The organism is Amycolatopsis sp. NPDC003865 (assembly GCF_053605345.1).
The window spans coordinates 171,055-283,787 of the sequence record NZ_JBSGJA010000013.1 but is presented as its reverse complement, the minus strand read 5'-3'; the positions used below and the strand labels follow the sequence as shown (position 1 = coordinate 283,787).

At 72.3% G+C, this 112,733-nt stretch carries 103 protein-coding genes and 1 riboswitch (2 of these 104 only partly in view); of the genes, 65 read left to right on the top strand and 38 right to left on the bottom strand.

From position 1 onward, the window contains the following. From ACWEVP_RS29570 to ACWEVP_RS29515, 12 genes are all read left to right on the top strand, one after another. Positions 1-591: the end of a xanthine dehydrogenase family protein molybdopterin-binding subunit gene (locus ACWEVP_RS29570; RefSeq protein ID WP_452065843.1), read on the top strand. The gene continues 1,674 nt to the left of window position 1, outside the view; only the last 591 of its 2,265 coding nucleotides appear in the window; its start codon lies off the left edge, out of view; its stop codon occupies positions 589-591. After that, on the top strand, positions 588-1,058 hold the full coding sequence (locus ACWEVP_RS29565; RefSeq protein ID WP_452065842.1) for a (2Fe-2S)-binding protein: 471 nt from the start codon (positions 588-590) through the stop codon (positions 1,056-1,058). The genes ACWEVP_RS29570 and ACWEVP_RS29565 overlap by 4 nt, the downstream gene beginning before the upstream one ends. Further along, positions 1,055-1,864, top strand: coding sequence for an FAD binding domain-containing protein (locus ACWEVP_RS29560; RefSeq protein ID WP_452065841.1), 810 nt, complete (start codon positions 1,055-1,057; stop codon positions 1,862-1,864). Before ACWEVP_RS29565 ends, ACWEVP_RS29560 begins: the two co-directional genes overlap by 4 nt. 93 nt (positions 1,865-1,957) lie before the next feature. Further along, positions 1,958-2,647 (top strand): flavin reductase family protein, encoded by a 690-nt coding sequence (locus ACWEVP_RS29555; RefSeq protein ID WP_452065840.1) that lies wholly within the window; start codon positions 1,958-1,960, stop codon positions 2,645-2,647. A gap of 83 nt (positions 2,648-2,730) precedes the next feature. Further along, positions 2,731-3,654, top strand: a complete 924-nt coding sequence (locus ACWEVP_RS29550) for a ketopantoate reductase family protein (RefSeq protein ID WP_452065839.1) — start codon at positions 2,731-2,733, stop codon at positions 3,652-3,654. Between the two features lie 152 nt (positions 3,655-3,806). Further along, on the top strand, positions 3,807-4,649 hold the full coding sequence (locus ACWEVP_RS29545) for an ESX secretion-associated protein EspG (protein ID WP_452065838.1): 843 nt from the start codon (positions 3,807-3,809) through the stop codon (positions 4,647-4,649). Positions 4,650-4,669: 20 nt separating this feature from the next. Continuing rightward, entirely contained in the window at positions 4,670-5,137 is a 468-nt protein-coding gene (locus ACWEVP_RS29540; protein WP_452065837.1) for a hypothetical protein, read from the top strand. 8 nt (positions 5,138-5,145) lie between these two features. Then, positions 5,146-7,128 carry a hypothetical protein gene (locus ACWEVP_RS29535; RefSeq protein ID WP_452065836.1) on the top strand — a complete coding sequence of 661 codons (1,983 nt, stop codon included), beginning with the start codon at positions 5,146-5,148 and terminating at the stop codon, positions 7,126-7,128. Between the two features lie 4 nt (positions 7,129-7,132). Next, positions 7,133-7,480, top strand: a complete 348-nt coding sequence (locus tag ACWEVP_RS29530; protein ID WP_452065835.1) for a type VII secretion target — start codon at positions 7,133-7,135, stop codon at positions 7,478-7,480. Continuing rightward, positions 7,477-8,031 (top strand): YbaB/EbfC family nucleoid-associated protein, encoded by a 555-nt coding sequence (locus ACWEVP_RS29525; protein WP_452065834.1) that lies wholly within the window; start codon positions 7,477-7,479, stop codon positions 8,029-8,031. Before ACWEVP_RS29530 ends, ACWEVP_RS29525 begins: the two co-directional genes overlap by 4 nt. Positions 8,032-8,085: 54 nt before the next feature. Further along, positions 8,086-8,622 (top strand): GNAT family N-acetyltransferase, encoded by a 537-nt coding sequence (locus ACWEVP_RS29520; protein ID WP_452065833.1) that lies wholly within the window; start codon positions 8,086-8,088, stop codon positions 8,620-8,622. Beyond that, positions 8,619-9,893: an MFS transporter gene (locus ACWEVP_RS29515; RefSeq protein WP_452065832.1), complete on the top strand. Its 1,275-nt coding sequence runs from the start codon at positions 8,619-8,621 to the stop codon at positions 9,891-9,893. The genes ACWEVP_RS29520 and ACWEVP_RS29515 overlap by 4 nt, the downstream gene beginning before the upstream one ends. Here ACWEVP_RS29515 and ACWEVP_RS29510 read toward each other — a convergent pair. Beyond that, positions 9,879-11,099: an SGNH/GDSL hydrolase family protein gene (locus ACWEVP_RS29510; protein ID WP_452065831.1), complete on the bottom strand. Its 1,221-nt coding sequence runs from the start codon at positions 11,097-11,099 to the stop codon at positions 9,879-9,881. The two genes, ACWEVP_RS29515 and ACWEVP_RS29510, sit on opposite strands and share 15 nt — an antisense overlap. 446 nt (positions 11,100-11,545) lie before the next feature. Further along, complete coding sequence (locus ACWEVP_RS29505) at positions 11,546-11,815, bottom strand: hypothetical protein (RefSeq protein WP_452065830.1); 270 nt, start codon at positions 11,813-11,815, stop codon at positions 11,546-11,548. 228 nt (positions 11,816-12,043) lie between these two features. On the opposite strand from ACWEVP_RS29505, the gene ACWEVP_RS29500 reads away from it, so the two are divergent. Beyond that, positions 12,044-14,395, top strand: coding sequence for an alpha-L-fucosidase (locus ACWEVP_RS29500; RefSeq protein ID WP_452065829.1), 2,352 nt, complete (start codon positions 12,044-12,046; stop codon positions 14,393-14,395). Here the strand turns inward: ACWEVP_RS29500 and ACWEVP_RS29495 are convergent, their stop codons facing one another. From ACWEVP_RS29495 to ACWEVP_RS29485, 3 genes are read right to left on the bottom strand one after another with little or no spacing between them, the layout of a single operon-like run. Then, positions 14,396-15,580: a 4-hydroxybenzoate 3-monooxygenase gene (locus ACWEVP_RS29495; protein WP_452065828.1), complete on the bottom strand. Its 1,185-nt coding sequence runs from the start codon at positions 15,578-15,580 to the stop codon at positions 14,396-14,398. It lies immediately after the preceding gene. A gap of 26 nt (positions 15,581-15,606) precedes the next feature. Next, positions 15,607-17,100 carry an ArnT family glycosyltransferase gene (locus ACWEVP_RS29490; protein ID WP_452065827.1) on the bottom strand — a complete coding sequence of 498 codons (1,494 nt, stop codon included), beginning with the start codon at positions 17,098-17,100 and terminating at the stop codon, positions 15,607-15,609. A gap of 40 nt (positions 17,101-17,140) precedes the next feature. Beyond that, complete coding sequence (locus ACWEVP_RS29485) at positions 17,141-18,436, bottom strand: diaminopimelate decarboxylase (protein WP_452065826.1); 1,296 nt, start codon at positions 18,434-18,436, stop codon at positions 17,141-17,143. An 82-nt stretch (positions 18,437-18,518) separates the two neighbouring features. Here ACWEVP_RS29485 and ACWEVP_RS29480 point away from each other — a divergent pair, with 82 nt between their 5' ends. Continuing rightward, positions 18,519-19,397, top strand: a complete 879-nt coding sequence (locus ACWEVP_RS29480) for a LysR family transcriptional regulator (protein ID WP_452065825.1) — start codon at positions 18,519-18,521, stop codon at positions 19,395-19,397. Positions 19,398-19,428: 31 nt separating this feature from the next. Here the strand turns inward: ACWEVP_RS29480 and ACWEVP_RS29475 are convergent, their stop codons facing one another. Beyond that, positions 19,429-20,430, bottom strand: coding sequence for a serine hydrolase domain-containing protein (locus tag ACWEVP_RS29475; RefSeq protein ID WP_452065824.1), 1,002 nt, complete (start codon positions 20,428-20,430; stop codon positions 19,429-19,431). 57 nt (positions 20,431-20,487) lie between these two features. Between ACWEVP_RS29475 and ACWEVP_RS29470 the strand changes: the two genes are divergently transcribed. Continuing rightward, on the top strand, positions 20,488-20,682 hold the full coding sequence (locus ACWEVP_RS29470) for a DUF2630 family protein (RefSeq protein WP_364465673.1): 195 nt from the start codon (positions 20,488-20,490) through the stop codon (positions 20,680-20,682). Between the two features lie 4 nt (positions 20,683-20,686). On the opposite strand, the gene ACWEVP_RS29465 is transcribed toward ACWEVP_RS29470, so the two are convergent. Genes ACWEVP_RS29465 through ACWEVP_RS29455 form a run of 3 tightly spaced genes read right to left on the bottom strand, consistent with a single transcriptional unit; the run spans position 20,687 to position 23,659 of the window. After that, positions 20,687-21,778 carry an Rv2629 family ribosome hibernation factor gene (locus ACWEVP_RS29465; protein WP_452065823.1) on the bottom strand — a complete coding sequence of 364 codons (1,092 nt, stop codon included), beginning with the start codon at positions 21,776-21,778 and terminating at the stop codon, positions 20,687-20,689. Positions 21,779-21,810: 32 nt separating this feature from the next. Beyond that, positions 21,811-22,359, bottom strand: coding sequence for a hypothetical protein (locus tag ACWEVP_RS29460; protein WP_452065822.1), 549 nt, complete (start codon positions 22,357-22,359; stop codon positions 21,811-21,813). Between the two features lie 10 nt (positions 22,360-22,369). After that, positions 22,370-23,659: an NAD(P)/FAD-dependent oxidoreductase gene (locus ACWEVP_RS29455; protein WP_452065821.1), complete on the bottom strand. Its 1,290-nt coding sequence runs from the start codon at positions 23,657-23,659 to the stop codon at positions 22,370-22,372. A 168-nt stretch (positions 23,660-23,827) separates the two neighbouring features. Between ACWEVP_RS29455 and ACWEVP_RS29450 the strand changes: the two genes are divergently transcribed. After that, positions 23,828-24,193, top strand: a complete 366-nt coding sequence (locus ACWEVP_RS29450) for an STAS domain-containing protein (protein ID WP_452065820.1) — start codon at positions 23,828-23,830, stop codon at positions 24,191-24,193. A gap of 51 nt (positions 24,194-24,244) precedes the next feature. On the opposite strand, the gene ACWEVP_RS29445 is transcribed toward ACWEVP_RS29450, so the two are convergent. The 3 genes from ACWEVP_RS29445 to ACWEVP_RS29435 are packed head-to-tail and all read right to left on the bottom strand — an operon-like array spanning position 24,245 to position 25,223. Then, positions 24,245-24,508, bottom strand: a complete 264-nt coding sequence (locus ACWEVP_RS29445; RefSeq protein ID WP_452065819.1) for a DUF4235 domain-containing protein — start codon at positions 24,506-24,508, stop codon at positions 24,245-24,247. Further along, on the bottom strand, positions 24,505-24,813 hold the full coding sequence (locus ACWEVP_RS29440; protein WP_452065818.1) for a DUF3618 domain-containing protein: 309 nt from the start codon (positions 24,811-24,813) through the stop codon (positions 24,505-24,507). Before ACWEVP_RS29440 ends, ACWEVP_RS29445 begins: the two co-directional genes overlap by 4 nt. Then, complete coding sequence (locus ACWEVP_RS29435) at positions 24,810-25,223, bottom strand: phage holin family protein (RefSeq protein ID WP_452065817.1); 414 nt, start codon at positions 25,221-25,223, stop codon at positions 24,810-24,812. The genes ACWEVP_RS29440 and ACWEVP_RS29435 overlap by 4 nt, the downstream gene beginning before the upstream one ends. A gap of 118 nt (positions 25,224-25,341) precedes the next feature. Here ACWEVP_RS29435 and ACWEVP_RS29430 point away from each other — a divergent pair, with 118 nt between their 5' ends. From ACWEVP_RS29430 to ACWEVP_RS29420, 3 genes are all read left to right on the top strand, one after another. Beyond that, positions 25,342-25,803 (top strand): SRPBCC family protein, encoded by a 462-nt coding sequence (locus tag ACWEVP_RS29430; protein WP_452065816.1) that lies wholly within the window; start codon positions 25,342-25,344, stop codon positions 25,801-25,803. Positions 25,804-25,883: 80 nt separating this feature from the next. Then, complete coding sequence (locus ACWEVP_RS29425; RefSeq protein ID WP_452065815.1) at positions 25,884-26,717, top strand: aldo/keto reductase; 834 nt, start codon at positions 25,884-25,886, stop codon at positions 26,715-26,717. A 74-nt stretch (positions 26,718-26,791) separates the two neighbouring features. Beyond that, on the top strand, positions 26,792-27,268 hold the full coding sequence (locus tag ACWEVP_RS29420; protein WP_452065814.1) for a hypothetical protein: 477 nt from the start codon (positions 26,792-26,794) through the stop codon (positions 27,266-27,268). Positions 27,269-27,277: 9 nt separating this feature from the next. Here the strand turns inward: ACWEVP_RS29420 and ACWEVP_RS29415 are convergent, their stop codons facing one another. Together ACWEVP_RS29415 and ACWEVP_RS29410 are read right to left on the bottom strand one after the other, a co-directional pair. After that, positions 27,278-28,075: an ANTAR domain-containing protein gene (locus tag ACWEVP_RS29415; protein WP_452065813.1), complete on the bottom strand. Its 798-nt coding sequence runs from the start codon at positions 28,073-28,075 to the stop codon at positions 27,278-27,280. Beyond that, positions 28,062-28,619: a hemerythrin domain-containing protein gene (locus tag ACWEVP_RS29410; protein ID WP_452065812.1), complete on the bottom strand. Its 558-nt coding sequence runs from the start codon at positions 28,617-28,619 to the stop codon at positions 28,062-28,064. The genes ACWEVP_RS29415 and ACWEVP_RS29410 overlap by 14 nt, the downstream gene beginning before the upstream one ends. A gap of 125 nt (positions 28,620-28,744) precedes the next feature. Here ACWEVP_RS29410 and ACWEVP_RS29405 point away from each other — a divergent pair, with 125 nt between their 5' ends. Further along, the gene (locus ACWEVP_RS29405) at positions 28,745-30,259 is read left to right on the top strand and encodes a CYTH and CHAD domain-containing protein (protein ID WP_452065811.1); all 1,515 of its coding nucleotides are present in this window, start codon (positions 28,745-28,747) and stop codon (positions 30,257-30,259) included. A 97-nt stretch (positions 30,260-30,356) separates the two neighbouring features. Here ACWEVP_RS29405 and ACWEVP_RS29400 read toward each other — a convergent pair whose 3' ends face one another. The 3 genes from ACWEVP_RS29400 to ACWEVP_RS29390 all read right to left on the bottom strand — a co-directional run bounded on the left by ACWEVP_RS29400 (position 30,357) and on the right by ACWEVP_RS29390 (position 31,986). After that, positions 30,357-31,148, bottom strand: coding sequence for a SigB/SigF/SigG family RNA polymerase sigma factor (locus ACWEVP_RS29400; protein WP_452065810.1), 792 nt, complete (start codon positions 31,146-31,148; stop codon positions 30,357-30,359). Beyond that, entirely contained in the window at positions 31,145-31,594 is a 450-nt protein-coding gene (locus tag ACWEVP_RS29395; protein ID WP_452065809.1) for an ATP-binding protein, read from the bottom strand. The genes ACWEVP_RS29400 and ACWEVP_RS29395 overlap by 4 nt, the downstream gene beginning before the upstream one ends. A gap of 62 nt (positions 31,595-31,656) precedes the next feature. Then, entirely contained in the window at positions 31,657-31,986 is a 330-nt protein-coding gene (locus tag ACWEVP_RS29390; RefSeq protein ID WP_452065808.1) for a plasmid stabilization protein, read from the bottom strand. 121 nt (positions 31,987-32,107) lie between these two features. Here ACWEVP_RS29390 and ACWEVP_RS29385 point away from each other — a divergent pair, with 121 nt between their 5' ends. Both ACWEVP_RS29385 and ctaD read left to right on the top strand, forming a co-directional pair. Continuing rightward, a complete protein-coding gene (locus ACWEVP_RS29385) occupies positions 32,108-33,070 on the top strand; it encodes an LLM class F420-dependent oxidoreductase (RefSeq protein ID WP_452065807.1) in 963 nt (320 codons plus the stop codon). An 83-nt stretch (positions 33,071-33,153) separates the two neighbouring features. Next, a complete protein-coding gene (gene ctaD, locus ACWEVP_RS29380; RefSeq protein WP_452065806.1) occupies positions 33,154-34,920 on the top strand; it encodes an aa3-type cytochrome oxidase subunit I in 1,767 nt (588 codons plus the stop codon). Between the two features lie 15 nt (positions 34,921-34,935). Here the strand turns inward: ctaD and ACWEVP_RS29375 are convergent, their stop codons facing one another. Then, the gene (locus tag ACWEVP_RS29375; protein ID WP_452065805.1) at positions 34,936-35,301 is read right to left on the bottom strand and encodes an STAS domain-containing protein; all 366 of its coding nucleotides are present in this window, start codon (positions 35,299-35,301) and stop codon (positions 34,936-34,938) included. Positions 35,302-35,599: 298 nt separating this feature from the next. Between ACWEVP_RS29375 and ACWEVP_RS29370 the strand changes: the two genes are divergently transcribed. After that, a complete protein-coding gene (locus ACWEVP_RS29370) occupies positions 35,600-36,331 on the top strand; it encodes an ANTAR domain-containing protein (protein WP_452065804.1) in 732 nt (243 codons plus the stop codon). On the opposite strand, the gene ACWEVP_RS29365 is transcribed toward ACWEVP_RS29370, so the two are convergent. Further along, a complete protein-coding gene (locus tag ACWEVP_RS29365; protein ID WP_452065803.1) occupies positions 36,328-36,534 on the bottom strand; it encodes a hypothetical protein in 207 nt (68 codons plus the stop codon). The two genes, ACWEVP_RS29370 and ACWEVP_RS29365, sit on opposite strands and share 4 nt — an antisense overlap. A 190-nt stretch (positions 36,535-36,724) precedes the next feature. Between ACWEVP_RS29365 and ACWEVP_RS29360 the strand changes: the two genes are divergently transcribed. The 4 genes from ACWEVP_RS29360 (at position 36,725) to ligD (ACWEVP_RS29345) (ending at position 39,791) form a co-directional block, all read left to right on the top strand. After that, positions 36,725-36,919: a hypothetical protein gene (locus ACWEVP_RS29360; protein WP_452065802.1), complete on the top strand. Its 195-nt coding sequence runs from the start codon at positions 36,725-36,727 to the stop codon at positions 36,917-36,919. Between the two features lie 123 nt (positions 36,920-37,042). After that, positions 37,043-37,981, top strand: coding sequence for a non-homologous end joining protein Ku (ku, locus tag ACWEVP_RS29355; RefSeq protein ID WP_452065801.1), 939 nt, complete (start codon positions 37,043-37,045; stop codon positions 37,979-37,981). Beyond that, positions 37,978-38,931 carry a non-homologous end-joining DNA ligase gene (ligD, locus tag ACWEVP_RS29350; RefSeq protein WP_452065800.1) on the top strand — a complete coding sequence of 318 codons (954 nt, stop codon included), beginning with the start codon at positions 37,978-37,980 and terminating at the stop codon, positions 38,929-38,931. Before ku ends, ligD (ACWEVP_RS29350) begins: the two co-directional genes overlap by 4 nt. Beyond that, positions 38,928-39,791 carry a non-homologous end-joining DNA ligase gene (gene ligD / locus ACWEVP_RS29345; RefSeq protein ID WP_452065799.1) on the top strand — a complete coding sequence of 288 codons (864 nt, stop codon included), beginning with the start codon at positions 38,928-38,930 and terminating at the stop codon, positions 39,789-39,791. Before ligD (ACWEVP_RS29350) ends, ligD (ACWEVP_RS29345) begins: the two co-directional genes overlap by 4 nt. Here ligD (ACWEVP_RS29345) and ACWEVP_RS29340 read toward each other — a convergent pair. Beyond that, on the bottom strand, positions 39,784-40,416 hold the full coding sequence (locus tag ACWEVP_RS29340; protein ID WP_452065798.1) for a UdgX family uracil-DNA binding protein: 633 nt from the start codon (positions 40,414-40,416) through the stop codon (positions 39,784-39,786). The genes ligD (ACWEVP_RS29345) and ACWEVP_RS29340 overlap by 8 nt on opposite strands. A gap of 89 nt (positions 40,417-40,505) precedes the next feature. Between ACWEVP_RS29340 and ACWEVP_RS29335 the strand changes: the two genes are divergently transcribed. Together ACWEVP_RS29335 and ACWEVP_RS29330 are read left to right on the top strand one after the other, a co-directional pair. Next, entirely contained in the window at positions 40,506-40,922 is a 417-nt protein-coding gene (locus ACWEVP_RS29335) for a CBS domain-containing protein (RefSeq protein ID WP_452065797.1), read from the top strand. A gap of 29 nt (positions 40,923-40,951) precedes the next feature. Continuing rightward, the gene (locus tag ACWEVP_RS29330; RefSeq protein ID WP_452065796.1) at positions 40,952-42,115 is read left to right on the top strand and encodes an NAD(P)-dependent malic enzyme; all 1,164 of its coding nucleotides are present in this window, start codon (positions 40,952-40,954) and stop codon (positions 42,113-42,115) included. Here ACWEVP_RS29330 and ACWEVP_RS29325 read toward each other — a convergent pair. From ACWEVP_RS29325 to ACWEVP_RS29300, 6 genes are all read right to left on the bottom strand, one after another. Then, positions 42,076-42,387, bottom strand: coding sequence for a DUF3040 domain-containing protein (locus ACWEVP_RS29325; RefSeq protein ID WP_452065795.1), 312 nt, complete (start codon positions 42,385-42,387; stop codon positions 42,076-42,078). The genes ACWEVP_RS29330 and ACWEVP_RS29325 overlap by 40 nt on opposite strands. 79 nt (positions 42,388-42,466) lie before the next feature. Then, positions 42,467-44,233 carry an IlvD/Edd family dehydratase gene (locus ACWEVP_RS29320; RefSeq protein ID WP_452065794.1) on the bottom strand — a complete coding sequence of 589 codons (1,767 nt, stop codon included), beginning with the start codon at positions 44,231-44,233 and terminating at the stop codon, positions 42,467-42,469. A gap of 608 nt (positions 44,234-44,841) precedes the next feature. Further along, complete coding sequence (locus tag ACWEVP_RS29315; protein WP_452065793.1) at positions 44,842-46,254, bottom strand: GH1 family beta-glucosidase; 1,413 nt, start codon at positions 46,252-46,254, stop codon at positions 44,842-44,844. Continuing rightward, a complete protein-coding gene (locus ACWEVP_RS29310; protein WP_452065792.1) occupies positions 46,251-47,123 on the bottom strand; it encodes a carbohydrate ABC transporter permease in 873 nt (290 codons plus the stop codon). Before ACWEVP_RS29310 ends, ACWEVP_RS29315 begins: the two co-directional genes overlap by 4 nt. Beyond that, the gene (locus tag ACWEVP_RS29305; protein ID WP_452065791.1) at positions 47,120-48,109 is read right to left on the bottom strand and encodes a carbohydrate ABC transporter permease; all 990 of its coding nucleotides are present in this window, start codon (positions 48,107-48,109) and stop codon (positions 47,120-47,122) included. Before ACWEVP_RS29305 ends, ACWEVP_RS29310 begins: the two co-directional genes overlap by 4 nt. Before the next feature lie 4 nt (positions 48,110-48,113). Then, on the bottom strand, positions 48,114-49,418 hold the full coding sequence (locus tag ACWEVP_RS29300) for an ABC transporter substrate-binding protein (RefSeq protein WP_452065790.1): 1,305 nt from the start codon (positions 49,416-49,418) through the stop codon (positions 48,114-48,116). Between the two features lie 250 nt (positions 49,419-49,668). On the opposite strand from ACWEVP_RS29300, the gene ACWEVP_RS29295 reads away from it, so the two are divergent. The 4 genes from ACWEVP_RS29295 to ACWEVP_RS29280 all read left to right on the top strand — a co-directional run bounded on the left by ACWEVP_RS29295 (position 49,669) and on the right by ACWEVP_RS29280 (position 57,355). Further along, complete coding sequence (locus tag ACWEVP_RS29295; protein ID WP_452065872.1) at positions 49,669-50,664, top strand: LacI family DNA-binding transcriptional regulator; 996 nt, start codon at positions 49,669-49,671, stop codon at positions 50,662-50,664. 392 nt (positions 50,665-51,056) lie between these two features. Continuing rightward, positions 51,057-53,984 (top strand): glycoside hydrolase family 48 protein, encoded by a 2,928-nt coding sequence (locus ACWEVP_RS29290; protein WP_452065789.1) that lies wholly within the window; start codon positions 51,057-51,059, stop codon positions 53,982-53,984. 10 nt (positions 53,985-53,994) lie between these two features. Further along, positions 53,995-55,515: a cellulase family glycosylhydrolase gene (locus tag ACWEVP_RS29285; protein ID WP_452065788.1), complete on the top strand. Its 1,521-nt coding sequence runs from the start codon at positions 53,995-53,997 to the stop codon at positions 55,513-55,515. A 31-nt stretch (positions 55,516-55,546) separates the two neighbouring features. Continuing rightward, entirely contained in the window at positions 55,547-57,355 is a 1,809-nt protein-coding gene (locus ACWEVP_RS29280; RefSeq protein WP_452065787.1) for a glycoside hydrolase family 6 protein, read from the top strand. A gap of 57 nt (positions 57,356-57,412) precedes the next feature. On the opposite strand, the gene ACWEVP_RS29275 is transcribed toward ACWEVP_RS29280, so the two are convergent. Both ACWEVP_RS29275 and ACWEVP_RS29270 read right to left on the bottom strand, forming a co-directional pair. After that, positions 57,413-57,934: an N-acetyltransferase family protein gene (locus ACWEVP_RS29275; protein WP_452065786.1), complete on the bottom strand. Its 522-nt coding sequence runs from the start codon at positions 57,932-57,934 to the stop codon at positions 57,413-57,415. Positions 57,935-58,021: 87 nt separating this feature from the next. Continuing rightward, positions 58,022-59,293 carry an ABC transporter substrate-binding protein gene (locus ACWEVP_RS29270; protein WP_452065785.1) on the bottom strand — a complete coding sequence of 424 codons (1,272 nt, stop codon included), beginning with the start codon at positions 59,291-59,293 and terminating at the stop codon, positions 58,022-58,024. A 116-nt stretch (positions 59,294-59,409) separates the two neighbouring features. On the opposite strand from ACWEVP_RS29270, the gene ACWEVP_RS29265 reads away from it, so the two are divergent. Further along, a complete protein-coding gene (locus ACWEVP_RS29265) occupies positions 59,410-61,008 on the top strand; it encodes a substrate-binding domain-containing protein (protein ID WP_452065784.1) in 1,599 nt (532 codons plus the stop codon). Positions 61,009-61,030: 22 nt separating this feature from the next. On the opposite strand, the gene ACWEVP_RS29260 is transcribed toward ACWEVP_RS29265, so the two are convergent. Next, entirely contained in the window at positions 61,031-62,059 is a 1,029-nt protein-coding gene (locus ACWEVP_RS29260; protein WP_452065783.1) for a lytic polysaccharide monooxygenase auxiliary activity family 9 protein, read from the bottom strand. 207 nt (positions 62,060-62,266) lie between these two features. Here ACWEVP_RS29260 and ACWEVP_RS29255 point away from each other — a divergent pair, with 207 nt between their 5' ends. Next, positions 62,267-63,460: an AGE family epimerase/isomerase gene (locus ACWEVP_RS29255; protein ID WP_452065782.1), complete on the top strand. Its 1,194-nt coding sequence runs from the start codon at positions 62,267-62,269 to the stop codon at positions 63,458-63,460. 33 nt (positions 63,461-63,493) lie between these two features. Further along, positions 63,494-64,489, top strand: coding sequence for an L-glyceraldehyde 3-phosphate reductase (gene mgrA, locus ACWEVP_RS29250; protein ID WP_452065781.1), 996 nt, complete (start codon positions 63,494-63,496; stop codon positions 64,487-64,489). On the opposite strand, the gene ACWEVP_RS29245 is transcribed toward mgrA, so the two are convergent. Further along, positions 64,486-65,619 (bottom strand): cellulose-binding domain-containing protein, encoded by a 1,134-nt coding sequence (locus ACWEVP_RS29245; protein WP_452065780.1) that lies wholly within the window; start codon positions 65,617-65,619, stop codon positions 64,486-64,488. The genes mgrA and ACWEVP_RS29245 overlap by 4 nt on opposite strands. Positions 65,620-66,097: 478 nt before the next feature. Then, positions 66,098-68,794 (bottom strand): cellulose binding domain-containing protein, encoded by a 2,697-nt coding sequence (locus ACWEVP_RS29240; RefSeq protein WP_452065779.1) that lies wholly within the window; start codon positions 68,792-68,794, stop codon positions 66,098-66,100. 346 nt (positions 68,795-69,140) lie between these two features. Here ACWEVP_RS29240 and ACWEVP_RS29235 point away from each other — a divergent pair, with 346 nt between their 5' ends. Together ACWEVP_RS29235 and ACWEVP_RS29230 are read left to right on the top strand one after the other, a co-directional pair. Further along, positions 69,141-70,526: a sugar porter family MFS transporter gene (locus ACWEVP_RS29235; protein WP_452065778.1), complete on the top strand. Its 1,386-nt coding sequence runs from the start codon at positions 69,141-69,143 to the stop codon at positions 70,524-70,526. Positions 70,527-70,816: 290 nt separating this feature from the next. Next, a complete protein-coding gene (locus ACWEVP_RS29230) occupies positions 70,817-72,004 on the top strand; it encodes a GNAT family N-acetyltransferase (protein ID WP_452065777.1) in 1,188 nt (395 codons plus the stop codon). A gap of 8 nt (positions 72,005-72,012) precedes the next feature. Here the strand turns inward: ACWEVP_RS29230 and ACWEVP_RS29225 are convergent, their stop codons facing one another. Then, positions 72,013-72,867, bottom strand: a complete 855-nt coding sequence (locus ACWEVP_RS29225) for a TIGR03619 family F420-dependent LLM class oxidoreductase (RefSeq protein WP_452065776.1) — start codon at positions 72,865-72,867, stop codon at positions 72,013-72,015. Positions 72,868-73,074: 207 nt separating this feature from the next. After that, positions 73,075-73,153: riboswitch (S-adenosyl-L-homocysteine riboswitch) on the top strand. Positions 73,154-73,167: 14 nt separating this feature from the next. Between ACWEVP_RS29225 and metH the strand changes: the two genes are divergently transcribed. Further along, complete coding sequence (metH, locus tag ACWEVP_RS29220; protein ID WP_452065775.1) at positions 73,168-76,791, top strand: methionine synthase; 3,624 nt, start codon at positions 73,168-73,170, stop codon at positions 76,789-76,791. On the opposite strand, the gene ACWEVP_RS29215 is transcribed toward metH, so the two are convergent. Further along, entirely contained in the window at positions 76,773-77,930 is a 1,158-nt protein-coding gene (locus ACWEVP_RS29215; protein WP_452065774.1) for an FAD-dependent monooxygenase, read from the bottom strand. The two genes, metH and ACWEVP_RS29215, sit on opposite strands and share 19 nt — an antisense overlap. 199 nt (positions 77,931-78,129) lie before the next feature. On the opposite strand from ACWEVP_RS29215, the gene ACWEVP_RS29210 reads away from it, so the two are divergent. Next, positions 78,130-80,013, top strand: coding sequence for a hypothetical protein (locus ACWEVP_RS29210; protein WP_452065773.1), 1,884 nt, complete (start codon positions 78,130-78,132; stop codon positions 80,011-80,013). A gap of 5 nt (positions 80,014-80,018) precedes the next feature. On the opposite strand, the gene ACWEVP_RS29205 is transcribed toward ACWEVP_RS29210, so the two are convergent. Beyond that, positions 80,019-81,419: a hypothetical protein gene (locus tag ACWEVP_RS29205; protein WP_452065772.1), complete on the bottom strand. Its 1,401-nt coding sequence runs from the start codon at positions 81,417-81,419 to the stop codon at positions 80,019-80,021. Between the two features lie 129 nt (positions 81,420-81,548). Here ACWEVP_RS29205 and ACWEVP_RS29200 point away from each other — a divergent pair, with 129 nt between their 5' ends. The 15 genes from ACWEVP_RS29200 to ACWEVP_RS29130 all read left to right on the top strand — a co-directional run bounded on the left by ACWEVP_RS29200 (position 81,549) and on the right by ACWEVP_RS29130 (position 97,824). Beyond that, a complete protein-coding gene (locus ACWEVP_RS29200) occupies positions 81,549-81,977 on the top strand; it encodes an LppU/SCO3897 family protein (protein ID WP_452065771.1) in 429 nt (142 codons plus the stop codon). A gap of 4 nt (positions 81,978-81,981) precedes the next feature. Then, entirely contained in the window at positions 81,982-82,587 is a 606-nt protein-coding gene (locus ACWEVP_RS29195; RefSeq protein WP_452065770.1) for a hypothetical protein, read from the top strand. Positions 82,588-82,787: 200 nt separating this feature from the next. Next, positions 82,788-85,352 carry an AAA family ATPase gene (locus ACWEVP_RS29190; RefSeq protein ID WP_452065769.1) on the top strand — a complete coding sequence of 855 codons (2,565 nt, stop codon included), beginning with the start codon at positions 82,788-82,790 and terminating at the stop codon, positions 85,350-85,352. A 130-nt stretch (positions 85,353-85,482) separates the two neighbouring features. Further along, entirely contained in the window at positions 85,483-86,724 is a 1,242-nt protein-coding gene (locus ACWEVP_RS29185; RefSeq protein ID WP_452065768.1) for a glycoprotein, read from the top strand. A 26-nt stretch (positions 86,725-86,750) separates the two neighbouring features. Continuing rightward, the gene (locus tag ACWEVP_RS29180; protein WP_452065767.1) at positions 86,751-88,598 is read left to right on the top strand and encodes a dynamin family protein; all 1,848 of its coding nucleotides are present in this window, start codon (positions 86,751-86,753) and stop codon (positions 88,596-88,598) included. After that, entirely contained in the window at positions 88,595-90,070 is a 1,476-nt protein-coding gene (locus ACWEVP_RS29175) for a dynamin family protein (protein ID WP_452065766.1), read from the top strand. The genes ACWEVP_RS29180 and ACWEVP_RS29175 overlap by 4 nt, the downstream gene beginning before the upstream one ends. Further along, a complete protein-coding gene (locus ACWEVP_RS29170; protein ID WP_452065765.1) occupies positions 90,067-91,299 on the top strand; it encodes a hypothetical protein in 1,233 nt (410 codons plus the stop codon). Before ACWEVP_RS29175 ends, ACWEVP_RS29170 begins: the two co-directional genes overlap by 4 nt. 3 nt (positions 91,300-91,302) lie before the next feature. Further along, positions 91,303-92,862: an Hsp70 family protein gene (locus tag ACWEVP_RS29165; RefSeq protein WP_452065764.1), complete on the top strand. Its 1,560-nt coding sequence runs from the start codon at positions 91,303-91,305 to the stop codon at positions 92,860-92,862. A gap of 386 nt (positions 92,863-93,248) precedes the next feature. Continuing rightward, entirely contained in the window at positions 93,249-93,572 is a 324-nt protein-coding gene (cutA, locus tag ACWEVP_RS29160) for a divalent-cation tolerance protein CutA (protein ID WP_452065763.1), read from the top strand. 9 nt (positions 93,573-93,581) lie between these two features. Beyond that, on the top strand, positions 93,582-94,283 hold the full coding sequence (locus tag ACWEVP_RS29155) for an RraA family protein (RefSeq protein ID WP_452065762.1): 702 nt from the start codon (positions 93,582-93,584) through the stop codon (positions 94,281-94,283). Positions 94,284-94,349: 66 nt separating this feature from the next. Next, positions 94,350-94,814 carry a DUF6292 family protein gene (locus ACWEVP_RS29150; protein ID WP_452065761.1) on the top strand — a complete coding sequence of 155 codons (465 nt, stop codon included), beginning with the start codon at positions 94,350-94,352 and terminating at the stop codon, positions 94,812-94,814. Positions 94,815-94,859: 45 nt separating this feature from the next. Beyond that, positions 94,860-95,504 (top strand): response regulator, encoded by a 645-nt coding sequence (locus ACWEVP_RS29145; RefSeq protein ID WP_452065760.1) that lies wholly within the window; start codon positions 94,860-94,862, stop codon positions 95,502-95,504. A gap of 72 nt (positions 95,505-95,576) precedes the next feature. Continuing rightward, positions 95,577-95,975: an ATP-binding protein gene (locus ACWEVP_RS29140; RefSeq protein WP_452065759.1), complete on the top strand. Its 399-nt coding sequence runs from the start codon at positions 95,577-95,579 to the stop codon at positions 95,973-95,975. Positions 95,976-96,016: 41 nt separating this feature from the next. Continuing rightward, positions 96,017-97,453 carry a PAS domain-containing sensor histidine kinase gene (locus ACWEVP_RS29135; protein ID WP_452065758.1) on the top strand — a complete coding sequence of 479 codons (1,437 nt, stop codon included), beginning with the start codon at positions 96,017-96,019 and terminating at the stop codon, positions 97,451-97,453. After that, on the top strand, positions 97,450-97,824 hold the full coding sequence (locus tag ACWEVP_RS29130; protein WP_452065757.1) for a response regulator: 375 nt from the start codon (positions 97,450-97,452) through the stop codon (positions 97,822-97,824). The genes ACWEVP_RS29135 and ACWEVP_RS29130 overlap by 4 nt, the downstream gene beginning before the upstream one ends. A gap of 5 nt (positions 97,825-97,829) precedes the next feature. On the opposite strand, the gene ACWEVP_RS29125 is transcribed toward ACWEVP_RS29130, so the two are convergent. Both ACWEVP_RS29125 and ACWEVP_RS29120 read right to left on the bottom strand, forming a co-directional pair. Continuing rightward, the gene (locus ACWEVP_RS29125) at positions 97,830-98,219 is read right to left on the bottom strand and encodes an STAS domain-containing protein (protein WP_452065756.1); all 390 of its coding nucleotides are present in this window, start codon (positions 98,217-98,219) and stop codon (positions 97,830-97,832) included. A 169-nt stretch (positions 98,220-98,388) separates the two neighbouring features. Next, positions 98,389-99,345, bottom strand: coding sequence for a GlxA family transcriptional regulator (locus ACWEVP_RS29120; protein WP_452065755.1), 957 nt, complete (start codon positions 99,343-99,345; stop codon positions 98,389-98,391). A gap of 95 nt (positions 99,346-99,440) precedes the next feature. Here ACWEVP_RS29120 and ACWEVP_RS29115 point away from each other — a divergent pair, with 95 nt between their 5' ends. Genes ACWEVP_RS29115 through ACWEVP_RS29105 form a run of 3 tightly spaced genes read left to right on the top strand, consistent with a single transcriptional unit; the run spans position 99,441 to position 102,719 of the window. Next, positions 99,441-99,737, top strand: coding sequence for a putative quinol monooxygenase (locus tag ACWEVP_RS29115; RefSeq protein WP_452065754.1), 297 nt, complete (start codon positions 99,441-99,443; stop codon positions 99,735-99,737). A gap of 59 nt (positions 99,738-99,796) precedes the next feature. After that, a complete protein-coding gene (locus tag ACWEVP_RS29110; RefSeq protein ID WP_452065753.1) occupies positions 99,797-100,105 on the top strand; it encodes a DUF4326 domain-containing protein in 309 nt (102 codons plus the stop codon). A 52-nt stretch (positions 100,106-100,157) separates the two neighbouring features. Further along, the gene (locus ACWEVP_RS29105) at positions 100,158-102,719 is read left to right on the top strand and encodes a hypothetical protein (protein WP_452065752.1); all 2,562 of its coding nucleotides are present in this window, start codon (positions 100,158-100,160) and stop codon (positions 102,717-102,719) included. Here ACWEVP_RS29105 and ACWEVP_RS29100 read toward each other — a convergent pair. Then, positions 102,716-104,161: a phenylacetate--CoA ligase family protein gene (locus ACWEVP_RS29100; protein ID WP_452065751.1), complete on the bottom strand. Its 1,446-nt coding sequence runs from the start codon at positions 104,159-104,161 to the stop codon at positions 102,716-102,718. The genes ACWEVP_RS29105 and ACWEVP_RS29100 overlap by 4 nt on opposite strands. A 27-nt stretch (positions 104,162-104,188) precedes the next feature. Here ACWEVP_RS29100 and ACWEVP_RS29095 point away from each other — a divergent pair, with 27 nt between their 5' ends. From ACWEVP_RS29095 to ACWEVP_RS29085, 3 genes are all read left to right on the top strand, one after another. Beyond that, positions 104,189-104,677, top strand: a complete 489-nt coding sequence (locus ACWEVP_RS29095) for a MarR family winged helix-turn-helix transcriptional regulator (protein ID WP_452065750.1) — start codon at positions 104,189-104,191, stop codon at positions 104,675-104,677. A 183-nt stretch (positions 104,678-104,860) separates the two neighbouring features. Next, entirely contained in the window at positions 104,861-106,126 is a 1,266-nt protein-coding gene (locus ACWEVP_RS29090) for a hypothetical protein (RefSeq protein ID WP_452065749.1), read from the top strand. Positions 106,127-106,221: 95 nt separating this feature from the next. Beyond that, positions 106,222-106,527 carry a DUF1883 domain-containing protein gene (locus ACWEVP_RS29085; protein WP_452065748.1) on the top strand — a complete coding sequence of 102 codons (306 nt, stop codon included), beginning with the start codon at positions 106,222-106,224 and terminating at the stop codon, positions 106,525-106,527. On the opposite strand, the gene ACWEVP_RS29080 is transcribed toward ACWEVP_RS29085, so the two are convergent. Further along, positions 106,496-108,091: an amidohydrolase gene (locus ACWEVP_RS29080; RefSeq protein ID WP_452065747.1), complete on the bottom strand. Its 1,596-nt coding sequence runs from the start codon at positions 108,089-108,091 to the stop codon at positions 106,496-106,498. The genes ACWEVP_RS29085 and ACWEVP_RS29080 overlap by 32 nt on opposite strands. Positions 108,092-108,141: 50 nt before the next feature. On the opposite strand from ACWEVP_RS29080, the gene ACWEVP_RS29075 reads away from it, so the two are divergent. The 4 genes from ACWEVP_RS29075 to speD all read left to right on the top strand — a co-directional run. Continuing rightward, complete coding sequence (locus ACWEVP_RS29075; RefSeq protein WP_452065746.1) at positions 108,142-108,618, top strand: MSMEG_6728 family protein; 477 nt, start codon at positions 108,142-108,144, stop codon at positions 108,616-108,618. Between the two features lie 148 nt (positions 108,619-108,766). Further along, entirely contained in the window at positions 108,767-111,307 is a 2,541-nt protein-coding gene (locus ACWEVP_RS29070; RefSeq protein ID WP_452065745.1) for a glutaminase domain-containing protein, read from the top strand. Between the two features lie 22 nt (positions 111,308-111,329). Continuing rightward, positions 111,330-112,472, top strand: coding sequence for a type III PLP-dependent enzyme (locus tag ACWEVP_RS29065; protein WP_452065744.1), 1,143 nt, complete (start codon positions 111,330-111,332; stop codon positions 112,470-112,472). Next, on the top strand, positions 112,465-112,733 hold the 5' portion of the coding sequence (speD, locus tag ACWEVP_RS29060; RefSeq protein WP_400909351.1) for an adenosylmethionine decarboxylase. It continues 91 nt past the right edge of the window; the window shows 269 of its 360 coding nt (coding positions 1-269); it begins with the start codon at positions 112,465-112,467; its stop codon lies off the right edge, out of view. Before ACWEVP_RS29065 ends, speD begins: the two co-directional genes overlap by 8 nt.

The following is a 112,733-nucleotide window of genomic DNA, read 5'->3' as shown; positions in this document are numbered from 1 at the left end:
CGCGGGGTCTGGCAGGTCCGCGGCGCGCCGTCGAGCACCGTGCTCAGCTGGGCGCAGGTCGCCGAGACGGCCGGCGAGGGCAAGCTCTCGGCCGACGTCTGGTTCGGCGGCGGCAAGCCGACGTTCCCGTTCGGCGCCCACCTCGCCGTCGTCGAGGTCGACACCGAGACCGGCAAGGTCGAGCTGCGGCGGATCATCGCGGTCGACGACGCCGGCCCGATCGTGAACCCGCTGACCTTCCGCGGGCAACGCCACGGCGGGCTCGGCCAGGGCGCCGCGCAGGCGCTCATGGAGGTCGTCACCTACGACGACGACGGCAACCCGACGACCGCGACGCTGGCGGACTACTCGTTCGTCACCGCGGTGGAGCTGCCGGACTTCGAGCTGGTCGACATGGCCACCCCGACCGACCGGAACCTGCTGGGCGTCAAGGGAATCGGCGAAGCCGCGACCATCGGGTCGACGCCCGCGGTGCACAATGCCGTGGTGGACGCGCTTTCGGCCCGCGGTGTCAAGCACCTGGACATGCCCACGACCCCGATCCGGGTCTGGGCCGCATTGGAAGAAGCAGGCAAGGAGAACCAGCGGTGAAGGTTTCGATCGAGGTCAACGGGCGGCCGGTGGCCGAGGAGGTGCCGGACCGGACGTTGCTGGTGCACTTCCTGCGCGACACCGCCGGGCTGACCGGCACGAACATCGGCTGCGACACGACGTCGTGCGGTGCCTGCACGGTGCTGCTCGACGGCGAGTCGGTCAAGTCCTGCACGGTGCTGGCCGCGCAGGCCGACGGCCACGCCGTCACGACCGTCGAGGGACTGTCCGGTTCGGACGGTGAGCTGCACCCGGTGCAGCGCGCGTTCCGCGAGCAGCACGGCCTGCAGTGCGGGTTCTGCACGCCGGGCATGATCATGGCGTCGGTGTCGTTGCTGGCCGACAACCCGAAGCCGACGCGCGACGAGGTGCGCGCCGGGCTCGAGGGCAACCTGTGCCGCTGCACGGGCTACCACAACATCGTCAGCGCCGTGATCGACGCCTCGGGGCAGGAGGTGGACCGGTGATCCCGGCTGCGTTCGAGTACCAGCGAGCGTCCACAGTGGACGAGGCGTTGTCGCTGCTCACCGCGCACGGTGACGACGCGAAGGTCCTCGCGGGCGGGCATTCCCTGCTGCCGCTGATGAAACTGCGCCTGGCGGCGCCGGAGTACCTGATCGACATCGGGCCGGTGGACGAGCTCCGGTACGTCCGCCTCGACGGCGAAGACGTCGTGATCGGCGCATTGTCCCGCTACAGCGACCTTTCCCGGGACCCGGTGCTGCTGGAGCACGCGCCGCTGCTGGCGCACGTGTCCGCTTCGGTGGGCGACCGCCAGGTCCGCCACCGCGGCACGATCGGCGGCTCGCTGGCGCACGCGGACTCGGCGGCGGACCTGCCGGCGGCGATCCTGGCATCGGACGCGGTCCTGGTCGCGCGCGGCCCGGCGGGGGAGCGGCGCATCCCGGCGCCGGAGTTCTTCCTCGGCCCCTTCACGACGCCGCTGGAGCCGGACGAGCTGCTGATCGAGGTCCGCTTGCCCCGGCAGACGGGCTTGGGCTGGGGCTTCGAGAAGTTCACCCGCCGCGCGATCGACTGGGCGATGGTCGGGGTGGCGGTCGTCGGCGGCCGGGTCGGCTTGGTCAACATGGGCGGCGTCCCGCTGCGGGCGACGGCCACGGAGTCGGCGCTGGCGGCGGGGGAGTCCATCGCCGAAGCGGCATCGCTGGCGGCGTCGGACACGAACCCGCCCGACGAGCCCCACGCGACGGCGGAGTACCGCCGCCACCTGGCGCGGGTGCTCACGAGGCGGGCGTTGACGGCCGCGAGCTGACGTCAGCCGATCACCGGCGCCGTTCGCGGCGCCGGTGATCGCGACGGCCGATTCCCGCCAGCCCGGCTTTCGCGCCGTGGGCAGGATCGAGGCGTGAAGACTTCTGCGCACACGCCCATCGAGCCCGGAATCCTGTACTTCGGAACGCCGGTCGTGCTGATATCCAGTGAAAACGAAGACGGTTCGGCCAACCTGGCGCCGATGTCCTCGGCGTTCTGGCTGGGCTGGCGGGCGGTGCTCGGGCTCGGGGCCCGGTCCAAGACGACCCAGAACCTGCTGCGCACCCGCGAATGCGTGCTGAACCTGCCATCGGACGAGCTGGCCGCGGCGGTCGACCGGCTGGCGTTGACGACGGGATCGGATCCGGTGCCGCCCGGGAAGGTGAAGCGGGGGTACTTCCACGTCGCGGACAAGTTTTCGCGGGCGGGGTTGACTTCTGTCGCGTCCGAGACGGTCGCGCCGCCTCGGGTCGCCGAGTGTCCGGTGGCGATGGAGGCCGTGGTCGAGGCCGTGCACCCGGTCGCCGAGGAGGATCCTTCGCAGCGTGGCGGGATCGTGGCGATCGAGGTGCGGGTGCAGCGGGTGTTCGTGCACGACTCGATCCGGGTGCCGGGGAGCGCCGACCACATCGATCCGGACGCTTGGCGGCCGTTGATCATGAGTTTCCAGAAGCTCTACGGGTTGGGGCCGCAGGTTCATCCGTCCACTTTGGCTCGGATTCCCGAACGGTTGTACCGGGGGCCGGATATCGATCGGGCGCGTTCCGTGGGGGCTCGCGGTTGAGTTCCGGCTCCCGGTCGTACCGGACGAATCCGGCACTCATTCCGCGGACTGGGACACCCTTGCGGCAGGCGTAGCGTCGACTCGTGAGCGACTCGAAGATTCTCGTGGTGGGCGCCGGCGCGACCGGCGGGTACTTCGGCGGACGGCTGGCGCAGGCCGGCCGCGACGTCACCTTCCTCGTGCGGCCCGCCCGGGCGAAACTGCTGCGGGAACGCGGCCTGCGGATCGTCGGCCTCGGTGAGGACACCGTCCTCGCCCCGGTGCTCGCCGAGACCGGCTCCCTCGACTGCACCTACGACCTGGTCCTGCTCGCCGTGAAGGCGACCGGCCTGGCCTCGGCCATCGACGATTTCGCCCCCGCCGTCGGCCCCGGCACGCTGATCCTGCCGTTCCTCAACGGCCTCGCGCACATCGACGCCCTGGACAAGCGCTTCGGTCCGGACGCCGTGCTCGGCGGCGTCGCGAAGGTGCAGACCACCATCGACGACGAAGGCGCCATCCGGCGGCTCGGCCCGCTGCAGAGCCTGGCCTACGGCGCCCGCACCCAGCCGGCGCCCGGGAAACTCGCCGACGTCGACGCCGCACTGAAGGACGCCGGGTTCGCCGCCGCCCTGGACGAGCGGATCACCGAGTCCATGTGGGCGAAATGGGTGTTCATCGCCGCCATCGGGGCCGTGAACAGCCTGATGCGCAGCACCATCGGCGAGGTCGTCGCCGTCCCCGGCGGCGCGGAGTTCGCCGAAGCCGTCGTGGCCGAAGCGGCCGCCGTCGCCGCGGCCGCCGGGTACCCCGTTCCCGCCGCCGACCTCGCGGCCACCCGGAAGACCGTCACCGACCCCGCGATGGGGGGATCTTCGCTGTACCGCGACCTGCTCGGCGGTCACCCGGTCGAGGGTGAGCAGATCTTCGGCGACCTCACCGCGCGTGCCCGTGAGCTGGGTGTTGCGACGCCGCTCCTGGATCTCGTCACCCTCCAGCTGCGCGTGCACCAGCACCGCATCGGGTGAAAAGATCACCGAGCGCGCTTTGCCCGCACAGGCCGGGGATCGTGGTCTTTCGGGCACCCGCGTGGCGGCGCCGACGCGGGCTTCCCGGGCACTGCTAACCTTCGGCAGGAAAGTTGCTTGAGGGTTTGACGAACGAAATGCAGCGAGGGGAAATGGCGGACAGGTTCGAGTTCGTCCTCGAGGTCGTCGAAGCCCTCGTCGTCGGCCAGGCGACCGGCGGCGACATCCGGCGGTACCCGTTGCGCGCGGGCAACCTCCCGGCGGACCCGGTGCGGTTCGTGCGGGTCGCGCGCCAGGTGTACGACGCGCTCGAGGAGCGACGGCTTTCGGTGTCGGGCGAACTGCACCCGGGCGTGCGGACGGCGTTCGACCTGCTGGCCGAGCCGCGGGTTTCGGTTGCCGTCAGCGGGATCGACGGCCTCGGCGCCGACGTCGCCGTGCTCGTGGTCACCGACGGCGCCCAGGCGCTCGGCATCACCCAGGCCCCGGACACCGACGACCTGCTGTTCTCGCTGTTCGCCGACGAGGAGCTGGTCGAGGTCGTCACCGGCGTGCTGCCGCCCGCCCCGGCCGCGACCACCGGCAGGCACGTGGTGCACCGCGCGGCCGGGCGCGAGGTCTCGGCCATGACGGCCAAGCGGATCGCCGACGCCGAGTTCGACGAAGAAGAGACCGACGCCTTCGGCATGATCGAGGTCAAGGCCGTGGTGCGGCCGGGCCGCCGTCCGCCGGCGCCCAAGCCGTCGGACGTCGCCGTGCTGGAACGCGTGCTCGCCGAACCGCGGCTCGGCGGCGGCCACATCGCCGTCACCGCGCAGGGCAGGCGCGGCGAGCGGCTCGCGAGCGACCCGCTGAGCTGGCTGGACACCGCCGACGGCCGCTACCTGGTGCGCACCACGACCGGCGAGGCAGGGGAGCTGACCGCCGAGTACGTCCCGGCCGGGCGGGCCGACCTCGCCCGCGCGATCCGCGACGCCATCGCCGCGGTGTACTGACCGGAAAGGGAACAGTCCTGATGACGGAAGAGACCCAGGCGGTTGCCCAGGCTCTCCAGGCGACGGCGCAGATGCAGACCGCCGCCGACCCCGCGCAGAAGGCGATGGCCGCGGTCCGCGTCGGGCTCGCCGGCGCCCAGCTGAAGCGGCTCGCGCAGACCGGCGGCTTCGCCATCGACGACACCACCGGCAACCAGCTGATCGAGGCCCTCGAAGGCGTCCTCGAGTCGCTCGAGCAGCGGTGGGCGAACCTGCAGCGGCTGCACGACGCGCCGGCGATGAGCCGCACCGCGACCGGCCAGTGGGTCTCCGCGCACATGGTGAACACCGCCGCCGACGAGAACGGCCTGGTCACCCAGCTGCAGGCGGCGCGCCAGGAGTTCCCGACCTACATCGAAGCCATCAAGCTGGCCAAGAAGAACTACAAGTCCCGGGAAGAGACCACGCGCGCGACGCTGACCTCGCTCCCGACCGCCGACCAGAGCTGAGGGAGACCGTGGCACCCACCGCCGAGTCCGTCTCGGACCCGTCGTCCCCGGACTACAACCCGCGCAGTCCGCTCTACGACGTGACGGCCGATTCGTCGTCGAAGTACTACGTCGGGCCGCTGAAGGCGGACAACGTGCCCTCGGGCGACGAGATCCGGGAGATGGCGACCCAGCAGATCGACGACGAGATCCGGGCCGGCTGGCTCGGCCCGGCCGTCGACCCGGTGCTGCGCGACAAGAAGATCCAGGAGCTGTACCAGCAGCACCTCGACGCCGCCAAGCACGGCCTCGACGAGGGTCTCACCATGCGCGAGAACGGCGGCGCGCCGAAGACGCTGTGGGCCAACGCGAGCCACGAGCAGATGAACGACGCCATCACCCAGGACGCCAACCCGGCGACCGTCGCGGAGACGTCGGAGGAGTGGGTCTCGGTCGGCAACGAGCTGGGCACGCACCAGAAGACGCTGGGCGACGCGATCAACGCGAGCACCAGCAACTGGCAGGGCGACGCCGGTGACGCCGTCCGCGAGCACCTCGCCGGCGTCGGCAAGTGGCTGGGCGCGACCGCGCAGGGCGCGACGCTCGCCGGCCGCCAGCAGGAGATCCACTCCCAGGCGCTGAACGAGACCCAGCGGCAGATGGTCGCGAACCCGCCGGTGCAGTTCGACCTGCAGAGCACCAACCAGAAGCTGATGTCGATGACCGACCCTGTGCAGTACGCGGCGGCGGCGGGCGAGGCGATGCAGACCTACCGGGCGCAGCAGGCCGCCCGTGACCACGCCGCGCAGATCCTCACCCAGTACGACGAGACCATCGGCGCCGCGGTCGCGACGCCGAGGTTCCCGGCCCCGCCGAAGCTCCCGTCGGCCACGGCGCAGCGCCAGGGCACGGCGATGAGCGCGGGCGGCGCGGGTACGAGCGGTGCCCAGCCGCTGATGGCCCGCACGGCGATGGACCCGGCGCTGGACCCGACGGCCGCGGGCCGCCCCCGGGCCGGGCTGGACGCCGCCGGGCTCGACGGCGCGGGTGGTCCCGGTGGCAGCGGCGCCGGCATCCCCGGTGGCGGGTCGGGCGCGGGCGGCTCCGGCTTCTCCGGCAGCGGCATCCCCGGCGACGGTTCGGGTGCGGGCGGGTCCGGTTTCTCGGGCGCGGGCATCCCCGGCAGCGGCGGCGGAGCCGGCGGCTCGGGCTTCTCCGGGGCCGGCATCCCGGCCGCCAGTGGCGGCGGAGCCGGTGGTCCGGGCTTCTCGGGAGCCGGCATCCCCGAGATCCCCGGCGGCAGCTTCACCGGGTCGGGCATCCCCGGCTCGTCGGTGCCGGGCTTCGACGACTCGACGACGTCGTCCGGCTTCACCCCCTCCGGCATCGGCGGGGGCACCGGCGGCACCGGTGGCACGGGCTACACGCCGCCGTCGATCCCGAACATCCCGGACGTCTCGGGCGGGGGCGGCGGGGTCCGCGGCGGCAGCCCGATCCCCGGGTTCACCCCGCCCGGCATCGACCCGATCACCGGCCTGCCCACCGGCACCGGCCCCGGCGGCATTCCCGGTGGCGGCACCCCCAAGATGCCGACCATCGGCCGCGGCGGCGGGATCAACGGCGAGAGCATCGCGAGCCGGCTCGGCGGCCTCGGCGGCGGGTCCGGGGGCGGCTCCCTCGGCGGAATCGGCGGGGGCGCGGGCGCCGGTGGTGTCGGCGGCGGCGTGCGTGGTACGGGCGCGGGCAGCCTGGGCGGCGGTGCCGCGTCCGGCGCGGCCGCGGAGGCCGAAGCCGCGGCGGCGCGCAACGCGGGCATGGCCGGCAAAGCCGGTGCCGCGGGCAGCCCGGGCATGGGCGGCATGGGTGCCGGAGCCCGTGGCGGCAAGAAGGAAGACGACAAGGAACACAAGTCGGCCGACTACCTCGAGAGCGACGACCCGAACTTCTTCGCGGGCGAGCAGGCGGTGGCGCCGCCGGTGATCGGCGACTGGAAGAACCAGGATTGGAAGTGAACGCATGACGGCCGCGGGCTTCGAGGTCGAACCGGACGAGCTGGTCGCGCACGCGAGCCACGTCGAGAGCCTGGTGGACCGGCTCGACACGGCGGCCGCCGCGGCCGACTCGGCGATGTCGGACCACGCCTACGGGCTGCTGTGCGCGTTCCTGCCGCCGATCATCCGGCCGACCGGGGAGAAGGCGAAGGAGGCGCTCACCGCGTCGGCGGAGGGCGTCCGCGGGCTCGCCGACAACGTCAAGACGGCGGCGCAGTCCTACCGCGACGGCGAAGAGGCCAACGCCCAGCCGTTCGAGCGGCAGCTCAGCGCGTCGCCGCGCACGGCGGTGGAAGCGAAGGCGCGGTCATGACGTCCCCGAACAACGGCCTGGGCGACCTGATCCGCGATCCGGACGAGGCGATCCGCCGGATGGACGACTGGGCGGCCGGGTTCGCGGCGAAGGCGGAGCGCTACCAGGCGGCGCAGGAGGAGACCGAGCGGCTGCGGCTGACGGCGACGACCAGCGACGGCGCGGTCAGCGTCACCGTCGGCGCGGACGGCACGGTCACCGACCTGACGTTCAGCAACAAGGTCAAGTCGTTCCCGCTGGACGAGCTGTCCCGGGCCATCCTGACCACCATGCGGCGGGCGCAGTCCGGCATCGCCGAGAAGGTGGCCGGGGTGATGGCCGAGCAGCTCGGCGACGAGGACCGGGAGACCCGGACGCTGCTGCTGGACAACCTCCGCGGCCGGTTCCCCGACCCGGACGAGCCCGACGAGCCGGCCCCCGCCGACCCGCCGCCCGCACCGCCGTCGCCCTCCGGCGGCGCCGCGACGCCGCCCGCGTCTTCGGGGCCGGCGGCACCGCCGCGCCGCGGGAACGCGGCCGATCCGGACGAGCAGGACAACAACCCTTGGTGACGAGCGGCTGAACGACCGCTCGACAGGACGGCTTCCGGGGTCGACACTGGGCCGATGACCGGCCTGATCCCCGGAAGCCGCGTCCGCCTGCGCCCTGCCGCAGCCGCCGACGCCGCCCGGTTCGAGGAGATCCTGTCGCACCCGGACATCGCCCGCTGGTGGGCGGACGCCGAAGAACCGGTGGCCACCCAAGTGTCCTACCTCCTGGACCCCGACGACGGCACCACGACGTACGCCATCGAGCACGACGGCGTCGTCGTGGGCATCGAACTGGCCTTCGAGGAAGCCGATCCGCAGTACCGGCACGCCGGGATCGACATCGCGGTCCACCCGGACTGGCAGGGCCGCGGCCTCGGCACGGACGCGATCCGGACGCTGGCCGAGCACCTGTTCACCGTGCGCGGGCACCACCGGCTGGTGATCGACCCCGCGGCGGACAACAAGTCCGCGATCCAGCTGTACCAGTCGCTGGGCTTCCAGCCGGTCGGCCGGATGCGCGCGTACGAACGCGGCCCGGACGGCAGCTGGCACGACGGGCTGCTGATGGACCTCCTGGCCGAAGACCTCGTCCCCGCGCTGGCCGGCTCGTGAGCACCCCGGTCGCGGCACGACAGCTGCGGCGGGTCGCCGTGGCCAGCGCGATCGGGACCACGATCGAGTGGTACGACTACTTCATCTACAGCACGGCGACGGCGCTCGTGTTCGGCAAGCTCTTCTTCACGACCCTCTCGCCCGCGTCCGGCACGCTCGCCGCGTTCGCGACGCTGGGCGTCGGGTTCCTGGCCCGCCCGGTCGGCGGGATCCTGTGGGGCCACTTCGGCGACCGCGTGGGCCGCAAGGCGATGCTCGTGCTGTCGCTGCTCCTGATGGGCTTCGCGACGGTCGGCGTCGGCCTGCTGCCGACCTACTCCGCGATCGGTGTGTGGGCGCCGATCCTGCTGCTCGTCCTGCGGCTGCTGCAGGGGCTGAGCGCGGGTGGCGAGTGGGGCGGCGCGGCGCTGATGGCGGTGGAGCACGCACCGGAGGGTCGCCGCGGGCGGTACGGCGCGTTCTCGCAGATCGGCGTCCCGGCCGGGCTGATCCTGGCGCAGCTGCTGTTCTTCATCCTCGGCCGGTCGCTGACCGACGCGCAGTTCGCGTCGTGGGGCTGGCGGGTGCCGTTCCTGGCGAGCATCGTGCTCGTCGGCGTCGGCCTGGTGATCCGGCTGCGGATCGAGGAGACGCCGGTGTTCGCGCGGCTGCGGGAGGAAGAGGCGCGCAGCAGCCGGCCGATGGTCGACGTCCTGCGCGAGCGGCCCCGGGCACTGCTGGTGGCGTCGGGCAGCTTCATCGCCAACACCGCGGTGGGGTACATCTTCCTGGCGTACCTGCTTTCCTACGGCACGTCGGTGCTCAAGATCGACCGCACGACGCTGCTGGTCGTGGTCATCGTCGGCAGCCTGACGTGGCTGGTGAGCATCCTCGTCACGGCGGCGTGGTCGGACCGCGTCGGCCGCAAACCGGTGTACCTGGCGGGATCGATCCTGCTGGTCGTCTGGCCGATCCCGTTCTTCCTGCTGGTGGACACCAAGGCCACGGTCTGGCTGATCGTCGCGGTCGTGGTGCTGAACATCGGGCTGGGGGCGACCTACGGGCCGCAGTCGGCGTTGTTCGCGGAGCTGTTCGAGCCGCGGTACCGCTACAGCGGAGCGTCGTTCTCCTACGCCGTGGGCGCGGTGCTGGGCGGCGGGTTCGCGCCGCTGATCGCGACGGCGCTGCAGACGTCCACCGGCACTTCGCTTTCGGTGTCGCTCTACCTCGTGGCGGTGGCGCTGGTGAGCCTGGTGGCGGTGCTGTTCATCCCGCGTTCACAGCCGGTCTAGCCGGACCGCGGCGGCCATCCGCTCGTAGCCCGCGTCGCCGGGGTGGAGGTGGTCGCCGGAGTCGTAGGCCGGCAGCATCCGCAGCGGGTCGGCCGGGTCGCGGACGGCGGCGTCGAAGTCGATGACGCCGTCGAAGACCCCACTGGTGCGGATGAACGCGTTCACCGCCGTGCGGGTCGCTTCGAGGGTCTCGTCGTAGACGCGCCAGCCCTTGAACGGCGTGAGCGTGCCGCCGAGGACGCGGATGCCGCGCGCGTGCGCCTGCGTCACGAGCTGCCGGTAGGCCGACGTGATCGCGGCCGGGTCGGTCTGGTGCGGGTCCTGCTGGATGTCGTTGATGCCTTCGAGCACGATCAGCGTCCGGACTCCGCCGACGCTCAGCACGTCGCGGTCGAAGCGGGACAACGCGTTCTGGCCGGCGCCGGACCCCGGGACGTCGAGCAGCAGCCGGTTGGCGCTGATCCCGGCGTTGAGCACGCCGAAGCGGCCGTGCAGCCGGTCGGCGAGGTAGTCGGGCCAGCGGTGGTTGGCGCCGGCGGCCGAGCCGACGCCGTCGGTGATCGAATCGCCGAGTGTCACGATCGAGGCTTCGGCGCCGCCTTGGACGTCGACGCCGGAAACGTAGTGCCAGACCGAGGTCTGCTCGGTGAAGGGCGCGCCCGCCTCGCTGCCGGCGAAGTCGCCGGCGCGGGTGAAGTACGACGTCTGCGACGCCGCCGGGTGGTAGGTGACCGGGCCGGACTTCGTGGGCACGTACGTCGTGACGAGCAGGTTGGCGTCCGCCGGGATGCGCACGTTCACCGGGTCGCTCAAGGCCTCGGCGCCGGCGGGGACGACGACGCCGGGCGCGCCGCCGAAGGTGAGTGAGCGCAGGGTGCCGGGAACGGCGTCGGGACCGTTGGCCTGGACCGCGATGGTGACGTGCCCGAAGGTCAGGGGAGAAGCGCCGAAGGCGTTGGAGAGGTGGACGCGTGCCCGGCCGCCGCCCGCGCTGGTGTGCACGACGTTGCGGATCGAGAAGCCGGGATAGCCGTCGGGGGTGTTGGCGACGGCGGCCGCGGGCGCCGCGGCCCAGGTGCCGACCCAGCCGTTGACGGCGTGCTCGGCCGTCGCCGGGAGAGCGCTTTCCGGCCCGGCGCTGCCGGACGTCGTGAGGATCCCGAACCCCGTCAGGACGGCCGCGCCCACGGCCAGGAAGCGTCGCATCCACTCACAGTGGCGCCGCTGGTCCGCACCAGGGACCGCTGATCAGGTGAGCGAACCGGACAAGATCCCGGACAGTGGCGGCGAAAAGCAGGGGCGGGCCCGTCCGGGATTCTGGGGATGCCGGACGGGCCCGCGCGAGGTGGCCGTTGCCGCGACGGCCGCTCGCCGGAGTGCCCGGTCCCGATCGGGCGGAGGCTGGCCCGGATCGTTGCGTCGTGGCGACCCCGGAGGGCGTGTGCGAGACGCCCTCACCCAGAGCACGGCCGCCGGCCCGGGCCGGTTCAGCGGGTGGGGTGATTTGGCCGGGAATCGCGGTGCCCGCTGGCCAGCGGCGGGTGCGGGGCGGCCGGAACCGCCCGCGCCGAGGCCGTCCGGCGGGGTGGCGGCGGCCTGCCCCGGGCATGCGGATGGCCCGGCTCGGAAGCCGGGCCACGCGGGGTGGAACGTCAAGCGGCGGCGGCCGGAAGCCCGCTGCCGAGCGCGCGGTGGCCGGCGTCGGTCAGTTCGGCCGGGGCCCACTGGCCGACGACGGTGACGCCGACCGCGCGGACCAACCCGGCGCGGGCGAGGTCGTGGGCGGTGTTCTGGTCACAGCAGGACAACCCGTCCACGCGGAGGTCGGGTTCGCAGCTGCAGCGGAGCTCGGCGCGCCCCTCGGCGACCGCCCGCAACATGGCGATCGCGCGGCGGCTCAGCGCGTTCTGAGTGGTGGACATCGGTCTGGCCTTTCGGTGCGCGGCTGGTTCTGACGACGAGTGCTGCAGCTCGTACCGAGAACCACGAGCCGGATCCGAGCGAGGTTCACTTCGATCGCCTCTTGACACCGGAAGGTCCAACGAGCAGGGTCGGTCATCGGATGAATCAGCCCCGCCAACGACAGAACGGCCATCAAAGGCCGAACTCTGCCGTCCTTCCGCCGTAGTCATCCGATCCCTGGAGGTTCAGTGACGACCTTCCCCCGCCGGCAAGCCCTCGGCATCGCGCTCGGTGGCGCCGTGGCACTCAGCGCGGCCGGCCGCACCGCCGCCGGCGCCGCCGTGCCCGTGGACGCCGCTCCGGACGGTCCCGGCACCCCGATCGTCCCGCCCCCGCCGCCCGTCCCCGTCGCGCTGGACACCTGGTTCACCAACGACGGCATCGACAGCGCGGCCGCCGGCGGCGGCGACTTCGACGGCTCCGGCTACACCTTCCCCGCCGAGCAGCTGCCCGCCGGGCGGACGGCCACCGTCGGCGGGATCCCGTTCACGCTCGGGTCCGCGGCCGCGGGCGCGAAGAACAACATCGCCGCCACCGGCCAGCGGATCGACCTGCCGAAAGGCCGCTACTTCGTCGCCTACTTCCTGGTCGCCGCCAGCTACGGCACGACCGGCGGCACGGCCACCGTGCACTACGCCGACGGCAGCACGAGCACCGGTTCCCTCTCCGGCCCGGACTGGTACACCGGCACCGGCGCGCTGGTCTCGCCGTTCCGGTACGCACCCGGCGGGGTCGTCGACGACAACCCGGTTTCGCTCGCCACCGGCCAGGTCTGGGTCGACCCGGCCCGCGAAGCCGTCGCCCTGACCCTGCCCACCACGGCGAACCCCGCGCCGAACGTCTCCAGCCTGCACGTCTTCGCGCTCACCCTGCAGCCGGTGGCCGTGGGCCGGTCGGCGCTCGTCCTCGACAGCCGCTCGACGGTGAACCTCCTGTCCGACGGTGGCCCGCAGGCCGCCGAGGCGACCATCGTCAACGCCGGCACCGTGTGGCTGGGCGCCGGGGACCGGGTGAGCGTCACCGTCGACGTCCCCGGCGGCCGGACGACCGTGCCGGCGGCGATCCGCGCGCTGGCACCGGGGGAGCAGGCGACGGTCCGGCTGGGGATCGCCCCGAACGCCTCCGTGCCGCCGGGAACCACCACGAACGGCCAGGTCCGCGTCACGGCAGGCTGCGGCACCCTGGCGACCCAGCAGGTCCCCATCACCCTCGGGATCCCGGATTTCCGGCCGACCGACGCTTCGCTGTCGGCGCACCGCGCGCCCTACTGGTTCACCGACGGCAAGTTCGGCATCTTCATCCACTGGGGGGTGTACGCCGTGCCCGCGTGGGCGCCGGTCGGGCAGCAGTACGCCGAGTGGTACTGGCAGAACCAGCAGGACCCGAACGGCGCGACCTACGCCTACCACCGGGAGAAGTACGGCGAGAACTTCGTCTACGACGACTTCATCCCGATGTTTACCGCCGCGAAGTTCGACCCGCGCGGCTGGCTGGAGCTCATCGCGGACGCCGGTGCCGAGTACTACGTCCTGACGTCCAAGCACCACGACGGCTTCGCGTTGTGGGACACCAAGGTCAGCGACCGCAACTCCGTCAAGCTCGGCCCGAAGCGGAACGTCGTCGCCGAGCTGTTCGCGGCCTCCCGGAAGTACACGCCCCAGCTGCGCAACGGCCTGTACTTCTCGCTGCCCGAGTGGTTCAACCTGGACAACCCGTGGATGGGCCACGCGCCGCGCAACCCGTACACCGGCGCGCCGCTGCCCTACACCGGGTACACCGCGGGCAAGGACTTCGTCCGCGACTACCAGGCGCCCCAGGTGCTGGAGCTGATCTCGGAGTTCGACCCGGACGTCCTGTGGTTCGACATCGGCGGCGTCAACGACACGCGGACCACGATCACCGAGTACTTCAACCGCGCCAAGAACCGCAAGCGCCCCAAGGATGTCACCTACAACGACCGCGGTGGCATCCCCGACCACGACTTCACCACCCCGGAGTACACGACGTACCCGAACACCGTGGTGGCGAAGTGGGAGGCCAGCCGGGGCCTCGACCCGTTCTCCTACGGCTACAACCGCGCGACCCCCGACGACCGGTACATGACGGCGGAGGAGGTCGTCCGGACGCTCGTGGACATCGTCTCGAAGAACGGCAACTTCCTGCTCGACATCGGCCCGGACTTCGACGGCACGATCCCGGACGTCATGCAGAAGCACCTGCGCGACGCGGGCGCGTGGCTGAAGGTCAACGGGGAAGCCATTTACGGCACGACGTACTGGTCGCGCCTGGCCCAGCTCGGCGACCTGCGGTTCACGGTCAAGCAGAACGAGGCCTTCTACGTGCACTCGCTGGCCGCGCCGGGCAGCAGGCTGGTGGTCGACGCGCCGGTCCCGATCCGCGCCGGCGACCGCGTGACCATGCTGGGCTACCGCGGGAACCTGCACTGGACCGTCGAAAACGGCTCGCTGGTGATCGACGTCCCGGCCGCGGCCCGGCAGTCCGGCCGGTACGCGTGGGTGTTCAAGATCGCCTGGAGCTGATCAGAAGTCGGCGTTCTTGCCGATGTACAGCTCCGCGAACGCCGCCGCGGCCGCGGGCGAACCCAGCAGGCGGCGCATCCGGGCCTCCGCGATGCGCGCCGCGAACGGGTTCTCGTCCGTGGCCGCGGTGTGGTGGAAGATGTCCGACAGCCACTGGGAAAACTCCTGGTACTGCCACACCAGCGGCAGGCACGCGTCGGAGTACCCGGCCAGGCGAGTGGGATCGCCCGCGTAGTGCGCCTCGTACGCCTCGGCGAGCAGGAACGCGTCGTGCAGCGCCAGGTTCATGCCCTTCGCCGCGATCGGCGCGACCAGGTGCGCCGACTCGCCCGCCAGGTGCAGCCGGCCGTGCGCCATCGGCTCCACGACGTAGTTGTGCATGTCGAGGATCCGCTTCTCGATCAGCTTCCCCTCGGTGATCGGGCCGTCCGGCACCGCGAGCCGGGCCTTCAGCTCCGTCCAGACGCGCTCGTCCGGCCAGTCCGCCTCGGTCTCGCCCGCCGCCGTCTGGAGGTAGAACCGCGTCACCGTCGGGGTGCGGGCCATGTGCGCGCCGAACCCGCGCGGGTGGATGCCGAACAGGACGCCGTCGGCGGACGGCGGCGCCTCCGCGAGCAGGGCCAGCCAGCCGATTCCGTAGTCGTGGTGGGCTTTCACGGTGGTTTCCGGCGGCAGGTACCCCTGCGTGACCCCGCGGGCGCCGTCGCAGCCGGCGACGAAGTCGCAGTCGAGCCGGTGTTCGCCGTCCGCGGTCCGGAACGTGACGGCGGGGGAGTCCGACGTCAGGTCGTGCAGCCGGACGCCGGCGACCTCGAAGACGGCCTCGCCGCCCGCGTCGGCGTACTGCTCGACCAGGTCGGTCACCAGAAGCTGTTGCGGGTAAACGAAATGCCGCTGCCCGGTGACGTCGCCGTAGCGGAAGGCGTGCCGCCGCCCGGCGAACCGGAACTCGAACGCCTCGTGCCGGGGCGCCTTCGCGACGAGCCGGTCACCGAGCCCCCGCTGTTCGAGCCCGCGCACGGCCCACTCCTCGAGGAACCCGGCCCGCGGCCGCTGCTCGATGAACGCCCGGCTCTCGGTTTCCAGCAGCACGCAGGGGATCCGCGCGCGCCGCAGGAGGTTCGCCACCGTGAGCCCGGCCGGACCCGCCCCCACCACGGCCACCGCCGTGCGCGTCGCCACCATGCGCCCGAGGGTAGCGCGAAGCGGCGTCAGTAGAACTGCCGCAGTTCCGGCCAGGCGGTCGACCACGGCTCGGTCAGCGTGCACAACGAGAACGCGGTGCCGTTCTCGTCGTTGTCGACGCCTTCGGCGGTGTGGTACTTGGTCACCGGGCGGCACCCGGTGAGCAGCCGGGACGCGGGCGAACCGCGTTCGAATCCGCCGACGAGCAGGACCGGGCCGACCAGCCGGTCCGGCGGCGGACCCCAGTCGGCGTAGGACATGTGCGGCGAGTACGGCCGGGGCAGGCCGAGCGCGGGCCCGTAGTGCTCGAGCGCGCCCGCCTCCCCGTAGTTGCCCGTGACGATCACCGCGGTGTCCCGCTCGGTGGCCGGGATCCGGTCCCAGGCGCCGGCGACCGATTCGGCGAACCCGGGCCAGCCGACCTGCTCGCCGGGTTCCTTGTTGACCGCCAGCAGGGGACCGTTCAGCGCCGCCGCCGGCACCACCGGGAGTCCGGTGAGGACGGACACGGCCGCGCACACCACGGCCGCGGCGCCGGTGAGCACCCGCCGCGGCACTCCACCACGGCGCAGCCACCGCAACGCCGGGTCCGCGCCGAGCGCCACCAAGGGCAGCAGCAACGGCACCGAGTAGTACGGCTTCCCGCCCAGGACCAGGAGTTCGGCGCAGACGACGGGGTAGGCGATCGCCAGGGCACGAGCCCAGCGCAGGGCGGGGTCCCGCCACGGCCGCACGAGCCCGGCAATCCACACGGGCACCAGCACGGGGGAGAGGTACACCAGCTGCATCGGCACGAACAGCACGCGGTTCTCGCCGCCGTCGTCTGCGCTGATGCCGCCGGCGACGGTGAGCATCGGCCAGCCGTGCGCCGCCTGCCACGCCACCACCGGCGCGGCGAGCACAGCGGCGACCCCGATGCCGGCGGCGAGCCACCACGTCCGCAGCACCCGGCGCGGGCCGGCGACGGCCACGCCGATGCCCAGCCCGGACAGCAGGAGCAGGACGAGCCACTTGTTCGCCATCCCGAGCCCCGCGGCGGCGCCGACGGCGAGCCACCACCGGCCGTCACCGGTGCGCAGCAGCTTCAGCCCGAACAGCGCGATCAGCGACCACAGCAGCACGTCCGCGGAGTTGGTGGCGAGCATGTGCGACACCACCAGGACGTACGCCGAGAGCGCCGTCGCGATCGCGGTGAACAGCTGCGCGCCGCGGCCGCCGCCGAACTCGCGGGCGAGCAGCGCGGCGACCACGACGGTCGCCATGCCCAGCAGGGTCGCGACCACGCGCAGGCCGGACGGCGTTTCGCCGAACAGCGCCGTCGACGCGCGGGCGAGCCACGGCGTGATCGGCGGGTTGTCGACGTAACCCCAGTCCGGCCGGTGGCCCGCGGCGACGAAGTACAGCTCGTCGCGGTGGAAGCCGTAGCGGCCGGACAGCGCGGTCAGGACCACCGCTTGGACGGCGACGACGATCGCCACTGGCAACGCGGCGAACCGCGGCAGGTCACGACCGGCCCCCATGGCAGTCTCCCCTCGGCGTGCCCGGATCGTACGCCGGTGATCACGCCGCCGGGAGCGCTCCGACGTATTCGGCACCCGCGTCCGCGACCAGCTCGGTGAGCGACTGCGCGCGGCGGATCGGGGTGAACTCCACGTCGCCGCGCTCGGTGACCGTGAAGCCGTGCACGGCCGGGCGCGGCAAGGTGTTGTAGGCGTAGTGCGCGCCGAAGTAGTAGGCGCCGGTGTCGTGCGCGACGACCAGGTCGCCGGGCTCGAGGAGCGGCAGCGGCCGTTCCTTCGCCAGGAGGTCGCCCGCGAAGCACAGCGGACCGGCGATGTCCTGCGGCACCTCGGGGCCGGCCTTCGGGCGGCCGTGGGCGTCGAGTGCGGTGAGCCGCAGCGGCCAGTGCTCGGGCTGGAGGACCGTGCGGGCGGCGACCTGCGCGCCCGCGTGCGTGACCGCGATGGGCCGGCCGCCGGCGACCTTCGTGTACTCGACGGTGCTGACGAGGAAGCCGTTCTTCGCCAGCAGGGACCGGCCGAACTCGGTGACGAAGGTGTAGTGCCCGTCGGCGAGGGCCGGAACCTTCGCCAAGAGCGTCGTGACGTAGTCGGCGTACGTCGGGCCCGGGTCCTCGGAAGCGAAGTTCACCGGCAGGCCGCCACCGAGGTCGAGGCTGGTGACCTGCCGGTACCCGGCCCGCGCGTTGATCTCCCCGGCGAGGGCGTGGACCGCGGCGACGCCGTCGGCCATCAGCTCCGGCGGGCAGCCCTGCGAGCCGACGTGGACGTGCAGCCGGGTCAGCCACGGCCGCCGCGCGAACGCTTCGAGGATGGCGTTCCGGTTGTCCCGCAAGGGAATGCCGAACTTCGACGTCGAGGTCGCGGTGCTGGTGTCGCCGATCCGGCCGGCGCCGACCTGGGGGTTGATCCGCAGGCCGAGCACCGAGCGCGGGTGGTCCACCAGGTCGTCGAGCCGGGCCAGCTCCTGGAAGTTGTCGGCGTTGATCGCGGTGCCCTCGGCCAGGGCGTGCGCGAGTTCGGCGCGCGTCTTGGCGGGGGAGTCGAGGACGAGCCGGGCGCCGCGCAGGCCGGCGGCCTCGGCGACCGCCGTCTCACCGGGGCTCGCGACCTCGGCGTCGACCCCGAGGCCGGCGAGGTAACGCAGGACGGGCGCGAGGCCGCACGCCTTCGCGGCGACGGTGTGCTGGACGCGCCCGAGCGGCGCGAACGCCTTGGTCAGGTCCTCGACGGCTTCGCGGATCCCGGCGAGGTCGACGAAGCCGGCCATGGGGTCGAGGAGGTGCCGGTCCGCGGCGGCGGCGAGGGCGTGGAGCTTGCGATCGGTGCGGTTCACGTCGTCCAGTCTTGGAGCGGCACCCGGGAGGGGTCCAAGACTTCGTCCCTCCTGATCCATAGGCCAGGCCTATAGTGGCTGGGTGGACCTGCGTCGTTGGCACTACTTCGCCGTGCTCGCCGAGGAGATGCACTTCACGCGCGCGGCGGCGCGGCTGTTCGTCTCACAACCGTCGCTGAGCCAGCAGATCCGGGCGTTCGAGGCGGAGCTGGGGGTGGCGCTGCTGGACCGTTCGGGGCCGCGGTTCGCGCTGACGGAGGCGGGCCGGGTGGCGGCGGCCGAGGCGCGGGAACTGCTTTCGCGCCTGGACCGGGCCCGCGGCGTGATCGCGGCGGCCGGGCGTGGCGACGCCGGGCGGCTCCGGATCGCCTACACGCGGTCGGCGCCGGGCCCGCTGGCCGGTGACCTGGTGGCGGCCTATCGCGCGGCGTTCCCGGACGTGGAGCTGGCACTGGAGACGGGGTGGACGAGCCTGAACCTGGCGCGCCTGTCCGTGGGCGAGATCGACGTGGGGTTCGTCCGGCCGCCGGTGGACTTCCCGGGCGTGGAGGTGGCGGTGGTGGGGTCGGAGGAGGTGCTGATCGCGGTGCCGTCGGGGCACCCGCTGGCCCGCCGCCGCGGCCGGCTGCGGCGGGCGTGGATCGCGGCGGAGCCGGTGGTGTTCTGGCCGCGGTCGAACGGGCCGGGCCAGTACGACGCGATCAGTGCCCAGGTGTGGCCGGACGGGGTACCGCCGATCGTGCGCGAGGAGCCGGAGGACGAGCAGCTGGTGCGCGCGGTCGCGGAGGGCGCGGGGATCGCGGCGGTCCCGGAACACCGGGCGCGGGCGTTGAAGCGGCGTGGAGTGGCGCTGCGGCGGCTGGAGGACCCGGTGCCGGTGATCGACCTGGGCCTGGCTTGGCGGGCCGGAGCGGTGCCGCCGGTGGTGCGCGGGTTCGTGGACCTCGCTCGCCGGTCGTGAGCGCAACCGGGGATCCGGCCCGGTTTCCCGCTCACGACCGGTGGGGTCGGTCGCAGGCTTTCCGGACCGCGTCCGCCACCTCGCCGAGGTGGGCCGCCGCGCTGTGGCCGGAGACCAGGCGGTCCGTCAGGTACGCGAACGCCAGCCGCCGATCCGGGTCCGCCCACGCGATGCAGCAGTTGCTCCCGTTGTGCCCGAACGTTTCGCGGGTGCTCAGCGTCCCCATCGGACGGCCCACCCCGCCGAGCTGGAAGCCGTGTGCCCAGCGGATGCGCGTGCCGATCGTGCGGTCGACCACCGCCTCACCCGAGGGACGGCGGGCCTCGGCCGCCGCCGGTCCCGCGAACCCGTCCAGCAACGCCTGGTAGAACCGGGCGAGGTCGCGGGCCGTCGTGGAGATGCCCGCCGCCGGGATCACCGCCCGGCGGACCGCGCGGCGGTTCACCATCCTGGCCGTCACCGGGCCGCCGAGACCCCGGCCGCGCACCGGTACGTGCCGGGACCACAGCGGCGACGGCAGCCCGAGGAACGTGTCGGCGAGTCCCAGCGGTTCCAGGACCTCGGCCGCGAGGAGCGCGTCCACCGGCGTGCCGGTCACCCGCCGGACCAGCTCGCCGAGGATGTGCCCGAACACGATCGGCTGGTACGCCGCCACCGAGCCGGGCTCCCAGCGCAGCGGCGCGCGCTCGATCGCCCGGACCGCGCGCGGCCAGTCGGTCATGGTGAGCGCGTCGCGCGCGAACCCGCGGGCGGTCGCGAAACCCGAGCGGTGCTGCAGCACCTGGCGGATCGTCACCGCGCCCTTGCCGCCGCCCGCGAACTCGGGCCAGTAGCGGGCCACCGGCGCGTCCAGGTCCACCGAGGACCGCGCCGCCAGCGAGTGCACCAGCAGCGCGACGAACGGCTTGCTCGCCGAGAAGATCCAGTACAGCGCGTCCGGCGGGCCGATGTCGAGCAGGACCCGGCCGTCCCGCAGGACGCACAGGCTCGCCCGGGCCCCGCGGGCACGCACCAGATCGGCGACCTCGATCACCCGGGCGAGGGTACCCGCGCGGCGTATGCTCGCGGACGGACAGGAGGGGAACTTCCCATGGCAGGCCACGAAATCACCGACCGCATCGCCGACCTGATCGACGAGGAGCACCGGCTGCGCAAGGGCGCCCTCCACCACGGCGGGCTCACCCCGGCCGAGCGGCTCCGGCTCAAAGACCTCGAACACCAGCTGGACGCGGCGGTCGACCTGCTGCACCGCCGCCAGGCCCTCTCGGTCTTCGACGACGACTGACGGGCTAGCCGTGGCGCAGGATGGCGCCGAAGCCCTCCCAGAGCTCCACGCGCTCGTCCAGCACCACCACGTCCGCGCCGGTCGCCACCGCCGCGAACGGGAGCGCCTCGTCCGCCCGGCGCTGCTGCGGCTCGGGGACGCCCAAGGCCTGCAGCCCGGCCTTGCCCACGGCCACCTGCGCCGGGTCCGGGCCGCCGAACACCGCGGTGTCGCCCGGTGACCCGATCAGCAGCGTCTCGACGTTCGCCTCGGCCAGCGCGCTCGTCACCGCTTCCAGGCCGCTGACCGCCAGCCCGTCTTCGCGGCCCGAGCCGGCGCGGAACTTCTCGGCCAGCTCGTCCAGCTCGGCGAGGTGGCGGCCGGCCAGCAGCTCGTGCACGCGCCGGTCCAGCTCCGCCCGCGACGAGCCTTCGGCGCGGCTGCCGCCCTCGACCTCGTGCGCGATCCGGCCGACGTGCTCCGGCAGCATTTCGCGCAGAGCCGTGCGAGCCTGCTTCTCCCCGGCGAGGACGACGAGCCGCGCGCCGGACCGCTCCACCGCCTTCGTCACCTGCTCGGCGACGGTCGCCAGGTTCCGCCGGGCTGTCTCCTCGGCCGCGTTCTGCAGGGTGTGGTGGGCGGGGCCGCCGCCGCGGACCTTGTGCACGGGGTGGTTCTCACCCTCGACCGTCGCGGTGCGCGCCCGGCCGGCGGCGTGCTCGGTGATCTCGGCGCCGATCCGGTCGGCCACCACCAGGACGTACGCCGGCGTTTCTTCGGTGTGGGTGGCCAGCGGCAGCAGGTACGGCAGTGCCGAGAACCGCACCACCTGCGCCGGCGGCGGGGCGGCCAGCCGCCGGTCGAGCAGCACCTCGCCGTGCGCGGCCACGATGCTCCGGCCGGCCTTGCCGACCGGCGGTTCGCTGTCGCGCACCGCCCGCAGGACGGCTTCGACCGTCGCCGGGTCGGCCCGCTGGTCGCTCAGGCCCGCTTCGATCTCCTTGAGCCGCAGCCCGAGGAGCTTGGCGGCGTCCTCGGTGTCGTGGGAGAAGTCGAAGTGCACGGACGCGAACGGCCCGTCCGCGGCGGTCAGGCCGCGCAGCGCTGTTGTGTCCACAGCAGACTCCTTTCGGGAGTTCGTCGGCAGGGTCAGCCGTCGCCGAGCGCCGACCGCACCGCCGCCACCACGTCCGGGTGGCCGAGCGGCAGCGGCGGGGGCACGCGGTCCTCCGGGCTTTCGGTCGTCGAGGCGACCAGCCGCACCTCGGTGCCCGCTTCGCGCAGCTTCGCCACGACGTCGTCGCGCTCGGCGAGCCAGTTTTCGTTGGCCTTCGCGGCGTCACCGGAGGGCAGGAACGCGTCCGAGGCCGGGTCGACCAGCAGCAGGTGCGCGGCGCCGCCCGGGTGGCGTTCGACGAGCTGGAGGGCTTCGGCCGCGAACGGGCCGCTCGCGACGACGGCGATTTCGGGATCACCGGGGCCGCGGTCGCCCACGACGTCGTCGGCCTCGGTCAGGGCGCCGCCGGCGGGGACCCGGCACCAGAAGATCCCGCGCCGGTCGGCGAGCGGACGCCAGGTCGCCGGCAGCTCGCCGTGCCGCGCGGCACCGGCCGGGTCGAGCACGACGATCTTCGCCCCGGAGAGGTCGCCCGCGGTCACGACCGACGGGCCTTCGGAACGCGCGGGTTCGGCGGTCATGGCAATCCTTTCAACGGCGGGGTAGTTCGGGGGAGTCGGAGTCGAGCGGCACCGCGCCGGACCGGACGAGTCCCAATTGGACGGTCTGACGGCCGGTCAGCCGCTCCAGGGCCCAGCTGGCCGCCGTGCGCACGCGGTTCCCCGGCATCGCCATGAGGTGGTACCCGCGCGTGACCGCCTTCGCCGGGAGCCCGGACAGCGGGATGTGCAACGGGTTCGCCGCGGCGGCGCCGGCGCCCAGGTCGACGACGAAGCCGAGGTCGTGGTGCCGGTAGGTGCCGGGACGGCCGTAGCCCAGCGACGCCGCGACGTTGCGCCCGGCGAGCTTGCCCTGCCGCTCGGCGTGCTGCGCGGTCATCGCGGTGTACTGGCCGGGGCGGGTGAGGTCGGGCACGGCGGCCGCGTCACCGCAGGCGAACACGTCGTCGCGGCCGGGCACGGCGAGCTGCGCGTCGACCACGAGCCTGCCCTTCGCCATCTCGAGCCCGAGGCCGGCGACCAGCGGGTCCGGCCGCACCCCGACGCACCAGACGAGGGTGCGGGTCGGCACCGGCGAACCGTCGGTCAGCGTGACCCCCTCGGCGTCGGCGTGGTCGAGGGAGGTCTTCATCAGCACCTCGACCCCGCGCGAACGCAGCACCCTGTCGGCGGTGGCGGCGAGGCGGGGGTCGAGCTCCGGCAGCACCCGCTCGGCGACGTCGAGCAGCAGCCAGCGGATCTTCTGCCCGGCCAGCTCGGGGTGGCGCCGGGCGAGCGCTTCGGTGAACGCGGGGCCCTGGGCGGCCACCTCGGTGCCGGTGTAGCCGGCGCCGACGACCACGAACGTGCAGCGCGCCTCGCGTTCGGCGGGGTCCTCGGCCGCCGCGGCGAGCTCGATCTGCCGCGTGACGTGGTCGCGCAGGTAGAGCGCCTCGGGCACGCCGCGGAACCCGTGCGCGCATTCCGGGACGCCGGGGATCGGCAGCAGCTTGTTGACGCTGCCCGCGGCCAGCACCACCCGGTCGTAGCGGATCCGGTGCTCCCGGTCCTCCGGGTCGGTGTAGCAGACCTCGCGGGCGTCGAGATCGAGCCCGGTCGCCTTGCCGAGCACGAGCCGGACGCCCGCCAGCGTGTCGGGGATCGACACCGTCACCCGCCGCGGGTCGAGGATCCCGGCCGCCACTTCGGGCAGCAACGGCAGGTAGAGGAAGTAGTCCGTGGGGTTCAGGACGACGACTTCGACGTCCTCGCCCGCGGTCTTCCGCAGGCTCTTGGCCGCGTGGTAGCCGGCGAACCCGCCGCCGACGATCACGACACGCATGGGTCTCCTTCCGGGCCGGATGTCCGTCGTCGCCGGTTACCCGAGGCCGGAGCGCGGAAACCCGCGGGGTTGACCTCAGGGCGCAGGGGCGTACGGTCAGGGGTGTTGGCTGTTGTTCAGACTCACGTGCTCCGGTCAGCGCCCCTGCACACCGCGATAGGGAGCGCCATGTACTGTTTTCGCACGATCGACGAACCGTCGGGGTTGACCTTCACCAGCACCGTACGACCGGGAGAAGTCCGGGTCGTCACGCTGGTGGGTGATATCGACGCCGCCACTGTCGGAACCCTCGACGAAGCTCTCGCCACCGGCGAGCGGCTGGTCGTCGACCTCACCCGCGTCGCCTTCCTCAGCTGCGCCGGCGTCCGGTCGCTGCTCGAGGCGAACACCCGCGCCGAACTCGCCGTCGTCGTCGGCGGCCACTCGGTTACCCGCGCGCTGGAAGCCACCGGCGCGGACCTGCTGCTGGAGATCCACCCCCGGGTCGGCGCGGCGGTTGCCGAGCTGACCCCCGTGCCCGGCCGGGAGGCGTGACCGCCCGGCGGTCACGCCTCCCGCCGTCCACTGTGGACGATCAAGCGGAGGTCAGTCGTCCGGCCAGTCGCCCGTGGCCTTCTGGTAGCCCACGGCACCCGCCCGCTCGGTGGCGGCCTTGACGGCGGCGAAGATCGCGCCCTGCACCGCCGCCGCGATGATCACCTGCTGCCAGGTGTAGTCGCGGTCGGTGGCGTCGGGCGCGTCTTCTTCGCCCGCCACGCGTTTCCAGACCTGCTTGAAAGCCTGGCCGGCGAGGACACCGCCGAGGGCGCCGACGACCCAGCTCAACGGCTTGTACAGGACTTTGTTCACGAGTCGCCCCTCCGTCGCAGGATCAGCCGGATCAGGATGACCAGGCCCAGCACGCCGGCGAAGACCGGCACCGGGTTGCTCCGGACGGCGTCGGCGCCTTGGCGGAACTTGGCCGCCGTCGGCTCGTTTGTCACGTCGGCGACCTTCGCGGTCGCCTGGTCCAGCTTGCCGTCGACGCTTTCCTTGACGCGCGTCTTCACGTCGAGCTTCTGCCCGAGCGCTTCGAGGGTCTCCGTCAGCTCTTCCCGGGTGGTGTCCCGGTCGAGCCGCGCCTCTTCCGCGTTCTTCGGGAAGTCCCCGCTCATGTGTGCACTCCCTGCTTCACCGTGTCCACGTCTTCGCGGACCCCGCTGATGGCTTCTTCCGGCACGGGTGGCACGCCCTGCGTGACTTCCTTCTTGCCGACCAGCGCCGCGACGCCGGCCACCACGAACAGCACGACGGCGACGATCACCGCGGCCAGCCAGCCCGGCACGACGAGCGCCAGCGCCAGCACGGCGGCCGCGACCAGCGTGCCCGCGCCGAACAGCGCGAACAGGCCCGCGGCGCCGAACAACCCGGCGCCCACGCCCATCTTCTTGCCCTTGCGCTGCAGTTCGAAGACCGCGAGCCGCATCTCGTCCCGGACGAGCCGCTTGACCTCGTCGGTCAGGTCCGTCACCAGCTCGCCGACCGAGCGGTCGGCGGCCGGCTTCTTGTTCGCTTCTTCGATCACCGAACACCTCCTTGCCTGGCCGCCGTGTACCCGGGTCGGCACCGGGTCAACCACGCCGGGTTTGACCGGTGGCGCGCCGGGTAGCCGATTCGGTGTCACCACCGATGAGGAGGAGTGCATGAGCACGATCACCGAAATCGTGGACGTGGAGGTCCCCGTTTCGACCGCGTACAACCAGTGGACGCAGTTCGAGGAGTTCCCGCAGTTCATGGAGGGCGTCGAAGAGATCCGCCAGGTGGACGCCACCCACACCCACTGGGTGACGAGGTTCGGTGGCGTGACGCGGGAATTCGACGCGACCATCACCGAACAGCACCCCGACGAGCGGGTCGCCTGGACGTCCGACTCCGGTCCGGACCACGCCGGCGTGATCACGTTCCACCGGCTCGACGACTCGCACACCCGGGTCACCGCCCAGATGGACATCGACCCGGAGGGCTTCGCCGAGAACGTGGCGGACAAGCTCGGCGTCCTCGACCGCCGGGTGAAGGGCGACATGAACCGCTTCAAGGACTTCATCGAACGCCGTGGCCGCGAAACCGGCGCGTGGCGCGGTGATGTCGACCGCCCGGGCACGTAGCTGACACGATCGGGTGACACGGCGGGGCGGGTGCCGCCCCGCCGTGTTTCGCGTCCGGAACCCCCGGGTAGGCCGCAGGCATGACGACCACCGAAGTTCCGGCCGTGGACCTGGGCAACGGCGTGCGGATCCCGCAGTTCGGGTTCGGCGTGTTCCAGATCCCGCCGGAAGACACCGCCCAGGCCGTGCGAACCGCACTGGAAGCGGGGTACCGCCACATCGACACGGCGCAGATGTACCGCAACGAAGAGGGTGTCGGCGCCGGCGTCGCGGACTCCGGGCTCGCGCGCGAAGACGTGTTCGTCACGACGAAGCTGGCGAACGACGCGCACGGGCACGACAACGCGATCACCGCCCTGGAAGGCAGCCTGCGGCGGCTGGGCTTCGACTACGTCGACCTCTACCTGATCCACTGGCCGTTGCCGCACAAGGACAACTACGTCCGCACGTGGCAGGGGTTCGAAGACATCCTGCGGGCGGGCAAGGCCCGCGCCATCGGCGTTTCGAACTTCCAGCCCGCGCACCTCGACCGGCTCGCCACCGAGACCGGGACCGTGCCGGCGGTCAACCAGATCGAGCTGCACCCGGCGCTGCAGCAGGCCGAACTGCGCGCCTACCACCGGGAGCACGGCATCGCCACCGAGGCGTGGAGCCCGCTGGCGCGGGCCGAAGTCCTCGAAGACCCCGTCCTGAAGGAGCTGGCCGAAAAGCACGGCCGGACGGCCGCGCAGGTGGTGCTGCGCTGGCACCTGCAGCTGGGGAACATCGTCTTCCCGAAGTCGTCGTCGCCGGAGCGGATCCGGCAGAACATCGACGTCTTCGGCTTCGAGCTCGACGACGAGGACATGGCGGCGATCGGCGAGCTCGACGACGGCCACCGCACCGGGCCGGACCCCGAAACCTTCACGGGGTGACCGCGGCGTTTCCCTCCGCGACCGCCCGGGTATTCCCCTGCAGAGGTCCCCACCAGGAGAAGGAGCGTCCCGGCATGACCACGAACGCGTACCTGTCGTTCCTCGCGATCGGCGTGGCGCTGGTCCTGATCGACGGGCAGATCATCTACCGCAGCGGCCGCCGCTACCTGGAGAACTCCTACGGCGACCCGGAGGCCGGCGCTTCGATGACCCGCCTGGTCACCGTCCTGTTCCACCTGGCGACGCTGGGTGTGCTGGCCCTGGTCTCCACGATCGACATGGGCGGCAGCGACCTGCCCGGCGTCGTCGGGCGGCTCGGCGTGCTGCTGCTGATCCTCGCGCTGGCCCACGCGATCACCCTCGCGGCGCTCGCCCGCATCCGCGGCGAGCAGGAGGTGGAGGCGGTCGTCCAGCGCGGCCCCCGTCCGTCGCCGCAGCAGCGGATCGAACCCGAGCAGCAGGCCACCGTGACCCCGGTTCCGGGCCAGGACGGCCGCTACCCGACGGCCAGCCCGTCGCTGGAGAACCGGTCCCCGTACACGGCCCAGTAGCCGCTCGGGTCAGCGGTCGGCCGGGAGGTCGATCTCCGTGTGCCGGGTGGCGAGCGTCCGGGCCAGGTCGGCCAGCTTGACGTTCAGGTCCTGGGACGCCCGGCGCAGCACGTCGAACGCTTCGTCGGCGGTGATGCCGCGGCGCTGCATCAGGATGCCCTTCGCCTGGCCGATCACGTCCCGGCTCTCCACCGCGCGGCGCAGCTGTTCGCGCTGCAGCTCGGCCGCCACGACGGCTTCGGTGTGCGCCAGCGCCAGCGACGCGTGCGTCGCCAGCAGGAGCGCCGAGTCGATCGAGCGGGCGTCGAACGCGTCCGGCCGGCTCGAGTAGATGTTGAGCGCCCCCGAGCGGCGCGGCGGGCGGGCGTCCGGCAGCAGCGCCGTCGCCAGCACCGAGTGGTAGCCGAAGCCGGCCGCGGCCGGGCCGAACGACGGCCAGCGCGAATCGTTCGCGAGGTCCTGGGACCAGCCGATGGCGGGACCGTCGGGGCGGGCCGACTCGACGCAGGGCCCTTCACCGTGGTCGTACTGCACCTGGTCCAGCCGCACCGCGACCGGGTCGGTCTCGACCGGCGTGTGGTACGTGCCGTCCGGCTCCCGGAGGGTCACGCTGACCAGGTCGGCGGCGGGCACCAGCGCGCTCGCGGCGCCGACGACGAGCCGCAGCACGCCCCCGACGGTCGGGGTCTCGTTCAGCAGCGTGCGCGTGAGCTCGGTGAACTGCTGCGTCAGCGGGCCGGGCGCGAGTTCGCGGTCCGCTCCGAAGCGCGCCCGGTCGCGCGCCCATTCGTCTTCACCGATGCTCATGCGCCCATTCAACCCGATGCCGTCGAACCCGCGGCCCGGCGGAGCGCGTCGCGCGCGCCCGGTCGACGAAACCCGGCCCCGGCCAGAGCTGGTCCGCCTGAGGTACCCGGTCGGACAGGTCGGGGTGCGGCACCGTCGCGGCGGCGTGCCGGACGGCGAGGACCTCCTTGCCCAGCTCGGCCCGCCGTTCGGGCGAGCAGGTGAGCCGGACCTGGCGCACCGCCGCCGGGCCCTCGTCGTGGACGTGCCGCCGGACGGCGCGGATCAGGCCGCCCAGCAGCCGCTCGAACCGGGTCTCCTGCGGCCCCGCGCCCTCCAGCTGCCGCATCAGACCGTCCGCCTCGGCGAGCGCGCCGTCACCGTCGAGAAAGGACTCTTCCGCGACGGTGTGGCGGACCAGCTCGGCGATGAGGTGGTCGGCGAGGTCCTTGCGGTTCTCCGGGCTGCCCTGGCCGAGCTCGAGCTCGGTGCACAGCCGGTCCAGCTCCCGGTGGTCGCCGGCGAGGACGGTGGTCAGGTCGGTTGCGGGCTGGCTGCCGTTCATGCGCGCTCCTGGTCCGGACTCGGGGGGTCGCGGGCGGGATACCCGCTGCTCGCGCGGCGAATCCCGTGTCAGCCCGGCACCCGCCGGGTATCCGGCGGGAGAACCGGTCCCAAGGGAGGATGACCATGGCAGCGCCGTCGTCGGTGACCGAGCGCGAGCGCAAGTACGAGATCGTCGCGGGCAGCGGAGTGCCGCGGCTCGTCGGCGTCGCCGGCGTCACCACGCAGGACGACCCGGTCGAGCAGATCCTCGACGCGTCCTACTACGACACCGGGTCGTTCCGGCTGGCCCGCAACGGCATCACACTGCGGCGCCGCGTCGGCGGGCACGACGCGGGCTGGCACCTCAAGCTGCCGGTCTCCGCCGACGAGCGGCAGGAGATCCAGCTCCCGCTGGGCGGCGACCCGAACAAGGTGCCCGGCCGGCTGCGCCGCCTCGTGCGCGCGTTCACGCTGGGGGAGAAGCTGAAGCCGATCGCGCACCTGCGCACCGACCGCTTCGCCCACCGCCTGGCCGACGGCACCGGCCGCACGGTCGCCACGCTCACCGACGACCACGTCACCGGCGAGGCCGGCGGCGAGAGCGCCCGCCTCGACGAGTGGCGCGAGCTGGAACTCGAGCTCGACCCCGCGACGGATCCCGGCAGGCTCGACGACTTCGACCGGGCGCTGACCGAAGCCGGCGCCTCGGCGTCACCGTGGCCGTCGAAGCTGCGGCGCCTGATCGGGGACCGCGTCCCGGCTCCACCGCGCGGCCGCAGGAAGCCGACGGCGGGCGACGTCGTGCTGGCCTCGCTGCGCGACCACTACGCCCGCCTGCGCCGCGCGGACGTCGGTGTCCGGCTGGACGTCGAGGACTCCGTGCACCAGCTGCGCGTCGCGACCCGGAAGCTGCGCAGCGCGCTGAAGACCTTCGGGTCCATTGTGGACAAGGACGCGACCGCGCCGCTCGCGGCCGAGCTGAAGTGGCTGGGGCAGCAGCTCGCCCCGGCGAGGGACACCGAAGTCACCGAGCAGCGGTTGCGCGAACGGCTCGACGACGTGCCGCCGGAGCTGGTGTTCGGCCCGCTGCGCCAGTACCTCACCCGCTACTTCGCCCGGGAGGCCGAGCAGGGCCGGACGCGGGCGATGGCGGCGCTCACCGGCAAGCGGTACCTGAACCTGCTGCGCGCGCTGGACACCGTGGTCGAAGAACCGCCGCTGACCCGCCGGGCGCGCAAGCCCGCGAAGGCCGCGCTGCACAAGCCGGTCCGCAAGGCCGCTCGGAAGCTGCGTCGCGCCGAAGCGGCGGTGAGCGGCAAGGACGGCCACGAGCTGGAAACGGCGCTGCACGAGGTCCGCAAGAAGGCGAAGCGAGCTCGCTACGCCGCCGACACGGTCAAGCCGGTCTACGGCAAGAAGCTGCGGGCCTGGCGCAAGAACGTGAAAGCCGTCCAAAGCACGCTGGGCGAGCACCAGGACACCGTGGTCGGCCGGGACGTCCTGCACCACCTGACCATCGCCGGGCACGGCGAAGGGCAGAACACCTTCACGTTCGGGCTGCTCCACGCGCGCGACGCCGCGGCGGCCGATCAGCTGCGCGAGCGGTTCGCTGGGGAGTGGCGGCGGCTCCGCAAGGGTTCCCGCCCCGGCTGGCTCTGAGCAGCACGGAACAGTCTTGAACGAGTCATTCAGGACCGGAGAGGTCCTGAATGACTCATTCAAGACAAGGTGGTGGAGGGGCGGGATCGGGCGAGGGTCAGCCTTCGCCGGTGAGCTTCCCGCGGAGCTGCTCCAGCGTCTGCGACAGCAGCCGGGAGACGTGCATCTGGGAGATGCCGACGCGGTCGGCGATCTGCGTCTGCGTGAGCCCGCCGAAGAACCGCATCACCAGGATCGCGCGCTCCCGCTTGGGCAGTTCCTGCAGCAGCGGCTGGAGGGCCTCGTGGTTTTCGACCATGGCCATCTCGTGGTCGGGTTCCCCCATGGTGTCCGCCAGCGACAGCGCCTCGGCGTCGTCGTGCACCGGCTTGTCGACCGACAGGGCCTGGTAGGCGTTGCCGGCCACCAGCCCTTCGCGGACCTCTTCGACGTCCAGGTTCAGGTGCTCGGCCAGCTCGGTCGGCGTCGGGGCGCGGCCGAGGCGCTGCGAGAGCACCGCAGAGCCCTGACTCAGGGACAGGTGCAGTTCCTTGAGCCGGCGGGGGACCCGCACCGACCAGCCGGTGTCCCGGAAGTGGCGCCGCACCTCGCCCATGATCGTCGGGACGGCGAAGGACAGGAAGTCGTGGCCCCGCGTGGGGTCGAACCGGTCGACGGCGTTGATCAGGCCGATCCGGGCGACCTGGACCAGGTCCTCCCGGGGCTCACCGCGGCCGGAGAAGCGGGTCGCGATGTGCTCGGCCAGCGGCAGCAGCTCGGTCACCAGCTCGCTCCGGACCGCGTCGCGCCGCGGGTCGTCCGCGTCCAGCTTCCCCAGTTCCTCGAACAGCGGTTCGCAGTGGGCGTACTCGTCCGGGCGGTGGAGGAGGGTTTTCCGCTCGTTGCTCACGCGCTCGTTCCCGGGTTGAGCACCAGCTCGATCGTGACGATGCCCGCGCCTCCACCGGGTAGGACGTCGCAGTGCGCGGTCACCGAACGGCTCAGCGTGGTGAGCACGTGCCAGCCGAACGTGCGGTCGCTGGGCGGCCGCGGGTCCGCCGACCGGGTGGAGACGACGACGTGCAGGCCCTCGGCCTTCTGCACGAACCGGCAGTGCAGCTGGGTGCCGAGCTCGGCCAACTGGACCAGCTGCGCGCACGCCTCGTCGACGGCCATCTTCGCGTCGGCGATGGCGTCCAGCCCGAAGTCCGCGCGGGACACGACGCCGTGCGTGAGCATCCGGACCAGCGGGATCTGCTCGGCCATGGCGGGCAGGCGCAGCTCCACCGGCTCCTCGAGCAGCTCGTCCAACGTCGGCTTGGCGCCGTGCGAGCCGCCGCTTCGTGTTTCTTCCATGCGGGAGGTACTACCCATCTGGGGGAATGCTGACACTTGCTGATCAGGGGTTTCCGGGGTCGTCACCGGCCCAGCGCCCGTTCGAGTTCCTTCTTGGTCATCGTCGAGCGGCCGTTGATGTTCCGCTTCTTCGCTTCGTTGTAGAGCTGGTCCTTGGTCGGGCCGCCCGGGCCCTTGCGGTTGCCGGAGCGCTCGCCGCCGCGCTGCTGCGGCGACTTGTCCTTGACCGACGTCCTGCTGGCCTGCCGGGACTCGCCCGACTGCGCGCGGTTCTTGTTCACGGTCCTGGCCGCGATCTCCTTGGCCCGCTTCGTGCTCGCCCCGCGGTCCTCGGCCGAGTCCTTGACGTGCTCATACTGCCGTTCGCGCTTGGCGCTCCACGACTGAGGCATGATGCACTCCCTTCTACTCCCGGGCGGGGTACCCGGTTGATCACCCGGTAAACCCCGGCGACGGCCGGTTACCGGCGCCGCCGGGCGGGTACGCGGGGAGCCGACCCGAGAGGAGGCGCCGATGAAGATCGGCTACACGCTGATGACCGAGCAGGCCGGGCCGAACGACCTGGTCCGCTTCGCCGCCGGTGCGGAACAGGCCGGCTTCGACTTCGAGGTCATGAGCGACCACTACTCGCCGTGGCTGGACGAGCAGGGACACGCACCCTACGCCTGGAGCGTGCTGGGCGCGGTCACCCAGAGCACCGAACGCGTCGAGCTGATGACCTATGTGACCTGCCCGATCATGCGGTACCACCCGGCCGTCGTGGCGCAGAAGGCGGCGACGGTCCAGGCGCTCTCGGGCGGGCGGTTCACCCTGGGGCTCGGCGCGGGGGAGAACCTCAACGAGCACGTCGTGGGCCGCGGCTGGCCGCCGGCGAACGTGCGGCACGACATGCTGGCCGAAGCCCTGCAGATCATCGGCGGCCTCTTCGACGGCGGCTACTTCGACTACGAAGGCAAGCACTTCCGCGTCGACTCCGCGAAGCTTTGGGACCTGCCGGAGAAGCGGACACCGATCGGTGTCGCGGTGTCCGGTGCGCAGTCGGTCCGGCGGTTCGCCCCGGTCGCCGACGCGATGATCGCCGTCGAGCCGAAGGCCGAGCTGTCGAGCGAGTGGGACGCGACGAAGCCCGGGCCGCCCAGCCGCAAGATCGGGCAGATGCCGGTGTCGTGGGGCACGGACCGCGATGCGGCCGTGAAGCGGGCCCACGAGCAGTTCCGCTGGTTCGCCGGCGGCTGGAAGGTCAACGCCGAACTGCCGGGCCCGGCCGGGTTCGCCGGGGCCACGCAGTTCGTCCGCGAGGACGACGTCGCCGGCTCGATCCCGTGCGGCCCGGACGTCGAGCCGATCGTCGAGGGCCTGCGCGAGTTCGAGAAGGCCGGTTTCACCGACGTCGCCCTGGTCCAGATCGGCGGCGACCAGCAGGACGGCTTCCTCGACTTCGCCGAAAAGGAGCTGCTCCCGGCCCTGCGGGAGTAGTTCCACCCGTTCGGGGGAACGCGAGGCGTGGCCATCAGGAGTAGTACGCGGGTTACGGGGCAGTCCGGCGACAGGAGTTGCGGATGACCGAGGTGAGGCCGGCACCGACCCTCCGGGCGGTGCCACTGGCGGTGGCGCGACGGGGACCGAAGGGCGGGACCCTGCTCGCCCTGTTCCGCACGACCGACCCGAAGACGATCGGCCTGCTGTACCTGACGACGTCGTTCGCCTTCTTCATGGCGGGCGGCGCGATGGCGCTGCTGATGCGGGGCGAGCTGGCCCGGCCGGGGCTGCAGTTCCTCTCGCCGGAGCAGTACAACCAGCTCTTCACCATGCACGGCACGATCATGCTGCTGCTCTACGCCACGCCGAACCTGTTCGGGTTCGCCAACTACATCCTGCCGCTGCAGATCGGCGCGCCGGACGTCGCGTTCCCCCGGCTCAACGCGTTCGCCTACTGGCTCTACCTGTTCGGCGGGCTGATCGTGATCAGCTCGTTCCTCACCCCGGGCGGCGCGCCCGACTTCGGCTGGACGGCCTACACGCCCCTGTCCAACGCGATCCACTCCCCGGGCGTCGGCGGCGACCTGTGGATCATGGGCCTGATCGTGTCCGGGCTCGGCACCATCCTCGGCGGGGTCAACATGGTCACCACGATCGTGACGTTGCGCGCGCCCGGGATGACCATGTGGCGGATGCCGATCTTCACCTGGAACATCCTGTTCACGGCCGTGCTGATCCTGCTGGCGTTCCCGATCCTCACGGCCGCGCTGTTCGGCCTGGAGGCGGATCGCCGGCTCGGGGCGCACGTGTTCGACCCCGAGAACGGCGGGGCGATCATGTTCCAGCACCTGTTCTGGTTCTTCGGCCACCCCGAGGTCTACATCGTGGCGCTGCCGTACTTCGGGATCGTCACCGAGATCGTGCCGGTGTTCAGCCGGAAACCGCTCTACGGCTACCGGCTGATGGTGTTCGCGACGGTCGGGATCACCGGGCTGTCGGCGGTCGTGTGGGCGCACCACATGTTCGCCACCGGCGCGGTGCTGCTGCCGTTCTTCTCGATCATGACGTTCTTCATCGCGGTGCCGACCGGGATCAAGTTCTTCAACTGGATCGGCACGATGTGGAAGGGGCACCTGACCTTCGAGACGCCGATGCTGTGGTCGGCCGGCTTCATGGTGACGTTCCTGTTCGGCGGCCTCACCGGCGTGATCCTGGCGTCGCCGCCGCTGGACTTCCACGTCACCGACTCCTACTTCGTGGTCGCCCACTTCCACTACGTCCTGTTCGGCACGATCGTGTTCGCGACCTTCGCCGGGATCTACTTCTGGTTCCCGAAGATGACCGGCCGGATGCTCGACGAGGGCCTCGGCAAGTGGCACTTCTGGACGACGTTCATCGGGTTCCACACGACGTTCCTGATCCAGCACTGGCTGGGCGACGAGGGCATGCCGCGCCGGTACGCGGACTACCTGACCTCCGACGGCTTCACGACGCTGAACACGATTTCGACGATCGGCGCGTTCCTGCTGGGCGCGTCCACGCTGCCGTTCATCTGGAACGTCGTGAAGAGCTACCGCTACGGCGTGCAGGTCGTGGTCGACGACCCGTGGGGCTTCGGGAACAGCCTCGAATGGGCGACGACGTGCCCGCCGCCGCGGCACAACTTCGTGGACCTGCCGCGGATCCGTTCGGAACGGCCCGCCTTCGAGCTGCACCACCCGGAGGCGGTGGAGCGGATGAAGGAGGAGCGCCACATCCGGTCGAAGCGCGCCCGGGCGCGGGCGCTGGACGTGGACCCGTCCGGGACCCGGGAAGGGCACTCAGGCGCGGCGGGCTCGTCCCGCTGAGCCCCGAGCCGGGGCTCAGGCCGGGGCGGGCTCGGGCCGTCCGGTCACGATCGCCAGCCGCCTGCCGGCGCCGGTCACCTCGAGGGCACGCCGGACCGTCGGCCTGGTTCCCGTGTCCACCAGCAGCTCGGTGCCGCTCTGCTCGGCCTGCAGGGCCGCGTGCAGCAGCACCCGGATCCCGGCGACGCCGAGGAAGTCCACTTCGGACAGATCGAGGACCAGCCGTTCGGGTACGGCCCGGAGGCGGTCGGAAAGCAATGTGGCGAGGTCCGGTGCCGTCGCCGTGTCGAGGTCGCCGCGGGCGGTGATCAGCACCGCGTGCGGGGCGGGCCACGCCGTGCGCAGCCGGAGTGCGGGAGTGCGGGGTCGGGGGACTTGCATCGCGGTTCGCCGCCGTCCTGGGGTGCGCGGGCCGCAGCGCCGCGCTCGGGGGTGTGCCGAGGCCGGCTGCTGTGCTGAACCGTCACCCGAGCCTAACCACCGTTGGGCCACCCGCAACCGGCGTTGCTCCGAACGGGGGCGTGCCGGGTCGTGGCGGTGACCGCTTGTGCCCGCGGCGACCGGGATGCAGTAATCTCGCGCTGGACCCGTTAAAGCGCTAGCGGCCCACTAGTGGCGCGCGCCCGGGTCCTCCCTGGTTGAGAGCGCCCTGAGAAGCGAGAAGAGGGGCGTCACCAGGATGACGGGCGGCGATGAGCAGCTCACCGCGCGGTTGGACGAGGTCACGGTCGCGATGGAGTCGCTGACCGCGATGCTGGACACCGAGCTCGACCTCGGGCAGATGCTGCAAGCGGTGTGCGACCACGCCGTGCAGGTGGTGCCGGGGGCCGACATGGCGAGCATCACGCTGGTGCGCGAAGGCGTGCCCGAGACGGTGGCCAGCACCGACCAGCGCGCGGTGAACTTCGACCGCGAGCAGTACCGGATCGGGGACGGGCCCTGCCTGCGCGCCGCCGAGACCGGGCAGCCGGTCCGCGTCGGCGTCGGGGCGGTGGGGGATCTGTGGCCGCAGTTCGTGTCGTCGGCCGAGCAGCTGGGGGTGGCCAGTTTCCTCGCCGCGCCGCTGACGGTGGACGAGGACATGACCGGCGCGGTCAACCTCTTCGGCTTCGGCGAGCACGGGTTCAGCGAACTGGGCACGAAGATCCTCGAGCTCTACACGGCGACGGTGGTGATCGGCCTGCGCAGCGCCCGCCGGTACTTCGCCGCCCGCGAGCTGATCGACCAGCTCAACCGCGCCCTCGAGACGCGCGCGGTGATCGACCAGGCCAAGGGGATCCTGATGGCCGCGCACCGGATCACCGCGGAGGAGGCGTTCCAGCGCCTCGTGAAGCGGTCCCAGGACGGCAACCGGAAGCTCCACGAGGTGGCGGCGGAGTTCGTGGCGGCGGTGGTGACGACGACGAACTAGCTCGCCGGGACCTCGTCCGGGGGCGCCTCGGTCTCCGCAGCCGCGTCGCGATGCCTGCCGCGCTGGCACGTCGTGCAGATCAGCGTGCGGCCGAGGATGCTGCCGTCGTCGGCCACCACCTGGGCGACGTGCATGGTCGGGAAGCCGCACACTTCGCAGGGCAGCGACCCGTCTTCGCGGCTGATGCGGAGCTGGGTGCCCATCCGGCCTCCTGTGTGACGTGGGTCTCACCTACCTTGCCGGTTCCCACGTCAGAACCGGGTGAATTCACTCGTTCGGCCTAGTCTGGGCCGTCTCCGGGAACCCGATCGGTGCCTCTTGTGTTGGGTGGGATGAGACCGGGTAATCGGCCGGCGACCGGGTTCACCGGGGGATTGCCGGAGGGGAGCGAACATGCGAGACAAGCGGAACGACCTGCGGCCGGTGGCGGACCTCCTCGAGGGTGGGGACACGCCGGCACAAGCCGACACCAGGCGCAAGGCGGCGCTGGCCGTCGCGGCCCGGGCGAAGAGCCCCGAGGACTGCGCGCAGCTGCTCGACATGCTGGGCCTGCACCGGTCCGGCGCCCGCAGCAGCGAAGTCGCCTGACGCACGACCCCGGAGCCCGCCGCGACCAGCCGGTCGCGGCGGGCTCCGTCGCGTCACCCTCCGCTACCACCGGGCGTTTCGAGCCGCGAGCACGCGGGTATCGCTGCCGGTGAGGAGGTCGACATGGCCAGACCGGTCTGGAGCGGTGCCCTGAGCCTGGGGCTGGTCACCGTCCCGGTGGAGCTGTACCCCGCGGTGGCGGACCACACGATCCACTTCCACCAGTTCGAACGCGGCACGTCGGACCGCATCCGCAACCGCCGGGTCAACGAACGGACCGGCGACGAGGTCACCCAGGACGAGATCGTCAAGGGCTACGACCTCGGCGGCGGCGACCACGTGCTCGTCGAGCCGGACGAACTGGACGAGATCGCGCCCGAGCGGTCGCGGCGGATCGACATCGAGCAGTTCGTGGAGCTCGACGAGATCGATCCCTGGTTCTTCGACCGCACGTACTGGCTGAAGCCGGCGAAGGAGGACTTCGCCAAGGCGTACGGCTTGCTGCTGCAGGCGATGGACCGCAGTGAGAAAGCCGGGATCGCGAAGTTCGTGTTGCGCGGCAAGGAATACCTGTCGGCGATCCGCGCCGGCGAAAACGTCATGGTGCTCAACACCCTGCACTTCGTCGCGGACCTGCGGAAGCCGGAGGACGTCATGGGCGGGCTGCCCGAGCTGCCCAAGCCCCGGCCCAAGGAACTCGACATGGCGCTCTCGCTCGTCGACGAGATGACGGCGCCGTGGAAGCCCGAAGACTACCGCGACGAGTACTCCGAACGCGTCGAGGAGCTCATCAAGGCCAAGAAGCAGGGCAAGGAGATCGCCCACGAGGAGGAGCCGGAGCCCTCGGCCGACGTCGTCGACCTGTTCGAGGCGCTGTCGCGCAGCGTGAAGAACCGCAAGGGTGGCGGCAAGAAGCCCAAAAAGAAAGCCGCGAAGAAGAAGGAGCCCGACCTCGCGGAGCTGCCGAAGTCCGAGTTGGACAAGCTCGCTCGCGAGCAAGGCGTGAAGGGCCGGTCGAAGATGACGCGCGCCGAGCTGGAGAAGGCGCTGAAGGCCTCGTGACCGGGGCGACCGGACCGGGCTGGCGGGAACCGACGCTGGCCACGCTCACCGACCGCCGGTTCTCCGCCGGGGACTGGATCTTCGAGCGCAAGCTGGACGGCGTCCGGGCGATCTGCGTGCGCGACTCCGGCACGCCGACGCTCTACTCGCGCAACCACAAGGTGATGGACAACGCCTACCCGGAGCTCGTCGAAGCGCTGGCGGCCCAGGGCGGGCCGCGGTTCGTCGCGGACGGTGAGATCGTGGCCTTCGACGGCGCGAACACCAGTTTCGCGGCGCTGCAGCCACGGATCCACATCAGCGACCCGGACCGCGCGCGGGCCACCGGCGTGCGCGTCTACTACTACTTGTTCGACCTGCTGTACTACGACGACCACGACACGACGGCGCTGCCGCTGCGGCAGCGGAAGGCGTTGCTGCGCGACGCGTTCGACTTCCGGGACCCGCTGCGGCTCTCGGCCCACCGCAACACCGAGGGCGAGGAGTTCTACGCGGAGGCCTGCCGGCGCGGCTGGGAGGGCGTCATCGCGAAGCGGGCCGATTCGCCGTACCACCACGGACGGTCCCCCGACTGGCTGAAGTTCAAGTGCGCCCAAGGGCAGGAGCTCGTCATCGGCGGCTTCACCGACCCGCAGGGCGCCCGCCACGGCTTCGGCGCCCTGCTGCTCGGCTACCACGAGGACGGCGGCCTCAAGTACGCCGGCAAGGTCGGCACCGGGTTCGACGAGCGGCTCCTGGCGTCCCTGCACGCCAAGCTGCGGGAACGCGAGACACGGGAGTCGCCGTTCGCCGGCGCGGTCGGGGAAAAGGGCGCGCACTGGGTCCGGCCGGACCTCGTCGCGCAGATCGACTTCTCCGAATGGACGCGCGACGGGCGGCTGCGGCACCCGCGGTTCGCCGGGCTGCGCGAGGACAAGAAGGCGGCGGACGTCGTGCGGGAGCGCGCATGAAGATTTCCCACGCGGACAAGGTGTACTACCCCGGCGACGGGCTGACGAAAGGCGACGTCGTCGGGTACTACCGCGCGGTCGCCGAGGCCATGCTGCCGCACCTGCGCGGCCGCCCGCTGACGCTGCGGCGCTACCCCGACGGAATCGACGGTCAAGGCTGGTTCCAGAAGCACCCGGGGGAGCACTTCCCGGATTCGATCCGCGTCGAGAGCGTCCCGCGGCGCGGCGGCGGTAGCGACGACTACGTCGTCTGCGACGACGCCGAGACGCTGGAGTACCTGGCCGGCCAGGGCACGCTCGAGTTCCACGTCTGGCTGTCCACCGTGGACGCACCGGAGCGGCCGGACCGGCTGGTGCTCGACCTCGACCCACCGGACGGCACGCCGGTGGGGGAGCTGCGCGCGGTCGCGCGGCGGATCCGCGACCACTACGAGCGGGTGGGGCTGACACCGTTCGTCCAGGCGACCGGCGGCCGCGGTTTCCACGTGCTGGCGCCGCTGGACGCGAAGGCGGACACCGAGACCGTGCTGGAGCTGTCCCGCGCGCTGGCCGACCGCGTCGCCGCCGACGACCCGGACCACCTGACGACGGCCCAGCGCAAGGACAAGCGCGGCGACCGGATCTTCCTGGACGCCAACCGCAACGGCTACGCGCAGACGTTCGTGGCGCCCTACTCGCTGCGCGCCCGTCCGGGCGCGGCGGCGGCCACCCCGCTGGACTGGCGCGAACTGGGCAAGGCGGACCCGGCCGGGTGGAGTCTCGTCAAGGAGAAGCAGCGTCTGGCGCGCAAGGAAGACCCGTGGCGGGACCTGGACGCCCACTCCGCGTCCGCCGAAGCGGCGCTGAAGCAGCTCAACTGAGCAGCTTGTGCGCGGCCTTGAGGTCTTCGACGAAGGCCGCGTAGGCCTGGTCGCGGTCGGGAGCCCGCAGGATCGCCGACGGGTGCACGGTCGCGATCGCCGACGGAACCAGCTCGGCCACGTCCTCGGGTGCTTCCACCGGTTCGCCGCGGTGTTGCGTCAGCTTGAACTTGGTGCCGAGCAGGGACTGCGCGGCCGTCGCGCCCAGCAGCAGCACCAGTTCCGGGCGCACCGCACGCAGCTCGGACAGCAGCCACGGCCGGCAGGCGACCACTTCGGTGCGGCCGGGCTTCTGGTGGATGCGGCGCTTCCCGCGTTCGTCGCGCTTGAACTTGAAGTGCTTGACCGCGTTGGTGACGTACAGCGTCTTGCGGTCGAAACCGGCCTCCTCGAAGGCGCGGTCGAGCAGCTTCCCGGCCGGTCCGACGAACGGCTCGCCGGCGAGATCCTCCTTGTCGCCCGGCTGTTCGCCGACGACCAGGACCTTCGCCTGCTTCGTGCCTTCACCGAAGACGGTCTGCGTGGCGTCCTGGTACAGCGGGCAACCACGGCAGCCGGACGCCGCCGACCGCAACCGGTCGAGGTCGGTCGTGTCCGGCGGCTCGGCACCGCGGGTATCCGGCATGTGCTGCGAGATTCCCGCCGCGGCGCCCGAGTAAACCCGCGTGCCCCGGGTAGCCGCGCGGTACCGCCCGAGAACGGAAGGAGTTCACGATGACCACCGCACGCGAGATCATGACGCCGGACGCGACCTGCGCCCGGGAGTCGGACACCGTGCACGACGCGGCGCAGGCCATGGCCCGGCTGAACGTCGGCGCCCTGCCCATCTGCGGCGAGGACAACCGGCTGAAGGGCATGGTCACCGACCGTGACATCGTGGTGAAGGTGCTGGCCGAGGGCAAGGACCCGCGCGCGGTCCACGTCGGCGAGCTCGCCCAGGGCGAGGTCGTGACGATCGGCGCGGACGACGGCGCCGAGGAGATCCTGCGCACCATGTCCGAGCACCGCGTGCGCCGGCTCCCGGTGATCGACGGCCACGACCTGGTCGGCATCGTCGCGCAGGCCGACGTCGCCCGGGCCCTGTCGAACCCGACGGCCGGCGAGCTGGTCGAGGCCCTGTCCTACGACTGAGTGGCGCGCGGCCCGGGTACCCGGCGGACATGAGCCACAGCCGAGGAAAAGTCGAAGTCGCGACCCGCGTCGCCCTGGACTCCGCCGGCGACCTGGCCGAGCACTACACGCCGGGCGTCGCGGACCAGGCGAAGCGGGTCGCGGACGATCCGGCGGTGCTCGCCCGCGAGACGGTCAAGGGCAACTCGGTCGCCATCGTGTCCGACGGGTCCGCCCTGCTCGGGCTCGGCGACCGGGGCCCGGCCGCCGCGCTGCCGGTGATGGAGGGCAAGGCGGCGCTGCTCAAGCGCTTCGCCGACGTCGACGCCTGGCCGATCTGCCCGGTGAGCCGCGAACCCGACGACCTCGTCCGCACCGTCAAGGACCTGGCGACGTCGTTCGGCGCGATCAACCTCGAGGACATCGCCGCACCGCGGTGCTTCACCGTCGAGCGGCGGCTGCACGACGAGCTCGACATCCCGGTGTTCCACGACGACCAGCACGGTACGGCGGTCGTCGTGCTCGGCGCGCTGCACAACGCCCTGAAGCTGACCGGCCGGGAACCCGGGAGCACGTCGGTCGTCGTCGCCGGCGCGGGGGCGGCGGGCAGCGCGATCGCGCGGCTGCTGCTACGCGCCGGCTACTCCTCCGAGGGCATCGTCGTCTGCGACAGCGGCGGCGTCCTGCACCCGGACCGGGACCTGATGGGGGAGAAGCAGTGGCTGGCGGAGAACACCAACTCCGCGCGCGCGACCGGCAGCGTCCAGGACGCCCTGCGGGACGCGGACGTGTTCGTCGGTGTCAGCGCCGGCGGTCTCCTCGACCCCGGTGACCTCGCCGCGATGGCGGACCGCGCGATCGTCTTCGCCCTGGCCAACCCCGACCCGGAGGTCGACCCCGAGGCGGCGGGCGAGCACGCGGAGATCGTGGCCACGGGCCGCAGCGACTTCCCCAACCAGATCAACAACGTCCTGGCGTTCCCCGGGATGTTCCGGGGGCTGCTCGACTCGGGCGCGCCGCGGGTCACCGGGGAGATGCTGCTGGCGGCGGCGCACGCGCTGGCGGACGTGGTCGGCGACGACCTGGCCGCGGGACGCATCGTGCCCAGCGTGTTCGACGAGGCACTGGTGCCGGCGATGGCGGAGGCGGTGGCCGGCGCGGCCCGGGCCGCCGGTCAGTCCACTGTGGACCCGGCGGCCGGTGTCCCGTCCTGAGCGGTCTGGCCGGCGGTCTCGGCGCGGGCGATGTGCCACGCGACCAGTGCGCCGGCCCCGACCGTACCCCAGAGCACGAGCGCGGCGTCACGGGCGAACAGGCCGACCACGAGCATGACCACCGCGGTGATGTCGCAGAGCACCAGCAGCAGGTTCCAGCGCTTCGTCTCGCGCGGGGAGCGGCCGGTGAAGGCGGCGGCGAACGCGGGATCGCTCGCCCGCAGCTCCGCCTCGATCTCGCGCAGGGCGTGGCGTTCTCGCTCCGGCAGCATGATGGCCTCCTCGCCTCGGCTACCGCAGGGATACCCCGTCGCCGCCCGTCCGAAGCGGCCCTTTCCCGGGAAAGTGCCGCTAGTGGTTGTCGCGGGGGATGCCCTTCGTCTTCGCGATGCGCTGGTACGCCACCGCCGGGCGCAGCACCATGCCGTCGCACAGCTGGTCGACCATCGACCGCTGGATCTCCTGCCACGGCGTCTGCGCGTCCGGGACCGGGTACCCGCCCGCCTCGGCCAGCTCCTTGTGGCGCAGCGCGAGCTCCTCGTCGGGGATCAGGACGTCGGCAGTGCCCGCGGTGAGGTCGATCCGCACCCGGTCGCCGGTGCGCAGCACCGCGAGCCCGCCGCCCGCGGCGGCTTCGGGGGAGGCGTTGAGGATCGACGGCGACCCGGACGTGCCCGACTGCCGGCCGTCGCCGAGGCAGGGCAGCTCGTGGATCCCGCGCTTGATCAGCTCCGCCGGCGGCCGCATGTTCACCACCTCCGCCGAACCCGGGTAGCCGAGCGGGCCGGTGCCGCGCATGACCAGCAGCGAGTGCTCGTCGACGCCGAGGTCCGGGTCGTCGATGCGGGCGTGGTAGTCCTCGGGGCCGTCGAACACGACGGCGGTGCCCTCGTAGACGCCGCCGGCCAGGTAGCGGCGGCGGAACTCCGCCGAGATCACGCTGGACTTCATGATCGCCGCGTCGAAGAGGTTGCCCTTGAGGACCAGGAACCCGGCGTCTTCGGTGAGGGCGGTGCCGAAGGTCCGGATGACGTCGCGGTCGCCGGCTTCGGCGTCGCGGCAGTTGTCACCGAGCGTGCGGCCGTTGACCGTGCGCGCCTCTTCGTGGATCAGGTCGTGGCGCATCAGCTCGTGCACGACGGCCGGGACACCGCCCGCCCGGTGGAACTCCTCGCCGAGGTACTTGCCCGCCGGCTGCAGGTCGACCAGCAGCGGGACGGCGTGGCCGAGGCGCTGCCAGTCTTCGAGGGGCAGGTCGACGCCGATGTGCCGGGCGATCGCGCCGATGTGGATGGGCGCGTTGGTCGAACCGCCGATCGCCGAGCTGACGACGATGGCGTTCTCGAACGCTTCACGGGTCAGGATGTCCGAGGGCTTGAGGTCCTCGCGCACCATCTCGACGATCCTCAGCCCGGTCAGGTAGGCCATCCGCGCCCGGTCGCGGTGCGGCGCGGGGATGGCGGCGCAGCCGGGCAGGCTCATCCCGAGCGCCTCGGCGAGCGCGTTCATCGTCGAGGCGGTGCCCATGGTGTTGCAGTGCCCGGGCGACGGCGCCGAGGACGCGACGAGCTCCATGAACCCGGCGTCGTCGATCTCCCCGGCGGCGAGCAGTTCGCGCGCCTTCCAGACGATGGTCCCGGAACCGGTGCGCTCGCCGTTGTGCCAGCCGTTGAGCATGGGCCCGCCGGACAGCACGATCGCGGGGATGTCGACGGTCGCGGCGGCCATCAGGCAGGCGGGGGTGGTCTTGTCGCAGCCGGTGGTGAGGACCACGCCGTCGATGGGGTAGCCGTAGAGGGTCTCGACGAGCCCGAGGTAGGCCAGGTTCCGGTCCAGGGCCGCGGTCGGGCGCTTGCCGGTTTCCTGGATGGGGTGGACCGGGAACTCGATGGCGATGCCGCCGGCTTCCCGGATGCCTTCGCGGGTGCGGTCGGCGAGCTGCAGGTGGTGCCGGTTGCAGGGGGAGAGGTCGGAGCCGGTCTGCGCGATGCCGATGATCGGCTTGCCGGACTGGAGTTCTTCCCGGGTGAGCCCCCAGTTCATGTACCGCTCGAGGTAGAGGGCGGTCATCCCGGGGTCGGCGGGGTTGTTGAACCAAGCTTCGCTGCGCAGTCCCATACCGGTCAGTTTGGCAATGGTGGTGGCGGAATGCACGCTCCCGGGTGGCCGGGGTCGGATCGCTCGGCGAGTGCACCTCGCTCCTTCTGTCCCCCTCGCACTCGTTCCGAACGTCTTGGATGAGTCATTCAGGGCGTTGGGGGTCTTGAATGAGCTTCATTCAAGACTTCTGTCCGGGCCCGGGGTGCGGCGGGGATGGCCCTTCCGTAAGCCCCTCCGGCACCCCGAAGCTGTCATTGTGACTACGGCCGGCAACACCGCGTCAAGGCGGGAAAGCGTGCCTTGACCCGGCGCTGCCGGCCGTGTTCTGGCTTCGGATCGGGGTGCGGGGGAGTCTGGGTTCTCGGCCGCTCCTGTTCTCGGGTTCCCCTTGCGTCCGGGGGGCGGGTCGGCTGGGTGGGTGTGGCGGTGCGGGGTCGGCAGGGCGGGTGCGGCGGGTAGGCGGTGCGAGGCCGACAGGCGGGGTGCCGCCGGCCCGCGGTTCCCGGCGTAAGGCGCCTGCCTGGGCGCTCACCGAGTGGCGGCCGGGCCCGGATCCCTCGGGCCCGGCCGCACCCCTCACCCCTTCCGGCGTGGGCCACCCGCGCCGGCGGCCCGCGCCGGGGATCTCAGCCCAGGCCGTTGAGGCCGATCACCCGGGAGTACCAGTGCGCGCTCTGCTTCGGCGTCCGGCGCTGCGTCTTGTAGTCCACGTGGACCAAGCCGAACCGCTTTGCGTACCCCTCCGCCCACTCGAAGTTGTCCAGCAGCGACCAGTAGAAGTAGCCGCGCAGGTCCACGCCCGCCGCCAGTGCGTCGTGCGCCGCTCGCAGGTGGGAGTCCAGGAAGGCCACCCGGTCGGTGTCGACGATGTCGCCGCCGTCCGCGATCACGTCCGGGTATGCCGCGCCGTTCTCCGTGATGTACAGCGGTACCCGGCGGTAGCCGCGGTGGACCTGCAGCAGGGACTCCGTCAGGCCGGCCGGCTGGACCTCCCAGCCGGAGTCCGTGCGCGGGGCCGCCGGGTCCGGGACGAAGTGCACGTCGCCCGCTCCCACCCACTCCGGGCCCGCCGGCTCGCTGCCCGGTACCGGGCGGCCCGCCACCCGGTAGTCGCGGTAGTAGTTCACGCCCAGCCAGTCGACGTGCGCGGCGATGACCGCCGCGTCCTCGTCGCGGACCACCTCGCCCAGCCCGAACGGTGCCAGGTCGGTCACCAGGTCGTCCGGGTAGCCGCCGCGCAGGACCGGGTCGAGGAACAGCCGGTTCTGCAGGCCGTCGATGCGCCGGGCCGCCGCGACGTCGGTGACGTTCGCCGGGTCGTGCGGGGCGACCGGGTACAGGTTGAGCGTGATGCCCGCCGGGGTGCCCGGCGCGTGCCGCCGGATGATGTCCATCGCCAGCCCGTGGCCGAGCAGCAGGTGGTGGGTGGCGGCGACCGCGGCCGGGTGGTCGGTGCGGCCCGGCGCGTGGATGCCGCCCGCGTAGCCGAGCATCGCCGCGCACCACGGCTCGTTCAGCGTCGACCAGCTGGCGACGCGGTCGCCGAGCCGGGCCAGCACCGTCTCGGTGTACTCGGCGAACCGGTAGGCCGTGTCCCGCGAGGTCCAGCCGCCCTTTTCCTCCAGTGCCTGCGGCAGGTCCCAGTGGTAGAGCGTCGCCCACGGCTGGATCCCGGCCTCCAGGAGGCAGTCGACCAGCCGGTCGTAGAACGCGAGCCCGGCGGCGTTGGGCGCGCCGCCGTCCGGCCGGACGCGAGGCCACGCCAGCGAGAAGCGGTAGGCGCCGAGGCCGAGCCGGCGCATCAGGTCGACGTCTTCGGAGTACCGGCGGTAGTGGTCGGCCGCCGGGTCGCCGGTGTCGCCGCCCACGACCGCACCCGGACGGCGCGCGAAGACGTCCCAGACCGAGTCGGTGCGACCGTCGGCCGTGGTGGCCCCTTCCACCTGGAACGCCGCGGTGGCGGCGCCCCAGACGAACCCGGGCGGGAACATCAACGCGGTCTCCGCCCGAACGCTGTCGGGATGTACGGACATGTTCACCCTTTCACGGCACCTTGCATGATCCCGGCCACGATCTGGCGGCCGAGGAGGACGAAGACGATGAGGATGGGGATGGTGGCCAGGGTCGTGCCGGCCAGCACCAGCGAATAGTCGACGTAGTAGCCGCTCTGGAGCTTCTCCAGCGCCACCTGGACGGTCGGGTTGCCCGCGTCCAGCACCACCAGCGGCCACAGGAAGTCGTTCCACGACATCATGAACGTGAACATCGCCAGGATCGCCGCGGCCGGCCGGACCGCGGGCAGGCAGACGTTCCAGAAGATCCGGATCATGCTGCAGCCGTCGACGCGCGCGGCCTCGATCAGCTCGTACGGCAGTGCGTCCACTGTGTACTGCCGCATCCAGAACACGCCGAACGCGGTGACCAGGTTGGGCACGATCACCGCCGTCAGGCTCCCTGTCCAGCCGAGCTCGGACATCGCGATGAACAACGGGATGATGCCCAGCTGGGTGGGCACCGCGAGCGTGACGACGATGAACACGAACAGCTTGTTGCGCCCGCGGAACCGCAGTTTCGCGAAGGCGAAGCCGGCCAGCGCGGAGAACAGCACCGTCGTCAGCGTCACCGTGCCGGACACGATGACGCTGTTGGCCAGCGCCTTCCAGAACGGGACGGTGTCGAACACCCGGGCGGCGTTGGCGAAGAAGTTGCCGCCGGGCACGAACGGCGGGATGCGTTCGGTGAGCATCCCGTTGTCGCGGCTGGCGACCAGGAACGACCAGTAGAACGGGAACAGCGAGCCGAGCACGAAGATCGCCAGCACGACGTAGGTCGCCTTGCGGGGCTTGCCGAGGGTGGCGACCTTCCGCCGGAGTCCTGTTCTAACACTGTCACTCTGGACCGTTGTCATTTCTTCTTCACCGCCTGGGGACGTGCGAGCCGGCCGGTGAGGAAGAAGTTCACCAGCGCGATGAGCACGATGATCAGGAACAGCACCCAGGCGATCGCCGAGGCGTAACCGAGGTCGGCGTTCTGGAACGCCGTCTGGTAGAGGTAGAGCGTCACGGTCTGGAACTGGTTGGTCGAGCCGCCGTTGTTCGAGCCGGGCATGGCGTCGAACAGCTTCGGCTCGGTGAAGATCTGCAGGCCGCCGATCGTCGAGGTGATGGTGACGAAGATCAGCGTCGGCCGCAGCAGCGGCAGGGTGACGTTCCAGAAGCGGCGCCACGTGCCGGCCCCGTCGATCAGGGCCGCTTCGTGCAGTTCCTTCGGGATGGCCTGCATGGCCGCCAGCACGATCAGGGCGTTGTAGCCGGTCCAGCGCCAGTTGACCATGATCGCGATCGCGACGTGGCTGCCGAAGCGGCTGGCCTGCCAGTCGACCGGGTCCAGCCCGATCGTCTGCAGCACGCCGTTGATCAGCCCGTACTTCGGGCCGAACAGGTTGGCGAAGATGATGCCGATGGCGACGAGGCTGGCCGCGTACGGCAGCAGGATGCCGACCCGCCAGCCGGTCGCACCGCGCAGCCGGGCGCCGAGCAGGGCCGCCAGCAGCACGGCGATGATGATCTGCGGGACGCTGGAGAGCAGGAAGATGCTGATCGTGTTGGTCAGCGCGTTCCAGAACTGCGCGTCGGCGAAGAGCTCCTTGAAGTTGTCGAGGCCGATGAAGTCGGGGTCGTCGGTCCCGGCTTCCCACTTGAACAGCGAGACGTACGCGGTGTAGAGCAGCGGGAACAGCCCGACGATCCCGAAGAGGATGAAGAACGGCGCGATGTAGAGGTACGGCGAGACCTTGACGTCCCACCGGCTCAACCGGTGGCGGAAGGTGGGCCGGGGAGACGTGCGCTCCCCGGCCTTACTCCCTTCCGGCGCGACCTTGTCGAGGACGGTCATCGGCTCAGCGCGTGATCTTCTTCGCGGCTTCGACCATTTGGTTCCAGCCGTCCGCGGCCGACTTGCCCTGTTCGACCGCCTGCAGGGCCGGGCTCGACGCGTTCTCCTGGATCTGGCCGTCGCCCGGGCCCTTGTACTGCGGCTTCTGGACCTTCTTGGCCTGCTCGGCGAACAGCTCGCCGACCTTCGTGCCGCCGAAGTAGTCGTCGGTCTTGCTCAGCAGCGCGGGGTCCGTCAGGGCCTTGACCTGGCTCGGGAAGGTGCCCTTGGCCTGGAACGCCTTGATCTGCTGCTCCGGTGCGGTCAGCCAGGCCGCGAGCTCGGCGGCCTCCTTCGGGTGCTTCGACTGCGTCGGCACGGTCAGGTACGAGCCGCCCCAGTTGCCGCCGCCGCCGGGGAACGCCGCGGTGACGGCCCACTTGCCGGCGTTCTCCGGGCCCGCCTGCTCCTTGATCACACCGAGCATCCACGCCGGGCACACCTTCGTGGCGAACGCGCCCTGCTTGAAGCCGGTGTTCCACTCGTTGCTGAACGCGGTGAGCTTGGCCGACTCGCCCTTGGCGACGGCGTCGGTGACCTTGGTCCAGGCGTCCTTGATGCCCTGGTTGCTCTCGACGGCGAGCTTGTCGTCGCTGCCGATGTAGCCCTGGGGAAGCTGGTTGACCATGGCGTTGAAGTTCTGCGCGGCCGAGTCGAACCAGGCCTTGCCGTTCGACTTCTTGACGAAGTCCGCACCCGCGGCGAAGTAGCTGTCCCAGGTGGCGAACAGCGGCTTGACCGCTTCGGGGTCGTCCGGCAGGCCGGCGGCCTTGAACATGTCCTTGCGGTAGCACATGGCGAGCGGGCCGATGTCGGTGCCGTAGCCGATGAGCTTGCCGTCCTTGGTCTTGGCGGCGTCGTACTTCCAGCTCAGCCAGCGGTCGGGGGAGGCGTCGGCCGGCCCGATCTTGCTCAGGTCGTTGAACTTGGAGCCCTTGTCGAGGAAGTCGGACAGGTGTCCCTCTTCCAGTGCCGTCACGTCGGCGAGGCCCGAGCCGGCGGCGAGCTTGGTGACGAGGTCTTCGTGGTACGGGCCGCCCTGGCCGGTCTTGCGGTGGGTGATCTTGATGTTCGGGTGCAGCCGCTCGTACTCCGGGATGAGTGCCTCGTAGCCGAACTCGGTGAACGTCGCCAGCGTCAGGTCCACGTGCTCGTTCGGGCCCGCCGCGGGCGGGGTGCTGCTGTCACCGCCGCTACCACAGGCCGAGGCGCCGAGCGCCGTCATCGTGATGCCCAGTGCGAGGACCAGGCCGTTCCGGATCGTTCTCACGTGTTCAACCACCTTGTTGACGGGAATGAGCGCTCTCACTGCTGGGAGCCCGACTGGGAGCGCTCCCAGGTGTCGCAGAGTCTGCTGGGGGCCTCCACCGGTGTCAAGGGGTCGTAACCGGAGTGTTTCCTGCGAGGAGCGCTCCCGGACGTGCGGAGGCGTGAACGTTAAGCTGGGGCGGTCAGGGTGGTAGCGGGTGGATGAGGGCGGTGCCGTGGGGCCTCGAGCAGGGGATGAAGAACGGCCGACGCTGGAGGACGTCGCGGCGTTCGCCGGCGTGTCGCGGTCGACGGCGTCGCGCGCGTTGAACGACGACGCGTACGTCAGCGCGGCGGCGCGCGAGAAGGTTCTCGCCGCGGCCCGCGACCTGGGCTACTCCCCGAACCAGGCGGCTCGTTCGCTGGTCACGCGCCGGACCGGCGCGGTCGCCGTGGTGCTGTCGGAGCCCGAGGCCCGGCTGCTGGACGACCCCTACCGGACCGCGGTCATGCGGGCCGGCTACCGCGAGCTCGCCGACGTCGGCCGCCAGATGGTGCTCATCTTCAGCGACACGCGCGAGGACCTGGGCAAGACCGTCCGGTTCCTCGAGGGCGGCCACGTCGACGGCGCGCTGGTGTTCGCGCCGCACCGGGCCGACCCCTTGCCCAAGGCGCTGCGGCTGCTGCGCATCCCGGTGGTGTTCGGCGGCCAGGCGGCCGGCATCCGGCGCGGGGTGCACGTCGTCGACTTCGACAACGAGGGCGGCGCCCGGCTGGCGGTCGAGCACCTGGTCGCGGCCGGGCGGCGGCGGATCGCCACGATCGCCGGCCCGCAGGACCAGAGCGCCCCGATCGACCGGCTCGCCGGCTGGCGCAAGACGCTGCTCGACGCCGGGCTCGACCCCGCCGACCTGGCCGAAGAGGCCGACTTCACGCTGGCCGGCGGCGCGGCCGCGATGTCGGCGCTGCTGACCCGCCACCCCGACCTCGACGCGGTGTTCGTCGCCAGCGACATGATGGCGGTCGGTGCCCTGCGAACGCTGGACGCGGCGGGCCGCCGCATCCCCGAAGACGTCGCGGTGGTCAGCTTCGACGACAACGCGACCCTGGCCCCGGCGATGGACCCGCCGCTGACGTCGGTCCACCAGGACCCGCGCGAGCAGGTCCACGCGATGGTCGAGACGCTGATGCGGCTGCTCGACGACCAGAGCCTCAAGCCCCGGCAGCACATCCTCCCGGTCTCGCTGGCCGTGCGCGCTTCGAGCTGACCGCCACGCCGAAGGGCCCCTTCGCCTCCTTTGCCGCGACGAAGGGGCCCTTCGGCGTGCCACCCGCACTGAAGGTGCCCTTCAGGCTTGCTCCTGCGCCGGTGGCCGGGAGCGCTCCCGGTCGAGATCTACGCGTTCGGCGCTAAACGCCGTTTCCCCGGCACTCCCCGTGACCACCGCGCTACGCCGTCCGAGTGAACGGCCGACGATCGTCGGCGGCTGTTCAGGAGTGTTCAGTGGGCCGTCGTTCGCCGGGTGCGCCGAAGTGACGTTCGCGGCCGCGGTGTCCTTCTGACTCGATTCTTTACATCCAGGTTTCCGGCTGGCTACCGTCTGCGCCTGGAAGCGCTCCCAGATCGCTGGCTCCCTACGGACAAAGGAGTTCCGCAGCCATGCGTTCCTCTCCCCGAATGCGCCGGTTGCGCGGCCGGACCCTGGCCCTGGCCTCGGCCACGGTCGCGGTCGCCGCCGCGCTGGTCGCCCCACCGCCGGCGCTCGGCGCCGACGTCGCCTGCTCCGTCACCTACACCACCAACGACTGGGACACCGGGTTCACCGCGAACGTCTCGCTGCGCAACGACGGCGCGCCGCTCGACAGCTGGAAGGTCGGCTGGACCTTCCTCGACGGCCAGAAGGTTCAGCAGGGCTGGAGCGCCAGCTTCGCCCAGTCCGGCGCCTCGGTCACCGCTTCGAACCTCTCCTACAACGGCCACCTCGACACCGGCGCGAGCACGTCGTTCGGCTTCAACGGGTCCAAGGGCTCGGCCAACCGTCCACCGACCGACTTCTCCGTCAACGGCAGCGCGTGCACCGGCGCCAACAAGGCACCGACGGTCACCCTGACCTCGCCCACGTCGACCGGCACCTACTACGCCCCGGCCACGATCCCGCTGGCCGCGACCGCCGCCGACAGCGACGGCAGCGTCAGCAAGGTCGAGTTCTACGCCGGCGACACGCTGCTGGCCACCGACACGGCCGCGCCGTTCGAAGGCAGCTGGGGCAACGTCCCGGCCGGGACGTACTCGATCACGGCGAAGGCCTACGACAACAAGAACGCCTCGACGACGTCGACCTCGGTCAGCGTGAAGGTGCTCTCCGGTCCCACGATCGTCGCCACCCCGGCGACCGCGCAGGTCAAGCAGGGCGGCACGACGACGTTCGCGGTCAGCCTCGCCGGCGCGCCGACGAGCTCGGTCACCGTCGGCGTGGCGCGGACGGCGGGCAGCACCGACCTCACCGCGAGCCCGACGAGCCTCACGTTCACGACGGCGAACTGGAACACCCCGCAGAACGTCACGGTGAACAGTGCCGACAACGGGGGCGACCTGGGCAGCGCGACCTTCACCGCGAGCAGCAGCGGCTACACCGCCGCGACAGTGACGGTCAACGAGATCTCGTCGTCCACTTCGGACTACCAGCTCGCCTTCCTGACCCAGTACAACAAGATCAAGGACCCGAACAACGGCTACTTCCGCAAGTTCGGGAACATCCTGGTGCCCTACCACTCGATCGAGACGCTCATCGTCGAGGCCCCGGACCACGGCCACGAAACGACGTCGGAGGCGTTCAGCTACTACCTGTGGCTGGAAGCGTCCTACGGACGGGTCACCGGTGACTGGTCGCCGTTCAACCAGGCGTGGACGTCCATCGAGACGTACGCGATCCCGTCGGCGTCCGACCAGCCCGGCAACTCCGGCTACAACGCGAGCAAGCCGGCGACGTACGCGGCCGAGTACCCGAGCCCGAAGCAGTACCCGTCGCAGCTGCAGAGCGGCGTTTCGGTCGGGGCCGACCCGATCGCGGCGGAGCTGAAGGCGGCCTACGGCTCGTCCGACGTCTACGGCATGCACTGGCTGCTCGACGTGGACAACATCTACAAGTTCGGCCACTGCGAGGACGGCACGAACACCGCGCCGGCGTTCATCAACACCTTCCAGCGCGGCTCGCAGGAGTCGGTCTGGGAGACGGTCACCCAGCCCAGCTGCGACCTCCTGAAGTTCGGCGGCAAGAACGGTTACCTCGACCTGTTCACCGGCGACTCGTCGTACGCGAAGCAGTGGAAGTACACCGACGCGCCCGACGCGGACGCCCGCGCCGTGCAGGTGGCCTTCCAGGCCGAGAAGTGGGCCGCGGCGCAGGGCAAGAGCGCGGACGTGGCCGCCGTCGTGAAGAAGGCGTCGAAGATGGGCGACTACCTGCGGTACTCGCTGTTCGACAAGTACTTCAAGAAGATCGGCAACTGCGTCGGCGCGTCCACCTGCGCGGCGGGCACCGGCAAGGACAGCGAGCACTACCTGGTCTCGTGGTACTACGCCTGGGGCGGCTCGGCCGACACGGCCAGCTCCTGGGCGTGGCGGATCGGGGACGGCGCGGCCCACCAGGGCTACCAGAACCCGCTGGCCGCGTACGCGCTGTCGGCGGACCCGGGCCTGAAGGTCACTTCGGCCACCGGTGCGAGCGACTGGGCGACCAGTCTCGGCCGGCAGCTGGAGTTCCTGCAGTGGCTGCAGTCGTCCGAAGGCGGTCTCGCCGGCGGCGCGACCAACAGCTGGGACGGTCAGTACGGCACCCCGCCGTCGGGCACGCCGACGTTCTACGGGATGTTCTACGACTACCAGCCGGTCTGGCACGACCCGCCGAGCAACCAGTGGTTCGGCTTCCAGACGTGGGGCATGGAGCGGATCGCCGAGTACTACCAGGCGACGAACGACTCCCGCGCGAAGAAGATCCTCGACAAGTGGGTTCCGTGGGCCATCGCCAACACCACGGTCGGCGCGGGCGGGAGCTTCCAGATCCCGTCCGACCTGACCTGGAGCGGCGCGCCGGACACCTGGAACGCCACCAGCCCGGGCGCCAACACGGGGCTGCACGTCACGGTGAAGAACTTCAGCCAGGACGTCGGGGTCGCGGCCTCGCTCGCGAAGACGCTGCTGTACTACGCGGCGGGGTCGAGCAACGCCCAGGCGAAGACGGTCGGGGAGCAGCTGCTCACGGCGTTGTCGGCCAACACCGACAGCAAGGGCATCGCGGTGCCGGAGACCCGGACCGACTACAACCGGTTCGACGACACCTACAACGCCACCACCGACCAGGGTCTCTACGTCCCGAGTGGCTGGACCGGCACGATGCCGAACGGCGACGCGATCAACTCGAACTCGACGTTCCTGTCCATCCGCTCCTTCTACAAGAGCGACCCGCAGTGGCCGAAGGTCCAGTCCTACCTGGACGGTGGCGCCGCGCCGACGTTCACCTACCACCGGTTCTGGGCGCAGTCGGAGATCGCCACGGCGTTCGCCGCGCACGTCGCCCTGTTCGGCTGAAAGGCACTCGATGAAGCGACTGCTCGCCTTCGCGGTCGCCGCACTGGCCGGGGCCGCCGTTCTCACGGCGTCCCCGGCCACCGCGGCCCCCGCGGTTTCCGGGACCGGCACGGGCTATTGGCACGCCAGCGGGTCCCAGCTCGTCGACTCCGCCGGCACGCCGGTCCGGATGACCGGGATCAACTGGTTCGGCGCCGAGACCGGCAACTACTCGCCGCACGGCCTGTGGAGCCGCAACTACAAGGACATGCTCGACCAGATGGCGGGCCTCGGCTACAACACGCTGCGGCTGCCCTACTCGAACCAGCTGTTCGACAGCGGTTCGAAGCCGACCAGCATCGACGCCGTGCAGAACCCGGACCTGCAAGGGCTTTCCGGGCTGCAGGTGCTCGACAAGATCATCGCCTACGCCGGCGTCAAGGGCATGCGCGTGATCCTCGACCAGCACCGGCCGGACTCCGGCGCGCAGTCCCCGCTCTGGTACACCAGCGCCTACCCCGAGAGCCGGTGGCTTTCGGACTGGACGATGCTCGCCCAGCACTACAAGGGCAACCCGACGGTGATCGGCGCCGACCTGCACAACGAGCCCCACTCGATCCAGGGTGGCGGGGGAGCGTGCTGGGGCTGCGGCGACACCGCGACCGACTGGCGGCTGGCCGCCGAACGCGGCGGGAACGCCGTGCTGGCGGCGAACCCCGACTGGCTGGTCATCGTCGAGGGCGTCGACTGCGTCAGCGGCACCGGCGACCCGCAGTGCGGCTGGTGGGGCGGCAACCTCTCCGGGGCGAAGCAGTTCCCGGTGCGGTTGTCCAAACCGGACAAGCTCGTCTACTCGGCGCACGAGTACGCGACGTCGGTGTTCGCCCAGCCGTGGTTCTCCGACCCGTCGTTCCCGGCGAACCTGCCCGCGTTGTGGGACCACTTCTTCGGCTACCTGCAGAAGCAGAACATCGCGCCGGTGCTGCTCGGCGAGTTCGGCACCACCCTCGCCGACCCGCGCGACAAGAGGTGGCTGCAGGAGCTGATGAAGTACACCGGCACCGGCGCGACCGGGATGAGCTTCACGTACTGGTCGTGGAACCCCAACTCCGGGGACACCGGCGGCATCCTCAACGACGACTGGACGACGGTCAACCAGGCCAAGCAGGCCATCCTGCAGCCCTACCTGATCCCACCGGTGGGTTCCGGTGGCGGGACGACCGATCCGCCGCCCGCGGTGAGCTGCGCGGTCGCCTACCACGTCGACAACACGTGGCAGGGCGGGTTCGTCGCCTCGGTGACGCTCAAGAACACCGGCAGCACACCGCTCAAGTCCTGGGCCCTCGGCTGGACCGTGCCTTCCGGGGTGCAGATCACCGGCGGCTGGGGCGCGACGGTCACCCAGAGCGGGCAGCTCGCGAGCGCCAAGGCGCCGTCGTGGGCGCCCGACCTCGCCGGCGGCGCCTCGACGTCGATCGGCTTCCAGGCGACCGGCGCCTCGACCGGTTCTCCGAGCGGCTTCGCCGTCGGCGCGACCGCGTGCACCACCTGACCCACCCACCGAACACGAAGGAGCACACTCGATGAAGAGTGAATTCTGGTCCGCGAGGAGGAAGTCACGGCTCGCCGTGGCGTCCTCGCTGACGGCCGCGGCCGTCGTCTCGGGGCTCCTGGTGGCCGGCGGCAGCCCGGCGACCGCCGCCACGGGCTGCAAAGTCACCTACACGGTCAACCAGTGGGACACCGGGTTCACCGCGAACATCGCGGTGACGAACCTCGGCGACGCCGTCTCGAGCTGGGACGTCCAGTGGGACTTCGGCGGCAACCAGCAGGTGCAGCAGGGCTGGAGCGCCACGTTCAGCCAGTCCGGCAAGCACGTGAGCGCGAAGAACCCGTCGTGGGGCGGCAACCTCGGGTCGAACGCGACCGCGAGCTTCGGCTTCAACGGCTCGTACTCCGGGACGAACGCGGTGCCCGCGCAGTTCACGCTCAACGGCGTCGTCTGCGACGGCACCACGGGCGGCCCGTCGACCACGCCGACGACCCCGACGACCCCCACGACGCCGACCACTCCCACCACCCCGACGACGGTGACCACGACGCCGCAGCCCGGCACCCACGTGGACAACCCGTACGCCGGCTCGAAGGGGTACGTGAACCCGGACTGGTCGAGCCAGGTGAGTGCGGCGGCCGCGGCCAAGGGCGGCACGCTGGGCGCCCAGATGGCCAAGGTGGCGAACACCTCGACGGCGGTGTGGCTGGACCGCATCGCGGCGATCGAGGGCACGTCGAGCGCGCGCGGCCTGCGCGGCCACCTCGACGCGGCGTTGAGCCAGGCCAGCGGCGGCACGCCGGTGACCATCCAGATCGTCGTCTACGACCTGCCGAACCGCGACTGCGCGGCGCTGGCGTCCAACGGGGAGCTGAAGGCTTCCCAGAACGGCCTGGCCCGGTACAAGAGCGAGTACATCGACCCGATCGCGTCGATCCTGTCCGACTCGAAGTACGCGCCGCTGCGGATCGTCGCGGTCGTGGAGCCGGACTCGCTGCCGAACCTGATCACGAACACCTCGATGGCGACCTGCGCGGAAGCGCAGTCCACCGGGGTGTACACGCAGGGCATCCAGTACGCGCTGAACAAGCTGCACGCGATCTCCAACGTGTACAACTACCTGGACATCGCGCACTCGGCGTGGCTGGGCTGGGACAGCAACTTCCAGCCGTTCGTCAACCTGGTCAAGCAGACGCTGCAGGGCACCACGGCCGGCGTGAACAGCATTGACGGCTTCATCAGCTCCACGGCGAACTACACGCCGCTGACCGAGCCGTACCTGCCCGACCCGAACCTCACGGTCGGCGGGCAGCAGCTGAAGTCGGCGACCTTCTACCAGTGGAACCCGTACTTCGCCGAGATCCCCTTCGCCACCGCGATGTACAACGCGTTCGTTTCCGCGGGCCTGCCGAGCGGGATCGGCATGCTGGTCGACACCTCGCGCAACGGCTGGGGCGGCTCGGCCCGGCCGAGCGGGGCCTCGGGGTCCACTGTGGACGCCTACGTGAACTCGGGCCGGATCGACCGGCGGCTGCACCGGGGCAACTGGTGCAACCAGAGCGGCGCGGGTCTGGGTGTCCGGCCGACGGTCGCGCCGGCGGCGCACTTCGACGCCTACGTCTGGATCAAGCCGCCGGGTGAGTCCGACGGTGCCAGCCAGCAGATCCCCAACGACGAAGGCAAGGGCGCGGACCCGATGTGCGATCCGACGTTCCACGGCAGCCAGCAGGCCAACGGCGGCAACCTGACCGGTGCCCTGCCGAACGCCCCGCTGTCCGGCAAGTGGTTCGAGGCCCAGTTCGAAGAGCTGGTCCAGAACGCGTACCCGCCGGTGTCCTAGCAAGACTCCCGGGCCGGGCGGTGCCGCGCAGCCGCCGTCCGGCCCGGGTCTCCACCCTCAACCGAGATCCTTGCGGAAGCTCAGCCGGTCCAGTCCCGGCCCGTCGTAGTCGGGCTGGACCGGCAGTCCTTCGAACTCCTTCGGCCCTGGTTCGGTGACGAACCCCATCCGGGTGTGGAACGCGTGCGAATCCTTGTTCACCGGCGACGTGATCGCCCGTACCACCGACCGCCCGTTTTCGCGGCTGTAGGCGAAGAAGCGCTCGTACAGCGCCGCGCCGAGGCCCTTGCCGCGCTCGGCGGGGTCGACGCCGACGAAGTGGATGTAGCTCTCGGCCGGCCGGGACGGCGAGAGGAAGCCGATCAGGAACGCGATGATCCGCTCGTCGGCGGTCACCAGGAAGCTGCTCCCGGAGAAGTGCTGGAACATCAGCTTCGGCAGCAGGAGCGCGCGCTGGCGGCTGCCTTCCTCGCCGCCCAGGCCGCCCCACCAGCCGTCGAGGACGGCGAGCACCGGGAGGTGGTCGTCCGGCGTGGGGCGGCGGACGGGGTGGCCGAGCAGCGGGGGAAGCGTGGTCATACCGGCCAGCCTGCCCACCGCCCGGCTCCGGCGCGACCCGATTTCACCGCCGGTTCCGGCCCGGGCTCCACGCCGGGGCGGCCGGGCTCACGGCACCACCTGGTGCACCCCGGCCAGCACCTGCTCCCAGACGGCGGCCGGGTCGGCGCCGCGCTCGACCGACCGCAGCGCGGGCGCGACCACCGTCTCCTGGATCTTGCCGTCGCCCGGGCCCTTGTACTGCGGTTTCCCGACCTTGCGGGCCTGTGCGACGAAAACCTGCCCGCTCAGCGCGCCGCCGAAGTAGCCGTTCATCTCGGCGAGCAGGTCGGGCGAGGTGAAGGCGTCGACCTGGCTGGGGAACGTCCCGCTCACCCGGAACGCGTGCAGCTGCTGCTCCGGTGCGGTCAGCCAGGCGGCGAGCGCGGCGGCTTCCCGCTGGTGCGGGCTCGCGGCCGGGACCGTGAGGTAGGAGCCGCCCCAGTTGCCGCCGCCGTCCGGGAACGCGTCGGTGATCGCCCACTTGCCCGCGTTGCCCAGCCCCGCCTGCTGCTCGATGACGCCGAGCATCCACGCGGGACAGACTTTCGTCGCGAAAGCGCCCAGGCGCAGGCCGTTGTTGCCGTCTTCGGCGAAGGCGGTGAGGCCGGCCGACTGTCCCTGCTTGACCGCGGTCGTGACCTGGTCCCACGCGGCGCGCAGGGCGGTGTTCGTCTCGAGCGTCGGGTGGTCGTCGCGGTCGAGGTAGCCGACCGGCAGCTGGTTGACCATCGCGTTGAAGTTCTGCGCCGCGGAGTCGAACCAGGCCTTGCCCTTGGAGCGCTTGACGTACTTCTCGCCGGCCGTGAAGTAGCTGTCCCAGGTCGCGAACATCGTCTTGACCGAGCCGGGGTCGGTCGGCAGCCCGGCGGCCTCGAGGAGGTCCTTGCGGTAGCACATGGCCAGCGGGCCGATGTCCGTGCCGTAGCCGACGAGCTTGCCGTCCTTGCTGCGGCCCGCTTCGTACTTCCACTCCAGCCAGCGGCCGGGCTTCACGTCGGGCGGACCGACCTCGGCGAGGTCGGCGAACTTCCCCGACTGGGCGAGGACGTCGGCGAGGTGACCTTCCTCGACGGCCTGGACGTCCGCGAGCCCCTGTCCGCTGTGGAGCTTGTCGAGCAGGTCCTGGTGGTACGGGCCGCCCTGCTCGGTCCGCACCTGGGTGATGGTGATCCCGGGGTGGGTGAACTCGTAGCCGGGGATCAGGTCGTCGTAGCCGAACTCGCCGAACGTCGCGAGCGTCAGCGTGATGCGCTCGGGCGTGCCGGGTCCGCAGCCGGCGGTCAGGACGAGCAGGACCACGGTGACGGCGAAAGCCACGCGTCTTCGGATGGATTTCATGCGCACTCCTCACTCCCTCGTGATTGGGAGCGCTCCCGGACGGAGTCTCTGTTCCGGGCACGGTGGGTGTCAAGCCGCGCGACAGCGGGTGTCCGCGCGGACACGGAAGGGGTGCGATGAAGCGTCCGACGATCACCGACATCGCGCGGGAGGCCGGCGTGTCCAAGGGCGCGGTGTCCTACGCGCTCAACGGCAGGCCCGGCGTTTCCGAGGCGACCCGGCACCGGATCACGCGCATCGCCCGCGAGCTCGGGTGGTCCCCGAGCAGCGCGGCGCGCGCCCTGTCCGGCGGCCGCTCCGGGACGATCGGCCTGGTGCTCGACGGGCCGTCGGAGGTGTTCTTCCCGGCCTTGCTCGACGGGTTCTCGCAGGAGCTGCTGCTGCGGGTCGCGGAGGGCCGCGACGCGGCGGTGGCGGTCTACCACCGCTGGCGCGCGGAGCGGAAGGTGGACGGCGTGCTGCTGACCGGCCCGGACTGCGCGGCGGAAGTGGCGCGGATCGGCCTGCCGGCGGTGGTGCTCGGCGGACCGGGCGGCCTGCCGGAGGCGCCGTCGGTCCGGGTGGACGACACCGCGGGAGCGGCGGAGGCCCTGGAGTACCTGGCGGCGCTGGGGCACCGGCACGTGGTCCGCATCGCGGGCGCGGCGCCGTTCGCGGACGCGGGGGAGAGGGCGGAAGCGTTCACGACGGTGGCCCACCGGCTGGGCTTGTCGGGGGCGCGAACGGCCGGCGCGGGAGATTCCCCGCAGCGGGGTGACGCGTGGGGGCAGGCCGGCGGGGGCCGGCGCCCCGGGGCGGGGATTCTCGGTGGTGCCTGGGGGCAGGTTGGCGGGGTTTCGGGCTCTGGCTCGGGGTATTCGGGTGGCGCTGTGGGTGCGGGGGCAGCCGACGGGGTCTCGGGCCCTGGCTCCGGTTACGCCGGTGGCGCTGCGGGCTCAGGGCAGGTCGGCGGGGTCTCGGGTTCCGGCTCGGGGTATCGCGGTGGCACCGTGGGTGCGGGGCGTACCGATGGGGTCTCGGGCCCCGGCTCCGGGTATTCGGGTGGCGCTGTGGGCCCGGGTCAGGTTGGTGGGGTCTCGGGCCCTGGCTCCGGTTACGCCGGTGGCGCTGTGGGCCCGGGTCAGGTCGGCGGGGTCTCGGGCCCCGGCTCCGGGTATCCCGGTGGCTCTGCGGGCCCAGGTCAGGTCGGCGGTGTCTCCGGCTCCGCGTACCCCGGCGGCGCCGCGAGCGCCGGTCAGGCCGGAGTCCGGTTCGGCGGCTGGGCCGACGATCCCTGGCGGCCCGGCGCGTGGGCCGCCGGTTCCCGCGTCGCTGCCGCCAGGCACGCCGAAGTCCGGTCCGCGTCCCCTGCCGCGCCTCGCCCCTATACCCCTCCCGCCGAACCCTCGGTCGAAACCCTCCGCAGCGTCCTGGCCGCCGACCCCCGGCCCACCGCCCTCCTCTGCGACACCGACGCCCTCGCCGTCGCCGCGCTCGTCGCCGCTCGGGAGCTCGGCCTCGCCGTCCCCCGGGACCTCTCCGTCGTCTCCTGGGACGACTCCGGCCTCTGCCGCCTCGTGCGGCCCGCCCTCTCCGCCGTGCGGCGGCCGCTGGCCGAGCTCGGCGGGCTCGCCGCGTCGATGCTGCGTGACCTCGTCGCCGGGGAAGACGTCGCCGACGTCTGCGCCTCGCGGCCGCGGCTCGTCACGCGCGGCAGCACCGGTCCCGTCCGCTGAACGGGGCCGGTGCCGCCCCGCTTCAGCTGCCCTGGCAGGTCACCGACGGCTGGGCCGGGTTCGTCCCCGGCGCGTTCACCACCAACCCGAACGTGGTGGACCCGTCCGGGGCGACGCGGCCGTTCCAGTCGGCGTTGCGGACCGTCACCACCGAGCCCGACTGGCTCAGCGTCCCGTTCCACACGCTGCCGATCGTCTGGCCCGACGGCAACGTCCAGCCGGCCTGCCAGCCGCTGTAGGCCGCCGTGCCGTGGTTCATCACCGTCACCGTCGCCTGGTAGCCGCCGCTCCAGGCGTTCGTCACCTCGTACATCGCCATGCACGAGCCGTCCGGTGGCGGGGGGCTCGTCGGGGTCGTCGGCGTGGTCGTCGGGCTGCCCGGCTGGTGCACCCCGGTGACTTCGCCGTGCCCGCCGTCGAACGTGACGTCCGAGCAGCCGTAGAAGGTTTCCGCGCTGTCGGAGCGCTTCCACACCGAATAGATGATGTGCCGCCCGGACTTGTTCGACGGCAGCGCGCCGGTCCACTTGTACTGCCCGTCGACCGTGCCGACCTGGCCGGTCACCGCCGGGTGGTCGACGGTCAGGAACGGCTGGTCTTCGAGGGAGTCCCAGGTGAGCGGCTTCGACGGGTCCCAGCCGTCCTTCGTCACGTACGTGTAGAACCAGCCCGGATGCGCGGCCCACGCGTTGTACGAGAAGTCGAACGACGCCCCGGCCGTCAGGTGCGTCAGCGGCCAGTCGCCGACCTGGTCGAAGCCGGCGTAGTTCGCGTTGCCGCCCGAACACAGCTTCCCGTCCGGGATGAACCCGCGCGTGCGGCCGGCGCCGTCGGAGCGCAGCACGGCGAACCAGTTGTACAGCGAGTTGGCGCCGCTGGTGTTCACCGCGGCCGAACACGCGGAGTTCTGCGGGATGATCTGGCCGGTCGAGCTGAGCCCGTCCTGCCAGCACAGGAACGTCCGGCTGCCCGGTTTCATCATGGCGCCGTGCGCTTCGGCGGTGCCCGTGTTCAGCAGCACGGCGGTCAGGCTCGCCAGCAGCACGGTCACGGCGGCGAGGATCGTACTTCGTCTCCTGGTCACGTCAGTCCCTTCGTCGGGTAGCGTGCGTCGAAGACTGGGAGCGCTCTCACGATCAGGATACGCGGCGGTGGTCACTTCCGGAACATCCCGCGGTGACCGCGGCCGGTGCCTTGGCCTACGTTGACGCAAGGCCGTCGATCACCGAGAAAGGCCGCTCACCGAGAAAGGCAGAGAGTGGACATTCCCTCATCGGTTCCCGCGTGGGTGCGCGCCGAACCCGCCCGCCTGCTCGGTTTCGCCGCCCGCGCGGCGCACCCCGGCGGTGGTTTCGCCTGGCTCGACGACGCCGGCCGCCCGGTGCTCGACCGGCCCGTCGAGACGTGGATCACCTGCCGGATGACGCACGTCTTCGCGCTGGCGCGGCTGCAAGGCGCGGACACGGGGGCGCAGGTCGCGCACGGTGTAGAAGCGTTGACAGGCCTCCTGCGCGACCCGGACCACGGCGGCTGGTATGCGTCGACAACGTTGTCAGAGAAGCGCGCCTACGAGCATGCCTTCGTCGTCCTCGCCGCCTCGAGCGCCGTGGCCGCCGGCGCCGGCGGTGCGGAAACGCTGCTGGCCGAGGTCCTCGGCGTCGTCGAGCGCCGGTTCTGGGAGCCGGGCGCCGGCCGCGTGGCCGACGTCTGGGACCGCGGCTGGACGCACCTGGAGGACTACCGCGGCGCCAACGCCAACATGCACACCGTCGAAGCGTTTCTGGCCGCCGCCGACGTCACCGGCGACCGGGTCTGGGCCACCCGCGCACTGTCCATTGTGGAACACCTGGTGCACGGCGAGGCCCGCGCCCACGGCTGGCTGCTGCCGGAGCACTACGACGCGGGCTGGCACGTCCGGCTGGACCACAACCGCGCCGAGCCCGCCCACCCGTTCCGGCCCTTCGGCGCCACCATCGGCCACCTCTTCGAATGGGCGCGGCTGGCCGTGCACCTCGAGCGCGCGCTGGGACCGGACGCGCCGGACTGGCTGCTGCCCGACGCGGAGGCGCTGTTCGCGACCGCCGTGCGGTCCGGCTGGTCCGTCGACGGGCACCCGGGTTTCGTCTACACCACCGACTTCGCCGGGACGCCGGTCGTGCGCACCCGCCTGCACTGGGTCGTGGCGGAGGCGATCGCCGCCGCGTGGACGCTGCACCAGGAGACCGGCGAAGCGGCCTACCTCGACCGGTTCCGGGAGTGGTGCGACCACGCCGAAGCGTGCTTCGTCGACCGTGAACTCGGTTCGTGGCACCACGAGCTGGATCCGGAGAACCGCCCCGCGGCGGCCGTCTGGGCCGGCAAACCGGACGTCTACCACGCTTACCAGGCGACGCTCCTGCCCGCGTTGCCGCCCGCCGCGTCGTTCGCCGGCGCGCTGGCCACCCGTCGCTAGACTGCGCGGGACCCCTTTCGCACGAGGAGAACCATGTCGCCTTACGCCGCCGCCGAAGCCCGGTACGCGGACATGCCGTACCGGCGCGCCGGGCGCAGCGGGCTGAAGCTGCCCGCCGTGTCGCTCGGCCTGTGGCACAACTTCGGGGACGACAAGCCCCTCGACGTCCAGCGCGCGGTGCTGCGCCGGGCGTTCGACCTCGGCGTGACGCACTTCGACCTGGCCAACAACTACGGCCCGCCGCCCGGCGCGGCCGAGGCGAACTTCGGCAGGCACTACGCCGCCGACTTCCGGCCGTACCGCGACGAGATCCTCGTGTCCTCGAAGGCCGGCTACCTGATGTGGGACGGCCCGTACGGCGAGTGGGGCTCCCGCAAGAACCTCCTGGCCAGCCTGGACCAGAGCCTCGCGCGCACCGGGCTGGACCACTTCGACGTCTTCTACTCCCACCGCCCGGACCCCGGGACGCCGATCGAGGAGACGATGGGCGCCCTCGACACCGCGGTCCGGTCGGGCAAGGCGCTCTACGCCGGCATCTCGAACTACTCGCCGGAACAGACGACGGCCGCGCTGGCCGCGCTGAAAGAGCTCGGCACGCCGCTGCTGATCCACCAGCCGTCCTACTCGATCCTCAACCGCTGGGTCGAGGACGGCCTGCTGGACACCCTCGACGAGCACGGCGTCGGCTCGATCGCGTACTCGCCGCTGAGCCAGGGCCTGCTGACCGACCGCTACCTCGACGGCGTCCCCGCCGACTCGCGGGCCGCCGGCGCCAGCCCGTTCCTCACGACCGACCGGCTCACCGAGGACACCCTGGCCACGATCCGCGCGCTGAACGACGTCGCGAAGCGGCGCGGCCAGACGCTGGCCCAGCTCGCCATCGCCTGGGTGCTGCGCCGCGGCCGCGTCACGTCCGCGCTGATCGGGGCCAGCAGCGTCGCGCAGCTCGAGAACACCGTCGCGGCGACGAAGAACCTCGAGTTCACCGACGACGAGCTGGCCGAGATCGACCGGATCGTCGCGGCCTAGCAGCCGATCCTGGAGGAGCCCACGGCCACGTCGTCGAACCACAGCGTGTCGGCGTCCCCGCCGTAGCTTTCCCAGCCGAGCCGCAGGTCCGTCACGGCCGGGTGCCAGGCCCGGGCGAGCCACTGCTGGTCGATGTCGGGGGTCGGGACACCGTCGACGACGAGCCCGGGTACCGCGGCGGAGCCGAGCCAGGTCCGCAGCTGCCCGGCGGCGCCGTCGATCGCGAACTCGAAGCAGGACCAGGTGCCGGTCGGCAGCGGGACGCTCTGGGCGACGCCGGCCGGGCTCTGCGCGGGCAGCGTCGCGTCGTCGGACTCGCGGTTCCACTGCAGGGCCTGGTTCTGCCCGCCGGCCCGCAGGTCGCGGCCGCCGTCCGCGGTGTCGCGCAGCGCCATGAACGTGACGTGCCCGGAGGGCAGCGCGGTGGTGTGGCGGACCCAGAACCGGCCGTACAGCACGCCGGAGCCGGACACGCTCGTCCCGAAGAAGGCGTGGTTGCAGTAGCCGCCCCCGCCGGCCACCTTCACCGAGCGGGTGCCGGAGTGCGCGACCGCCGTGTCGACGGCGACCGTGCCGGTGCCCTGGCAGTTCGCCGCGCCGACGCTCCAGCGGCCGGCCGGCGCGCTGCCCGTCTGCTGCTCGAAGTCGTCGCAGATCGCCGCGTCCGCGCACCCGGCGGGTGGCGGCGTGGACGTCGTGGTGGTGGGTGTCGTCGGGGTCGTCGTGACCGGGGGAGTGGTGTCCCCGCAGGCGACGCCGTTCAGCGCGAAGTCCGTCGGGTCCGGACCGCCGGAAGTGCCCTGGAGGCCGAACGAGACCGTGCCGCCGGCGGGCAGCGAAGCGTTGTAGGGCAGGCTCTCCGCGGTCACGGCGGTGCCGGACTGGCGGACGGTGGCGTTCCAGGCGGAGGTGACGGACTGGCTCCCGGCGTAGTGCCACGTGAGCGTCCAGGACGAGAGCGCGGTGGCGCCGTTCGTCACGGTGATCTCGGCGGTGAACCCGGTCTGCCACTGGTTGACGCGGTAGCCGACCGAGCAGGCCGGTGCGGCGGTGGCCGGGCCGGCGACGACCGCGGCGGTGCCCGCCGCGGCGAGGCAGAATCCGGCGAGGGCGGCGGCGAACCTGTGCATCGGGGCCTCCCGGGACGCGGACAGGGGCGCCGTGGCTCGCACCACGGCGCCCCTGGGTGGTGGCCGCGTTCTGTCGAGGCGACCTGGCATGGGAGCGCTTCCAGCCGCCGGAAAGGTAACCCCGGTGTGTCGTCGTTGTAAAGCGCGCCCCGGACGCGCACCGATCCAGTGGTCCGTTTTCCGCGATCTTCGGGGCGTCCGCCGGGAACTGAACACTCCTGAACGGCCGAAGCCGTTGGGGGGCACCGTGTCCATCTGGTGGCGCTGCGCCACCCGCCTGCGGTGTCCGGTGCCGCCGTTCGAGTGGAATCCGGGAATCCGCGCCGAAGATCACCGCGGGGTTCGCGGCGCCCCGAAAGGCCGGGTGCCGGCGCCCGCTGCTGGGAGCGCTCTCACCCTCAAGTCCTCAGTGGACCTATTGCACGGGAGCGGGAGGACGGGGCGGCGGTTCCACCGCCGCCCCGGTCCCGGCCCGCCGTCAAGTGGCCGCGCAGACCTTGCCGTTGAGGCTGATCGCGGCGGGCTTCGCGTTGCCGGCGCCGGAGGTGCCGGTGAAGCCGAACTCGGCGCTGCCGCCCGCGGCGATCGTCCTGTTCCACCCCGCGTCCACCGCGGACACCGCCGCACCGGTCTGCGTCACCTGCGCGTTCCACGCCTGCGTCACGCGCTGGCCGTCGGCGAAGGACCAGGTGACCGTCCAGCCGGTCACCGGGGAGGTCCCGGTGTTGCCCACCTTGACGTCGGCCTGGAAACCGCCCTGCCACTGGTTCGTCACCGTGTAGGCCGCGGTGCACGACGAAGACGGCACCGGCGTGGTCGTGGTGGTCGGCGGAGTGGTGGTGGTCGTCGTCGGAGGCGGCTGGTCACCTCCGGAGTCCCCGACGATCACGCCTCGCCCGTTCGTGCCCACGTACACCCGGCCGTACACCCGCGGGTCCCCGCTCAGCGCCGCCCCGATGTTGCCGTACTGGTGCTGGTCGTCGTTGATCCGCGCCCACGACGCCCCGGCGTCGTCCGACCGGAAGATCCCGCGCACCCCGCCGATCTTCGCGATGGTGTATAACGCCGGATACGTCCGGCCGGAAGCGGCCTTGCCGAACCCGATGTTGTCGGCTTCGGTGACCCCGGTCAGTTTCGTGAAGGACGCTCCGGAGTCGGTGGAGTGCCACAAACCATAGGTGGAACCGGATCCGCCGGCCAGCCAGACGTCCCCGGCCGCGCCCGGTACCGCCTTGAAGTGCGCCGGGCCGCCCGGCAGCCCGGTGGCCGCGGTCGCCGTGAACGTCGCGCCGCCGTCGGTGCTGACGTAGAACCGGCCGGAAGCGAAGCCGTAGAACCGCTTCGGGTCGACGCGGTCGGCCTCGACCACCGCGCCGGCGGGGATGCCGGCCGACGCCGACCACGACGAGCCGAATCCGACGGAGTAGCTGACCCCCATGCCGTCCGGGCTCCACACGAACCGGCTGCCGTCGGCGGCCGCGGCCACCGTCCCGCCGCTCGCGCCGCCGCCCGGTTCGGCGCCCTGGAACCAGTTCTTGCCGCCGTCGGTCGAGAAGGCGACGCGGTTGTCGTTCGGCCGCGCGCCGCGGTCGAGGGTGCCGACGCGCACGATCGTCGCCGGGGACAGTTCGGCGTAGTCCAGGCTGGTGGTCGTCGTGAACACCGGCGAGGTGAACATCGTCGCCGGGACGGCGTCGAGGCTGTCGTGCCGGAACCCGCCGATGTCGCCGAGCCCGGAGATCAGCGGCGCGCCCGACGGCGGGCTGATCAGGTCCAGCACCGCGGTTTCCTCGAGGCCGCCGACGACCGGCTTGAGCGTGATCTTGCCGCCGCTGTCCCACTTGGTCAGGTCGTTCGTGCCGTAGACGGTCGCACCGGTGCCGTAGAGCAGGTGGTTCGAGTCGAACGGGTCGATCTCCACCGATTCGGTCATCCAGCCGAGCTTCGGCGACGGCACCGGGGGAGCGGGCTGCGCGCCGAAGGTCAGCCACGGCACCGAGGAGATGTCCTGGGTGTAGCGCAGGGACCGGTCGGGATAGCCGGAGAAGTCCCAGATCCGCGTCCAGGTGGCGCCGCCGTCGGTGCTGCGGAAGAAGATGACGTCCGGCCACCACGACACCTGCGTCGCGACCATCAGCGTGTTCGGGTGCTGCCGGTCGATCGTCAGCCCGCTGTAGCCGAAGTAGTCGTCCGCGCTGTCGGACGGGATCGGGCTGATCCGCGTCCACGTGCCGGTCTTGGTCGCGTACTTCCAGACGTCGCCCTTCGCGCCGTCGTAGGGGCCGCCGGTGTCGCTGGTCGCCAGGTAGAGGTACCCGCCGACGGCGTCGAGGACTCCCTTGTGCGCCAGGAACCCGGTGGGCTGGCCGGCCAGCCGTGCCCACGTCGTGCCCCCGTCGGTGCTGCGATAGACGGTGTTCGCCTTGTCCGCGACGCCGACGTAGACGGTCTGCGTGGTGCTGCCGCGGGTGCCGGTCGACGGGTCGAACGTCACCCAGGTGACGCCTTCGTTGTCGCTGGAGTAGCCGGTGGTGTCGTTCGGGTCGGGCACGTAGGTGCCGGGGTTGGGGAAGGCGGTCACCTTCGCCCACGTGACTCCGGAGTCCGTGCTGCGCCACAGCCCGTTGCCGCTGGGCGCGCCGAGGTAGAGGACGCTGTCGCGGTTCGGGTCGATCGCGAGCCGCTCGCCCATGCCGCGGCCGGGCATGTTGCCGCCGAGCTTGAACGGCAGTGCCGAGGCCTGCCAGGTGGCGCCGCGGTCGGCCGAGCGCAGGACCGCGCCGGTGTTCGGGTCCCAGCTGTTGGTGTACATCCCGGCCGCGACGTAGACCCGGTTCGGGTCGACGGGGTCGGTGGCCAGGCTGACCACGCCGTTGTGGCCCCAGTCGGTCCAGCCGACCGAGTCCAGCAGCGGGATCCAGCGCCCGGTGGCGGGGTTCCAGCGGTACGCGCCGCCGATGTCGGTGCGGGCGTAGGCGAGGCCGGGCTCGGCCTGGTTGAAGACGATGCCGGGAACGAACCCGCCGCCGCCGATCTCGGCGTTGCGCCACGTGGAGGACGCGGGGGCGGCGGGGGACGCGGGCGCGCCGACGGTGACCGCGACGGCGACCGGTGTCAGGGCGGCCAGCGCGTACGCGAGCAATTGTCTCGGTGATCGGGAACGCGTGCTTCGCACGTTTGCCTCCATGTGTCGGGCGATAGGAGGCTGGGAGCGCTTCCGGAAAACCGTAAACCAGGGCTGCGACCAGGTCAAACCCCTTCGACGATTTCGCGCGCGCGATCCGTCCACAGTGGATTTGGTGAACCGCCGGAACCGGCCTTCCGTGTCCATTGTGTACCGAATCGGGGCCGGAAAGGAGGGTGTGGCGGACGGAGCAACGTTGTGCGCCAAGTGGTATCACATATGTGAACGACGATCAGGTTTCTGAATCGTTATCAACGACTGTCTTGCCCGGCTTTTTCCGGCGTGTGAGTGTGGTGGCCGCTGGCTGGACTGGACCTACGAAAGAGGCGACCCGGCAATGACGCAGACAGCCCCGGCGCGGCACATCAGCCGGACCACCTTGTACTTCTTCGGTGCGCTCGGCGGCATCCTCTTCGGTTACGACCTCGGCGTGATCTCCGGGGTTCTCCCGTTCATCGGGAAACTGTGGGCGCTGACCAGCTGGGACAAGGGCGTGATCACCGCCAGCCTGTCCGTCGGTGCCATCGTCGGCGCGCTGTTCTCCAGCCGCACCAACGAAGCGCTCGGCCGCCGCCGCACGATCATGGTCGCCGCGGCGATCGTCATCGCCGGCACCCTCGCCGCGACGTTCTCACCGACGTTCGCGCTGCTGGTGATTTCGCGGCTGATCATCGGCCTCGGCATCGGCCTGTCGTCGTCGACCGTGCCGACGTACCTGTCCGAGCTGGCACCGGCGCGGTTGCGCGGCGCGATGGGTGCGCTGAACCAGATCTTCATCGTGCTCGGCATCCTGATCGCGTTCCTGGTCAGCTACTGGCTCGGCCCGGTATCGGCCTGGCGGTGGATGTTCGCCGGCGCGATCGTGCCCGCCGCGATCCTGCTCGTCGGGCTGGTGTTCCTGCCGGAGACCCCGCGCTGGCTGGTGAAGAACGGCCGCGAAGAAGAAGCCCGGCGGGTCCTGGCCAGTGCGCACGGCAACACCGTGAACCTCGACGAAGAAATCGCCACCATCACCGAGGTCATCCGGCTCGACACCGAGGACAAGCCGCGGCTGCGCGACCTGTTCTCCGGCTTCGTGCGCCCGATGCTCGTGGTGGCCCTGCTGCTCGCGGTCGGCCAGCAGTTCAGCGGCGTGAACGCGATCAACGCGTACTTCCCGACGATGCTGATCGGCCTCGGCTTCGCCACTCAGGCCGCGCTGCTGTCCGGGGTGCTGCTGGGCGTCACGAAGTTCCTGTTCACCGCGTGGGTCGTGTTCGTGGTGGACCGCTGGGGCCGCAAGCCGCTGCTGCTCATCGGCAACGTCATCATGGTGATCACGCTGGTGGCGGCCGGGCTCGTCGTGCTGAACGTCCACGACACCGGCACGCGCGGCATCCTGATGCTGGTGATGATGGTGCTGTACCTGGTGGGCTACGAGCTCGGCTGGGGCGCGGTGGTCTGGGTGATGATGTCCGAGGTGTTCCCGCTGAAGTTCCGCGCGGCGGGCATGGGCGTCAGCAGCGTCGTCCTCTGGGCCGCGACGGGCATCGTGAGCGCGGTGTTCCCGATCATCTCCGACCCGAAGTCGCTCGGCATCGGCGGTTCGATGTTCCTGTTCGCCGGCATCAACGTGGTGCTGTTCGTGCTCACCAAGTGGCTCGTGCCGGAGACCAAGGGGCGCACTTTGGAGCAGATCGAGCTCGACCTCCGGGCGCGGCAGGGGGTCGCGGTCAAGAGCTGACCCGGGGGGTCGTCGCGGCGGGGCACGGGTTCGCTCGTGCCCCGCCGCAATTGTCAACGCCTAGGTGAGGGCCAGTCGAAACCCGTGCACCATCGAAACCCAGGCCCTCCCGCAACCCCGATCCGAAGCCAGAACACGGCCGTAGTCACCATGGGGCTTCGGGGTTGCGGAGGAATCACGGCACGCCGATGGGTACCGCCGGCGTGCTCAGGGACGCAGTGCTCAGGGACGCAAAGGGCCCCGCCGCAATTCGCTTGCCCGGCACCGCTTCGCCGCGAGACGGTGCCCCCATGGAGATCCGTCCCACGACCGAGCAGGACCGAGCTGCCTTCGTCGACACGCTCTTCGCCGCCTTCGGGCGCTTCCCGGCCGAAGGCGACCGGGTCTGGTTTGCGCTGGAAATGGACCGCGCTCTGCTGGCCGTGACGCCGGAAGGGCGGCCCGTCGGCACCGCGGCCGCGTACTCCTTCGAGCTGACGTTGCCCGGGGAGGTCGTCGTCCCGGCCGGCGGGGTGACCGCCGTCGGCGTCCTGCCCTCGCACCGGCGCCGGGGCGCCCTCACCGCGATGATGCGCCACCAGCTCGCGGACGCGCGGAGCCGCGGCGAGGTCCTCTCGGTGCTGCTGGCCAGTGAGGCCGGCATCTACCGCCGGTTCGGCTACGGCCCGGCGACCACCACGCACCGGCTGACGGTGCAGCGGCACCGGGCCGCTCCGCGGCGCACCGCCGTCCCGCTCCCCGGTTCGATCGAGGTGCTGCGGCGCGCGGAATGCGGCGACCTCCTGGAAGACGTCTACGACCGCTACCGCCGCGCCCGGCCGGGGGCGCTGTCCCGGCCGCACCGCTGGTGGGCCGCCGGCGCGGGACAGCCGCCGATCTCCTCGGCGCCGCGCTACCTCGCCGTTCACCGGGACGCCGGCGGTGTCGCCGACGGGTACGCGAGCTACCTGCTCGACTCGGGGACGCTGACGGTCGACGAGACGATCGCGGCGGACGACGCGGTCGCCGCCGAGCTGACCCGGTTCCTGCTGCACCACGACCTGGCCACCCACGTCGTCTTCCGGCAGTGCTCGCCGGACCACCCCCTGCGCTGGCAGCTCGCGGACCCCCGGGCGGCCGAGGTGAGCGGCGAGACGGACTGGCTGTGGGTGCGGCTGCTGGACGTCCCGCGGGCCTTGACCGCGCGCGGCTGGCTGTCCGACGGCGACCTCGTGCTGAACGTCGAGGACCCGTTCCGGGGCGAGCACGGGCGTTATCTGCTCACGGTCCGGGACGGCAAGGGCGACTGCGCCGCGACCGACCGGGAGCCGGACCTGTCCCTGGACGTGAGCGACCTGGGGTCGCTGTACCTCGGCGGGGTCGCGCCGAGCACGCTGGTGCGGGCCGGGCACGTCCGGGCCCACCACCCGGACGCGGCCGCGCTCGCCGACGCGCTGTTCCGCGCCGCGCGCGCTCCGCACTGCCTGCACTGGTTCTGAGGCGGTCCTCAGAGGGTGACGGCGAGCCCGAGCTTGCCCGCCAGCCGCCCGATCCACGCTTCGACCTCGTCCGGCGACCGGTCCGGCAGGCCGAAGATCGTCTCGGTGACGCCGAGGGAATCCAGGTGGGCCAACCGGTCCGGGTCCGGGCGTTCGCCGAGCGCGCAGATCCGCGGCGCGCCCGTCCGTCCTTCGGCGGCCCAGATCTCCTTCAGCAGAGCCACGTGCCCGTCCAGATCGGAGTCGGCGGGGGTGGTGATCCAGCCGTCCGCGTGGCGGGCGATCCAGCGGAACGTCTTCTCCGTCGGGCCCGCGCCCAGCAACACCGGGATGTGCGCCTGGACCGGCTTCGGCCACGCCCAGCTCGGCCCGAACGAGACGAACTCCCCGGCGTAGGAGGCCTCCTCCTCCGTCCACAGTGCACTCATCGCTTCGAGGTACTCGCGCAGGGCCGTGCGGCGGCGGTTGCCCGGCACGCCGTGGTCGGTCAGCTCGTCGACGTTCCAGCCGAAGCCCGTCCCCAGCGTGACGCGCCCACCCGAGAGGTGGTCGAGGCTCGCGATCGTCTTGGCGAGGGTGATCGGGTCGCTCTCCACCGGCAGGGCCACCGCGGTGGACAGCCGGATCCGCGACGTCACCGCGGCCGCCGTCGCCAGCGCGACCCAGGGGTCGAGGGTGCGGCTGTAGCGGTCGTCCGGCAGGGACGCGTCGCCGGTGCGCGGGTGCGGCGACTCGCGTTTAACGGGGATGTGCGTGTGCTCGGGCACGTAGAAGGTGGCGAACCCCGCGGCCTCCGCGGCGCGCGCCGCGGCCGCCGGGGTGATGCCCCGGTCGCTGGTGAACAGCACGATTCCGTAGTCCACGCGAGGAGCTTATTAGAACGTGTTTCAGTTTTCAAGGAGGGCAGTCGATGAGGTGAGCGCCGCCGCCGTCGCGAGGAGGATCGGTGGGCGGAGGTGCAGCGTGAACGCAGTGCTCCACTGTGGACGGTCGTGGCCGGTGTCCCAGATCGTGGACGCCCGGCCGGGGCGGGATGGCCAGCCGGGTGCCGGTTCCACTATCCTGGTCCGCGGGCCGAGAGGCGCTGCAACGGACCACGGGGTCCGCCACGCTCGGCCCGTTCCACCGGACCAAGGGCGCCTCCCGGACGAGGGAGGGCGCCGATGAGTCAAGATCCCACCAGCCGGCTGCGTGAGCTGTTGAGCACCCGCGTGGCGGTCCTCGACGGTGCCTGGGGCACCATGCTGCAGGGCGCCGGGCTCACCCCGGCCGACTACCGCGGCGACCGCTTCGGCGAGCACACCCACGACGTCACCGGCGACCCCGACCTGCTGAACCTCACCCGCCCGGACGTCATCCTCGACGTCCACCGCCAGTACCTCGCGGCCGGCGCGGACATCACCACGACGAACACCTTCACCGCGACCAGCATCGGCCAGGCCGACTACGGGCTGCAGGCGTACGTCCACGAGATGAACGTCCGCGGCGCGCGGCTGGCCCGCCAGGCCGCCGACGAGGCGGGCGGCAAGTTCGTCGCCGGGTCCATCGGCCCGCTGAACGTCACGCTCAGCCTGTCGCCCAAGGTCGACGACCCGGCCTACCGCGCCGTGACGTTCGAGCAGGTCAAGGCCGCTTACGCGGAGCAGATCGCCGGGCTCGCCGAGGGTGGCGTCGACCTGCTGCTGATCGAGACGATCTTCGACACGCTCAACTGCAAGGCCGCGATCGCCGCGGCCCGCGAAGTCGCGCCGGACCTGCCGCTGTGGATCTCGGTCACCATCGTCGACCTGAGCGGCCGGACGCTCTCGGGTCAGACCGTCGAGGCGTTCTGGAGCTCGATCGAGCACGCGAAACCACTGGTCGTGGGCGTGAACTGCTCGCTGGGTGCGGAGGAGATGCGCCCGCACGTCGAGGAGCTCGCCCGGATCGCCGACGCCTACGTCGCCTGCCACCCGAACGCCGGCCTGCCGAACGCGTTCGGCGGGTACGACCAGACGCCGGAGGAGACCGCCGGGCTGATCGGCGGGTTCGCCCGCGACGGCCTGGTCAACCTGGTCGGCGGCTGCTGCGGCACGACCCCGGAGCACATCGCGAAGATCGCCGCGGCGGCGAAGGACGTCACGCCGCGCGAGGTGCCCGCGCCGCGCACGCACACCCGGTTCAGCGGGCTCGAGCCGTTCGGCATCGGCGCCGACACCGGGTTCGTGATGATCGGCGAGCGCACCAACGTCACCGGCTCGAAGCGGTTCCGCCGGCTCATCGAGTCCGGCGACCACCAGGCGGCCGTCGACGTGGCGCTGGAGCAGGTCCGCGGCGGCGCCAACCTGCTCGACGTCAACATGGACGCCGACCTGCTCGACTCCGAGGAGGCGATGACGACCTTCCTCAACCTCATCGCCACCGAGCCCGAGGTCGCCCGGATCCCGGTGATGGTCGACAGCTCCAAGTGGAGCGTGCTCGAAGCCGGCCTGCGCTGCCTGCAGGGCAAGGGCGTGGTCAACTCGATCAGCCTCAAGGAGGGCGAGGAGCCGTTCCTCGCCCAGGCCCGCACGATCCGCAACTACGGTGCCGGCGTCGTCGTGATGGCCTTCGACGAACAGGGCCAGGCCGACACCGCCGACCGCAAGGTCGAGATCTGCGGCCGCGCGTACGACCTGCTGACGAAAGAAGCGGGCTTCGCGGGCGAGGACATCATCTTCGACCCGAACGTGCTGGCCGTCGCCACCGGCATCGCCGAGCACAACGGCTACGCGAAGGCGTTCATCGACGCACTGCCGCGGATCAAGGAACGCTGTCCCGGTGTGCACATCTCCGGCGGTATCTCGAACCTGTCGTTCTCCTTCCGCGGCAACGACGTCGTCCGCGAGGCGATGCACTCGGCGTTCCTGTTCCACGCCATGCAGGTCGGCCTGGACATGGGCATCGTCAACGCGGGCCAGCTCGCCGTCTACGAAGACATCCCGAAGGAGCTGCTCGAGCTGGTCGAGGACGTGCTCTTCGACCGCCGCGAGGACGCCACCGACCGGCTGGTGAGCTTCGCCGAGAACGTCAAGGGCAGCGGCACCAAGCGCGTCGTGGACCTCTCCTGGCGCGAAGGCACGGTCGAGGAGCGGCTGTCGCACGCGCTCGTGCACGGGATCGTCGACTACATCGAGGACGACACCGAAGAGGCCCGGCAGCAGCTGGCACGGCCCCTCGACGTCATCGAGGGCCCGCTGATGGACGGCATGAAGATCGTCGGCGACCTGTTCGGCTCCGGCAAGATGTTCCTGCCGCAGGTGGTCAAGAGCGCCCGCGTGATGAAGCGGTCGGTCGCCTACCTCGAGCCGTTCATGGAGGCGGAGAAGGAGAAGGCGCGCCAGGAGGGCCGGCTCGCGTCGAACGGCGGCCAGGGCAAGATCGTGCTCGCCACGGTGAAGGGCGACGTCCACGACATCGGCAAGAACATCGTCGGGGTCGTGCTCGGCTGCAACAACTACGAGGTGATCGACCTCGGCGTGATGGTGCCGGCCGGCAAGATCCTCGACACCGCGGTCACCGAAGGCGCCGACGCCGTCGGGCTGTCCGGGCTGATCACGCCGTCGCTGGACGAGATGGTCGCGGTCGCCACCGAGATGCAGCGGCGCGGGCTGAAGCTGCCGCTGCTGATCGGCGGCGCGACGACGTCCCGCCAGCACACCGCGGTCAAGATCGCGCCCGCCTACGACAACGCGACGGTGCACGTGCTCGACGCCTCCCGCGTCGTCGGCGTGGTGTCCGACCTGCTCGACCCGGACCGCTCGATCGCGCTCGTCGAGAAGAACCGCGCCGACCAGGAGGTGCTGCGCGAGCAGCACGCGAGCAAACAGCGCCGGCCGATGCTCACCCTCGAGCAGGCGCGGCTCAACCGCGAGCAGGTGGTCTTCGCCGACCTGCCGGCGCCGCTGTTCACCGGCACCCGCGTCGTCGAGCCGGCGATCGCCGAGCTGCGCGAAATGATCGACTGGCAGTTCCTGTTCCTGGCCTGGCAGCTCAAGGGCAAGTACCCGGCGATCCTCGAGCAGCCGGTCGCCCGCGAGCTGTTCGACGACGCCAACAAGCTGCTCGACCAGATCATCGCCACCGGCAGCTTCACCGCGAAGGGCGCGTACGCGTTCTGGCCGGCGCACAGCGAAGGCGACGACATCCTGCTCGACGGCGAGTTCTCGCATGTCGGGTTCCCGATGCTGCGCCAGCAGACGTCGAAGCCGGAGGACCGCGCGAACCGCTGCCTCGCCGACTACATCGCCCCGGAAGGCGATCACCTCGGCGGCTTCGCCGTCGCGATCCACGGCGCGGAGACCCTCGCCGCGAAGTACGAGGCCCAGCAGGACGACTACCGCGCGATCATGGTCAAGGCGCTGGCCGACCGGCTCGCCGAGGCCTTCGCCGAGCACATCCACCTGCGGGCCCGCCGCGACTGGTTCGAGCCGGACGCCGAGCCGGTGCTGGCCGACCTGCACGCGGAGCGCTTCCGCGGCATCCGCCCGGCGCTGGGCTACCCGGCCAGCCCCGACCACAGCCAGAAGCGGGAACTGTTCGAGCTGCTCGAAGCGGACCGGCTGGGGATGGACCTGACCGAGTCGTTCGCGATGACGCCGGCGGCGAGCGTGTCCGGGCTGATCTTCGCGCACCCGGACTCGCGGTACTTCACCGTCGGGCGGCTCGGCCGCGACCAGATCGAGGACTACGCGCGCCGCAAGGGCGTCGAGGTGACCGAGGTCGAGCAGTGGCTGCGGCCGAACCTGGCCTACGAGCCCGGGGCGTAGTCCTTCAGCTCGATGCCGGTGGCGAACCTGTCGGTCGCCTTGAGCATCAGGCCGAGCAGGAAGCGGGACTTGAACGTCCAGTCCCGCAGCTTGATCCGCAGCGGTGACGGCGGCGCGAGGAACGGGCCCGCGCTGCCGCGCTGCGACACCTTGGCATAGGGCCGGAGCTGTTCTTCGTACCGGGCGAAGGCGACGCGGTGGTCGCCATCCGCGGCCAGCAGCTCGCCGGCGAGCACGTAGGCGCCGACGAACGCCAGGCCGGTGCCGAAGCCGCCGAGGGTGTTGCCGTAGGCGGCGTCGCCGAGCAGGACGACCCGGCCGCGCGAGTAGTGGTCGATCGTGACGCGGGCGAGCGAGTCCAGGTAGAACTCACGGGCGCCCGCGAGCTTCGCGACCAGTTCGGGCACCCGCCAGCCGGCGCCGCGGTAGGCCTCGGTCACCAGTTGCCGCTGGCGGTCGGTGTCGCCGCGGTCGTAGTCCAGCTCGGGGGAGGCGAAGACGAAGAACGCCGACGCCTTCGGCCCGCCGACCGCGGCCATCCGGCCCGGCTCGTTGTACATCACGGCCTCGCCGCCGCCGATCTGCTCGCCCAGCTCGGCGAGGGCGTAGTAGTGGCCGAGGAAGCGGACGTAGTCGCGTTCCGGGCCGAAGGCCAGCCGCCGGACGTTCGAGTGAATGCCGTCGGCGCCGACGACGAGGTCGAACCGGCGCGGCGCGGCGTGGGCGAAGGTGACGTCGACGCCGTCGGGCGTCTCGGTCAGCGCCGTGACGGTGTCGCCGAAGAGGTACTCGCAGTCCGCGGCGGTGCGCTCGTACAGCAGGTCGGCGAGGTCGCCGCGGCGGATCTCGATGTCGCCGCCGGTGAACTCGCCGGGGATCACCGCTCGGGCCCGGCCCTCGGCGTCGACGATGGTCTGGTCGGTGCCGCCGGTCTGCCGGGCGAGGACGTCGTCGAGCAGGCCCATGCGCTCCAGGACGGTTCGGTGGGTGGCGCCCTTGAAGTCGACGGACTGGCCGCCGGGCCGCACCGAAGGAGCGCGTTCGACGACGGTGACTTCGCAGCCGTAGCGGGCCAGCCAGAGGGCGAGGGCGGGGCCGGCGACGCTCGCGCCGGAGATCAGGACGGTCGGCTTTTTCATGCCGCGGAGCATCGCCGGGGCGGCTGACCGACCCCTGGCGAAGCGCTGACGGCGGCCGTCAGCGACTGTCGCGAATGGACCGCGCGCGGACCGTGACGGCGGAAAATTCCCGGCTCCGGCCCGGGCTTTCCCGGCGGTTTTCGCACGTTGACCCCGGCCGGTCGCGCGGGCACCATTTCCCGGGGGAGAGGGGGCGGCGATGCTGGACAGCGAAACGCGACCGGCGGCCACCGCGCTCGGCGAGCTGCTGCGCAACGGGGAGCGCGCGCTCGAGGCCGACGGCGACCTGCGGGCCGGCCGGGAGTGGTTCGACCGGGCGTACCGGGCCGCGGAGGCCGCGTGCGACGGGGCGGGGATGGCCCGTGCCGCACTGGGGCTGGCCGGGCTGTGGGTGCACGAACACCGGAGCGCGCCCGCGGCCGCGTTGCTGCAGGCGCGGCTGCGCGGTGCGCGGACCGCCGTCGCCCCGGGGTCGTCGCTGGCCCTGCGGCTCAAGGCCCGCCTCGCGGGCGAAGCCGACTACGTGGCGGGGGAGAGCAACGAGATCCTCGCGGTGCTCGAAGAAGCCAAGCGCGCGGGCGACCCGGTCGCCTGGGCCGAGGCCGCGAGCCTGGCCCACCACTGCCTGCTCGGGCCCGACCACGGCGGCCAGCGCCGGGCGCTCGCCCAGGAGCTGATCACCGAAGGCTTCCGCACCGATCGCCGCAGCGACCTGCTGATGGGCATGCTCTGGCGCACGGTCGACCTCTTCCTCGACGCCGACCCGCACGCCCAGCGCGGCCTGGCCGACCTGCGCGGCCTGCTGGCCGAACGCGACCACCTCGCGGTCGGGTTCGTGCTCGACGCCATCGACGTCATGCTCAGCATCCGCGCCGGCCGGTTCGACGAAGCCGAAAACCGCGCGGCGGCCTGCGCGCTGCGGGGCGAGCAGGCCGGCGACGCCGACGCGATCGGCTGGTACACCGCGCAGGTCGGGGCCGTGCGCTGGTACCAGGGCCGCGTCGCCGAGCTGCTGCCGGTGCTGCGGGAGACGGTGCACTCACCGACGCTCAGCGCGGTCGACAACGCGCTGATCGCCGGGCTGGCCGTCGCCGCCGCGGCCGCGGGGGACGAGCGCGAGGCCGCCGGGGCACTGGCCCGGCTGCGCGGCCGGGACCTGGCGCTGCTGCCGCGGTCGAGCAGCTGGCTCGTCTCGATGTACGGGATCGTCGAGTCCGCTCACCTGCTTTCCGACGTCGAATCGGCGCTCGCCGCGTACGCGCTGCTCACGCCCTTCGCGCGGCTGCCGATGACGGCCAGTCTCGGCGTCGCCTGCTTCGGCTCGGTGCAGCACGCGCTGGGTGTCGCGATGCTGACCGCGGGCGAGACCGGGCGCGCCGCCGAGCACTTCCGGGCGGCGGTGCGCGACAACCTCGCGCTGGCGCACTGGCCGGCCGCGGCGTTGTCCCGCGCCCGGCTCGCCCAGGCGCTGGGACCGGCCTCGGCCGAAGCCGCCCGTGAGCTGGCGGCGGCGACGCGGGAGGCCGAGCAGCTCGGGATGGTGCTGCCGGACTTCGCCTCCCGCGGCGTGCACCGGCGCGTCACGTGCCGTCGCCAGGGCAGCCACTGGCTGTTCGCCCTGGACGGGCGGTCCGCGCTGGTCGAGCACAGCGTCGGCATGGGCTACCTCGCGACACTGCTGGACAACCCGGGCCACGAGCTGACCGCGGTCGAGCTGGCGCACGGGGTGGTGGCCGAGGCGACGTCGGCGCAGCCGGTGCTCGACCAGGAGGCGACCGGGCACTACCGGCGCTGGCTCGCGAACCTGGAGGCCGAGCTCGACGAACACGAGGCCAACCACGACACCGGCCGCGCGGAGCAGATCCGCACCGAGCGCGACTGGCTGCTGGGCGAGCTGTCGGCGGCCGCGGGGCTGGCGGGCCGCGTCCGCGAGTTCGCCGGCGCGGAGGAGAAGGCGCGGATCGCGGTGGGCAAGGCGATCCGCCGCGCGCTGACCCGGATCGCCGCGGCGGACGCGGTGATCGGCGACGTCCTGCGCGACGGCGTCCGTACCGGCACCCGCTGCAGCTACGACCCGGGCTGACCCGCTTACTCGACGGCGCCGGTCAGCAACGTCTGGTACCAGGCGTCGTACGGGTGGTTGGTCGCCGGGTAGTTCGCCAGTGGCGTCGTCGCGTCGCCCGCGGAGTCGAAGTCCCAGCCGCGGACCAGCTTGCCCGACTGGCGGGCCGAGGTGATGAACGCCGACTCCGTCGCGGGCGCCCCGTAGAACAGCGCGCCCTGCTGCAGTTCCGCGCTGTCGCCCTGCTGGAACTCGTCGAACGCGACCTGCCGGTAGCGGATCCGCTCGCCGGTGACGCTCACGGTGTCCGCGCGCAGGGTGTTCGACGGCGTCGGGCCGTCGGCGCCCGTCCACACCTTCACCCGCCGGGTGCCGTTGGTCGCGGTGTCCTTGGCGTACCGCGCGTCCGACGTCTTGGCGTTGCCGGTCCAGGTCACCGTCGCGGCGGCGAGGGTGCCGGTCCAGGTCCAGTTCTGGCTGCTGCTCTGGCTCTGGTGGATCTCCCGCAGGTGCGTCGCGTCGGTGAAGGCGACCGTCGGCTGGACGCCGTTGTCGTACTGGTGGCTGGCCTGCCAGGTGATCTCCCCGTCGCTGCCGAGCTTGCCGACGTGGTACCAGAGCGTCGTCGCGCTCTGCGACTGGTGGACCTCGACGAGGTCGCCGTCGTCGTTGAGCGCGACGGCGGGCGTCTGGCCGCTGTCGTACTTGCCGTGCCGCAGCCAGGTGACGCGGCCGTCGGCGCCGTAGGTCCCGGTCCAGTACCAGAGCGCCCCGCCGCCGGAGTCGTGCACCTCGACGATCTGGCCGCGGCCGTTGAGCGCGACCGCCGGGTGGTAGCCGACGTCCCGCTTGTACTCGCCGCGGCTGCCGCCGTCGCCCGAGAGCAGCGGCAGCACGCGCCCGCGCAGCGCGTCCACGGTCGGCGAGCCGGCCGGGTAGTCCTGCGCCCGCAGCAGCCGGCTGCCGAACACCGACTCCAGCTCCTGGTTGACGGCGGTCAGGTTGCCCGCCGCGAAGTTCGCGTTGTCGGTCAGGTCGTCCTTGAGGTCGAGCATGACGACGATCGGCGCGGCCGAGGGGTGGGCCGCGGACCAGGTGTTCACCACCGACAGCCAGTCGCGCAGGTTGTTCGACGCCGGGTTGCCGCCGCTGTGGTCCACGGCGTTGCCGGGCGAGTCGTGGCCGACCCCGTAGTCGTGGTTCGTGGCGTAGCCGTTGTCGTGGATGTCGTACTCGATGAACCGCACGCCGTGGTCGAGCTGGTAGGCGATCGAGTTCTTCGCGCCGTCGACGTCGCCCGAGTAGCTGTTGTGCGTGGCGCGGAAGACCGACGCGGTGAACGGCGGGCTCGCGGCGTCGGCGGTCCCGCCGGTCAGGAGCGCGGCGGTGGTCAGCGCTGAGACGGCCAAGGCGGGCAGTCGGGTCATCCTCGGGTCCTCACGTCGGGAAACGGGGCGGTCCCATCTTGGCGGGAACGCCCGAACACCGGGTGGAACACCGTGGAACACGGGTGGAACGCCTAGAAGGGGACAGCTGGACATCGAGGGAGGAACGTCATGACCTACGCGGGAGGACCCCAGTTCCCGGAACCGACCGGACCCGTGCCGCCGCAGGCGGGGGTGCCCGGCCCGGCGCAGCCGCCCGCCGCGCCGAAGAAGTCGAAGCGGCGGCAGAAGATCGTGCTCACCGTGTTCCTGATCCTGGTCGCCGCGGTCCTGGCGCTGGTCTGGGTGGCCACCCGGTCCAACGGCGAGAACGCGCAGGTCGGCAACTGCGTCACCGAAAGCGGCGAAAACTACGTGAAGATCGTCGACTGCGGGACGCCCGAGGCGACGCTCAAGGTCGTCGCGCGGGTCGAGGACAAGACGCAGATCGAGGCGCAGATCAGCGCGTGCACCCCGTACCCGGACGCCGACCAGGTGTTCTGGCAGGGCAAGGAGGGCGAGACCGGCGTCGTGCTCTGCCTGGCCAAGACCGGCAAGTAGCCCGATGGCCGCCGGGAAGTTCTCGTTCACCGGCTCCGGCGAGATCCTGGTCTCGAGCGGCGGGCGGACGCTCGCCGCGGCGGGCGACGTGATCGTGATCGGTGACCGGGTCTTCCGGCTGGCCGAGGTGGACCGGGTCGCCTACGACGCGGCGGCCCGGCCGCGCCAGGCCTCCTACGCGCTGGGCCTGGCCCACGGCGCGGTGCGGAGCCGGTTCGTGTTCGACGCCTTCGGCAGCCACGAGCTCGAAGACGCGCGCGAAACGTGGCGGCGGCTGGTCGAGCTGGTCGAGTCGGCGGCGTGCCCGCGGATCGCGCGGGCCGCGGTCGACGCGATCACCTCGGGCGCCACCGCCCGGTTCGGCGGGGGCCGGTACCGGCGGATCGACGCGGACGCCGGCGGACTGCGCCGGTGGGGGTGGTTCGCGCCGAAGGTGCCGTGGGCCGGCGTGCTGGGCACGGACCTGCGCGCCGGCCAGGTGCGCGTGTGGACCGGCGGGCCGGAACCGGAACTCGTCACCGCCATGGCCGGCTGGAACGCGGTGGTGCTGCCGCGCGTCATAGGAATGATGGTCGCACAGGAAAAAGAATCACCGGGAAAGCAGGGATAACGGTATTCACCGGGCATTCGGGAAATGCTCACGTAATACGAGATCGACTGTCCGTTGTGTCGCATTTGCGGCACCGTTCATCGATTTATGCCAAATCGCCGCGTGGAATCAGTACTTGGCCGGGCCGCGAGTGCTCATTATCCGAGGAACGAGTGTGCGCGGGCGCGGAAAACCCGTGAGGGGTTGGGGAGGCAGTGGGTGTGGCGAACGACTGGCCGCTGGTCGGCCGCGAACAGGAACTGGCGTTCGCGCGCCGGGCATTGGCCGATCCCGAGGTGTGCGGGCTGCTGCTGACCGGCCGCGCCGGTGCGGGCAAGACCCGCCTGGCGAAGGTGCTGCTGGCCGAACTGGCCGGCGGCGGCGCGCGCACGCACTGGGTGCGGGCGATGTCTTCGGCGTCGACGATCCCGTTCGGCGCGTTCGCCCACCTCCTGCCCGGCAGCGCGGACGGCTCGGGGGACCGCGCGCACCGGCTCAACCAGGTCGCCGGTCACCTCACCCGTGGCGCGGAAGGCCGGCGGCTGGTGCTGTGCGTCGACGACGCGCACCTGCTCGACGACCTGTCCGCGACCCTGGTGCACCAGCTGGCGGCAACGGCGTCGGCGTTCGTGATCGTCATCGCGCCGCACGGCGTCAGCGTGCCGGACCCGGTGTTCGCGATGTGGAAGGACCGCGTCGCCGAACGGCTCGACGTCGGCGAGCTGACCCGCCCGCAGACCACCGAGCTGATCACCGCGGTCCTCGGTGGACGGCTCGACGACGGCGCGGAGCACCGGCTGTGGGGCCTGACGCTGGGCAACCCGCTGTTCCTGCGCGAACTCGTGCAGGGCGGGCTCGACAGCGATTCGCTGTCGGCCGAGGACGGCGTGTGGCGGTGGAGCGGGGCGCTCACGGCGACCCCGCGGCTGGTCGAGCTGATCGAAACCCGCACCGACCGGGTCGACGCCGACGAGCGGCGGCTGCTGGAGCTGCTCGCCTTCGGGGAGCCGCTGGGCAGCGAACCGCTGGTGCGGCTCGGGGCCGCGCGTGTCCTCGCCTCGACCGAGCAAGCCGGGCTGGTCGTGTCCGAACGGACCGGGCGGCGGCTGAACGTCCGGCTGGCGCACCCGCTCTACGCCGAGGTGATCCGCCGCCGGACGTCGCCGCTGCGCCAGCGCGACACCTACCGGATCCTCGCCCAGACCCTGGACCTCACCGGCGCGCGGCGCGCCGAGGACAAGCCGCGGCTGGTGCGGTGGCGGCTGGCCGCCGGGCTGCCGACCGACCCCCAGCTGGTCCGCGCCGCGGCGGAGACGTTGCTGCGCAAGGACTTCCCGCAGGCCGAGCAGCTGGCGGCCGAAGCCGTCCGGATGGGCGGCGGGTTCGGCGCGAAGTTCCTGCTCGCCCAGGTCCGGATCGCCGGCGGCCGCCACACCGACGCGGACGCGCTGCTCGCCGAGCTGGCGGGGGAAACGGTGTCCGACGCGCAGCACGCCCGCGTCGCGGCCACGCGCGCCCGCAACCTGGCGTTCGGCCTGAACCGGTTCGAGGAGGCTTCGGCGGTGGTGGACACCGCGGAGACGGCGGTGTCCGGGACCCAGGACGACCTCGTGACCGCCCGGGCGGCGCTCCTGGCCGCTTCCGGCGCGGCACGCGCGGCTTTGGAGCTGCTCGGGCCGGTGCTGGACCGCAACCGGCGCGGCGACGCGCTGCGGCTCGCGGCGCTCGTCGTCGCGGCCGGGGCGCTGTCGACGACCGGGCGGACGGAAGCGTGCCTGGGGGCGGTCGACGAGGGGCTGGAGATCGCGTCGCGGATCTCGGACGCCTTCGCGCCCGGGGCCCGGGTCCGGCTGGAGCACGCGCGAATCGCGGCGCTGTGCCGGGCCGGCCGGCTCGAGGAGGCCGAGGACCTGGCGGGCGACGACTACCGCGACGCGGTCCGGGACCGGTGGGGCCCGGCGGTGGCGGGCGCGGCGGCGTCGCTCGGGACGGTCGCGCTGGCGTACGGCAACGTCCGCGGCGCGATCCGCTGGCTGCGCGAAGCCCTGGCGGCGGACGCGCACGACCAGCCGCACGAGTTCCGCCCGGCGGTCGCCGCGGCGCTCGTCCGGGCGACGGCGATGAGCGGCCGGATCGCGGAGCCGCTGTGCGACTGGGACGGCGCGTGGGTGGCCGCGGCGCGGGGCGAGCTGTCACGGGCCGCGGAGCTGGCCGCCTCGGCCGCGTCCGCCGCTTCGTCGGAGGGCAGGCTCGCGGTCGCGGCGGAAATCCGCCACGACCTGCTGCGGTTCGGCGCCGACCCGGGGGAGATCCCGCCGGCGGGCGGCATGGCGGCGCTGTACTCGGCGCACGCGGCGGCTCTCTCGGACGCAACGGCCCTGGACGCGGTCGCGGCGTCCTTCGCGGACACCGGCGCGCGCCTGCTGGCGGCGGAGGCGTCGGCCCAGGCGGCGCGGGCGTACCGCGCGGAGGGCAAGAACGGCAGCGCGGCTACCTCGGCCCAGCGCGCGCGGGCGTGGCTGTCGTCCTGTGAGGACGCCGCGACGCCCGCCTTGTCCCTTTTGGACACGCCGCTCGACTTGACGGTCCGGGAGCTGGAGATCGCCCGCCTGGTGGCGACGGGCCTGACGAGCCGCGCGGTGGCGGACCGGCTGGTCGTGTCGGTGCGGACGGTCGACAACGTGCTGCACGGGGTCTACGCGAAATTGGGTATCTCCGGGCGCCGCGAGCTGGCTTCGGTGGTGGGTCCGCCGGAGTCGGGGAGTAGTCCCGGCGACGGTCCATAGGTAGATCCCGGCCGGCGCCGGGCGGAACCCGAGTAGGGCGCTACTCATGACCCGGGCGGCTGCGGGCCCAAGACTGGATGACAACGGAGGGGCACGGGCTTCACCGATCCGAATGTCAGGAGTGCACAGGATGACGACTTCATCGGGCGACGTTTTCCAGAACGAGCAGGGTTCCGGTGGTTCTGGCGGGAATCAGTTCAACGAGCAGGCCTCGACCGGGGGTTCGGGGAACATTTTCCAGAACGAGCAGGGTTCCGGTGGTTCCGGGGGGAATCAGTTCAACGAGCAGGCTTCGACCGGTGGTCGTGGTGGGGACATCTTCCAGAACGAGCAGGGTTCCGGTGGGCACGGTGGGAACCAGTTCAACGAGCAGGCTTCGACCGGTGGTCGTGGTGGGGACATCTTCCAGAACGAGCAGGGCTCGGGTGGGCACGGTGGGAACCAGTTCAACGAGCAGGCCTCGACCGGTGGCCGTGGTGGGGACATCTTCCAGAACGAGCAAGGCTCCGGCCGCGGCGGCAACCAGTTCAACGAACAGGCCTCGGCCGGCCACCACGGTGACGTGTTCCAGAACGAGCAGGGGGCCGGCGGCTACGGCGGCAACCAGTTCAACGAGCAGGCGTCAACCGGCGGCGGCGTGGGAGACATCTTCCAGAACGAGCAGGGCTCGGGTGGCCACGGTGGGAACCAGTTCAACGAGCAGGCCTCCACGGGTGGCCGTGGTGGCGACATCTTCCAGAACCAGCAGGGTTCCGGCGGGCACGGTGGGAACCAGTTCAACGAGCAGGCCTCCACGGGTGGCCGTGGTGGCGACATCTTCCAGAACGAGCAGGGCTCGGGTGGTCACGGGGGCAACCAGTTCAACGAGCAGGCTTCGACCGGGGGCTCGGGCAGCATTTTCCAGAACGAGCAGGGCTCGGGTGGCCACGGTGGGAACCAGTTCAACGAGCAGGCGAGCACGGGTGGCCACGGCAGCATCTTCCAGAACGAGCAGGGCTCGGGTGGCCACGGCGGGAACCAGTTCAACGAGCAGGCGAGCACGGGTGGCCACGGCAACATCTTCCAGAACGAACAGGGCCAAGGCCACGGCGGCAACCAGTTCAACGAGCAGGCCGCCACGGGTGGCCACGGCAACATCTTCCAGAACGAACAGGGCCAAGGCCACGGCGGCAACCAGTTCAACGAGCAGGCCGCCACGGGCGGTCACGGCAACATCTTCCAGAACGAGCAGGCCCACGGCCACCACGGCCACGGCGGCGACCAGTTCAACGAGCAGGCGTCCACCGAGCACCACGAGCACGAGCACCACCACGGCGGCGAGCACCACCACGACCACCACGCCGACCACCACCACGACGTCGAGCACTACTGAGCCGGCGTAAGCAAAGGGGAACGGTCATGCAGGAGCCGAGCGGCGGGGGGCGCATCGCCCTCGACACCCTCGACCTCGCCGTCAAGGGAGCGAAGGCCTACGGGCGGGACGACCTCGTCCAGCGCCTCACCGACGCCCGGCGCCTGCTGTCCGAACCGGACATCACCGTCTACGTCGTCGGGGAGTTCAAGCAGGGCAAGAGCTCGCTCATCAACGCCCTGCTGACCGCGAAGATCTGCCCGGTCGACGACGACATCGCGACCGCGGTGCCGACCGTCGTCCGCTACGCGCCGGAGTCCGGGGCTCTGGCGACCTACGAACCGGCCGACCCGTCGTCGCCGCCGTGGACCGAGCGGATCTCCCTCGACGACCTGCCCGCCCACGTGAGCGAAGCCGGGAACCCCGGCAACGTGCGCAAGCTCAAGTCGGTCACCGCGTCGATCAGCCGCCAGCTGCTCTCCGGCGGGCTGGCGCTGGTCGACACCCCCGGCGTCGGCGGGCTCGGCTCGCTGCACAACGCCGTCACCGTCAGCTCGCTGCCGCGCGCGCACGCCGTCCTGTTCCTCTCCGACGCCTCGCAGGAACTCACCGGCGCCGAGCTGCGGTTCCTCCGGACCGTCAAGGAACTCTGCCCGACCGTCTTCTTCGTCCTCACCAAGATCGACCTCTACCCGCACTGGCGGCGCATCCTCGAGCTCAACGCCGGCCACCTCGAAGCGTGCGGGATCACCATCGACACCATCGCCGTCTCCTCCGAGCTGCGCACCGTCGCCGCCCGCTCGGCCGACCAGGAGATGAACGTCGAATCCGGGTTCCCGCAGCTGGTCAAGCGCCTGCAGGGCGTCGTCGGGGACGCCGAGCGGTCCGCGCTCAACGCCGTCGGCCTGCACGTCGGGTCCGCGGTCGGGCAGCTGCACGCCTCCCTGCGCGCCCGCCGGACCGCGCTCGCGCACCCCGAGCAGTCCGCCGCGCTCGTGGCGGAACTCGGCCGGGTCAACGACCGCGTCGACGCGCTGCGCAGCCAGTCCGCGAAGTGGCAGCAGCTGCTCTTCGACGGCTTCGCCGACATCTCGTCCGATGTGGACTACGACCTGCGCGCCCGCTCCCGCGGCGTGCTGCACGAGGCCGAAGAGGCCATCGAGGACGGCGACCCCGCGAAGAACTGGGACGAGTTCGAGAAGTGGCTGCGCCAGCGCCTCGCGAACGAGACCCTCGAAAACTACGCGACCTTCGTCAAGGACGCCCGCGGCCTGGCCTCCCGCGTCGCCGAGCACTTCGAGCTCGCCGAGTCCCAGGCCGTGCTGCCGCGTGAGGTCCGGGCGCCGGTCGAAGTCGTCGAGGAGATCGCCATCGACTCGTCGTTCACCAGCGCCAAAACCCGCGGCGCCACCGGGATGGCCGCGTTCCAGAAGGCCTACAGCGGCTTCCTCATGTTCTCCATGCTCACGAAGATGGCCGCGCTGGCCATCCCGACGCCGTTCGGGGTCGCGGCCGGCCTGCTCATGGGCCGCTCCGGGTTCGCCGACGAACGCAAACGGCAGCTGGAAAAACGCCGCGGCCTGGCGAAGACCGCCGTGCGCCGGTTCGTCGACGAGTTCAACCTCCAGGTCGGCAAGGACTCCCGCGACGCCATGCGGACCGTCCAAAGAGAACTCCGCGACGCCTACAGCGCCCGCGTCGAAGAACTCCAGCGGTCCCTCACCGAAGCACTCGCGAACGCCAAGAAAGCCGTCGTCGACGACGACGCCGAGGCGGCCGAGCTCAAGCGCCTCGAAGCCGACATCGAAGCCCTCGAAGTGCTCGGCCGCCGCGCCGACGAGCTCACCCTGCGCAGCGCGCCCCAGTCCCAGCCCGTCCCGGCGGTGACGCGATGACCCCGCTCTACGTCCAGGTCCGCGGGTTCGTCGCCCGCGCGTGCGCCGGGTACGCCGGCACGCCGGCCGAGCCGCAGCTGCGGCAGATCGCCGGCCGGCTCGCCGAGCCGCTGCGCGTGGCCATCGCCGGCCGCGTCAAGGCGGGCAAGTCCACGCTGCTCAACGCCCTGGTCGGCCAGGAGCTCGCGGCGACGGACGCGGGGGAGTGCACCCGCGTCGTCACCTGGTACCGCAACGGCCCCACCTACCGGATCATGCTGCACCCGGTCCGCGGGATGCCGCGCCAGCTGCCGTTCGGCCGCCTGTCCGGGACGCTCGGCCTCGAGCTCGGCATGGCGCCCGAGGACGTCGACCGGCTCGTCGTCGACTGGCCGTCGCCGGCCCTGCGCGCGATGACGCTGATCGACACGCCCGGTCTCGGCTCGGCGCGGTCCGCGGTCTCCGGGCGCACCGAGGCGGCGCTGGTGCCCGAGGGCGACGGCGTCGGCACCGCGGACGCCGTCGTGTACCTGATGCGGCACGTCCACGGCGACGACGTCCGGTTCCTCGACGCCTTCCACGACGACCCGGCGCAGCGCCGCCCGGTGAACACGATCGGCGTGCTGTCCAAGGCCGACGAGGTCGGGCACGCCCGCGCCGACGCCCTCGACTCCGCGGAGAAGATCGCCGGCCGCTACGCCCGCGACCCGCGGGTGCGGGGGCTCTGCCAGACCGTCGTCCCGGTGGCCGGCCTGCTGGCCAGCTCCGCCGCGTCGCTGAAGGAGTCGGAGTACCGCGCCTTCCGGGTGCTGGCCGAAGCTCCTGGAGCCGAGGTGGCGCGGCTGCTCACCTCGGCCGACCGGTTCGCCCGCGCGGAGTCCGAAGTGGACGTTCCCGCGGCCGCGCGCGCCGAGCTGCTGGCCCGCTACGGGCTCTTCGGCGTCCGCCTCGGGATCGAGCTGACCGGCGGCGGCCACGTGACCGGCGCGCGGGCGCTGTCGGGCGAACTGCTGGCCCGCAGCGGCCTGCACCGGCTGCGGTCGCTGCTGACGTCCCAGTTCGCCGCGCGCGCCGACGTCCTCAAGGCGCGGTCGGCGCTGCAGGCGGCGGAACTGGTGCTGCGGGCCTACCCGGACCGCACCGGCGGGCTGCTGCACGAGTGGGAGCGGATCGTCGCCGGCGCGCACGAGTTCGCCGAGATCCAGCTGATCGACTCGATCCGGCTCGGCGTCGTGCTGTTCACCACCGACGAGGCCCGCGACGCGGAACGGCTGCTCGGCGCGGCGGGGGTGGACGTGCCGAGCCGGCTGGGCCTGCCGGCGGACGCGGGCCGCGCCGCGGTCCGGCAGGCGCTCGGCGCGCAGCTGCTGAGGTGGCAGCGGCGCGCCGAGCACCCCGCGTCCCCGCGCGACGTCCGGGACGCGGCCCGCGTCCTGGTGCGCACCTGCGAGGGAATCCTGCTCAGTGAAGCCCGGGCGGAGGTCTTGTCGTGAACGACGTGCCGAAGAAGATCAAGCGGGCGGCCTCGGCCGTCGCGGGCGCCGTCGCGTCGGAAGTCGTCGGGAACGCGCTCACGCCCGGGTCACCCGCCGCGTCGGCGCCGCCGCCGCAGCCGGAACCGGCCGCCGAGACCGCGCACGACGTCCCCGCCCACGAGTACGTGCCCGAGGTCGAGACCAGCACCGTCACCCGGGGCGAGGACGGCCACGTGGAAGCGCGAACGGGGACGGTCTGGCACCCGGAGACCACCGACGGACTGCCGCTGGAGGAACTGCCCACCGTCGAGGAGTTCGAGCAGATCGAGGTCCGCGAAGACGAGTTCGGCAACTTCATCATCGACGCGACCGAGCGGTTCGTCGTGCACACCCACGGCCATGACGAGGTGTACACCGACCACCAGCACCTCGTCGTCCCCGGGGACGGGACCCCCGGCGACACGGACATCGACATCGTCCAGGACGCCGACATCGTGGTCCACGAGAACCCCGACGGCACGATCACCGTGGAGCACCAGGGTTCGCTGACCTACGAGCTCACGCCCGACGCGCCGGGGCACGGCGACATCGAGGTGTTCCAGGAGGAGACGGTCGTCCTCGACGAAGCCGAGACCGGGCCACCCGGGATCGAGGTCGGGATCACCGTGGACGAGCAGGCGAACGCCGACGACCCGTTCGGCGAGCCGGCCGGGCCCACCATCCACCAGACCGAGGTGATCGCGGACAAGGGCCGCGGCGCCACGGTGACCGCGCAGGTCACCGCCCCGGCGCCGTCGCTGCCCGGGACGCCCGCGCCGCCGGTCGTGACGTTCAGCCGTCAGCCGTCCACAGTGGACGCACCGGCCCCGCCGCCGGCCGCGGTCGAGACGACGGCGCTCGCGGCCTCGAACTCGCTGGCCGAGCACCCGGTGGTGAAGCACAGTTTCGCCACCGAACCCGAGCCGGCGCGCCACGACGCCGGCGAGGTGACGGGCAGCCGGCCGCACCCCGCGGCGGAGGAGCACCCGTTCGAGCCGCCGCGGCACGACGAGCACCGGCCGGACCCCGAGCCGGAGCCGGACCACCCGCCGGCCGCGGGCCACCCGCCGGACGACCCGCCGCCGGAGCCGCACGACCCGCCTCCGCTCGAGCCGCCCGGCCCGCCGGAGCACGAAGACCACCTCGAGGAACCCGAGCCGGTTCCCGGCGATCACCCGACTTTCGAGCACACGCACGGCGGAGGCTGACAAATGGGCTACGGACTGGGCATCGACCTCGGCACGACCTTCACGGCCGCCGCCGTCGACCGCGCCGGCCACGTCGAAATGGTGTCGCTCGGCGACCGCACGGCGGCCATCCCGTCGGTGGTGCTGCTGCGGGCCGACGGGGGCGTGCTGGTCGGCGACGCGGCGAGCCGGCGCGCGGCGGTCGAGCCGGACCGCGTCGCGCGGGAGTTCAAGCGGCGCCTCGGCGACCCGACGCCGGTGCTGCTCGGCGGGGCGCCGCACTCGGTCGCGTCGCTGATGGCGCACCTGCTCGGGTACGTCGTGCGGACGGTCGCCGGGCAGCAGGGCGGGCGGCCCGACCGCATCACGCTGACGCACCCGGCGAACTGGGGGCCGTACAAGCGGGAGCTGTTCGAGCAGGTGCCGCGGCTGACCGGGATCGACCAGGTCGGCCTGATCACCGAGCCGGAAGCGGCGGCGGCGCACTACGCGGCGCAGGAACGCCTGGACGACGGCGCGGTCGTCGCGGTGTACGACCTCGGCGGCGGGACGTTCGACGCGACGGTGCTCCGCAAGCGCGGCACCGGGTTCGAGATCCTCGGTTCGCCGGAGGGCATCGAGGGGCTCGGCGGCGTCGACTTCGACGAGGCCGTGTTCGGGCACGTCGACCGGGCGCTGGACGGGAAGCTGTCGCAGATCGACCCGGACGACCCGGGCGCGGTGGCGGCGGTCGTGCGGTTGCGCCAGGAGTGCGTGCTGGCGAAGGAGGCGCTGTCGGCCGACACGGAGGCGGCGGTCCCGGTGCTGCTGCCGTCGGTGCAGACGGAGGTCCGGCTGACCCGCGGCGAGTTCGAGGAGATGATCCGCCCGTCGATCACGGCGACGATCGGTTCGCTGCACCGGGCGCTGCGGTCGGCGAACCTCCGCCCGGCCGACCTCGGCGCGGTCCTGCTGGTCGGCGGCTCGTCCCGGATCCCGCTGGTGTCCCAGCTGGTGTCGGCGGAGCTGGGCCGCCCGACGGCGGTGGACATCCACCCGAAGTACGGCGTCGCCCTCGGCGCGGCGGCGCTGGCGTCGGGCCGGTCGGGACTGGTCCAGGCGACGCGCGCGCAGCCGGTGCCGCCACCCCCGCTCCCGGTCCCGCGGGTGCCGGCGCCCCGCACCGAGACGCGCGAGCTCGCCACCGCGGGCTTCGGCGCGGGCGCACCGCCGCCGGCGCTGGGGCGGGCGAAGCCCGGAGCGAGCCCGGGCCGCCGGGCCTCGCGCCGGGGGGTGGTCGTGGGCCTGTGCGCGGTGGCGGTGGTGGCGATCGGCGGCGTGGCGGTGGCGGTGAGCAGCTCGAGCGGACGGGGATCGGGAAACACCCCGCCGGCATCGAGTTCGGCGACCGAGACGCCGACGCTGGTGACATTGCCGTCCCCGGAGACACCGGAGACGACGCACGCGACGGCGGCGGCCCCGCACACGAACCCGCCGCCGACGACGAGGAAGAAGACACCCCCGCGGACGTCGACGCCGACGCGCACGACCACACCGACGACGACCACGACGCCGCCGACCACGACCACGACGCCGACGACGTGAGGCCCGGGGTCGGCGGTTGCCGGGTGCTGGTGCGGGCCGCTGGGGTTGGGGGTGGTGGCCGCGGAGTGGGTTCGGGTCGGTGGGGTCGTCGGCGGTTGTCGGGTGCTGGTGCGGGCCGCTGGGGTTGGGGGTGGTGGCCGCGGAGTGGGTTCGGGCCGGTGGGGCCGTCGGCGGTTGTCGCTTGCCGATGCGGGTCGCCGGGATCGAGCCCGGCCGCCGAGGAGGGGGCCGGGCCGGCGGTGAGTGCGGTTCGGGGGCCGGTCCGGCCGCCCGCCCGGGTTCGCGGCCGGGGGGACGGCGGCCGGCAGGCGAGCGACGATGGGCCCGGCCTCGCCGACACCGGCGGCCCGGCGCGCTCGCCGTGGGCCGCCGGTAGCCTCGCGGGCATGGCGGCAGAGCACGTGATCGTGACGTCCACGACCGACTCCGAGACCGCGGCCCGCGAGCTGGCCGCGAAGGTGGTCGAAGAACGGCTGGGTGCCTGCGCGCAGATCGTCGGCCCCGTCACCAGCGTCTACCGCTGGGACGGCGAGGTGCGCACCGACCGGGAGTGGCGGGTCGAGATCAAAACGACCGCCGGCCGGGTGCCCGCGCTCACCGAGCGCATCGGGCAGCTGCACGGCTACGACCTTCCCGAGGTCGTGGCCACGCCGATCGTCGGCGGCAGCGCGGCGTACCTGTCCTGGCTCACCACCGAAACCGCTGGCTAGATTCGGGGCATGGAAGACCTTCTCGCGCGTTTCGAGACCCTCACCACCGCCCACCTCGCCGACGCCTGCATCCGCGCCGGGCTCCCGGTGCGCTGCGCCCCGGCGCCGACGCGCGCGGTGGTGCCCGGCACCCGCCTGCTCGGGCCCGCGGTCCCCGCCCGCCACGTCGGCAGCGTCGACGTCTTCCTGGAAGCCTTCGAGCACGCCACCCCCGGTGGTGTCCTGGTGGTCGACAACGGCGGCCGCCTCGACGAGAGCTGCGTCGGCGACCTCGTCGTCCTCGAAGCGCGCGCGGCCGGGCTGGCCGGGGTCGTCATCTGGGGACTGCACCGCGACACCGCCGACGTCCGCGCGATCGGGCTGCCGGTGTTCAGCCTCGGGTCGATCCCCACCGGCCCGCTCAGCCTCGGCCCGCGCGTCGACGGCGGCCTCGACGAAGCGATCGTCGGGACGTGGCGCATCGGGCCGCGGGACCTGGTGGCCGGCGACGACGACGGCGTCGTCTTCCTCCCGCTGGACCGCGCGAGCGAGCTCTTCGACCTCGCCGAAGGCATCCGCGACACCGAACGCCGGCAAGCCGACCGGATCCGGGCCGGCGAGCCGCTGCGGCAGCAGGTCCGCTTCGCCGACTTCCTCGCCGCGCGCGAAGCGGATCCGGCGTTGACCTTCCGCGCGCACCTGCGGGCCGTCGGCGGTGCGATCGAGGAGTGACCCGGAAGTGTGATCTTCGCCCGGAGGGGGTATCCCGGCGCACCGGCGGCGCGGGAGGCGGGATCCATGAACACCCTCATCGACTTCGGCAGGGACATCGAGTACCACTTCGCCCGCGGCGTGCGGGCCTACCTCGCCCGGGTCGCCCGAGCCGTCGGCGTCGGGTTCGAGTCGTGTTCGCTCGACCTCGACGTGCCCACCTCCGGCTACGTGGCGCTCGACCGCGCCCTCCCGGACCTGCCGGGCCACGACCTGGCGCTGATCTGGGACGAGGTGCACGGCTGGTCGGCGGTCGTCGAGCCCGCGGGCGGCGGCGCGCCGAAGGTGCTCGCCTACCTCGGCGGGGCCGAGGTCCTGCCGCCACCGCGGGCGGTAGCGCGGTTCCTCGAGGTGCTGCGGCTCGCCGGCCCGCCCGCGGGCTCCTTCCGGCCGCCGGTGTTCCGGACGGCCGGACGCCACGAGGACCTCGTCGACTGGCTGCCGGTCACCGGTCCCGAGGGTCTGCTGCGGCCGGGCTCGGCCGGGTGGTGACGCCTAGGATGGGGCCGGCAGCGACCCGTCCACCGAGGGAACCCCGTGACCAGCGCCGAACCGAGTCCCGTCCGCGTCCTCCTGGTGGAGGACCACGACATGGTGGCCGAGGCGCTGCAGCTGGCCCTCGACCGCGCCGACGGGATCACCGTCGTCGGCCGCGCCCGCTCCCGGGCCGAAGCCGTCGCCGACGCGCGTGAGCACGAGCCGGACGTCGTCCTGCTCGACCGGCGCCTCGCCGACGGGGACGCGCTCGGCGTCATCGGGCAGCTCGGCGAGACCGGCGCGCGGGTGCTGGTGCTGACCGGCGACGCGACGCCGGCGGTCGCCGTGCAGGTCGCGAAGGCGGGCGGCGCGGGACTGCTGCTGAAGTCGTCGCAGCTGGGCGTGCTGGAGTCGGCGGTGCGCGACGTGGCCGCCGGCGGTGTGGTCTTCGACCCCGAGCTGCTGCCCGAGATCTTCGACCGGCTCACCGGCCGGGCGCCCGCCCGCGGCGCGGAGCTGACCGCGCGGGAACGCGAAACCCTCGACCTGCTCGCGGAGGGCGCCACGACCGAGGAGATCGGCGAACGGCTGGGCGTCTCGCGCAACACGACCCGCAACCACGTCCAGCGGGTGCTGGAGAAGCTCGGGGCGCGGTCGAAGCTCGAAGCGGTCGCCGTGGCCCGTCGCGAGGGCTTGATCGGCTGATGCACCTGCACCAGTGACGCGGCCGGGGTTTGCATCTCGTGCGCCCCCGCGCCGACCGGCACGCTGGACGCCGTGGACACCTCGGCGCCGCTCACCGCGGAGTGCGCCCTGACCGATCCGGCGGGCGGCCTGGCCGTCGTGCGCCGGTTCGCGCGGCTCACGCTGACGGCCTGGGCGTGCGAGTCCGTCATGGACGACGCGCTGCTGCTGCTCACCGAGCTCGCGACCAACGCCCTGCAGCACGGTTCCGGCCGCCCGGTCCTGCGGCTGAGCGTCGGGGCCGGGCACGTGCGCATCGAGGTGTTCGACGACGACCCGGTACCGCCCGTGCGGCGCGCGCCCGGCGCCGACGGCGGCTGGGGCCTGGCGCTGGTCGAGCGGTTGTCGCTGGCCTGGGGGACCGCGCGCCACGGCCTGGGGAAGGTGGTCTGGTGCGCGCTGTCCGCGCCGTCGGCCGAACTCGCCGGCTGACGCAGCCTGCCGCCCGGGCGGCGATCCGGCAGAGTTGCCTCATGGACGACGACGGGCGCGGCGAGGACCGGGTGCGGCTGCTGGTGCGCAGCGTCCAGGACTACGCGATCTTCCTGCTCGATCCCGGGGGCCGGGTCGCGAGCTGGAACGCCGGGGCGGAGCGGATCAAGGGCTGGACCGCCGAAGAGATCATCGGGCGGCACTTTTCGGTGTTCTACCCGCCGGAGGACGTCGCGGCGGGGAAACCGGCGCGGGGACTGGAGGTCGCGGCCGCCGAGGGCCGGCTGGAGGACGAGGGGTGGCGGATCCGCAAGGACGGCAGCCGGTTCTGGGCGAACGTGGTGATCACGGCGCTGTTCGACGAGCAGCGCCGGTTGCTGGGGTTCGGGGAGGTCACCCGTGACATGACGGAACGCCGCACCGCCGAGCAGGCCCTGCGCGAGAGCGAAGAGCGGTTCCGGCTCCTGGTGCAGAGCGTGCAGGACTACGGGATTTTCATGCTCGACCCGCGCGGGCACATCTCGAGCTGGAACGCCGGTGCGGAGCGGATCAAGGGCTGGACCGCCGAAGAGATCATCGGGCGGCACTTTTCGGTGTTCTACCCGCCGGAGGACGTCGCGGCGGGGAAACCGGCGTGGGAGCTGGAGGTCGCGGCCGCCGAGGGCCGGCTGGAGGACGAGGGGTGGCGGGTCCGCAAGGACGGCAGCCGGTTCTGGGCGAACGTGGTGATCACGGCGCTGTTCGACGAGCAGCGCCGGTTGCAGGGGTTCGGGAAGGTCACCCGTGACATGACGGAACGCCGCACCGCCGAGCAGGCCCTGCGCGAACGCCGCCGGCTCGTCGGCCACCTCGTCGACGCGCAGGAGGTCGAACGGCGCCGGATCGCCTGGGACGTCCACGACGAGTCGATCCAGTCCATGGTCGCCGTCGGCATGCGCCTGCAGCTGCTCGCTTCCCGGCTGCCGGAACCCCACGCGAGCGCCGTCGCGGGCCTGGACGAGTCCGTGCAGGCCGCCATCGGCAGGCTGCGGGGCCTGGTGTCCCGGCTGCGGCCGCCGGAGCTCGACCGCCACGGTCTGGTCGAGGCGGTGTCCGGCTACGTCGACGACGTCGCGGGCCGGTGGGGGCTGGCGCACTCGGTGTCCGACGAGCTCACCGCCGAGCCGTCACCGGAAGCCGCGATCACCGTGTACCGGATCTGCCAGGAAGCGCTCAGCAACGTCCACAAGCACGCCCGCGCCACCCGCGTCGACCTCCGCCTGTCCACAGTGGACAACGGGACGCTCGTGCGGATCACCGACGACGGCGTCGGCGTGGCCGCCGGCGACGCCGCCGCGGGTCACTTCGGGATGGTCGAGATGTACGAACGGGCCGAAGCGGCGCACGGCTGGCTGTCGGTGACGGGCGCGCCCGGCGGCGGCACGGTCGTCGAGTTCTGGCTGCCGATCCTGCCCGACGCGCCGGGGCTGGAACCGTGACCGCGGTGCGGGTGCTGATCTCCGACGACGACGAGATGATCCGGGCCGTCCTCAAGGAGGTTCTCGACTCCGAGGCCGACATCGCCGTGGTCGCGGTCGCCGAAGACGCCGACGAAGCGATCCGGCTCGCCGAGCGCCACCGGCCCGCCGTCGCGGTGCTCGACGTCCGGATGCCGGGCGGCGGCGGGGCGCGGGCGGCGCGCGAAATAGCCCGGTGCAGCCCGGACACCGCCATCCTCGCCTTCTCCGCCTACGCCGACCGGGCCTCGATGGCGGGACTGGCCGCCGCCGGTGTCGCCGAGTACCTCGTGAAGGGCGTGCCGAACGCGAAGATCGTCGAGGCCGTCCGGAGGCTCGGGCGGACGTCGTGAGCGGCTCAGCCGACCGGCCGCGGGCTCATCAGCCCGTAGAAGTCCATCGGCAGCACCGTGAACAGCCGCCGCACGGCGCGTGACCCGCCGGGCTCCACGGTGAGGCGCGCACCGGTGGCGTCGGCCAGGAGCTGGGCGCGCAGCAGCGAGGTCAGCCCGGCGACGGAGATGAACGTGACCCCGGACAGGTCGACGACGACCTCTTCGACGTCGCCGCGGATGCGGTTGCGCAGGAGCTCGTCGAGCCGGCGCGCGGTGTTCAGGTCGACCTCGCCGCTCACCCGGACGAGGACGGTGCGCGCGCCGGGGCGCGCAACGCGCAGGGTCATGCGGCCGGCGTCGATCCAGCCGGGGGAGGTGAGCTCGTGGTCGGCCGAGCGGGGTTCGGGAACCATCGCGGCACACCCTTTCGTCGGGCAGCGGGGGCGAGCCGGACGTGCGGGGGCGACGGCAGCGGTCGAGGCAGCCTGCCGGCCCGGGCGCGGGACGCCCGGCAGCGGCTGACGGCTCAACCGTGAGCCCTCAGGATAGTGCATCTGCACTAGGTGGACCACCGGGGCACGCTCAGCCGCGCAGCGACGCCACCGGCTTGCCCGTGCGGTCCCGCAACAGCTCGCGCAGCGTCCCGGGGTGCTCGTAGCCGACCTTGCGGGCGATGGCCTCCAGCGACAGCCCGGTCGTGCGCAGCAGGTGCGCCGCCTGCTCCACCCGCAGGTCCTGGACGAACCGCACCGGCGACGTCCCGAGCGCGCGCCGGACCGCGCGCTGCAGGGTGCGCTCGCTGACGCCGAGGTCGCGCGCCGCCGCCGGGAGGCTCACCGGCTCGGCCAGGCGCGTGCGGACCCACGCCTCGAACGCCGCGACCGTCGGGTCGTGACCGGCCAGCGCGCTCGCGATCGTGTACGCCGACTGCGACGGGCGCTCGTCCACCACCAGGTACCGCGCGACGAGGTCGGCGAGCGCCGGGCTGCGGTGCCGGACGATCGCCAGCGCGAGGTCCACGTGCCCGAACGCCGCGCCGGCGGTGGTCACCCCGGCCGACCCGACCACCATCCGCGTCTGGTCGAGCTCGACGGCCGGGTAGCGCGCCCGGAACACCGGCGCCAGCCACCAGCTGGTGGTCGCGCGGTGCCCGTCGAGCACGCCGGCTTCGGCGAGCAGGAACGTGCCGGTGCACGCGGACGCGATCGGGGTGCCCGCCGCGCGGGCCCGTGCGACGGTCCGCCGTCCCGCCGCCGCACCCGGCCCGGAGACGTACGCGATCAGCTCGGCGGGCCGCCGCTCGGCCAGCGCGGGCACGATGAGCAGCTCCGCGTCCGCCACGTGCCGCAGCGGTTCGGTCGAGACGACCAGCCCGGCACCGGTCCGCACGCGCCGTTTCGCGCCGACGGTGGTGATTTCCCAGGCCGGGGGCGGCCGGTCCAGCTGATCGCGCATGGCGTTGGCCGCGTCGAGGACGTCGAGCAGCGCCGCCAGCCCCGAGTCGAACACGCCGTCGTAGGCGAGCACCGCCACCTTCATGTCGGAAACGGTAGCAAAAGTGTCGTTTCTGCCACTGACGCCGACCCCGCGGGCCGGCCTAGCTTGGCCAGGTCCGAACGAAACGAGGAGAGCAGATGAAGATCGGCTTGCTGGCCAGGATCGAGGCCAAGCCCGAGTACGCCGACCAGGTCGAGGCGATGCTGACCGACGCCGTCGAGCTGGCGAAGGCGGAGCAGCACACCCTGGCGTGGTTCGCGTTCAAGCTGGACGCCACCACCTTCGGGGTGTTCGACACCTTCGGCGACGAGCAGGGCCGCCGGGCCCACCTCGAAGGCCGGATCGCCGCGGCGCTGACCGACGCCGCGGGGACGATGCTCAGCGCGCCGCCGGAGATCCGCGAGACGGACCTGCTGGCGGTCAAGCTGCCGTGAGCCCCGCCTGGCGGTCCCGCGCCGGGGCCGCCAGGCTGGCCCGTAAGAAAGGAGCGACCATGCCCACCACCGTCGTCAACCTGAAGGGCCACCGCGACGACCCGGAGTACGCCGACGTCGTCTACGTCGGGCGCCCGATGCACCGCGGCGGCTGGCACCTGGCGGGTTCGGAGCTGGCCAGCCCGTTCCGGCCGGGCCCGGACGGCACCCGCGAGGAGGTGCTGGCCCGGTACCGCGAGCACCTGCTGTCCCGGCCGGACCTGCTCGCCCTCCTGCCGGACCTGCGCGGGAAGCGGCTCGGTTGCTGGTGCGTCCCCGAGCTCTGCCACGCCCAGGTGATCGCCGAGATCGCGGATCACGGGCCGTAACGAACCACACCCCCTCCGCGAGTAACCTGGCGACACGAGGGGGTGATCGACGGTGTCCGCGCGACGACACGCCGGCTTCGATCAAGCGGAACTTCCCGCGGCTCACCGGATCCGGTGGTGGGTCGCGGCGGTGACGGCGGGGCTCGTCGCGGCCGGGTTCGCCGTCGTGCCGTACCTGCCGTTCTTCCAGGGCTGGACGTTCGTCCGCGACCCGAAGGTCGCGAGCGTCATCACCTGGACGGTCCTGCAGACGTCCGTCGTGGTGATCGGCGCGGTGCTGACGCTCTACTTCGTCGGCCGGGCCCGTCTGGAAGCGGCCGCCTTCCGCGCCAACCAGATCGACATCCGGCTCTTCGCCGACGAACGCCCCGAAGGCAGCCACGACCGCGAGATCGATTCGGCGGTCGAGCTGACCGCGGCGTTCAAGCGGATCCTCAACGACTCGCGGCTCTACACGCCGACGCCGGTGCCGGGCGTCGGCGGCTCCTACGACTTCATCCAGATCGTCGAGCACGCCGGCGACGCCGCGGAAGGCTGGTGGAAGGCCGCGACCAAGCTGGTCCGGCTCGCGCAGCCGCCCGCCGCGTTCACCGTCACCGGCACGGTCCGGCCGGGCAACACCACCGGCCGGTACCAGCTGATCCTCGAACTGGTCCGGGTGCCGCGCTTCGCCGCGAGCCCGCTGGTGATCGAGGACGAGAACTGGCCGCGCGTCCTGCACCGCGCGGCCAACGCCGTGGCCGCGCTCGTCATCCCGCGCAGCGCCTACGTCCGCACGAACATCCACTGGGCGGCGTGGCGGGGCGCGAAGATCCCGTACGAGCTGTTCGACGCCTACCAGCGCGCCAACCACTTCGTCACCCACCGCCGCTACGACGAAGCCCTCGCCGAGTACTACCGCGCGGTGAGCCTCGACCCGTCGAACGTCTACATCAGACTCGAGATCGCCGCCCTGCAGGAACAGCTCGACCTGCACCTCGACGCGCTCGCCACCTACGACGACGTGATCACCGTGTGCAGCCGGGGCCACCCGCGGCTGGCCCGCTGGTGGATCGGCCCGGACTTCGCGCGCCAGCCGCGGCACGCGGGCCGCGGGCGGGAAGTCGCGCTGCTGATCGCCCGCTACCGGCACGCGCTCGTCCTCGGCCACGGCGACTCCGTGGCCGGTTCGTGGTGGGTGCGGCGCACGACGGCGGGAGCGCCGGGTGACGCGCGGGCGCTGCGGCGGGCCGAGCTGCGGACGGCGCTGGAGCTGCGCTTCCGCCGCTACGTCCGCCTCGACGTGCGGGTCCGGCCGTACGCGATCCCGCCGGAGAAGCGCCTCGAACTGCACCGCCGCGTGCTGAAGGCGCCGGTCGAGGAGATCGTCGTCCACGAGGCGACGCCGGAGCGGCTGGCCGAGTACAACCAGCGCGCCGCGGAGATGCGGTCCTACCTCGGCGCCCTGTCGCAGTACGAGATCGAACGGCTCATCGCGGACTACCGCCGGTTCGGCAGGCGCTGGCGCAGCAGCTGGCACCAGCTGACCAACCGCGCGCTCGACCTGTCCCTGGTCTGGGCCGTGGTGCGCCGCGCGATGGCCGACGTCGAACCGGTGACCGGCGCGGTCCCCGTGCCCCAGCCCGCCTACCCGGCCAGCCGGGTGCGGCTGGCCGACGTCTGCCCCGACCGGCGCTGGCCGCCGGATCCGCGTGCCCTCGACGACACCGTCGAAGCCGCCGGCCCGCGCAAGTCGTGGGAGGAGTGCTACAACGCCGCGAGCGTGTACGCCGTCGCGATGCTCGAAGTCGGCCCGCGCGGCGAGCGCGACCTCCGCGACCGCGCGCGCAACCCGCGTCTGGTGGGCGAAGCGCGGGACGAAGTGGCCCGCCGCGCCGTCCGCGAGCTCTACCAGGCCGCGACGATCAGCCACAGCGGACGGCTGCCGGAGCGTCGCTCGTGGGTGATGGGGGAGGACCCCGACCTCGTCGCGCTGCGCGGGCACGAGCTGTTCCGGGTGTTCGAGATGGTGACGTTCTCCCCGGACCGCGCGGCGCCGCTGCGGCCGCAGCGCGCCCACGTCTGGGAGCAGGTCGGCTACGTCCGGCGGCTCGTCGGCGAGATCGCGGCGTGCCGCGCGCACTTCTGGCGCGCCAAGGCCGCCGAACCCGAGCCGGACGACCGGACGCTCGACCGCTGGCGCGCGGCCGACCGCGACGCCTGGCGCAAGCTGGCCGAGCTGGCGACCGGCAAGCAGGACTGGTACACGCGCTACCAGGCGATCTGCGCGTTCCGCGCGTGGTCGGCGGACTCGGGCTACCCGGGATCGATCGCGGGTTTCCCGCTGTACAGCGAAGAACGGCTGCACGCCCAGCTGCGCGGCGCGGCCGGGCGGCGCGGGAAGACGGGCCTGGACGCGAACATCGTCGTCCGCGAGTACGTCCGCCTGTGCGACCAGCGGCTCGACCGGCTGGCGGCCGACATCGCCGAACTGACCGAGCAGGCCCCGGTGACCGGGTTCGCGGCGTGCGCCGACCTGTGGACGGCACTGAGCGCGTGGTTCGACGACGACCTCGCCGACGGCTCGTCGGCCGAGGAACGGCGCGAGCGGTTCCGCAAGCTCGCCCGGCCCTAGGACCGCCGCGTGTATCGGTGCTTCACGCCGACCGGGAAGTACTCCGGGTCGCCCGCCGGGCGCAGCACGACCTCGGGCCGCTGCCGCTCGGCCGGCACGTAGTGCGCGAACTCGCTGTTGAGCCGCCGGAGCTCCCCGCGCACCGCGTCGGCGATCGCGGCCGCGTCGGCGGTCGTGCCCGGCGCCGTCTCGACGGTGATCCGCAGCCGCCGGTCGCGGTCTTCGTCCTCGACCGACTCGATGACGAACTTGCCCGTGACGGTGTCGCTGATCCCCGGCTGCTCCAGCCCGACGGTCACGTTCTCCGGGTAGACGTTCGCGCCGAAGAACGACACCGTGAACAGCGACCGGCCGAACACGTACACGAACGGCAGTTCCGGCCCGGGCGGCGGCGCGAAGCCGTGGCCGGCGCAGAGGTCGAGCAGCTCGGCGTGCGGCAGGATCCCGCCGTCGTCGGCGATGTGGTAGCGGATCAGCGGGATCCCGCCGTCGCCGGTGAACACGAGCGTGCCCTCGTGCACCTCGAAGAACCGGCTCGCCGGGTCGTACTGCACCAGCGTCGGGAGCCGGGCGTCGCCGAAGACCTCCCGCGCCAGGCCGGGGCGGTCGGCGAAGAAGCGGCGGATGCCGGCCGACAGCGGGGTTTCGGTGCCGAGGACGCCGGCGTCGGCGGTGCCGTAGAGGGACGCGATGTCCCGCAGCGGGTTGGCGACCCCGGCCCGCCGGGCCACGAGTTCGCGCCACTGCTCGCTGTACACCTCGCCGGCCAGCACGAGCTTGATCTTGTACGCGGGCCAGTCGACGCCTTCGGCGAGGCCGGTGTCGACGACGTCCTTGACGAACGGCGGGTAGCCCAGCAGCACGACCTGCTCGAAGTGCGGCGCGAGCTCGGGCAGCACGCGCAGGATCTCGGCCTTGTTGTTGCCCGGCGCGACGACGGTGATCGGGCAGCCCTTGGCCGCGAGGTGGCGCACGCACGCGGTGGTGAAGAGGCCGCCCACCCACGTGCCGAGCGGGAAGCAGACGACGGCGAGGGTGCGGCGCCGGTCGGCTTCGAAGGCGTCGACCAGCACGGTTTCGAACCGGCGGGCGACGTGCAGCTCGTCTTCGAGGGCGCGGGGCCAGATCGTCGGCCGACCGCTGGAACCGGAGGAGACGGCGATCATGTCGAGCCCGTCGAACGTGCCGCCGCGGCACAGCTCGGGCAGCGGGTACTTCCGGTGGTAGCCGTCCTTGTCGAGCAGCGGCAGCGTCCGGAAGTCCGCCATGGTCCGGATTCCGCCGGGGTCGACGTCGTGGTCCCGCAGGAACTTCCGGTACGCGGGCACGGTTTCCGCGGTGCGGCGGAAGAGGTCCAGGACGTGGCCGGCCTCCGGTGGCCCGGGCGGCCCGAAGAAGGTGTCGAACGCCTGCCGCACGCGGGACTGCCGGCCGAGGTCCATGATCGGAGCATAGCGGCGGCGCGTGTCATGATGGGCGGCGTGAGCACGTCCGCGGAGCAGCAGCCCGCCGGCTCGCCGTTGACCCTCTACCTGGTCAAACGGCTCGAGCTGGCGATCAGGGCCCTGCTGGACGACGCGCTCCGGCCGGTCGGGCTCACGACGTTGCAGTACACGGCGCTGACGGTGCTGGAAGCCAGCGGCGCGCTGTCGTCGGCGCAGCTGGCCCGCCGGTCGTTCCTGCGCCCGCAGACGATGCACGAAATGGTGCTGGCGCTGGAGAAGCGCGGGCTGATCGCGCGGACTCCGAAGCCGGGCAACCGCCGGGTCCTGCTGGCCGGCCTGACCGAGGAGGGCCGCGCCCTGCTGGCCGGCTGCGCGCCGGCGATCGCGGAGGTGGAGGGCGCGCTGCTGGCGGACCTGAGCCCGGGCCAGCGCGCGACGTTCCGCGAGGGCCTCCAGCACGGGGTGCTCGCGCTGGGTGCGCTGTCGTCCCAACGGCGTTCGCAGGAAGGCTGATCCAGGCCGGACCTACAGCTGGCGGACCGGTCTCGGCCATGTGGCGGATTTACTCAGGCTTGCTGACAAAAAGTGCTAGGCCGGTCGAGTGGTGGCGCCGGGCGGCGCGTTGCCGGGGTGTGGGAAGGGCCGTTGGAGGGTACGTCCCAGATCTGCTTTTCCGAACCCGGAGGTACCCCGACCGTGACCAGGGCCCGCGACAGGGACGGCGTCAGAACCGCCGCCCGGCGCGCACTGGTGGTCGCCGGAGCGGCGGCGGGTTTGTGGTTCGTGTCGTGGTTGCTGGGCGGGCACGCGGAGGCCGCGGGGCGGGCGCCGGATCCGGTCGGCGCTGTGGTGGCCGGGGTGCTGGGGGAGCCGCCGTCCGGTGGTGGCGCTCCGGTGGCTCCGGTGGTCGCGCCGGTTCCGCGGAAGTCCGCGCCGGTCGCGGCCCAGCCGGCGCCGCGGGTTGCGCAGGCGGTGGAGCCGGTGTCGCACGTCGTGCGTGCGGCTGAGCCGGTTGCGAGTGTGGTGCGTGGTGCCGCGCCGGTGTCGCAGGTCGTGGGTGCGGTTGCGCCGGTGGTTGAGCCTGTGTCGAATGCGGTGCGTGCGGCTGCGCCGGTGGTTGAGCCTGTGTCGAATGCGGTGCGTGCGGCTGCGCCGGTGGTTGAGCCCGTGTCGAATGCGGTGCGTGCGGCTGCGCCCGTGGTGCGTTCTGTCGAGCCGGTCCTCGCGCCGGTGTCGCGGGTCGTGCAGGCGGCGGCCCCGGTTGTCGAGCCGGTGTCGCACATCGTGCGTGCCGCCGTGCCGGTGGTCGGGCCCGTGGTGCGGTCCCTCGAGCCGGTCCTCGCGCCGGTCTCGCGGGTCGCCGCTCCCGTGCTCGGGCCGGTGTCGGGCTTGGTGCGCGCCGTCGCTCCGGTGGTCGAGCCCGTCTCCCGGCTCGTGCGCCCCCTCGAGCCGGTCCTCGCGCCGGTCGTCGGCGCCACCGCTCCCGTGATCGCGCCCGTGGCCGAGCCGATCACCGGGACCGTCGTGACTCCCGTGGACGACCCACCCGGCGAATCGCCCGTCACCAGACCGCTCTTCACCCCCGCGCTCCGAGCGGAAACTGCCCCGACGGCGGCGGACCCCGAACCCGCCGAGCCCACCGCGGGCCCCTCCGCCGCGCCGCGGACCGCCGCACGTCCGGCCGGCCGAACCGACGACTGCCCGCACCCCCGCAAAGCGACTCCCGCCACGACGGCTCGCCCCGCGAAACACACCGCGTCGCACCCGGACAGCATTCCCGACCGCACCCCGGCGCCCCGGTCTCCGGCCCCCGCCGATGCCGCCTGCGGGACCTCTCCCACGATCCCGCCCGCCTGCCTCACCCCCGGCTGCGGACCCGGCGCGACCCGGGCGGTCACCCGGTCGCACGGGGACTTCGTGCCGCTCTGGCGGCCCTGCGAACCGGGCACCGGCCCCGGCTGATCACCGCCCCGATCCTGCTCCCGTCGCGGTGCGCGGCGTGTTCCGCGCTGCCCGCGACCGCCACAACCCACAACCCACGCGTGAAGAGGGGCGAAATGGAAGCGAACGTGTTCGATCTCGGGAAGGTGCGAAGAGACGCGGTGGTCACCATCCGCCTGGACGCCATGGCCAACGTCAGGCTCCTGACGGAGGTCAACTACCAGGCCTACCGGCGCCGGCAGTACTACCGGATGCACGGCGGGGTGGCCACCGCACCGATGTTCAAGATCCACATCCCGGCCAACGCGCACTGGTTCCTCGTGCTCGACGTCGAGGGGCTGGAGAACCTGCCGCTGCGGCCCCGGGTGAGCGTCGAACCGGAGCCCGCCGTCATGGCTCGTGGACGCACCGGCCCTCGGTGAACGTCATCGCGACCTTCGCGGCCCCGATCTCGTGGTCGGGGCCCGCGAAGGGGTCGCGGTCGAGCACCACCAGGTCGGCGCGGTGCCCGGGGCGGATCACGCCCGTGTCGTCGAGGTGGTTGACGTGGGCCGAACCCGCGGTGTACGCGGTGATCGCCGCGGCGAGGGTGATCCGCTGGTCCAGGAGGAACGCCGGACCGTCCTCGCCGTAGGGGATCCGGTTGACCGCCACGTGGATGCCCTGCAGCGGGTCGGGGCTGCTCACCGGCCAGTCGCTGCCGGCGGCCAGGGTGGCCCCGGCTCGCAGCAGGGCCCCGAACGGGTACTGCCACGCCGCCCGTTCGGCGCCGAGGAAGGGGATGGTCAGCTCGTCCATCTGAGGTTCGTGCACGGCCCACAGCGGCTGGATCGTCGCGGTCGCGCCGAGCCGCCCGAAGCGCGGGACGTCGTCGGGGTGCACCACCTGCACGTGCGCGAGGTGGTGGCGCCGCCCGTCGCCGTTCGCCGCGCGGGCGGCCTCGACGGCGTCGAGCGCGTCCCGCACCGCGCGGTCGCCGAGCGCGTGGAAGTGCACCTGGAAGCCGTGCGCGTCCAGGAGCGGCACGTACTCGCGCAACGCCGCCGCGTCGACGAAGCTCAGTCCACTGTGGCCGGCGCACCGGTAGGGCGCGAGCAGCGCCGCGGTGTGGTTCTCGGCGACGCCGTCCAGCATGATCTTGACGGTTTCGGCGCGGAACCCGCTGCGGCGCAACGACTCCCGGCGCTCCAGGAGGTCCGGGAGCTGCTCGGCACCGCGGGCGCGGTCCCACCAGAGCGCGCCCGTGACGCGGGCGCTCAGCAGCCCGCGTTCCGACGCGGTCGCGTACGCCCGCGACGGGTCCGGCATGCCGCCGTACTCGCCGAGCAGCGCGTCCTGCCAGGCGGTGACGCCGAGCGAGTGCAGCAGCCGTTGCGCCCGCAGGAGGCCGGCCAGCTCGTCGACCTCGGTGACCGGCGGCAGCAGCCGGGTGACGAGGTCCATCGCGCCTTCCTGCAGGACGCCGGTGGCGCCGTCGGCGTCGCGCTCGATGCGGCCGTCCGGCGGGTCCGGCGTCTCCGCGGTGATGCGGGCGCGGGCGAGCGCGGCGCTGTTCAGCCAGGCGCCGTGGTGGTCGCGGTTGACCAGGACGACCGGCCGGTCCGCGACGACGGCGTCGAGCAGCCGGCGGTGGGGGAGGCCGCCCGCGAAGGTGTCCATCGACCAGCCGCTGCCGGTGAGCCACTCGAGCCGCGGGTTGGCCCGTGCGTACGCGGCGACGGTGTCGAGGCAGCTCACCACGGTGGTCGCGCCGGTGAGGTCGCACCGGCCGAGTTCGACCCCGCCGCCGACGGCGTGGATGTGCGCGTCCTGGAAGCCGGGCAGCAGCAGGCGCCCGCGCAGGTCGACGACCTCGGTGCGCGGGCCGGTGACCGGGGCCGGGTCGGCGCCGACGGCGGTGATCCGGCCGCCGCGGACGGCCGCGAACCCGGCCCGGCCGCCGGGGGTGAGCACGGGGCCGCCGGTGAAGACGAGGTCGGCGTGCATGCCCTCGATCCTCCCGCATCGACCGGCCGGCGCCGGGGTACCCGGCCCGGATGCAGACGTTCCTGCCGTGCGCCGGCTTCACCGAGAGCGCCCGCACGCTCGACCGCCGCCGTCTGGGCAAGCAGCGCGTGGAGACGCTCCAGGTGCTGCGCGCGCTGGTGGTCCCGGGCTACGGCTGGCGCCACCACCCGGCCGCGAAGATGTGGACGGGGTACGAAGAGGCGCTGACGCGCTACGGCCTGGAAGTGTGCGCGGTGTGGTGCGAGCTGGGCGCGGCGGACACGTGCGCGGTGAAGCTGACCGATGAGTTCACGGCCGCGATGGGGAGCACGGCGGTACGCACCCAGGCGGAGCTGGCGGCCACCGGCGACCTCCCGCCCTGGCTCGGCGACGAGGCCCTGCACCGCAGTCATCAGTCCGCGCTGGTGCGCAAGGATCCGGGCCACTACGCGGCCCGGTTCCCGGGCGTGCCGGACGACCTGCCGTACGTCTGGCCGGCGTCGGACCGGCCGCCCCGCGCCGCCTGATCCGCGCGCCCGAAAAGCGCACCGGACCTGCGCCCCGAGTGGTCCGTCAAGCAATCACCGCACCGACCAACGGCGGATTTACAACGTTGTACCAACGATGTAAAAGTTATCCCCCGCACGATCTCGCCCGCCGTGGAAGGGGCCACCGATGTCCTCCCGAGAACGCGCTCACCTGACCCGCCGGGACCTGCTCCGGCTCGCCGGGGGCACCGCCGCCGCCGTCGCCGCCGCGCTCTGGCTGCCCGGAACCGCCGCCGCCGGCACCTTCAGCCCGATCCGGCCGCCCGCCACCCCGCTCATCGTCCGCTCGCCCTACCTGTCCACCTGGCAGCCCGCCGACAACCTCCCCGGCACCTGGTCGAGCTTCTGGACCGGGCACATCACCGCGCTCTGCGGCCTGGCCCGCATCGACGGCGCCGCCTACGTCTTCGCCGGTCAGCCCGCGCTGCCGGGCGGGCCCGCGCTCACGCCGATGACCCAGCTCAGCCTGCAGGTCACCGGCACGCGCTCGACCTACGTCCTCACCGGCGGCGGCGTGAACCTCACCGTCACGTTCTTCTCGCCCGTCGACCCGGCGAACCTGCAGCGCCAGTGCGTGCCCTTCGGCTACGTCACCATCCAGGCCGCCAGCGCCGACGGCCGCGCCCACGCCGTCGACCTGCACTTCGACACCTCGGCCGAGTGGGTGCACGGCGACACCTCGGCCCAGGTGACCTGGACCCAGCAGCAGGCGAACGGGTACACGCTGCTGTCCTGCACCCCGGCGAGCCCGGGGGTGCTGCAGGAGAACGGCGACCAGGCGAGCTGGGGACGGCTCGTGCTCGCCGCGCCGACGTCCGGGACCAGCTGGCAGATCGGACAGGACACCGTCGTGCGCGCCGCTTCGGCGGGCCAGGGCGCCCTGACCAACACCAGCGACACCGCCCAGCCGCGCGCGATCAGCGACCGCTGGCCGGTGCTGGCCTTCAACGCCGACCTCGGCACGATCCCGGCCGGCGGCACCTCGGCTCCGTTCAGGCTCTCGATCGGCCACGTCCGCACGCCCGCCGTCCGCTACCTCGGCACTCAGCTGAACCCCTGGTGGACGCACTACTGGAGCAGCTGGCAGGACATGGCCGTGTGGTTCGGCAACGACTACGCGAGCGCGCTGTCCGCCGCGACCGCGATCGACCAGCGCCTGCACGACGACGCCGTCGCCGCGGCCGGCGGCGGCACCACCGGCGAGCACTACGCCGGGATCTGCGCGCTCGCGCTGCGCCAGGCCTTCGGCGGCACCGAACTCGTCGACCGCGGCGGCGCGCCGTGGGGCTTCCTCAAGGAGATCTCCTCCAACGGCAACATGTCCACAGTGGACGTCACCTACCCGGCGTTCCCCGCCTACCTCTACCTGTCCCCGGCCTACCTGCGGCTGGTCCTGGAGCCGCTGCTCGACTACGCCGAGCGCGGCGGCTGGCCGATGCAGTTCGCCGAGCACGACCTCGGCACCCACTACCCGGACGCGACCGGGCACAACGACGGCAACGAGGAGAGCATGCCGGTCGAGGAGTCGGCCAACATGCTGATCATGGCCGCCGCCCTCGTCCAGCGGCTCCCGTCCGCGGACGCCGTCGCCTTCGCGAACACCCACTACCGGATCCTGCGGCAGTGGGCCGAGTACCTGGTCGGCACCACCCTCGACCCGGGCTTCCAGAACCAGACCGACGACTTCACCGGGTTCATCGCCCACAGCGCCAACCTCGCGCTCAAGGGCATCATCGGGGTCGGCGCGATGGGGGTCGTCGCCGCCGCGGTCGGCAACACCGCCGACGCCCAGCGGTACCGCTCGGTCTCGCGGAGCTACATCAGCCAGTGGGTGACCCTCGCCGGGGACGGCCAGCACCTCAGGCTCGCCTACGACCAGCCCGGCACGTGGAGCCTGAAGTACAACGGCTTCGCCGACCGCGTGCTCGGCCTCGACCTGGTCCCGCTCGGCGTCGCCGCCCAGGAGGCCGCCTGGTACCAGGGCCGCGTCGGCGCCCACGGTGTCCTGCTCGACCCGCGCAACAACTACACGAAGGCCGACTGGGAGCTGTGGACCGCCGCCTGGCTCACCGACCAGCCGAACATCCGCACCTCGCTGGTCGAGGGTGTCTACAGCTACGCGAACGTCACTCCGCAACGGGTGCCGTTCAGCGACTGGTACGTCGTCGCCGACGCCACCCAGCGCGGCTTCCAGGCCCGGCCGGTCGCCGGCGGCTACCTCGCCCTGCTGACCCGCCCGGCGGCGTCGACGACCGTGTGGCGGAAGCTGCAGAACCAGCGCTCGGGCAAGGTGCTCGCCGTGTCGAACATGTCGCTGGCCGACACCGCGGAGGTCACGCAGTGGACCGACAACGGCACCGCCGACCACCTCTGGGCCGTGGTCGACAACGGCGACGGCACCGTCCGGATCGTCAACCGCAACAGCGGCAAGGTCCTCGCGGTGCACGACCAGAGCCTCGACAACGGCGCCCACGTCCAGCAGTTCCAGGACAACGGCACCCCCGACCACAACTGGCGGATCGTCGACGCCGGCGGCGGCTGGTCGAAGCTGGTCAACGTCCGCAGCGGCAAGGTCATGGCGGTCGACCAGCAGTCCACCGCGGACGGTGCCCAGGTGACCCAGTGGGACGACAACGGGACACCGGACCACCTGTGGCGGTTCGTCTGACGCCGTTTGCGACACTGGCGCCGTGTGCGCCGACCCCCTCCGCCGGTTCCTCGACGAACGGGACCCGCCGACCCCGTGCCTCGTCGTCGACACCGACGCCGTCGCGGCCCGGGCGCGCGAGGTCCGCGCGGCGTTCCCGGGCGCGCTGATCCGGTACGCGGTCAAGGCCAACCCGGCGCCGCCGGTGCTCGACGCGCTGGTGGCGGCCGGGATCGGCTTCGACGTCGCCGGGCCCGCCGAGCTCGCGCTGTGCCTGGACCGCGGCGCGGACCCGGCCGGCATCGCCTACGGGAACCCGATCAAGAAACCCCGCGACATCGCCGACGCCTTCGAACTCGGCGTCCGCGAGTTCACTTCGGACGCCGCGGCCGACGTCGACCACCTGGCCGAGCACGCGCCGGGCGCGGCCGTGTCGATCCGCGTGCTGCTCGACGCGCCGGACTCGGTGACGCCGTTCGGCCGCAAGTTCGGCTGCGAGCCGGCCGAGGCGCTCGACCTGGTGCTGCGCGCGGCCGCGCTCGGCCTGCGGCCGGGCATCGCCTTCCACGTCGGGTCGCAGCAGCCGGACGCCGGCGCGTGGGAGATCGGGATCGCGACGGCGGCGAAGCTGTTCGCCGAGGCCGCGGCGCAGGGCGTCACGATGACGCGGCTCAACCTGGGCGGCGGCTTCGCGACCACCCACCGGACCGCGGTGCCTGCGCTGGACGTCTACGCCACGACGATCGCGTCCGCCCTCGACACGCATCTCCCCGGCACGCGGCCCGAGCTGATGCTGGAGCCGGGCCGGGTGCTCGTCGCCGACGCCGGCCTGCTCCGGACCGAGGTCGTCCTCGTCGCCTGGCGCGGCGAACGGCGCTGGGTCTACCTCGACATCGGGCGCTACAACGGCCTCGCCGAGGCCGAGAACGAGGCGATCGCGTACCGGGTCGAGCCGGTGGCGGCGCAGGACGGCCCGTGCGGGCCGGTGGTGCTCGCCGGGCCGACCTGCGACGGCGACGACGTCCTCTACCAGCGCACGCCGTACGAACTGCCGCTGTCGCTGACGACCGGTGACCGGCTCGACCTGCCGGGCACCGGCGCCTACACCGCCAGCTACGCGTCGGTCGGGTTCAACGGCATCGAGCCGCTGCGCACCTACTGCGTCGGGCGGTGGGGCGATGCCTGAGATCGGCCGGTTCACCGGGCGCCACGTCCTCGCCGAGCTGCACGGCGTCGACCCGGGCCTGCTCAACGACGCGGTGCGGCTCGGCGAACTGCTGCGGGCGGCGGTGACGGAGGCGGGCGCGACGGTCGTCGACGTCGTGGCCAAGCGGTTCGTGCCGCAGGGGGCCACGGTGATCGCGCTGCTGGCCGAGTCGCACGCGTCCGTGCACACCTACCCCGAGCACGGTTCGCTGTTCGCCGACGTGTTCACCTGCGGCTCGCG

Excerpts from the sequence above, each read along its gene's own strand:
- ACWEVP_RS29325 (WP_452065795.1), bottom strand. The coding sequence starts at position 42,387 with ATGCTGCCGGAGCGAGAACGCCACGCCCTGCGCGAGATCGAGGCGGAG.
- ACWEVP_RS29180 (WP_452065767.1), top strand. The coding sequence starts at position 86,751 with ATGCAGGAGCCGAGCGGCGGGGGGCGCATCGCCCTCGACACCCTCGAC.
- ACWEVP_RS29455 (WP_452065821.1), bottom strand. The coding sequence starts at position 23,659 with ATGCGTGTCGTGATCGTCGGCGGCGGGTTCGCCGGCTACCACGCGGCC.
- ACWEVP_RS29085 (WP_452065748.1), top strand. The coding sequence starts at position 106,222 with ATGGAAGCGAACGTGTTCGATCTCGGGAAGGTGCGAAGAGACGCGGTG.
- ACWEVP_RS29545 (WP_452065838.1), top strand. The coding sequence starts at position 3,807 with ATGGCGGACAGGTTCGAGTTCGTCCTCGAGGTCGTCGAAGCCCTCGTC.
- ACWEVP_RS29285 (WP_452065788.1), top strand. The coding sequence starts at position 53,995 with ATGAAGCGACTGCTCGCCTTCGCGGTCGCCGCACTGGCCGGGGCCGCC.
- ACWEVP_RS29265 (WP_452065784.1), top strand. The coding sequence starts at position 59,410 with ATGAAGCGTCCGACGATCACCGACATCGCGCGGGAGGCCGGCGTGTCC.
- ACWEVP_RS29505 (WP_452065830.1), bottom strand. The coding sequence starts at position 11,815 with ATGTCCACCACTCAGAACGCGCTGAGCCGCCGCGCGATCGCCATGTTG.
- ACWEVP_RS29460 (WP_452065822.1), bottom strand. The coding sequence starts at position 22,359 with ATGACCGCCGAACCCGCGCGTTCCGAAGGCCCGTCGGTCGTGACCGCG.
- ctaD (WP_452065806.1), top strand. The coding sequence starts at position 33,154 with ATGACCGAGGTGAGGCCGGCACCGACCCTCCGGGCGGTGCCACTGGCG.
- ACWEVP_RS29080 (WP_452065747.1), bottom strand. The coding sequence starts at position 108,091 with ATGCACGCCGACCTCGTCTTCACCGGCGGCCCCGTGCTCACCCCCGGC.
- ACWEVP_RS29440 (WP_452065818.1), bottom strand. The coding sequence starts at position 24,813 with ATGAGCGGGGACTTCCCGAAGAACGCGGAAGAGGCGCGGCTCGACCGG.
- ku (WP_452065801.1), top strand. The coding sequence starts at position 37,043 with ATGGCCAGACCGGTCTGGAGCGGTGCCCTGAGCCTGGGGCTGGTCACC.
- ACWEVP_RS29540 (WP_452065837.1), top strand. The coding sequence starts at position 4,670 with ATGACGGAAGAGACCCAGGCGGTTGCCCAGGCTCTCCAGGCGACGGCG.
- ACWEVP_RS29150 (WP_452065761.1), top strand. The coding sequence starts at position 94,350 with ATGAACACCCTCATCGACTTCGGCAGGGACATCGAGTACCACTTCGCC.
- metH (WP_452065775.1), top strand. The coding sequence starts at position 73,168 with ATGAGTCAAGATCCCACCAGCCGGCTGCGTGAGCTGTTGAGCACCCGC.
- ACWEVP_RS29110 (WP_452065753.1), top strand. The coding sequence starts at position 99,797 with ATGCCCACCACCGTCGTCAACCTGAAGGGCCACCGCGACGACCCGGAG.
- ACWEVP_RS29215 (WP_452065774.1), bottom strand. The coding sequence starts at position 77,930 with ATGAAAAAGCCGACCGTCCTGATCTCCGGCGCGAGCGTCGCCGGCCCC.
- ACWEVP_RS29120 (WP_452065755.1), bottom strand. The coding sequence starts at position 99,345 with ATGAAGGTGGCGGTGCTCGCCTACGACGGCGTGTTCGACTCGGGGCTG.
- ACWEVP_RS29275 (WP_452065786.1), bottom strand. The coding sequence starts at position 57,934 with ATGACCACGCTTCCCCCGCTGCTCGGCCACCCCGTCCGCCGCCCCACG.
- ACWEVP_RS29530 (WP_452065835.1), top strand. The coding sequence starts at position 7,133 with ATGACGGCCGCGGGCTTCGAGGTCGAACCGGACGAGCTGGTCGCGCAC.
- ACWEVP_RS29340 (WP_452065798.1), bottom strand. The coding sequence starts at position 40,416 with ATGCCGGATACCCGCGGTGCCGAGCCGCCGGACACGACCGACCTCGAC.
- ACWEVP_RS29290 (WP_452065789.1), top strand. The coding sequence starts at position 51,057 with ATGCGTTCCTCTCCCCGAATGCGCCGGTTGCGCGGCCGGACCCTGGCC.
- mgrA (WP_452065781.1), top strand. The coding sequence starts at position 63,494 with ATGTCGCCTTACGCCGCCGCCGAAGCCCGGTACGCGGACATGCCGTAC.
- ACWEVP_RS29235 (WP_452065778.1), top strand. The coding sequence starts at position 69,141 with ATGACGCAGACAGCCCCGGCGCGGCACATCAGCCGGACCACCTTGTAC.
- ACWEVP_RS29125 (WP_452065756.1), bottom strand. The coding sequence starts at position 98,219 with ATGGTTCCCGAACCCCGCTCGGCCGACCACGAGCTCACCTCCCCCGGC.
- ACWEVP_RS29410 (WP_452065812.1), bottom strand. The coding sequence starts at position 28,619 with ATGAACGGCAGCCAGCCCGCAACCGACCTGACCACCGTCCTCGCCGGC.
- ACWEVP_RS29175 (WP_452065766.1), top strand. The coding sequence starts at position 88,595 with ATGACCCCGCTCTACGTCCAGGTCCGCGGGTTCGTCGCCCGCGCGTGC.
- ACWEVP_RS29370 (WP_452065804.1), top strand. The coding sequence starts at position 35,600 with ATGACGGGCGGCGATGAGCAGCTCACCGCGCGGTTGGACGAGGTCACG.
- ACWEVP_RS29100 (WP_452065751.1), bottom strand. The coding sequence starts at position 104,161 with ATGGACCTCGGCCGGCAGTCCCGCGTGCGGCAGGCGTTCGACACCTTC.
- ACWEVP_RS29070 (WP_452065745.1), top strand. The coding sequence starts at position 108,767 with ATGTCCTCCCGAGAACGCGCTCACCTGACCCGCCGGGACCTGCTCCGG.
- ACWEVP_RS29360 (WP_452065802.1), top strand. The coding sequence starts at position 36,725 with ATGCGAGACAAGCGGAACGACCTGCGGCCGGTGGCGGACCTCCTCGAG.
- ACWEVP_RS29450 (WP_452065820.1), top strand. The coding sequence starts at position 23,828 with ATGTACTGTTTTCGCACGATCGACGAACCGTCGGGGTTGACCTTCACC.
- ACWEVP_RS29495 (WP_452065828.1), bottom strand. The coding sequence starts at position 15,580 with ATGGTGGCGACGCGCACGGCGGTGGCCGTGGTGGGGGCGGGTCCGGCC.
- ACWEVP_RS29395 (WP_452065809.1), bottom strand. The coding sequence starts at position 31,594 with ATGGAAGAAACACGAAGCGGCGGCTCGCACGGCGCCAAGCCGACGTTG.
- ACWEVP_RS29520 (WP_452065833.1), top strand. The coding sequence starts at position 8,086 with ATGACCGGCCTGATCCCCGGAAGCCGCGTCCGCCTGCGCCCTGCCGCA.
- ligD (WP_452065799.1), top strand. The coding sequence starts at position 38,928 with ATGAAGATTTCCCACGCGGACAAGGTGTACTACCCCGGCGACGGGCTG.
- cutA (WP_452065763.1), top strand. The coding sequence starts at position 93,249 with ATGGCGGCAGAGCACGTGATCGTGACGTCCACGACCGACTCCGAGACC.
- ACWEVP_RS29385 (WP_452065807.1), top strand. The coding sequence starts at position 32,108 with ATGAAGATCGGCTACACGCTGATGACCGAGCAGGCCGGGCCGAACGAC.
- ACWEVP_RS29525 (WP_452065834.1), top strand. The coding sequence starts at position 7,477 with ATGACGTCCCCGAACAACGGCCTGGGCGACCTGATCCGCGATCCGGAC.
- ACWEVP_RS29095 (WP_452065750.1), top strand. The coding sequence starts at position 104,189 with ATGATGGGCGGCGTGAGCACGTCCGCGGAGCAGCAGCCCGCCGGCTCG.
- ACWEVP_RS29165 (WP_452065764.1), top strand. The coding sequence starts at position 91,303 with ATGGGCTACGGACTGGGCATCGACCTCGGCACGACCTTCACGGCCGCC.
- ACWEVP_RS29200 (WP_452065771.1), top strand. The coding sequence starts at position 81,549 with ATGACCTACGCGGGAGGACCCCAGTTCCCGGAACCGACCGGACCCGTG.
- ACWEVP_RS29280 (WP_452065787.1), top strand. The coding sequence starts at position 55,547 with ATGAAGAGTGAATTCTGGTCCGCGAGGAGGAAGTCACGGCTCGCCGTG.
- ACWEVP_RS29510 (WP_452065831.1), bottom strand. The coding sequence starts at position 11,099 with ATGCGACGCTTCCTGGCCGTGGGCGCGGCCGTCCTGACGGGGTTCGGG.
- ACWEVP_RS29430 (WP_452065816.1), top strand. The coding sequence starts at position 25,342 with ATGAGCACGATCACCGAAATCGTGGACGTGGAGGTCCCCGTTTCGACC.
- ACWEVP_RS29420 (WP_452065814.1), top strand. The coding sequence starts at position 26,792 with ATGACCACGAACGCGTACCTGTCGTTCCTCGCGATCGGCGTGGCGCTG.
- ACWEVP_RS29210 (WP_452065773.1), top strand. The coding sequence starts at position 78,130 with ATGCTGGACAGCGAAACGCGACCGGCGGCCACCGCGCTCGGCGAGCTG.
- ACWEVP_RS29320 (WP_452065794.1), bottom strand. The coding sequence starts at position 44,233 with ATGGGACTGCGCAGCGAAGCTTGGTTCAACAACCCCGCCGACCCCGGG.
- ACWEVP_RS29375 (WP_452065805.1), bottom strand. The coding sequence starts at position 35,301 with ATGCAAGTCCCCCGACCCCGCACTCCCGCACTCCGGCTGCGCACGGCG.
- ACWEVP_RS29245 (WP_452065780.1), bottom strand. The coding sequence starts at position 65,619 with ATGCACAGGTTCGCCGCCGCCCTCGCCGGATTCTGCCTCGCCGCGGCG.
- ACWEVP_RS29330 (WP_452065796.1), top strand. The coding sequence starts at position 40,952 with ATGAGCCACAGCCGAGGAAAAGTCGAAGTCGCGACCCGCGTCGCCCTG.
- ACWEVP_RS29230 (WP_452065777.1), top strand. The coding sequence starts at position 70,817 with ATGGAGATCCGTCCCACGACCGAGCAGGACCGAGCTGCCTTCGTCGAC.
- ACWEVP_RS29415 (WP_452065813.1), bottom strand. The coding sequence starts at position 28,075 with ATGAGCATCGGTGAAGACGAATGGGCGCGCGACCGGGCGCGCTTCGGA.
- ACWEVP_RS29335 (WP_452065797.1), top strand. The coding sequence starts at position 40,506 with ATGACCACCGCACGCGAGATCATGACGCCGGACGCGACCTGCGCCCGG.
- ACWEVP_RS29310 (WP_452065792.1), bottom strand. The coding sequence starts at position 47,123 with ATGACAACGGTCCAGAGTGACAGTGTTAGAACAGGACTCCGGCGGAAG.
- ACWEVP_RS29490 (WP_452065827.1), bottom strand. The coding sequence starts at position 17,100 with ATGGGGGCCGGTCGTGACCTGCCGCGGTTCGCCGCGTTGCCAGTGGCG.
- ACWEVP_RS29390 (WP_452065808.1), bottom strand. The coding sequence starts at position 31,986 with ATGCCTCAGTCGTGGAGCGCCAAGCGCGAACGGCAGTATGAGCACGTC.
- ACWEVP_RS29470 (WP_364465673.1), top strand. The coding sequence starts at position 20,488 with ATGGCAGGCCACGAAATCACCGACCGCATCGCCGACCTGATCGACGAG.
- ACWEVP_RS29075 (WP_452065746.1), top strand. The coding sequence starts at position 108,142 with ATGCAGACGTTCCTGCCGTGCGCCGGCTTCACCGAGAGCGCCCGCACG.
- ACWEVP_RS29185 (WP_452065768.1), top strand. The coding sequence starts at position 85,483 with ATGACGACTTCATCGGGCGACGTTTTCCAGAACGAGCAGGGTTCCGGT.
- ACWEVP_RS29425 (WP_452065815.1), top strand. The coding sequence starts at position 25,884 with ATGACGACCACCGAAGTTCCGGCCGTGGACCTGGGCAACGGCGTGCGG.
- ACWEVP_RS29305 (WP_452065791.1), bottom strand. The coding sequence starts at position 48,109 with ATGACCGTCCTCGACAAGGTCGCGCCGGAAGGGAGTAAGGCCGGGGAG.
- ACWEVP_RS29155 (WP_452065762.1), top strand. The coding sequence starts at position 93,582 with ATGGAAGACCTTCTCGCGCGTTTCGAGACCCTCACCACCGCCCACCTC.
- ACWEVP_RS29365 (WP_452065803.1), bottom strand. The coding sequence starts at position 36,534 with ATGGGCACCCAGCTCCGCATCAGCCGCGAAGACGGGTCGCTGCCCTGC.
- ACWEVP_RS29270 (WP_452065785.1), bottom strand. The coding sequence starts at position 59,293 with ATGAAATCCATCCGAAGACGCGTGGCTTTCGCCGTCACCGTGGTCCTG.
- ACWEVP_RS29195 (WP_452065770.1), top strand. The coding sequence starts at position 81,982 with ATGGCCGCCGGGAAGTTCTCGTTCACCGGCTCCGGCGAGATCCTGGTC.
- ACWEVP_RS29205 (WP_452065772.1), bottom strand. The coding sequence starts at position 81,419 with ATGACCCGACTGCCCGCCTTGGCCGTCTCAGCGCTGACCACCGCCGCG.
- ACWEVP_RS29135 (WP_452065758.1), top strand. The coding sequence starts at position 96,017 with ATGGACGACGACGGGCGCGGCGAGGACCGGGTGCGGCTGCTGGTGCGC.
- ACWEVP_RS29405 (WP_452065811.1), top strand. The coding sequence starts at position 28,745 with ATGGCAGCGCCGTCGTCGGTGACCGAGCGCGAGCGCAAGTACGAGATC.
- ACWEVP_RS29115 (WP_452065754.1), top strand. The coding sequence starts at position 99,441 with ATGAAGATCGGCTTGCTGGCCAGGATCGAGGCCAAGCCCGAGTACGCC.